A 109,013-nucleotide genomic window follows, 5' to 3' on the forward strand; every position below is an offset into this window, starting at 1 on the left:
TGGGATATGTTGCGCTCGCGTCTCTACGAAGAAGAGCTGAAGAAGCGTGAAGCGGTTGCGAACGCCACCGAAGCGTCGAAGAGCGATATCGGCTGGGGTCACCAGATCCGCTCCTATGTGTTGCAACCGTATCAGTTGGTGAAGGATCTTCGCACCGGTGTCGAGAGCACCAGCCCGTCGAGCGTGCTCGATGGCGACCTCGACGATTTCATGGAAGCCTCGTTGTCGCAGCGTATCGAGGGCGGCGCGGGTGAGGTTGTGGCGGACCTGGATTGATGCATGTTGCCCAAATGCGCGCGGCGTTTAGGGGCAACGAGATGCATAAAAACAAGGACTTAAAGCGCGTTGCATGACTTCGCTTCAATGCGGCGCGCGTTAGGCCTCGGGACTGCGGCTTGACATGGATCTGGGCTGGGCGATGGCTCGCAAGCTTGCCGGAAAATGCCTCTGCGGCGCTGTGCAATACGCCGTGATGGACGAATTCGCTTACGCGGCCAACTGCCACTGTTCCAATTGCCGACGAGCGACGGGCTCGGCCTTCAAGCCGTTCGCCGGTATCGAGCGCAACAAGCTTGTCTTGACGCAAGGCGAGGGCAACCTTCTGATCCTTGGCGACCAAGGCGGCCACGACGCGCACTGCGGGCTGTGTGGTTCACTGCTCTATTCGCTGGTCCGCGAAGGAACCTTCTTCCATGTCGCCATGGGGACCCTTGTCGACGAGCCGTCCATTCGTCCGTCCGCCCATATCTTCGTCGGTTCGAAGGCGAGCTGGTTCACCATCACCGATGAGTTGCCGCAATATGAAGAGCATGTCGTGGCTGCCAAAGACGAATAGTGTCGGCCATGCCACCAGCGATTTCTTGCGCCGACTCACATTTCGGCTCACCATCACGGCATTGAGGGGAGACAAAAGCATTTATGGCCGGGCGCGGCATATCTGCAAGCTGACGATCGGCCGCTGGGAAGACACGTTCCGGGAACGGGCAAGCGAAACGCTTGAACCTCGTTTGAAAGGAACGTTCCCATGTTTGCCGCCAGGTCCAGATCGGCCATTGCCGTTCAGTCGGTTGGCCAGCTTCTCGTCCCCTCGTGCGCAGCCTTTGCGGTCTTGGCGCTGATGGCGCCGGCCCTGGCGCATGACGCCAAGCCGACCGCGGCGAAGCCGCAAGGCTGGAGTTACCCGTTCGCCTGTTGCGCGAACTACGATTGCCGCGAGGTGTCGCAGACCTCGATCAGCGAGCGCCCGGAGGGCTATGTGATCAAGGACACGGGGGAGGTGGTGGCCTACAGCGACAGGCGGATCAAGGATTCGCCCGACGGCGAATTCCATTGGTGCGCGCATCAGGCCGGGCTCGATGCCGGCAAGACCATTTGCCTGTTCGTGCCGCCATCGTCTTACTAGGCCTCGTCGGGTTTGGATCAGGCCAGAGAGGGGCCAGGCTGTGCGTTGTTTCCAGGTCGTGCGCGCTGCCTGATCCAGGTCTGCTGACGGACAGTTGTCAGGAGCGCCCCTTTATGCTGCCCTTGCCGCGCGAGGCGGCGGGCGACAGGAGGAAGTTCGTTGATGACCATCAAGGCAAGCTGTCATTGCAAGGCGACGACATTCGAGGTTTCGCAGGCACCGCAGACCGTGACGCAATGCACCTGTTCATTCTGCTCGAAACGCGGCTCGCTGTGGGCCTACTACACGCCGTCGCAATTCAAGCTCACCAGTCCGCCGGAGAACGTTTCTGTCTACAAATGGGGATCGAAAACCGTAAAGCATGGTTTTTGCGCCATCTGCGGCTGCGGCACGTTTACGGAGACACCGGACTGGTCGACTGGCAAGCCGGATTTTGACAATCCCAAGATCAGCGTCAATTCGCGGCTGTTCGATGATTTCGATCTCGACAAGGTCGAAGTGGTGATTATCGACGGCAAGAATCTCTGGTAGCCCAACACGGCAATGCCGCGCTTCGCGGATCAATTTTGTCCCTCGGGAAAAGCCGTGGGCGTCGCTTTTGCCGTTCCGCTTTTTGCCGTATTTCATGTACAAGACGCGGGAAGGGCTGATTGGCGCCGTCTCAGGGCGCGACTTGGAGAGGGACCATCCTATGAAGAAGACCGTGCTCGTCGTTGTGGCGACGGCGCTGTTGGTGAGCGCCTGCACCACCACCGATCCGTATACCGGGGACCAGAAGATTTCCAACACGGCCGCCGGTGCCGGCCTTGGCGCCCTGGCGGGTGCCAGCCTTGGCCTGCTTGCCGGTGGCAATGACCGCCGCAACGCACTGATCGGCGCCGGCATCGGCGCGCTGGCCGGCGGCGCCATTGGCGCCACAATGGACCAGAACGAGGCCGAACTGCGCCGGCAGCTCGAGGGCACCGGTGTCAGCGTCACCCGCAGCGGCGACCAGATCATCCTCAACATGCCGTCCGACATCACCTTCAACACGGATCAGGATGCTGTGAAGCCCGGCTTCTACCAAGTGCTGAACTCGGTCGCGCTGGTGCTCAAGAAGTTCAGACAGACCACGGTCGATGTCTTCGGACACACCGATTCGACCGGCGGCGACCAGCACAATTTCGATCTGTCGCAGCGTCGCGCGCTGGCGGTCGCCAATTATCTGTCCGGCCAGGGCGTCGATCCGCGCCGCTTCGCCGTTACTGGTTTCGGCAAGACACGTCCGGTCGCATCCAACGCGACGGCCGAAGGCCGCGCCCAGAACCGCCGCGTCGAGATCCAGCTGTCGCCGCTCACCTGAACTGTCCGGCAAGCGAACGCGAAACGGCCCCACGTGGGGCCGTTTTTGTTTGAGCGGACCTGGACTGAGCGGATGTCGGCGCTCTTCAGATTGCCGCGCTCCGTAGGATTAGCTAGTTCTAAATAACTACTTTCCGGCAACCCTGGAAAGGAATAGCATCGTCGCTGTTCCGGAGGGGATGAGGCGGTACAATTGGCCGCGCAATCAGCATTTTTCGCCTCGGTCTTGCACGGCCAGATCAGAAAATCTGGGAGGAATGCATGACAAGTACAGCCAGCCTTGGGCGCTGCGGCGTCCTCGCTTTAGCAAGTCTTGCAGGCGCATGGTTGGGCGCCGCTACGGCTCAGGCCGAGGACGTCAACAAGGCCGACATAGATGCCTTGAAAAAATCGCTCGCCAAATATGAGGACTACACCGCCGCCGTTCGTGACCTTTATCTGTCGACGGTAGGCTGCGTCTACTACAGCGGTGAAAAGATACCGGGCTCGATGGAATACCCGAAAGGCGCCATGGGCATCCATTTCGTCAACGTTCCAAGTGTCGGTCAGAAACTGGACCCGATGAAGCCCAACGTCCTGATCTACGAGCCGACCAAGAAAGGCTTGAAGTTGGTCGGGGTGGAATGGCTGGTGCCGCTGACGCCGGACGTCAAAGCGCCGCCGAAGCTGTTTGGCCAGACCTTCATGGGCCCGATGGAGGGACACTATCCGCTCATCCCAAGGGAGTTCGTCCACTACGATCTTCACGCCTGGCTGTTCAGTGACAATCCGAACGGCATGTTCAGTCCGACGAACCCGAACGTGAAATGCAACAAGGCCGAGTTTCCAATGCTGGAGAAGCCGACCAAGATGATGCCTGGGCCGATGTAACGGGCAAGCCAGGCCAGGAGCTTACCGAGAAGGCAAGCCGGTGGCCGGCTGCCTTCGAAGGCGGTCGGGATCAGACCTTGGCGACGATCCGCATGAAGGCCGGCATATCGTCGCCAAAGCCAACGGTGGCATCGTTATCTTCCTGGTGGCGTTGGCGGGCAGGGCGGCTGTTGTCCCGCTGCGGCCTGGTGTCGCCACGTTCAGGTGCGCGCTGCTCGTTGCGATCGGAGGATTTGCGCTCTGTGTTGTCCGAGCGGATCGCGTCCTTGCGCGCGCGCCGCTCACCGTTCTCGGCGACCGCGGCCTCAGCCACATCGGGCTGTTCGTGCCGCTGTGCAACGACGGCCGGGGCAACTTCCTCGCTGCGTCCGGCGCGGTGTTCGCCGCCCCTCTTGCGCTCGCCCCTGTCCTTGCGATCGTCGTCCTTGCGGCCGGCGCGGCGCGGCGCGCCTTTGCCACGGCGCGGAGCATCGTCCTCGCCTTCGCTGGCGACCACCGTCGACAGGTCGCCGTCATGCCACTCGATCTTGGTGCCGATCAGCCGCTCGATGGCGTCGATATACTTGGTGTCCGTTTTGGTCGCGATGGTGAAGGATTTGCCCGAGCGCCCCGCGCGGCCGGTACGGCCGATGCGGTGGACATAGTCCTCGGCATGGATCGGTACGTCGTAATTGAAGACATGGCTGACGTCGGGGATGTCGAGGCCGCGCGCGGCGACGTCGGAGGCGACCAGATAGCGAAGTTTGCCATCGCGGAAATTGGCCAGCATCTGCATGCGCGCCCGCTGGTCCATGTCGCCATGAAGCGCCCCAGCGTCGAAGTCATACTTCAGCAGCGAACGGAACAGCTCCGACACCTCGACCTTGCGGTTGCAGAAGATGATGGCGTTCTTCAGCTCAGCATCTTCGGCCTTCATCAGATTACGCAGCGTCTCGCGTTTGTCCCAGGGCTTCGAGCCTGACTTGACCAGTCTCTGGATGATGTTGGTTGCGGCGGACGCCGCCTTCGAAACCTCGACGCGCACCGGCGCGTGCAGGAATTTCTCGGTGAGCTTGGTGATTTCCGGCGGCATCGTCGCCGAGAAGAACAGCGTCTGCCGGGTGAACGGGATCATCTCGCAGATGCGCTCGATGTCGGGGATGAAACCCATGTCGAGCATGCGGTCGGCTTCGTCGATGACGAGGATCTCGACGCCGTTGAGCAGCAGCTTGCCGCGCTCGCGGTGGTCGAGCAGGCGACCGGGGGTCGCGATCAGCACGTCGGCGCCGCGCTCCAGCTTCTTGTCCTGCTCATCGAAGGAAACGCCGCCGATCAGCAATGCGATGTTGAGCTTGTGGTTCTTGCCGTATTTGACGAAGTTTTCCTCGACCTGCGCGGCAAGCTCGCGCGTCGGCTCGAGGATCAGCGTGCGCGGCATGCGGGCGCGGGCACGTCCTTTTTCCAGCCGGGTCAGCATCGGCAGCACGAAAGATGCCGTCTTGCCGGTGCCGGTCTGGGCGATGCCCAGCACATCCTTGCCGAGAAGCGCGTGCGGGATGGCACCAGCCTGGATCGGCGTCGGCTGGGTGTAGCCGGCATCGGTAACTGCGGAAAGGACCTTCGGCGACAGGCCGAGGTCTGCGAAGGTCAACGCTTCTTGAGCGGTCGTGGTGTCTGAGGACAAGTGTTGTTGTCTTTGGCTGGTTCGGGGAAGCGCAACGGCGTCTGTCGCGGCAAGCGCCACGCGCCTGCAAGATTGGTATTGCGATTAGGCGCAAGTCCGCGATTTGTCAACACAAACGGGCGGGATTGGCACGATTGTGAAGTTGTAACCTTAATCGCGATGCTTAATTCGGCCGCTTGTCTCCGCCGGCTCAGTAGCGGAATTGTTCGGCCAGGATGCGCTCGTTCCAGGAATGATTGGGATCGAAGAGCAAGGTCGCCGTCGCCGTCGGCGATTCCCGCACCGTTACCGAGGTCACGGCCTTGACCTCGGTATGGTCGGCGGCGGCGTTTACCGGCCGCTTTTCCGGCTCGAGGATGTCCAAGCGGACGGTCGCCTTGTTGGAGAGCAGGGCGCCGCGCCAGCGGCGCGGACGAAACGGGCTGACCGGGGTGAGCGCCAGCAGTGGCGCGTCGAGCGGCAGGATCGGCCCATGCGCGGAAAGATTGTAGGCCGTGGAGCCCGCCGGCGTCGCGATCATCACGCCGTCGCAGCTCAATTCCTCGAGCCGGATCTGTTCATCGACGCTGATGCGGATCTTGGCCGTCTGATAGGACTGGCGCCACAGCGCCACCTCGTTGATCGCCAATGCCGAAATCGTTTCGCCTTCGGAGGTGACGGCGAGCATCTCCAGCGGGCGGATCGTTTCGGCGACCGCGGCCGCGATACGCTCGGTGAGGCCACCGTAACGGTACTCGTTCATCAGGAAGCCGATGGTGCCACGGTTCATGCCGTAGACCTTCTTTCCCGTTCCCATCGTGTCGCGCAAGGTCTGCAGCAGGAATCCATCGCCGCCCAACGCAACGACAACCCCGGCGTCCGCGACCGAACACTGGCCATAGCGTGCCGACAGGCTTTCCAGCGCCGCCTTGGCGTCTGCTGTGTCGGACGAGACGAAGGCGATGCTGCTGGCGGCTGTGCTCATGGTTCCCCGATGGCGAGCGATTGGCTGCGGCAGTTTGCCGGGCCGCGCCAGCGCCGGGGTAGCATGGGCGGGGCACGTCTGCAAAGAGAGACCGCCTCCTTGTCCGGGTGAAGCGGGAAGGGCGCTATCTCGGTGGCTCGCGTTTCGTGTCGAGAGACAGGTGAAAGTGATGGTTAAGGCGAAGCTTAAACTCTCGTAAAGGTGGACCGATCATGTTAGCCGGCATTGGACGGGTGGCGTGGGGCCTAGCCAGTCGAGGCCAATCTGTTGCCGGTGACACGCCTGATCATCGTCTTTCTGATGCTGGGAAGTTTCGCTCTTGTCTTCGCCGAATTGGTGCGCCAGTCCGGGGAGATGAGCTTCCGGCCACAGCCCACGGCGTCGCGCTGCGGTGATGCAGCCGGAACGCCATGCCCGCAAAGGGCTCTGTAGATCGCCAGAGGATACCAATCGTCTGCCCGATGATTGCTTCGGCGGCACTCCGGAACCCAACGGTCCTGGCTCAGGCCGGCAGGCCGCCGCCCGTCCGTATGGTGTGCCAAAGCTTGCTCGTTGCGCTTGTGGCCCTTCGCGGCGTAGATGAGCGCATTGACTGGCAGAAAGGTTCTGGGATTCGGCGGCGATGGCCTCGTATCCGCTGTCCTTGGGAAACAAGCCCTGCGGCTCGTTGACTAGCCGAGTGTCCGGAGGGGGAATTTTCCATGTCGCGCAGCGTGTTGGTTTCTGGTGGTTGCGGTTTCCTGGGCTCACATCTGGTCGACCGCCTGCTACGGCGAAGCGACGTGGAGAAGCTGGTCGTCGTCGACAATCTGTGGACCGGGGTGCGCGACAACATCGCGCATGTCGCCGACCCGCGTTTCAGCCTGCAGATTGCCGACGCCGAAAGCTTCGCATCCAGTCAGCGCTTCGATGAGATCATACATCTCGCATCGCCGGCTTCGCCGGTGTGGTACATGCGCGAGCCGGCGCGCACGATCAAGGCCAACATAGGAGGCGCGCTCAATCTTCTGGCGTTGCTCAGGCCCGGTGGTCGTTTCTGCTTTGCCTCGACCTCGGAAGTTTATGGCGACCCGTTGGTTTCCCCGCAACCCGAGAGCTACAGGGGTTCCGTGGACTGCACCGGTCCTCGATCCTCCTATGACGAAAGCAAGCGCTGCACCGAGGCGCTTCTGTTCGAACAGCAGCGCGTCAGCGGGCTCGATGTTCGTGTCGTGAGGCTGTTCAACGCATATGGGCCGCGAACTCGCATCGATGACGGCCGCGCCATTTCGAACTTTGTCAGCCAGGCCCTGACGACAGGCGTCCTCACCGTCTACGGCGATGGCTCCCAATCGCGCAGCTGGGGTTATGTCGATGACATCGTCGATGGATTGGAACGTTTCTTCTGGCGCGACAGCATCTCGCACCGTGGTCCCCTGAACATCGGCAACAATCACGAGGTTTCGGTTCTGCAGACCGCCAGGTTCGTCAGCTCGCTTGTCCCGGGCAGCCGCATCCAGCACCACCCCCCGATTCCCCAGGATCCGACAAACCGGTGTCCGGATCTGACCCAGGCGAGGCGTGTTCTTCCAGGCTGGGAAGCAAGGACCAGCTATCAGGACGGCATCCAGCGCACCTTCGAATGGTTTCGCCGGCAGATTGCCACCGCAAGCAAGCAGATTGCCACGGCAAGCAGCGTGGCTTCGACAGGCTGACACGCCGGGTGGCCCTCGGCGTGTTCCAGGATCAACCGCTCACGCCGAACGCGAAAGAGAATCCGGCTTGCCCGCGAAATGGGGTTCAAAGACGGTTTCGAAGGCCTTGAGGGCGGCGGCGACCGCCTGATGCATGTCGAGATACCGGTACGTGCCCAGCCTGCCGCCGAGATGCAGCATTTTCTCGTTGGCGGCCCGGTCTAGGTAACGGCGGTAGATCGCCTGATCGTTGCGCGTGTCTATCGGATAGTAGGGTTCGTCGGCGCGGCGCGCGAAACGGGAGTACTCGCGACCGATGAGTGTCTTCTCGGTCTTGTGCTGGCGTTCCGGGTTGAAATGCCGGTATTCGACAACGCGGGTATAGGGCACGGCCTCGTCGGCATAGTTCATGATCGCCGTGCCCTGATAGTCCGGCGTGTTCATGACCTCGAGGTCGATGTCGATGGTCCGCCAGCCAAGCTCGCCCTCGCAATAGTCGAAATAACGGTCTATCGGACCGGTATAGACGACCGGCAGGTCCTTTGGCAGCAAGGCCTTGATGTCAAAGAAGTCGATGCCGAGCCGCGTTTCGATGCGTTCGTGCGCGAGCATCTTTTCGAAGATCGCCGTGTAGCCATCCAGAGGCTGGCCCTGGAAACGGTCGTTGAAATAGCCGTCCTCGAATGTGTAGCGGACCGGCAGGCGGGCAATGATCTGCGCCGGCAATTCGCGCGGGTCGGTCTGCCACTGCTTGGCGGTGTAGCCCTTGATGAAGGCCTCGTAGAGCGGACGCCCGACGAGAGAGATCGCCTTCTCCTCGAGATTGGCGGGCGGGCGGTCGCCGAGTTCCGCCGCCTGCTCGCTGATCATGCCGCGCGCCTCGTCCGGGCTCAGCCGCTTGCCGAAGAACTGGCAGATCGTGGCCAGGTTGATCGGCAGCGGATAGACCTTGTCGCGATAGGACGAGAACGCACGATGGCGATAAGTCGTAAAGCCGGTGAAGTTCCGCAAATAATTCCAGACCTCTTCATTGGAGGTGTGGAAGAGGTGCGGGCCGTAACGGTGGATCTCGACGCCGGTGACAGGGTCTTGCTCGGTATAGGCATTGCCGCCGATGTGCTTGCGCCGGTCGATCACCAGCACGCGCCGGCCGAGCTGCGTGGCGATGCGCTCGGCGAGAGTCGCGCCATAAAAGCCCGCGCCGACGATGAGAATGTCGGCTTCGGTCAGCATGTTCTTGTCCATTGGGCCGGATCCATTCAGATGTTCACATCTGCGCGTTATTCGCGGCTCCTGGCCATGATTCAAGCGAAAAAACGACATCCAGTTGAAGTGTTTGGAAATCGAGGTGTCAGGATGAATGGATGAAGATATCTTCTGCTAACCTGCATCGTCTTTTTTACAGCCTAGACGAATCTTCAGAATTCGAGCATCTAGCTCATCGTTGATCAATCGGTCGAGTAAAGCGCGGCCATCGCAGGGTTTTATGTCCATGAAGCTTATCGTTGTGACGCCGGCTGGGCGCGAAAAATATCTTCGCTTGCTTAGCCATCATGTTCTGAAAAGCCCTGATGTGCACGAATGGCACCTGTGGGACAATTGCCGCAACGAGGTCGACCGGGCTTACCTCGAACGACTGGCCGCTTCCGATCCACGCTGCAGGATCAAAAAACTTCCACATGCCGATGGTGGGTTCAATGTCATCGGCGATTTCTATCGTTTCTGCGATGACGCCGAAGCTTTCTACCTGCGCCTCGATGACGATGTGGTTTTTGTCGAGGACGGCTTCTTTCAACGGTTCATGGCAAGGGTCATGGCGGAGAGAGGTTCGGCTATCTGGTACGCGCCGTTGATCATCAACAACGCCATCTGCAACTCACTGATTAAGCAGCTTTCCAGGGTTCTGGTGGATGGCCCGCTCACCTGTCAGGCCACATGCGAATTCTCTTGGGCCCACGCCAGCTTTCCACAGGCGCTTCACCCGGTCTTCATTGAAGCGGTCCGAACCAACCGGCTTGATGACTTTCGTGTGCCGGACCGGGAGATCAGGCTGTCGCGGTTTTCGATCAACGCCCTCGGGTTTTTCGGATCGGACATCGTCAGCCTGGGGGAACGCTTTCACCCGCCGTCAGGCGATGAGGAAGAGTGGCTGTCGGCAACGCTGCCGATGAAACTGGATCGACCGGGCAAGATTTTTGGCGACCTGATCGTTGCGCATTTCAGCTTCTATCCGCAGGAACGCCAATTGCTGCGCACCAATATTCTCGACGGCTACTATGGGCTCACCGGCCTGGCTCCGCCAATCTACGAGAAACCTCCAATCCGCTTGAGAGACAGGTTTAAGCAGTGGAGAAGAGGCCGGAAGGCATCGACACCACCGCGCTACACGATCTCTCTTCCGGCAGCCACTACCAGCTGACGCCCAGGCTTCGGCCCGGTCCCTCACGCCGACCTGCGGCTCACTGCGCTACCACCTCCAGGTTGGCATTGCCGTAGAACGTGTAGGCAAGGTAGGTCGGGTCGCCGGTCTCATAGAAGCGCTTGCGCACACCTTGAAGGACGTCGGCCAGGTAAACCGGCCCATCCTTGAGTCGGGCGCTGATTCCGCCGTAGAAATCGCTCGAGAAGGCGGCCGCGGCGCGGTCGGTCAGCGGCCACATGCCGCCGATGAAGCCGGACGCGCCGCCAGCAAGCACCGCCGGACCCCAGCCCTGGACGAAGCCGCCGAGCATCTGGGACTTGCCTGTGTCGCATGCATTGAAGAAATAGAAGGGATTGCCCTTGCCGTGCGCGGCCGCGACCAGCGCGCGCCAGGTGTCGGGATCGAGCGACTGGTCGACGAGATCGATGGCAAAGACCGGACGGCCGCTGCTTGGCTGGTTGACCTCGCCGTGGCCGGAAAAATGGATGAAGCCGGTCGAGACCTCGCCGACCAATCTTTCGAAAGAGACGAAATCACCATCGAAGCGGCGGTAGCCGGCGAGCTTGCTCAGCGCGTCGATCTCGACCTCCTGGAACGGCAGCGACTGCTTGTCGACATAGGAGGGCGCGACAGCCGCGACGCCGGTGAACGCCATCCGGTCAAGCGGATTGTCGACTTGCGAGGACGTGCTGCGCGGCGCCCAACGGGCCAGCCGGTAGCTCATGCCAAGGAAGCCGTCGCGGGTGACGCCGTCGGTGCTTTGCGGGCGGATCAGCTCCCAGGGCAGAGTGGGGCTGTTCGAGGTGATCTGGATCGAATGCAGTTCGTCCTTGTCGCGCAGCGACCAGAACACATCCTTGAACGCCTCGGGGACGTAATCCCGGTAAAGCGCATCGCCAAAACCCTCGGCGGCCAGCGTGACAAAACGTTTCTGCGTTTCCGGATCGCTGCTTGCGGCAGGCTGCTGGAGCGACACCGCGCCGCGCAGGCTCATGCCGAGCTGCAACAGGCGGCGGTATTCGGAGTCCAGCCATGCCGCCATCTGCGGTGGCGTCGAGAAGGTATCGGTCACCGGGCCCGCCAGGTGCGGCGAATGGATGATGATCTGGCCCGGACCCAATCCGCTTGGGTCGTCATAAAGAATGGTGACATCGAGATCGGCCACCGCGTTGGAGGTTGCTGCGCCGAGTTGCACAGTGCCGGTCACCGCCGGTTGCGGCGGCAGGGAGGCCAGCATCAGCGGCGCGGCAGCGCGGTTGGCCGTGGCACCTTGGGCGCCAGCTTCAACGGACGCCGTTTGACGAACAATGACGGGTCGCGATGCCGATCCCAGGAACCGTCCGGCGCTGTAGATACGGGCGATGAACTGGCTGGGCTTGGTGTCTTTCGCAATTGGCCGCGCCTTGAGGTCGAAGCGGACAACGTCGCTATCGCCTTCGCGGTAGAGCGTCGTCCGCCGGCTCCATTTGCCGCCATCGGCAAGGTCAAAGCCGGAAGCGAAGAGATCGATATCGATTGGCCATTGCTCGGCCCCGGCCGGCATTGCCATGGCCAAGGCGCCGTCGGCCGTCACCGACGAGCCCGGAGCGGCCTTCACCTTCACCTCCGGCGTCAATTGCTCTTCGGTCAGCGCGATCGAAACGGTCACCGTCTCGCCGGCCACGACGTCGTCGGGGGCATCGATGGTGGGATGGCGCACGACCTTGATCGCATTGTTGTCGACGGCTGGGGAAATCGCGCCGGGAGGCGCCTCCAACGGCGCATCGGCCGCCACATCGGGTAAAGGCGAAGGTGGCTCAGTGGCCGGTGGTGGGACGGGCTCCGTGCCAGCGGCGTCCTTCGGATAGGTGTCGCCAAGATTGTTCTGCGCCGCGGCCGCGGCCTTGGCTGCGTCTTCCTGATATTTCCTTTGCTCTTCGTACTGTCGCCGAGCCTGTTCCTCATATTGTTGGCGCTGCAGTTCCTGGCGCTTGTATTCCTCAGCCATGGCGGCCTCATCGGCGCTGTCGCCCGTCCAGGCATCCGGATTGCCGGAACCTGGCGCGACGTCCATCGGAGCGGGCTCCTGGCCACTGCCATCGAAGGTGCCGGTGCCATAGTCACTGCCGCCGACGCTTGAGCCGTTACCCCAGGGATCATAGCTGCCCGGTGGGCTGTCGAAGCCGCTGCCGCCGCCGCTTGCCATCGGTGGCAGCGGCGTGGGTTCGGGCGCGGCCGCTTCCGGCGGTGCTTCGACGGGCGCCGGCGGCGCTTCGGTCGGCGCTGGTGCAGCAGGCGTCGGCACATCCGCCATCGACACAAAATTCCTGTCTGCCGAAGGGCCGTATGCCACCCAAGGCGACTGCGCACCGGATGTCTTGTCCGCGACGGTCTGCGCGGCCGAGGCGAGCACGGTGCCGATGTCCACGCCCCGCCTGGTTAGCGCAGCCGTGAGCGCATCGGCAAACACCGTAACCGGTCCGGCTTCGTTCAGTGCGACGCTTCCCGGCTTGGCGGAAAAGGCGACAATGGCATTGGACTGCGGATCAACAGCCGCCAAACCTTGCATCACGTCCGGGGTGGGGTTGTATCCATCGCCGGGATCATCCAGCAAAACCACCTTCAATGTCGGTGTGGCCTCGAGCGCTTGCGTGAACAGATCGAGAGGCAATGCCGTCTGGTCTACCGCTTCCTTTGAATCGGTCCGCGTGCCGCGCGTTAGCAGGTAGTTCCTGTCATTGGCCCGGGCCGTATGGCCGACATAGTAGAAGATGCCGACGGCATCGGGCGCGGCGAGCGACTTGGCGAAATCATACATGGCACGCGCCACATCGGCGCGGTCGCCGTCCGTCACTTGCTGGACGGTGAAGCCAAGCGACCGCAGGCATGTCGCGACGAGTTCGGCGCTCATCTCGGCGTTGGCGATGGCCGGCGCATTGTCATAGGCCGGATTGGCGACAACGAGCGCGAAACGCTCCTCGCCGCGCGCGACGGAGAGGAGCGCCATGGTCATCAGCAGCACGGCCGCCAGAAACAGGCGCATGACCTTGATCCAAGCTCCCCGCAGGTCGCGGCGGTGATGCCTCGACTTGCCCCAAATTCATCAACGGTCTCGTTTTTGAGGATATCATGACGAGGTCGGCGGTGACAGGACGCTTATCAGCCGTCGCTTACCGGCTCTGCCGCAGGTGGCAGCCGGCCTGCCGTCTTTGCGCCAGATACTCGTCGACGAGCTGGCGGTAGCGCACCTTGCCGAAGCTCGGAAAATGGCCGCCATGCACGACTGAGACATCGAGGTCGCGCATGCCGAGCAACGTCGCGACATAATCAGAAATGTCCGAATGATAGACGTCGTCGATCAGCGGGCCGTCATAGATGATGTCGCCGGAAAGCAGGATGCCGGTCTTCTTCTCGTAGAGCGCGATGCCGCCGGGCGAATGGCCGGGCGTGTGGATCACCTCGAAGGCACGGTCGCCGAGATCGACGACGTCGCCATGCTCGAGCAGCCGGCCGGCGGGCGCCGGCAGAATCCTGTAGCGCGCGGTGTTCCAGCCTTGCGGCAATCGATCGAACATGTCGTCGTTCGCATAGCGGTCGGCGACGGTCCATTCGTTGCGCGGATCGGCGAGGATTTCCGCCTCGGTGCGGTGCACGCAGCGGTCGGGAAATTCGTGATGGCAGCCGATATGATCGAAATGCGTGTGGCTGGCGATACAGGTGAGTTTTCGCTCGCTCAGCAGCGCCACGTGTCGCCTGAGGCTGAAATGGCCGAGGCCTGTGTCGAAGAGAAGATCGCGATCGCGGCCGCGCACATGCCACATGTTGCAGCGGAAGAACGGCTTGATCCACGGCTCGTGGATCAGCGTCACGCCGTCGGCCATGCGGACGGTCTCGTACCAGTCTGGAGCGTCGATGACCGGAAGCGTGCCCATGTTCAATCCGTCAGCAGGATGATCTCATCGGTATCGCACGAAACCGCGACCGTGTCGCCCGGCCGGACGGTGGCTGTCGCGGGCAGCCTGGCGATGAACTGCAGCGAGGGGTCTTCGACGGAAGCCGCGAGCACGCGCTTGAAGCTGCCCTGGAAGACGACGTCGCTCACCCTGGCAGTGCCCAGCCTTGCCGTGCCGGCGGTCGCGCCGAGGACGAGATGCTCCGGCCGGATGGCCAGCGCAACAGCCGAGCCCACTGGCAACGCGCAGGGCAGTGACACTTGCCCAACCGCCGTCGCGACAGCGCTTGTCCTGTTCTTGGCCTCCGTGACCGTGCCGGCAAGGATCGTGCTTTCGCCCATGAAGGTCGCGGAAAAGCGTGTCGCCGGCCGCGCATAAACGCGCTCGGGCGGTCCTTCATCCTCGATGCGCCCATCGTTCATCACCACGCAGTGGTCGGCCAGCGCCATCGCCTCTTCCTGGTCGTGGGTGACATGGATGAAAGCGGTACCCACGCGCTTCTGGATGGCTTTCAACTCGTCCTGCATTTGCCGGCGCAGCTTGAGGTCGAGTGCGCCGAGCGGCTCGTCGAGCAGCAGCACCGCCGGCTCGATGACCAGCGCGCGCGCCAGCGCCACGCGCTGCCGCTGGCCGCCGGAAAGCTGGTGCGGCTTCTTGTCGAAAGCGGCGGCGAGGCCAACCAGGGCCAGAGCCTCGCGCGCCCGCGCGCCGCGTGTGGCCGCGTCCACGCCCTGCATGCGCAAGCCGAAGCCGACATTGCTGCCGACGCTCATATGCGGAAACAGCGCATAGTCCTGAAACACCGTCGTCGTCGGCCGCTTTGCCGGCGGCACCGATGTGCAGTCCTCGCCGCGGATGAACACCTTGCCTTCACTCGGGGTGACGAAGCCGCCCAGAATGGACAGCAGCGTCGTCTTGCCGGATCCGGATGGCCCGAGCAGGATGGTGTAGCTGCCGGGCTCGATCCGCAGCGAGACGTTCTTCAGCACCGTCTGCTGGCCGAAGCGATGCGAGACGGAGCTGATGTCGACCAGGGGGGCGGTCATGCTTTTCTCCTGCGCAGCAATGTCAGTTCAAACAGCACGACCAGAATGATGGAGACGGCAAAGACCAGGGAGCCGACCGCATTGGTCTTGGGGTTGAGGCCGGAACGCAGCAGGTTCCAGATTTCCACCGGCAGCGTTGTGTCGAAGCGCGTCAGCAGGAACGAAATCACGAACTCGTCCCAGGAGAATGTCATCGACAGGAAGAAGCCGGCGAAGATGGCCGGCGCCATGACCGGCACGGTGATCAGGAGCAGCACCTTCCATTCAGGCGCGCCGAGGTCGCGCGCGGCGCGTTCGATGTTGATCTGGTGGTCGCCCATCTGGCTGTAGATAATGGCGAAGCAGAGCGGCAGGTTGATCACGACATGGCCGATCCCTGCGGCAAGCAGCGACTTCGGCACGCCGGCCCAATTGAACAGCACCAGGAGCCCCATGCCGATGATGAGATAGCTGACCGTCAGCGGCAGGGTGATCAGCCCGCGCAGCAGGCCGGAGCCCGGCAGGACGAAGCGCGCGAAAACCCAGGCGGAGAGGAAGCCGAGCGTGACGGCGGTGAGCGACGAGATGGACGCCACCAGCAACGAATTGACCAGCGCCGAAGTCAGTCGCGGGTCTGAGAGAACGGCGTCGTACCAGCGCAGCGACGGGCCGGTGAAGGGCGGGATCGGAAACGACGTCGCCTGCAGCGAGAACAGCACCAGCACGACCACCGGCAGGAAGATGAAGCCGTAGACGGCAAGCGCATAGAGCCAGGAAGCGACGCGGACGATCTGGCGCATTTCAGGCCCGCTCGATCTTGAGCCAGCGGGCGCAGGCAAGGTAGGCGATGGTGACCACCGCCATCAGGATGATCGACAGCGCCGAGGGCAGCGGAAAATCGCCGCGCCGGCCGATCTGCATCATCACCAGTTGCGGCATCAGAAGCTCGTTGTTGCCGCCCAGGATCTGCGGCGTGATGTAGTCGCCGATGCACAGCACGAAGGTCAGGAAGGCGCCGACCATGATGCCGGGCAAGGTCAGCGGCAGCACGACATGCAGGAAGGTTCGCACCGGCCCGGCGCCGAGATCGGCGGCGGCCTTGCGGTAGCTCGGGCTCAACTGCTTCAGGTTGGCGAAGATCGTCAGCGTCAGAAGCATGACGAAGAAATGCACGAAGCCGGTGACGGTGGCGAAACGGGTGTTGGCGAGTTGCACAGGTTCGCTGAACAGGCCGGAGCCTGTCAGCGCGCGGTTGATGACGCCGTTCTGCGCCAGCACCAGCAGCCAGGAGTAGGAGCGCACGACATAGGAGGTCCAGAACGGCAGCACGGCCAGCATCAGCGCCAGCCGCTGCCAGCGTTCCGGCACCTGTTCGGCGAGAATCCAGGCGAAGGGATAGGCGAGCAGCACCGAGACCACGGTGACGATCGCCGTCACCTGCAGCGAGTTCTCCATCGCCTGCCAATAGGAGGGGTTGGTGAAGAACTGGCTGTAGTTCGTCAGCGTGAAGCCGCCGCCCTCATGCGCCGTGAGGCTGGAAAACCCCATGGCGATGAAAGGCAGGACGAAGAACAGCAACGTCCAGCCGAGCGCCGGCGTGACCAGCGCCCAGGGCAGGGCGCGGCCCGCCCGGGGCAGGGCACGGCCCGCCCGGGGCAGGGCACGGCCATTGTTACCAGCGGAACTCATGAGCGGCAGTCGCTCACTTCGCCTGCAGCATTTCGGTCCACATGTCCTGCATCTTCTTGTCGAGATCGGCGTTCGGCGCCGGATAGGCCTGGGCGCGGGCGAGGAAGCCCGGCTGCTCGTCGAAACGCAGGATCTTCTTCTGGTCGTCGGTCAGCGCCGCCTTGGTGTTGGACGGCATGCCCCAATAGCAGGACGAGGTGGCAAGCCGCGCCTGGCCTTCCGGGCTCATGATGTACTGGATGAATTTCAGCGCCATGTCCTTGTTCTTGGAATCCTTGAACATGGCCAGCGACTGCGACCACAGCACGGCACCTTCCTTGGGAATGGAGAAGTCCAGCGCCGGGTTCTCCTTGGCCAGGCCCGCCGTCACCCACTCGCCGCCGCCGACCAGTATGTCGACCTCGCCGGTGGCGAGCGCCGTCTGGCTGGCGGTCACTTCGCCGACCAGCTTGGCGTTGGCCTTCATCTTGAGAAGCTCGGCCTTGATGGCCGGCAGGTCGGCTTCGGTCAGGTCAGCCGTTTTCTTGCCGATGGCGAGCGCGGCCATGCCGATGACCGGCAGGTAATAGTCGTAGATGGCGACCTTGCCCTTGTACTTGTCGCCGGTGAGCGCGGCCATCGACTGCATGTCGGCCGGGTCGACCTTGGTCTTGTTGTAGCCGATCGTGTTGTAGCCGAACTTTTCGGTGATGCCGTATCGCTTGCCTCCGACGACGGTGGAGCCGTCCATCTTCACCTGCGGAAACAGGTCGGCAACGGGCAATTTGTCTTCCGGCAGCGGCTCGAACAGGCCTTTCTCGACACCGCGCGGCACGTCGATCGAGTCGATCACCATCACGTCCCAGTCGCCGGGCTGCGACTGCTCTACGATGGCAAGGCCAGCGCCGGTGCCCTCGAATTCCTTGACGTTGACCTTGACGTTGTTGGCCTCCTCGAAAGGCTGCAGCAAGGCCGGATCGGAGTGGTCGCACCAGATCAGCGCATTGAGATCGGCGGCCTGGGCGCCCGTCGCGAGCAGCAGTGCCGCAGCGGCGCACGCGGCGTGCAGATGGCTCTTCAGGATGGAAAGCGGATTCCTGGATTCGGATTTCATGGACATCGAGTGTTCTCCCTTGCCTTTGTGGCTTCTTGCAAAAAATTGAACCAATTCTAAAATTGAGTCAATTCTGTTTTTATGGCAAGAGGCTTTCATGAGCGGATTGCGGGCAAGGCAAAAGGCGGACCGGCACAGGCGCATCATCGAGGCGGCGGCGGAGCTGTTCCGCGAGGCCGGCTATGAAGGCGCCAAGATCGAGGCGATCGCGGCCCAGGCCGAGGTCTCGGTCGGCACCATCTACAATTACTACCAGAATAAGGGTGACATCCTCGGCGCCATCGTCTCGCTGGAGGTCAACGAGGTGCTCAATGCCGGGCGCGGCGTCGTCGCCAACCCGCCGGCCAATGTCGGCGACGCGCTGGATACGCTGCTCGGCATCTATATCGAACATTCGCTGCACTATCTCAGCAAGGAGATGTGGCGGCAGGCGATGGCGATCTCGACGCAACTGCCCGACGGCCCGTTCGGCCAGGCCTACACCGCGCTCGACCGCTCATTGACCGAACAGATCCGCGCGCTGATCGCCCGCCTGCAGGCGATCGGCCTTGTGAAGCAGGATATCGACGGACAGGCGCTCGGCGAACTGATCTTCAACAACATGAACATGATGTTCATCGAATTCGTGAAACGCGACGAGGCCAAGATACCGGAGCTACGCGCAGCGATACGGCGGCAGAACCGGATACTGGTGGCGGCGATCGGGGTGTGAGGGAGTCAGGAGCAGACAGGAGAAATCGTCGCTTCAGCATCAGGCATCGTTTCACACGAGGCTCACTCTTGAGTTGAGCTTGAAATCTGATACAATCTAAAGGGGTATAAAAGCGGGGAGGGGTAAATGGGAACGTTTTCAATCTGGCATTGGGCGATAGTGCTGCTGTTGATCGGCGTGCCTGTCTTCTTTGCTGTTCGATCAGCCGCGAAGCCGTCACAGACTCCCGAGGCTCTTGTGGGCTTCGGCGGCTGGCTGATGTTGCTGGCGATCGGTCAGGCATTGTCGCCGCTGCGCACACTCGCCGACTTTGCCAATTCAGCCGACAGCTACCAGCAACTTATGACCCTCCCAAATGGGCCGCTGGCGGGGTATGGCGAGGTCGCTCTCAATCTGGCATTTCTGGTGCTTCAGTTGGTTGTGCTGGTTGCGATGCTGCGACGAAGCCATCGTTTCCCACGGTTGTTTCTGTGCCAGTGGTTTGCGATCCCTGTCGTGTTTATCCTGGACACCATCTGGATTTCGTCAATTCTGGGGGTCCCGCTGAACCAGGTGCTCGCAGGCGATGCGCTGGTGGCTCCCATAGCCTCCTTCGTGGTGACCGGCGTCTGGGTCGCCTATGTCTATAAGTCGGTCAGGGTGAGGAACACGTTCGACAGGGCGAGCGCATCTGGACAAGTTGCGAGCGCCTGAAAGAGGCGTCCGCAGTCCAAATATTCGCGTATTTGATTTTGCTGGTGCCCCCGGACGGAATCGAACCGCCGACCTTCGGTTTACAAAACCGCTGCTCTACCAGCTGAGCTACAAGGGCACGGCGCTCCGGTTAGCATATTTGTTGCGCCAGTAAAGACAAAACTCCGTTTTCGGTTACCCGCCGTGGTGGATGGCGGAGCGAATGCGCATGCTGAAATCCGCAAACCGGCTTCCTACATATAAGGAAGGTGCAATCGCTTCGAACCGGGGTGTCGCATGATCAGATTTGTCATCATTCTCCCTATCGTCGTCATCGGCTGGATGCTGCTGGTGAAGCTCATCAACGATGTGAAGAAGGCCAATGTCGACTGGACCGGCGTGACCACCATCATCGGCTTCATCGCGCTCGCCTTCTGGCTTCGCCATATCACTGGTATGGGGTGAGAGAGGGAATAGGGAATAGGGAATAGGGAATAGGGAATAGGGAGCGGACACTCCGGTGTTCCTGCCTTTCGCTGCTCGCCTGGGCACGAGGCCGTGCCACAAGAAATCCCCCTCGACCTTTCGAACCTTTCCTCCCGCCGCGCCGACTGATCTCCAGAGGCGAATGGGTCGCCTCGATCAAGGATCCAGGAGATCATCATGTTCAAGCGCACTCTGACATCAGGCCTCGTCGCCATTTTCGTCGCCACCGGCGCGCTCGCCGGCACCGTCCAGTCGTCCTCGGCTCACGGCTTCCATCACCACCATCATCATCACCATTTCAAGCAGCATTGGTGGTGGCACCACAACCATCATCACCACGGCCATGGCAAGGTGATCATTTTCCTTTGATGGAGGGACCCCATTCTCCCAAAAAGGGCGGCTTCGGTCGCCCTTTTTCGCGTTTGATGCGTCCTTCGCGATCGATGGGGCGACGTTGGAAATGTCGGGCGGGAAGGTCGCTCCAAAAAAATCAGAAAAAGATTCGAACCTTTCTCTTCGCGGCAACGACAGATGATCAAGAGGCGGATGGATCGCCTCGGTCAACGAAGCAAGGAGATCGTCATGTTCAAGCGCACACTCGTTTCCGGCCTCATCGCCACCACCGTCGCCGCCACCACGTTGGTCGGCACCGTCCAGCCTTCGTCGGCTCATTCGCATCACCACGACCTCGGCATTGGCATCGCCGCCGGCGTCGGCGGGTTTGTCCTGGGCAGCCTGCTCGCCCAGCAGCAGCCGCGCACCGTCTATGTCGACGAAGACGGCGGCTCCTGGCACGTCCGCCGCTGCTTCGATCGCTATTCGAGCTACGACCCGGACTCCGATACCTACATCGGCTACGACGGCTATCGCCACTACTGCCGGCTTTGAGCGGAGGGGCGCCAACACAGGAAACAGGGGCTGTACGCAGCCCCTTTTCTTTCGTTTGAACGCCTGAAAACCGCGTTCAGAGATCAGCCTTCGGATTGGAGTCCCGGATCGCCAATCCGGCCGCACGGCAGGTGTCGCCAATGAGGAGGCTCGTCTTCGGCGACTCGTCACCTATCGCGACGAGCTCGAAGGTACTTCCCGCATCTGGATAAATCTTGGCGGCGAAAGGTTCTTCAGTTCCATAGCCGCCGGAAGATTTCTTGACGATGACATGGCCGCAGACCACGATCTGCTGGCGGCCGCCGAGGGTCCGCTCGCCGGCAAGCATCGTTCCGAACTTGGTGGACGCAGGGTCCTGTAGCCGCTGACGAATGCCGGTCGTGACGATCTCCTCCAAGGCGAGCGAGATCGGGATGGGGTTCACGCGCTGGTCGCCGGGATCGGGTTTGGGCGCTGTCGTTACGCATCCGCAAAGTGAAGCGGCAAGCAGAAGCTGAGCCGTATTCCTCATTCGTGCCCTTTCGCATGCATTCGAACGCCACGGCAAGACGGTGAAATCCCATGTAGCGGGCGCTATACGGCGATTTCCGGAGCGTCTAGTCTATCCCGATGGCCAACTGACGGAGGGTGGCTTGGACAATCAGGACCCGAAGGACGACCTGATCGAGACGGTTTTCCGCAACGGCACCGTCACCACTGTCGGCATCCTGCTGGCGTTTTCACTGGGCTTCATCACCCATTGGGCCGCCAACCCGATCCCGTGGCAGACCTACCATCTTGTCGCCGTCCTGCCGATCCTGGTCGGCATCGCCTTGCAGATGCGGGCGCTGTCGTTGCTGCTCGCCGTAAAATCCTTGCAGCGGCGCGTCTATGAACGCGCCAACCGTATCTTCATCGCCGGCCTCGTCTTCACCGCCTGCGGAGTAGGGCTGGCGATTCTGCTGGATTTCTTCGATATTGCGACAAAGAGCGCGCTGCCCGGGGCAGGTTGATCAGCCGGCTTGCACGCCGCCGATCATCCTTGTGACTTCGGCCGCGGCGCTGCGCACCATCGGCCCGATCTCGGCCAGCCGCTCCGGCGTCACCCGCACCGTCGGTCCCGACACCGAGACGCCGCCGATCGGTTCGCCGAATTCGTTGAAAATGGCGGCTGCCACGCAGCGCATGCCTGGGTGCCGTTCCTCGTCGTCCACTGACCAGCCGCGCAGCTTGATCGTCGCCAGGTCGTGGGCGAGGGCGGAAATGTCGGAAAGCGTCTTGTCGGTGAAGCGCTGCAGCCCGGCCTTGCGCAGGATGGTCCCGACGCGTTCCGGCTCGAGATGCGCCAGCACCGCCTTGCCAATGCCGGAAGCGTGGAACGGGCTGCGCGTGCCCGGCCGGAAGAAAGCGCGGATCGCCTGGTGCGTCTCGACCTGGCTGACAAACACCACGCAATCGTCCTCGGCGACTCCGAGATTGGCGGTTTCGCCGGTCCTCTCCATCAGTTCCTGCATGACGATGCGGGCGCGGTCGACCAGCTTGCGGCGGCGCAGGAACGCCGCGCCCATGCGGTAGGTCTCGACGCCGATCGACCACAGCTGGTCGCTCGTGTCGAATTCGACCATGCCGTGGTTTTCCAGCGTCGTCAGCATGCGGTAGGCGGTGGAGGCGGCAAGGCCGCTTTGCGCCGCAATCTCGCTCAGCGACAGGCCGCTGCCCTCCGCGACAATGGCCAGGATGCGCAGGGCCCGATCGAGAGACTGCACCGGACTGGCCTCGGAAGGCGCGTTGAAAGCGCGCGGCCGGCCGCGCTGTCGTTTCTCGGTCGTTTCCATGGCGCCAGTTTCGCAAATTTCATGGAACGCGCAATGAAAAAGTTTTTCAATTAGGCGAGGAGGAAAATCTTGGAAAACCGAAAACCGAATAAAATCAAGGCATAGGCACCGTTCTTTAGAAATGAAAAAATATTCTGAAAAAATTGAAAAATGGCGAGCTTGCTGACATCATCGGCCATCCAACAATGACAAACCCTGTGGAGGGCCGGAAAATGGCCAGGATGCGCGCTGTCGATGCGGCGGTTCTCGTTCTTGAAAAGGAAGGTATTTCCTGCGCGTTCGGCGTGCCGGGCGCGGCGATCAATCCGCTCTACTCGGCACTGAAGGCGAGGGGCACGATCCGCCATGTCCTTGCCCGTCATGTCGAGGGTGCCTCGCACATGGCCGAAGGCTATACCCGCGCCAGATCAGGCAATATCGGGCTCTGCATCGGCACCTCGGGTCCGGCCGGCACCGACATGATCACCGGGCTTTACTCGGCCGCGGCCGATTCGATTCCGATCCTGTGCATCACCGGCCAGGCGCCACGCGCGCGGCTGAACAAGGAGGATTTCCAGGCCGTCGACATCGCCGCCATCGCTTCGCCTGTCGCCAAATGGGCGGTCACCGTCATGGAACCCTATCTGGTGCCGATGGCGCTGCAGAAGGCATTCCACCTGATGCGCTCGTCGCGGCCGGGGCCGGTCCTGATCGACCTGCCGGTCGATGTCCAACTGGCCGAGATCGAGTTCGACATCGACGCCTATGAGCCGCTGACGCCATTCAAGCCGGCGATGACGCGCGCCCAGGCCGAAAAGGCGCTGGCGATGCTCAACGCGGCCGAAAAGCCGCTGATCGTCGCCGGCGGCGGCATCATCAATGCCGATGCGTCGGATCTGCTCATCGAATTCGCCGAAATCTCCGGCGTGCCGGTCATTCCAACCTTGATGGGCTGGGGCGCGATCCCCGACGACCACCGGCTGATGGCCGGCATGTGCGGGCTGCAGACTTCGCATCGCTATGGCAATGCGACGATGCTGGAAGCCGACTTCGTGTTCGGCATCGGCAACCGCTGGGCCAATCGCCACACCGGCTCCGTGGACGTCTACACCAGGGGCAAGAAGTTCATCCATGTCGACATCGAGCCGACGCAGATCGGCCGCGTCTTCGCGCCGGACCTCGGCGTCGTTTCGGACGCGGGTGCGGCCCTTAAGATGCTGCTCGACGTCGCCACCGAGTGGAAGACGGCGGGCAAGCTGCGCGACTGGTCCGGCTGGGCGAAGGAATGCCAGGGCCGCAAGAAAACCATGAAGCGCAAGACGCATTTCGACCAGGTGCCGCTGAAGCCGCAGCGTGTCTACGAGGAGATGAACAAGGCGTTTGGCCGCGACGTCACCTATGTCACCACCATTGGCCTGTCGCAGATCGCCGGCGCGCAGTTCCTGCACGTCTACAAGCCGCGCAACTGGATCAATTGCGGCCAGGCCGGCCCGCTTGGCTGGACCTTGCCGGCGGCCCTTGGCGTTCGCGCCGCCGATCCCGATCGCACCATCGTGGCGCTGTCGGGCGACTATGATTTCCAGTTCATGATCGAGGAACTGGCGGTCGGCGCGCAGCACAAGCTGCCCTATCTCCATGTCGTCGTGAACAATGCCTATCTCGGCCTGATCCGTCAGGCGCAGCGCGGCTTTTCGATGGATTTCGAGGTCAGTCTCGCTTTCGAGAACATCAACCGATCAGGCGATCCCGAGGCCGGCTATGGCGTCGACCACATTGCGGTGGCCGAAGCCATGGGCTGCAAAGCGGTCAGGGTGCGCAAGCCGGAGGAATTCGCCGCCGCCTTCAAGGAGGCGCAGCGGCTGATGAAAGAGCATCAGGTTCCGGTGGTGCTCGAATTCATCCTCGAACGCGTCACCAACATCTCCATGGGCACCGAGATCGACAAGGTCACCGAATTCGAGGAACTTGCCGAAAGCCACGAAGATGCGCCGACGTCGATCGTCATGCTCGACTGATTCATTTTGTGAGGAAATTGCATTATGCCACGGTTTTCAGCCAATCTTTCCATGCTCTTTGGCGAGCATGACTTCCTCGACCGTTTCGATGCCGCCGCTCGCGCCGGCTTCAAGGGCGTCGAATATATCGGCCCGTATGATCACGCGCCCGATGTCGTCGCCGCCCGGTTGAAGAAGAACGGCCTGACGCAGGTGCTGTTCAATCTGCCCGTCGGCGACTGGGGCAAGGGCGAGCGTGGCATCGCCGTGCTGCCGGATCGCGTGCCGGAATTCCGGCAGGGCATCGCCAAGGCGATCACCTACGCGCAGGCGCTCGGCTGCCAGCAGGTCAACTGCCTGGCCGGCATCGCGCCAGCGGGCGTCGACCGCAAGGTGCTTGAGGATGTCTTTGCCGAAAACCTCGCCTTCGCGGCGGAGAAGCTGGAGCAAGCCGGCATCCGGCTGCTGATCGAGCCGATCAACACCCGCGACATTCCGGGCTTCTTCCTCAACTATTCGGATCAGGCGCTGGCGCTCATCGACCGTGTCGGGTCGAAGAACCTGTTCCTGCAATACGACATCTATCACATGCAGATCATGGAGGGGGATCTCGCCCGTACCATCGAGGCAAACCTCGGCCGCATCGCGCACATCCAGCTTGCGGACAATCCCGGCCGTCACGAGCCGGGGACGGGCGAGATCAACTATCCCTTCCTCTACGAGCATATCGACCGCATCGGTTACTCCGGCTGGGTCGGAGCGGAGTACAAGCCGAAGGCGGGCACCGAGGCCGGGCTGGGCTGGTTCCGGGACCTGGCCGGGCAGGGCAGCGCGGCGGCGTAGACGGGCGCTTCCCTTCTCCCCGTCGCTATACGGGGAGAAGGTGCCGGCAGGCGGATGAGGGGCAGCGCCGACCTTCGACGAGTTCGAGCAAAGACTTTCAGGAGAATTACCATGGAAACTATCGGCTTCATCGGCCTCGGCATCATGGGCGCGCCGATGGCGGGGCATCTGCTGGATGCCGGCTACAAGGTCATCGCCAGCGATCATCGCTCAAAGCCGCCGGCGGATCTCGTCGCCAAGGGCCTGAAGTCAGTCACGGGCCATGCCGCCGTGGCGAAAGCGGCGGACATCATCATCACCATGGTGCCCGACACACCACAGGTCGCCGATGTGCTGTTCGGCGAGAACGGCGTCGCGTCCGGCCTGTCCAAGGGCAAGCTGGTCGTCGACATGAGCTCTATCTCGCCGATCGAGACCAAGGCCTTCGCCAAAAGGATCAATGAGCTGGGCTGCGACTATCTCGACGCGCCGGTCTCCGGCGGCGAGGTTGGCGCCAAGGCGGCATCGCTGACCATCATGGTCGGCGGCGAGGAAAGGGCGTTCGAGCGCGCCAAACCCATCTTCGAAAAGATGGGCAAGAACATCACCCTGGTCGGACCGAACGGGGTTGGCCAGACCACCAAGGTGGCCAACCAGATCATCGTTGCACTCACCATTGAAGCCGTCGCCGAAGCGCTTGTTTTTGCGTCGAAAGCCGGTGCCGATCCAGCCAAGGTCAGGCAGGCGCTGATGGGCGGACTGGCCGCCTCGCGCATTCTCGAAGTGCATGGCGAGCGGATGGTCAAGCGCACCTTCGCGCCGGGCTTCCGCATCGAACTGCACCAGAAGGATCTTAACCTCGCGCTGGAGGGGGCGAAAGCGCTCGGCGTGTCGTTGCCCAACACTTCGACCACCCAGCAGCTGTTCAATTCCTGCGCCGCCAATGGCGGCGCGAAGGAAGATCATTCGGCGCTGGTCAGGGCGCTGGAGCGGATGGCCAATTTCGAGTTCGGCGGCGACGCTGCCGAAGTCAAAGGCAAAGCGGCATAGGTCAGGAGAGGGCGGCGCAACGTTCCCAAGCCGCCAACTCTTCCCTGTCGGAGAACGGGTTCCTGCGTCTGTCGCCGGAACCCGTTTGGCGTTTCAGCCTGCCGGCTAGTCCGCAAGTGCCTCGATAGGTCGACTTTGCTCGACCGCGTAGCGGATGAGGTCGGCCAAGTTTGTCAGAAAGCTTCTGGATTCTTCCGAAATTCCTTCATTGCGCTGAAGCTCCGCAACTTGCCTGGTCAAAGATGGGAGGGATTCGATCGGAACGGTCGCATCTTCATAGAAATCTTTGAACTGCAGTATGAATTCAAATGTGTTGTCACTCGCGATTGATATGATTTCATGATGTGCTGAGGGGCCGATCGGTACAGATCGGTCGACATGGCCTTTCGCGTCAAGGACAGCAAAATCCAACGGCACTCACCGGGCCGATCTGTGGTGCGCGAACCACCTTTGCGCCGCGTACAAGCTCACCGCGGCGGCGTTCGATACGTTGAGCGAACGGATCGCGCCCGGCATGTCGAGCCGCGCCAAGGTCGTCACCGTCTCGCGCGTCTTCTGGCGCAGGCCCTTGCCCTCGGCACCCAGTACAAGGGCGATCTTTTCTCCGGCAAAGCTCTTTTCGAGTTCCGCCGGGCCATCCGAATCAAGCCCGATGGTGCGGAAGCCGGCCTCGTGCAACTGGCCAAGAGCGTCGGCCAAATTCTTCACCTCGATCTGGTCGATGTGCTCCAGCGCACCCGAGGCGGATTTTGCCAGCACGCCCGATTCTTGCGGGCTGTGGCGAGCCGTGGTGATCAGCGCGCCGGCGCCGAAGGCGACCGCCGAGCGCAGGATGGCGCCGACATTGTGCGGATCGGTGACCTGGTCGAGCACCAGAACCAACTTTGCGTCCCCAAGTGCATCAAGTCGCTTGGGCTTCAGCGGCTCTGCTTCGATCAGCACGCCCTGATGCACGGCATCCGACCCGGTGATCTTGTCGATGTCCCTGGGTTCGACCAGTTCCGCCTTGAAGGGCAGGGCGGCGAGATCGGTTATCTCCAGGCGCTCGGCCGCATTGCGTGTCACCAGCATCTTCCTGATCTTGCGGCGCGGATTGTCGAGTGCCGCCCGCACCGTGTGCAGGCCGTAGAGTCGCACCAGGCCGTCCGCGGCGTTTTCGCCGGGCGGCACGGGCTGGCGTGGCCGGAAGGCCGGTGCGCCGCCGCTTTTCTCGTCGCGATAGGCGCGGCGAAGCTTGGCGTAATGGGTGTCTTTCGGGGTGTTGGCGTTGTTGCTCATGACCGGCTTCTATAGCCCTCTCCTACGGCTAAGGATATGGCCCGTCGCCGCAGCCGGCGAACAGAAACGAAAAACCCTGGCTGCGCGGTTGACACCCACCAGCCTTGCCGCCATAAGGCGCTTCGCTGGTTTCGGAGAAGATACAACTCGGGTCCGAATTGGCGCGAATGCCTCGTTGCATGGCTCCGGCGGCAGACTGGAGAGGTGCCCGAGTGGTTAAAGGGGACGGACTGTAAATCCGTTAGCTTAGCTTACGTTGGTTCGAATCCAACCCTCTCCACCACTGCCGGCCCGGAAGCCCTGAAACGCGAGGCGGGCATGGAAGCGGACGCTTGCCCGCCAAAGAAACCCTGAGGGGCGGATCGACGGCAGTACCGCTCACCGTCTCCAGTCCGCGGCGCTTCCGTAAATCGCCAGGTGCGGTCTCATTCGCTCATATCTTGCAGGGCGTCGTGCTTGACGATTTCGACGCTGCGCAGGCTGGACAGGCGGATCACGCCCTTGTCCTTCAGCCTGCTGAAAACCCGCGACACGGTCTCGATGGTGAGGCCGAGATAGTCGCCGATGTCCATGCGCGACATCGGCAGCTCGATCGGCTGCAATCCACCCTGCCGCTCGGCCATGTCGAGGAGGAAGGCGGCGACGCGTTCGATGGCATTCTGGCGGCCGAGGACCAACAGGTGTTCCTGCGCCCTGGTCAGCCCTTTGAGCGCCAGCGGCAGCAACTGACGGGAGATGTCCGCACCGGTGGCGAAGCGGAAGACGCGGATGCCGGTGGCGTTGATTGCCTCGGCGAAGAAATGATGCGTGCTGTCGGCCTCGAAGCCGAATGTCTCGCCGGCCAGGTGAAAGGCACTGATCTGGCGGCGGCCATCGGCCAGCAGGCGGTAGATGCGGACGGCGCCAAACTCGACCTGATAGAAGGGCCCGGCCTTCTCGCCCTGGGCATAGATTTCCGCGCCGGCGGGAAAGAAGCTGAGCGGTTGCAGCAATGCGGGCTCGAAAGCCTCTGGCAGGGCAGGCTGGGAGGACCGTGACGGCAGGGCGATTCTGGAGGTCGTGTAGGTGTGCATGGCTGTTTTCCCGGTTGATCCGCGACACAGCAATCGCGCGAATCCGCAGGTGGCGAAATTCGGTTATGTCCCTACGGGAAACTACCTAGGACCAGTTCTTCGGCGGGCAGACAGCGATCGCCGAAATCATGGGCGAACGGGACACGAACAGCGCGGCAATCGGCGGGTCCCATCGAGGGCGCGGCTGACGCTGGAGCCGCCGGCAAGGCGTCAGGGTTGCGGCCGATCGGCTGCCGAACCCGAACCGTTTCAGCATACTGTCGATGTCGCCGCGGCGGCTCACTCGCTGGCTTCGCGTCCGGACACCTGCTCGATCGATATCCGGAAGAAAACGTGCGGGGCGCTATCGGCAACCGGGGGAATGGCCGGCTTGAGCGCGCCAGGTTCCCACCAGTCGGCGTGCTGGCTCAGGACCGACCACGCATGATCGCGCTGAAGCTTGTGGCCGATGCGGTCGGGCAGTTCTTCATAGCGGCCGTCGACGACCACGCTTCTCCATCCTCGTCCCTGGCCGTGTTCGCCAACCTGGATCGACACCCGCGGATTGGCCCGCATCCAGTCGATCTTCTTGCCCGGCAAGGAGAACGCATAGAGGTGATTGTCGGAATGGGCATAGTGCAGGGGCACGACATAGGGCTGCCCATCCTTCGCGCAAGCCAGGTGGCCCAGGCGGCTGGCGGACAACAATTTGGTCGATTCCAGCACAGAAAGCGTCCGGACCAGCATCAATGCGATCTCCTGTTCTTCTCGGCCGTTGAGCCATCGCCACCAGCGACGTCGCGCCGGCGTGGGCCGGCGGCAGCGCATCACTGCCAGTTAGATGGCGCTTTGGTTCGCCGGAATATGATTCAAATCAAAGCGGGAATTGCCGCTTCCGCGCATCACATGGCAATGTGGAAGCCAATCCTAAGCGCTCCGTTTGGTCGCGACCTTGAACTCGCCGTCCTGGACGAGGACGGCGAACATGCGCTCGTATTTCCCTGCATAAGGGGGCGGCAGGGTTGGACGAACGCCGCGACCGGCGTTCGCGTCGACATCCGCCCAACCCATTGGCGCTACTGGGAGTCGAAGACAATGCCGACAGAAGGAGGCACGTCCCTGGGTGACGCTTCCTAGGGTTTGGATTCCACGATCAAGGCCATCCGCACGAGATGCGACAGGCTGTCCGCGCCCATCTTGCTCATTACATTGGCGCGATGAATCTCGACCGTGCGCGGGCTGATGCCCAGGTCATAGGCGATCGTCTTGTTCGGCAGACCCGCCACCAGCCCGTCCAGCACTTGCCGCTCCCGCTCCGAGAGTGCCGCCATGCGGCCATGGATTGCCGCTGATTGTGGGTGCGTTGCACCGGCCTGGTTGCGGTTGTCCAAGGCTGAGCGGATCGCATCGATCAAAACCTGGTCGTCGAACGGCTTCTCAATGAAATCGGAAGCTCCCTCCTTCATCGCCTGAACGGCCAGCGCCACATCGGCATGACCAGTCATGACAATGACTGGAATCGCCTGCCCGCGGGCTCTGAGCTGGCGCAGGAACTCGATGCCGTCAATGCCGGGCATGCGCACATCGGTCACGATACAGCCGTTGAGATCGCCCGTCGCGGTAGCCAGGAAGGCGGTCGCCGATTCATGCAGGCGCACGGCAAAGTCGGCCGTCGCCAGGAGAAAACCAAGCGACTTGCGGACGTCGACGTCGTCATCGACCACGTGCACGAGATCATTACCGGTCATTGGCGACCTCTCCCCTTTCAACGATGCGCAAGGTGAAGCGGAAAGCGGTCCCTCCGCCAGGGGCGGGCTCCGCCCAGATGTGGCCGCCATGCGATTCGACGATAGTACGGCAAATCGAGAGACCGACGCCCATGCCCTGCTTCTTGGTGGTGACAAATGGCTGGAAAAGCTGGGCCGAGACCTCCGGCGCAAGCCCCGTGCCCGTATCGATCACGCTTACCTCGGCCATCCCGTCATCCCGGGCGACGGTCATGACGTGCAATTCGCGGCGTGGCACACCTTGCATGGCTTCCACCGCGTTGCGCATCAGATTCAGCAGAACCTGCTGGATCTGGATGCGGTCGGTCAAGACCAGTTCGGCTAGCGGGTCGAGCTTGTAGCTGACACGGACATTTATCTCTCTCGCGCCGACCAGGGCCAGCGACGAGGCCTCTTCGATCAGCGTCGGCAAGCGTTCGACCTGACGCTCGCTCTCGCCTCTCGCGACGAAGTCCCGGAGGTGTCGTATAACATTCCCGGCCCGCAGCGCCTGTTCGGCTGCCTTTTCGACAGCCTCACGCAGCATCGGGGCATTCTCTTCCGTGCTTTTCTCGAGCAGTCGGCGGCTGCCTTTGAGGTAGTTCGTGATGGCGGTGAGAGGCTGGTTGATCTCATGCGCCAATGTCGAGGCCATTTCGCCAAGCGCGGTAAACCGCGCCATGTGCAGCAGCTCCTGCTGCTGCTCCTGTATTCTTGCTTCCGACCTATGCCGTTCGGTCAGGTCGCGGCAAAAGCCGGTAAAGAACCGGCCGGTACCCGGATGCATCTCGCCGACGGAAAGCTCCATCGGAAAGGTCGAGCCATCCTTGCGCATCCCGGTCACGGTGCGGCCGAGCCCGATGATTCGGCGCTCACCCGTCGTCAGGTAGCGGTGCAGATAGGCGTCATGCTCGCCATGATAGGGCGCCGGCATCAAGATGTTGACGTTTTGACCAATGGCTTCGCTCGACTGATAGCCAAACAGGGTTTCGGCCGCAGTGCTGAAGGATTGGATCCGGCCCTTTTCGTCGATGACGACCATGGCATCGGGGACGGTCGCCAGGATCGAACGCAAGTGATCTTCGCGCAACTGAAGGGCAGCGTTTGCGAAGGAAAGTTCGCTGACGTCGGTGCCCTCGACAAAGATGGCCGCGATACGCCCGTCGTCGTCCTTGATCGGCTGATAGACGAAATCGAGGATGCGCTCCTCGACAGATTCGCCATCCTTCTTGCGAAGCGCGATTTTTACTGCCCGCCCCCTGTATGGCTCGCCGGTTTCATACACCTTGTCGAGCAGTTCGTAGAAACCCTGGCCCTCGAGTTCGGGCAGGGCGTCGCGCACCGACTTTCCAATCACTTGCCGATCGCCAATCAGCCGTTGGTAGGCGGCATTGGTCAGCTCGAAGACATGACCCGGCTCGCGCATCAACGTCATGAACCCCGGGGCTTGCTCGAACATCAGGGCCAGCCGGTCATGCTCGGCCATGGTCCGCTGATCGCCGCGAACTCGATTGGTGACTTCGCTCAGGATGCACAGCACGCCACCGACCGTGCCGTCCACCTCGATGACCGGCGAGTATGAAATGTCGAAATAGGCCTCTTCGGCAATGCCGTGCCGATCACTCTGCAGTGGCTTCGCATGCGCAAAGACAGTCTCGCCGGAGGTGCGTACCTTGTTAAGCGATGGTTCGAGGTCGTCCCACAGCTTTGCTCGATTTGCCGACGCCGGGCGACCGAGCGCCAGCGGGTGCTTTCCGGCCAGCAATGAGGCACAGGCATCGTTGTAGAGCGCCACATGGTCGGCCCCCCAGAACAGGGCGATCGGTGTGCGAGCCGGGAGCATGGTGCAGACGGTGTTGATCAGCGTCTGAGACCATGACCCTATCGGGCCAACCGGTGAAGTTGACCAGTTATAAGACATGATCAGCCTGCCGATCTCGCCGCTACCGAACGCTGACACCGAGTTCAGCATGGTTTCGCCGGTCGGCAAAGCGCGCGTTTCCTTGTCGTTCACATGAAGTCCTTGGATGTGGGGACGTGCAATTTGGCCTAGTTATCACTCATCGCCCTCTCTGCCCACGCAAAACCGATCATGCCAGAGGCTCGTGATCGAGTGGGCCGGCAATTGAGAAAAAGTCTTTTTGACCCGCATCAAGGCATCGAGCGTCGGCGGATGCATTTCATCCTCGCGTTCCACCGGTCCAACGAGAGGCGCCCATCATGTCCTACAAGTCAATCATCGTGAATCTTGCCGTGGATGCACCTCCTGCAGCGACGGTGAAATTGGGGATCGAGCTTGCGGAGCGGTTTGGAGCCCGTCTCATCGGCCTGGCGGCTGCGGATGTCCCGCCCCTGGTCGCGACAGGCAACGGTATGGTCTACGAAGGGGAGATCATGCAGATCCAGCGCACGGAAATCGAAAAGCGGCTTGCCGAACTGCGAGCCGAATTCGAGAGACTGGTCCCCGCTTCAATCTTCAGCGAATGGGGGCAATCCGTTTCCAGCCCGACTCGTTTCCTGAGCGTTTCGGCCCGCATGGCCGATCTTATCGTTACCGGCAGCGAGAAAGGGGAAAATGTCTTTCGCGCAGTGGATGTCGGCAGCCTCGTACTCGGTACTGGCCGGCCGGTTCTGGTTGCCGCGAGCAATGTCGAGCATGTCATGGCAAAAACCGTGCTGGTTGCCTGGAAGGACACCAGGGAAGCGCGCCGGGCGATAGCGGATGCCCTGCCTTTCCTGGCCAAGGCCAACGAAGTCGTTGTTGCCACGATCGATACCGACCGCGACGAAAGCCTTCGCGACAGCCTCGCCGATGTCGCAGTCTTTCTCGAACATCACGGCATCATGGCACGAACCGAATCGATCGCCGGCGAGGCTGACGGCGATCAGTTGCTGACATTTGCGCGGTCGATCCATGCGGACCTGATCGTCTCCGGTGCATATGGTCACAGCCGTCTGCGGGAATGGGCGTTCGGCGGCGTCACGCGCTCGCTGATTGAGGAAAGCGGCATCAGCCGCTTCATGTCGTATTGATGATTTGACGCACGGCGACCGAGAGTTCAGCAGGTGATCGGTAACGGAACTGTTCGGCCTGCCTCGATGACGAACATGGCGAGGGTGTGAAGTCATGGCCAAGAAAAGTGCGGGCATCCTACCTTATCGCAGGTCTAACAGCGGCCTGCAGGTGCTGCTTGTCCACCCGGGCGGCCCGTTCTGGCAGAGCCGCGATCTCGGCGCGTGGTCCATTGCCAAGGGCGAGTATGGCGATGACGAACAGCCCGAGGCCGCGGCGCGTCGCGAATTCGCCGAGGAAACCGGCTGGGAGCTCGCGGCGGCACCGCTGCTTCCCCTGCGAGACTTGCGCCAGCGCGGAGGCAAGCTCATCACGGCCTTCGCGGTCGAAGGCGATTTCGACACCGCTACGCTGCGCAGCAACATGTTCGAAATGGAATGGCCGCCGCGCAGTGGCCGCGTGCAGTCCTTTCCCGAGATCGATCGTGGTGAGTGGCTGGATCTTGCCCAGGCTCGGGAAAAGATGCTTGCCGGCCAGCGGTCCTTTCTCGACCGGCTCGTGGCGTCCATCTAGCCAGCGGCATGGCTCCGACTTGAAAATCCTCTTGTTTTGACGGCTTTCGTTGCTCGGGAGCTTCAATCCATCGCTTCGCCGCCCGGACTTGGCAACGGCTCCGCCTGTTGACCGAGATCAATGTCGTGGGCGGCCAGCTTGGCAATGATGCCAGCTTGGCAGGAGTGATCGACATGAGCCTTCTCGACTACCTGATTTCCGTTGACGCCAGGACTGCCTTGATGGACCGCATGATGCGCAAGCTGGGCGTCGACAAACAATTGAAAATGGTGCCGGACCATATAGCCGTCACGAATCGGGCGGTGGACCGCTGCCGCTCCTGTGGCCATCAGGACGAATGCTCGATTTGGCTCGACGAACATCAGCAAGCCGATAGCCCGCCGGATTATTGCCGCAACCGTGACTTGATCGCACGGCTGCAACATACGCCCGGCCACCGTTAGAGCGCCGAGCGGACACACAGTTCGCGTCGACAGGATCGTATTGCCAGCCTCAGGCTACGAAACCAGAATGACGGACAGTGGGTCGGCGCAGAAGAGATCATCCTTGACGGCTTTGACGCCGGCGGCGTTTTCCGCCGCGACAATTGCTGCCTGGCGCTCGCGTTCATCGAAGATGGCGCCGCTCAGTTTCACCACGCCGTTGTCGACGGTGACATTTATCATGTCCTTGGCAACCCATTTCTGGGCAGCGAGTTCGGCCAGGATAGTCTGGCGGATCTGTTCGTCGTCGACGAACGTCGGGGCCATGGCTGACTGCGGGGGGAGCAATGCCCGAAGAAGGTCGGAGCGGGCTATGATACCGACAACCTTGCCGGCTTCGACGATCGGTATGCGTTTGATGCGGTGACGTGCCATCAGTTCGACGATCTCCGCGAGCGACGCGTCGCGGGTTGCCGTGATGACATCATCGGACATCACCTCTTCGACCTGTCGCCCGTTGGCTCGGACGTATTCATCGGCGGCTTTTCCGGGGCTGACGAAAAATTCCAGCCAACGCGAGCGCTTGCGCTCGGTGCCGAGTTCTCCACGCCGCAGGAAATCACCCTCGCTGACAATTCCAACCAACGTGCCGTCGCCGCGGATGACGGGCAGGCCACTGATCCTGTTCGAGAGCATCAACTGAGCCGCTTCGGCGACAGATGCGGACGGGACTATTCCGATCACTGGCGCGGTCATTATGGTTTCGGCTTGCATGGATGCCTCCTCAAACACCTGTTCTTACCATACATCGACATCCTGGCCGCGGCATGCCTTGATCTGAATCATTTTCAGCGAAGGGCAGCGTCGCGTATCGTGAGCGTTGGCGGCGTCGGCACGGGGAGGAGTGGCTTGCACACCAGCGGCCCTTTTCCCGATCGATCGCAGGCGGTTGCCCAGAATGATTGACCGGTTCGGCAAGACTGAAGGGCCGCTGGCATCGATTGGGAGATTAGTCGTCGTCTGATGCTTCACTCTCGCCAGCGATACCACCGGCGGACCGATCATCGCACTCATCGTCGCCGACGCCTTTGACTGCCTTGGGGCCGGTGGCGTCCTTCATCGGGATGGCCTCCAGATCGATTGGACCGGCAGGGGCGACGGCAGCTGGCGCTCCACATGACCCTTCGCTCGATTCAGCGGCCGCCGGCAGGGCAAGGATTGTGAGGCCTCCAAGTGCTACAAGCAAGAACATGGAATTGCGCATTATTTCGATATCCTTCTCAGCGCGGCCATGATTGGACGCGATGACAACCCAATAGAGAACTCTTGCTTGCTGCCGGCTGAGGATGGCTGACAGCGGATTGACAGCTTCCGTGTGCGAGATGCCTTGTTGATGATAGCCAAGCTGAAGCGTCTCATGGTGATGGGCCTGATCGGGCTTGCCCTGGTCCAGCCGCTTGCCGCGCTTGCCGACGAGGATGATGACGGCGACCACGATCGGGCGCGGGACCTCTACGAACACGGCGAAATCAAAGGCCTTGCCAAAATCCTGGACATCGTTCGCGCCAAAACGCCCGGCGATGTTGTCGCGGTCGACCTCATCCGCCTCGGCGGCAAATGGGTCTATCGGTTCCAGATCATCGTCGCGGATGGCCGTCGCAAGATCGTCGATGTCGACGCCGATGCCGGCGTCATCATGGGAGGCGGGGAGGGTGACTGATGAAAATTCTCCTTGCTGAGGACGAGCCGCGCATCGCGGCCGACATCGCGGCTGCCCTCAAGGCATCCGGGATGGCGGTCGATATCGTGCGCGATGGCGAAGCTGCATGGTTCTCCGGCGATGTCGAAACCTACGACGCGGCCATTCTGGATCTCGGATTGCCCAAGCTCGACGGCCTCACTGTCCTGAAACGCTGGCGGGCCAATGGCCGACGGTTTCCAGTTCTCATCCTGACGGCCAGGGGCATGTGGACGGAGCGTGTCGAAGGCATCAATTCCGGCGCCGATGACTATCTCCCAAAGCCTTTCGAAATGGAAGAACTGCTTGCCCGGTTGCGGGCAATTCTGCGGCGCTCGACGGGGCAGGCGGCGCCCGTGCTGAAGTCCGGGCCTTTGCTTCTGGACACGCGCCAGATGCGTATCTCGCTGCGCGGCATTCCCGTTTCGCTTTCGCCGCTGGAGTATCGGCTCCTGGCGTTTCTGATGCATCATGCCGGGAGCGTGGTGGCGCCCACCGAACTGGCCGAGCACCTGTATGATTCAGGCAATGACCGCGATCCGAACACGATCGAGGTCATTGTCGCGCGCCTGCGACGCAAGCTTGGCAGCGACGTCATCGAAACGCGACGTGGTTTCGGGTATCTGATACCCGATGAGCCCGCTTGATGGCCAACTCGATCCGCTTCAGGCTCTGGTTGGCGGCGACGGTCTCAATCCTCATCGCACTTGCCGTGGCGGGAGTCGGGCTGCGCTATCTATTCGAGTTGAATGTCGAACGGCGCGTCGTCAGTGAGCTGACCGTCGACCTCAACGACCTGATCGGCGCTACCGCATACGGCCCCGACGGCCGCCTTTCAGTTCAGGCAGCCCTGACCGACCCGCGCTTTTCCATTCCCTTGTCCGGTCATTACTGGCAGGTGGAGGACGTCGGCTCCGGCACCCTTGTCCGCTCGCGTTCACTATGGGATGCAACCCTTGCCTTGCCGACCCACGGAACCAGCGGCGAACTCAGGGAATTCAAGGAATTCAAAGGGCCCGACGGGGAGCTGGCCATCGCCGTCGAGCGCATGGTCACCGATGCCGACGGCCGATCGTTTCGCGCCATCGTCGCCGAAAACCATCGCGGCGTGGAACTGGCGGTCAGTGAATACGTCCGCGATCTTGCACCGGCCCTGATCCTTCTTGCCCTCGCTCTGATGGCAGCATTCTTCATCCAGATCACCGTCGGTCTTGCTCCGTTGGAAGGCCTGCGGGTCGCGGTTCGAAACGTGATTGCACAGCGAGCCGCGCGATTGGATGTAGCGGCGCCGAGCGAGGTGCAGCCGCTTGCCGATGAGATAAATCGGCTGCTCGATGCCCAGGAGAAGGCGCTGGCGCGCGCCCGATCCCGCGCGACAGATCTGGCGCATGGCCTCAAGACACCGCTGCAGGTCTTGTCGGCCGACATCCGCGCCCTGCGCAAGAAGGGCGAGACCAGCCTGGCCGACGAAATCGAGAAGAGCACGGCGGCGATCCGACGTCACGTCGAGCGGGAACTCGCGCGCGCCCGCCTCGCGCCGGGCGTATCGGCCAAGGCCTTTTGCCGCATTCGGGAAACGGCGGCGGGCGTCATTGCCGTGGTCAAACGCACGCCAGGCGGCGAGCAGCTTTCGTTCAAGGTGGAGATTGCCGACGATCTGATGGCGTCGATCGATGAAGGCGACCTGTCCGAAATCCTCGGCAATCTGGTCGAGAATGCGGTGCGCTACGCAAAATCCGAGGTGCGGGTCGCTGCATCCGCGACTTCCGGCGGTGTCGTCATTGCCGTCGCGGACGACGGCCCCGGTATTCCTGAAGCGGATCGGCAATCCGCCCTGTCGCGTGGTGTCCAACTGGACAGCAAGGGTGGCAGCAGCGGCCTTGGCCTTGCCATCGTCTCGGACATTGTCGAAGCTTACGGCGGACGCCTTGACATGGCCAACGCCAACCCCGGCCTGGTCGTGAGCATTTCCTTGCCACGACATCATTGACCCCTGCTTCAGGCAAACCCCGGGAAGTAGTCGACCTTTATCCGCGAGCGGCGAACGCCCATCGCGCGAAGCTTCTGGCGCAACGCCTTGACCATCGCCTGAGGGCCGGAGATGTAGAATGTCCGCTCAAGGTAGTCGGGTATGGCCAGGCGGATCAGACGCTCGTCGATATAGCCGGGGTACTGGCCGCGCTCACCACCGCGGGCAACGGCATGAACCGTCCGGATGCCGAGTTCCCGCCTGGCGGCGCCGAGCACGTCGCGATAGGCGATATCCTGCTGGCCTTCGGTCCCATAGAGAATGACGATCGGCCGCCTTTCCTTCCGGTCAAGAAGATGTTGCAGCATGGAGCGGAACGGGGTGATGCCGATGCCTCCGGCAAGGAAGGCAATCTTGGTTTCGGGCTTGGCGGGCAACGTGAAGCTTCCGGCCAGTTGCGCGGCGTGAATCCGGTCGCCCGGCTTGAGGGTCATAAGCTCGCGCTTGAAGGCGCTGGATTGGGGATAGAACTTGACGCCAAGGCGAACCGTTTCCTCCGTGGGTGCGGAGGCGATCGTGAAGTAGCGCCTGTTGCCGCGATTGTCGGAACGGTCGAGGCCAAGTGTCCATTCAAGATACTGGCCAGCCTGGAAGGCCAGCTTCCGCTGTGACCTGAAGATGAAATCATAGCTGTCGACAGCCGAGCGCTCGATGCGTTCCAATGTCAGCACGAAGCGTCCCCTCGGGCCGGCTGCGTAGGCAAACAGATTGCCTGCCAGCAGCGCCAGCTCCGGCGTGAAATAGAACGAGCCGATATGGATGTTAGGGGCGAACAGGAAGCCGACGATGGCAGCGAAGGCGATGCGCGGCAAACGCGTCGTCGGCGCCGTCAAGGGCTCGGTCAGCATCACGAAGGCAAAGAACAGCAGCGGCGACGAAGTCAGGGTTTCCTTGAGCGCGACGCCATATTGTGAGGGCTCGGTGGTCGCCAGGATAGTCGCCAGCGCGACGGCAACGAAGGTCGCGAAGAGATCCAGCCGGCGCAGCTTCCGGACGATGAGGATACCTCCAACCAGCACGACGGGGAGCAGCCACAAATTGCCGCCGACCCACCAGGTTGCCGGCTTGTCGAGCAGGAACGCCGACAATGCCACGCCCAGGGCAGCCGGATTGAACAGGTGCTTTCTGCCGACGGCAAAGATGAATTTGGACGAGATCGCCCAGACGGAAGCGAATGCCACGGCACCGATGCCCGCAAGATCGGTGACGGCCACCGGGTCCAGGATAAGCGCCAGGATAAGCGCGGTGATATAGACCGACTCGCTGTTGGCCGGCACTTCGAAGATGCGGGCGAAGACCCTGTTGGCGATCCAGCATGCCGCCAGCGCCAGGGCCGTGGTGAAGGCGAGCGCCACCGGATCGTGCGGCACCAGGCCGGCAAATCCGAACACCAGGGCCGCGGCCACCAAAGCCATGAGATAATACAGGATCAGCCTGTACATGGTCAGCCGGTCGAGAAATCTGTCAATGGTCTTGATCATGGCGCGCAAAGTGCTCCGAAGCCGCTCGTCGGCGTGGCACGGCCATCGATATCGACGACGTAGCCTTCGAGACCTGGCGTTTGCTCGAGAAAAAAGATGCCGTCCCGTCCCATGGCGAAGGCCGCGGTGGCGAAACGATCCGCTTCGAGGACATCCGCCCCGATCACCGTCAAGCTGACGATGTCGGCGATCGGGGTGCCAGCCCCATGCGGATTGTAGATATGCTGGCCGCGCACATAGGTGCCGGACGTCGCGACGCCGCGCCCGCGCGGGTAAACGACCTTGATGACCTCATCGGCATTGAAGGGATTGCGGATGCCCACGCTCCAGTCCCTTCCTTCTCCGTTTTTCCCGGACGCCTGGATGTCGCCTCCGGCCTCGATGAAGAAATCGCTGACCCCGCCCTGGCGAACGATTTCGGCCGCGTTGCGGATGGCCCAGCCCTTGACGATGCCGGACGGATCAAGGGAACCGTCAGGCTTGCGGATGTCGAAGTATCCGTCCGTCTCGTTTTTCGTCCGTTCGGCGAGCGCCATCACTTCCATCATTTCGCCGCTCCAGTCCCTGACCGGAACGTCGCCTCGGTTGATGGCGGAAATCTCGCTGTCGGTCCTGTACGTGCTGAAGCGCCGATCGATGTGCTCGAAATAATCGAAGACCTTGTCGATCAACGCCTGCGACGCGCCGCCAACATCGACGGTGACCGGCATGCCCATCAAAATCCGCGTTTCGCGCATGAATTACGACGAAGCTTTCTTCAGTGCGCCGCCGAGTGACTGGATGAAGGCCCTGCTGGTCAGCGTCGCGCCCGAAATGATATCGACACGGGCGCTTTGTGCGCTGATCGCCTCGTCGCGCAGCATCGGCAGTGCCTGCCGGTTGATGCTGACGGAGGTGCGGCGGTCAGATGGGTATTTCAGCACTTTCAGCGCCGTCAGGCGCCCCCCCTGGATGGAGGCCTGAATCTGGATGAGGCCGTAATAGGCATCGGTGACGGGACCGGTGTAGGTGCCATCGACGAAGCCATGCGCGGCCGGCTTCGTGCCGGCATTCACGGTCGCCTTCATTCCCGTGCGGATGACGCGGGCCGCTGCTTGCGCGTAATCCGGGCGCGGTTGCGGAATGGGTATGTAAACGGCCGGGGTGATGACGAAGGATGGCGTTGCAGACGCGGGAACGGCGGCGGCCGACACGGTTGCGGCCCCAGTTGGTACTGGCGCCGGGGCGAGTGCCCGCGAAACCTGCGCCTGCTTTACGACGGGTTCCAGCTTCGGTGTGGGCGCCGCGATGGCGGCTGTTGTTTCCCTGCCAATCGCGGGCGGAGTTTTGAGCTGAGGCTCGAGCCGGGCGCTCTGCTGGCGAATCACAGGCATGGTCGGAGCCGGCAGGGAGGGGTTGTCGGCTGGCGCCATGGGGATGACCGGCTGCGCGGCGCCTCCCTCGGCGGCATCGGCTGGTAGCGTCGAACCCAGCATGTCGTCCGCAGGGGCCTTGCCGGCCTGTTCCCACACATAGGCGCCAGAGGCGGCGATCACGAAAAGTGATAAGGCAATCTGCTTCATTTGCATTGCATTCCAGGTTGCACTGGCGAATCCGTTTCGGATCGCTTCAAACGCAATATCTCACGCCAGAGCTGACAATTGGCTGTCAGGGGCGCGGCCACGCCATTGGCAAGGGTGCTGGTCCCGGCGGCGGCTTCACGGCGGCCCGCCAAGATCATCGCATCGACCGTTTCCCAAGTTCGTAGGGTCTGGTCCGGGGAGCCCGCTCCGGCTTCTACTGTTCGTCAGGTTGCGAAAGCGCAACGAAGGCAGGACGCGCTGGGCATATGAATGCGTTTTGTGGAGGCGAAAGTTCGACCGTGAAGCAAGCCACTTCTATCAATCCCGACATGGTCGTCGACGAGATCATGAGGCGATGGCCGGCAACGGTGGCAGTGCTGTTGAGGTACAGGATGCTTTGCGTCGGCTGTCCGATCGGCACTTTCCATACCGTGGCGGAGGCATGCCGAGAACATCAGATCGACGAGCGCGACTTTCTTGTCGAATTGGAATCGGCTGTTCGAGGAGACCGGTGACCGTCAGCCCTTGTCCCGGTTCTCGGCCAGGACCACCAGGCGATGTGGGTCCTTGACCGTGACTTTCTGGCGCCCGCTGACAATGATTCCCCTCTCTTCCCACTTGCTGAGCAAACGGCTGACGGTGTGAAGTGTCGTGCCAGTCATCTCGGCAATGTCCTGCCGCGAGATCGGGAAGTCGATTTCGATGCCGCCGTCGGTCTTTCGGCCGGTCTGGTTCGCCAGTCGCAGCAGCGCATGCGCGACCCGCTGCTCCACCTGCTCCGTCGACATTTCCATCACCCGCGTCTGGGTTTCTTGCAGCCTGTTCCCAACCGTCTTGTAGGTGGTCGCCCCAAACGCCGGGAACCGTCGCGCCAGCTCCGGCCAGAGCGCGTTGGGCCAGGCCAGCACCACGCAGTCCACCGCGGCGACTGCACTGGCGGGATAGGTCGTCCGGCCAAGCGCGGCGGCCACGCCGAAAATCTCGCCTTCGCTGATGTACCTGGCGATGACCTGCTGTCCGTCCGGCGTGGTGCGGACGACGCGTATGTGTCCCGCGATCAGAACGAAAAAGGAATGGGCGTCGGTTTCCTGCTCGAAGATCGCCGTGTCCTTGGCATAGCGTGACGATCTCGCGCTTCGCAGAAGCTCGCTCTGCTCGTCGGGCGTCAGTCCCCGGAAGAGCGGCAGTCGCGATATCAGCGATCGGTCCAGCGCAGCCAAGCGAATCCCCCACGGCCCTATTCCGCATCAGTCGTGCGGGAGACCCTTTCTACCCCGAGTTTGCGCCAGCGCAAATTCTGCCGGGGCATATGTGGCTAAATGGCATGGAACGGCCAATGCCGCGAAGACGAAACAAAGGACAAATCGATGAAACTCTCCATCCTTGCCGCCGCAATCTCCGTCCTGGCGCTCGCCAGCGGCGCAAGCGCCGAAGAGCACGTGGTGCAAATGCTCAACAAAGGCGAAAAAGGCGCAATGGTTTTCCAGCCGGCCTTTGTCAAGGCCGCACCCGGCGATACCGTCAAGTTCGTGCCGACCGACAAGACGCACGACGCTGAGTCGATCAAGGGCATGCTTCCGGATGGCGCTGAGCCCTTCAAGGGAAAGCCCAGCGAGGAAATCACCGTCACACTGACGAAGGAGGGCGTCTACGGTGTCAGATGCGCACCTCACTATGGCATGGGCATGGTCGCCCTGATCGTTGTCGGCAAGCCGGTCAACCTCGATGCAGCCAAGGCGGTCAAGCATCCAGGCAAGGCGAAGACGGTGTTCGCCGACCTGTTCAACCAGATCCCGGCCAACTGACCGGTAATCGATACAGCCATGCCTGCCGGTATCAACTGGCAGGCTCGGGCCGGACGGACCGAGGGCGGCGGTTCATCCGGCCCTTTTCATTTGAGGATGCAAGTCATGGGAATTCCACGCCTGCGGGCCTATACTGGGCCGGCGTTTCTTTCTTACGGGTTCAGGCCCTTCTTCTTCCTGGGGTCGCTTTATGCCGGGCTGTCCATTCTGCTTTGGCTGCCGATCTACGCGGGCGAACTCGACGCCCACAGCGCATTCGTTCCCGTCGACTGGCATGTCCACGAGATGGTGTTCGGCTATCTGCCGGCGATCGTTACCGGATTCCTGCTGACCGCCATCCCGAACTGGACCGGCCGGCTGCCTGTGCAAGGCTTGCCATTGCTGGCATTGGTTGTCCTGTGGATTGCCGGCCGCGCCGCTGTTTTCTTCTCGGCGGATATCGGCTGGGAAGCAGCCGCCCTGATCGACGGAGCGTTTCTGCTCGCGGTCACCGCGGCGGCGGCACGCGAAATTGTCGCCGGACGCAACTGGCGCAACCTCAAGGTGCTGCTCCCGCTTGCGGTTCTGGCTTGCGCCAACGGCGTGTTTCATATCGAGGCCCATATCCAAGGCACATCGGACATCAGCCGAAGGCTCGGCATGGCTGCGGCGATCATGCTCATCTCGCTCATCGGCGGGCGTATCATTCCGAGCTTCACGCGCAATTGGCTCGTCCGCGAAAATCCTGGCAGGCTTCCCGCGCCCTTCGACCGTTTTGACATGGCATCGATAGCCATCTCGGCCATGGCGCTGGGAGCATGGACGTTCGCCCCGGAAAGCATCGTCTCCGCGCTGCTGCTGGCGGCCGCCGCAATTGGCCAGGCATGGCGTTTGTCACGGTGGGCCGGCGAGCGTACCTTGCGGGATCCGCTCGTGCTGGTACTTCATCTCGCATACGCCTTTGTGCCGGTCGGCCTTGCCCTGGTCTCGGCGGCGATCTTCTTCCCAGGCGCCGTGCCGGCGGCGGCAGGACTGCACGCACTCGGAACCGGAGCGGTCGGCTCGATGACGCTCGCCGTGATGATCCGCGCAACACTCGGGCATACCGGACGTGAGCTCAAGGCTGGAAGAGGCGCCTCGTTTGTCTTCGTAGCCATCCTTCTCGCGGGATCACTGAGAATCCTGGCCACTTTCGTTCCCTATGGCGTGATGATCGACGTTGCCGGCAGCGCGTGGGTGGCGGCATTTGCCGGCTTCCTGCTGATCTATGGAACCGCGTTGATGACGCCAAAACGACGGTGAACGGCGCGCCGGCGGGCGGCTCGCGACGGGTCGAAAAGACGTTGATGTGCTGTTCAGACGATGCCCAGCCAGCTGAAAATCCGGTTCGCCCATCCCGCATGGTCCCGGATCAATCTGAAACCCAGATTGTCGGGAGGCCTTCCGACGGCACAGCCTCCGCTTTTCCCGTCGCTGACGAAGTTCGACATGTAGGCTCTGTGACGCCCTTCAAGGACATGGACGCCGCAATTGTCCACCGAACTCGCAATACCGGTTCCATCGGCAGCCAACGTTGTGCGGACATAACAGGTCGACGTCCACTCCCAGACGTTGCCGGAGAAGTCTGAGAGGCCTCGGGAATTCACTCCGAAGGAGCCACGGCTCCTGGGCAGGGGGTCCGGTTTGATATTGAGTTCCACCTCGGCCTTGTAGCTGGTCAGCCAGCGCCTGGCGGGGTTGTTGGCGTCGTTTTCCACGCCCTCGAATTCGCCTGCGAACCGCTCAGCCGCGGCAAACGCCCATTCCTCGTCGGATGGCAGCCGCCAGTGATCGCCGGTCGCTTCCGAATACCACCGGGCATAGGCGTTGGCGTCGAGATAGCTCACTCCGGTCACGGGAGCATCGTTCGGGATCGCGCGTGTCTCCTGTGGTGGCTGGCAGCCGCCGGACGCGACACAAGCCGCATAGTCGCCCACGCTGACTTGAAAGGTCATGATTTCAAGGGGCTTGTCGAGTTGCCGCTCGAGGCGGGGATTGCCTTGCGGGCGTCCGTCCTTCAGGAACTCGCCGGGCATCGGGTAGGTGATAGAACCCGGAAGCAAGGTCGTCACGGCAACGGGGCGGGACTGCCGATGCCCGCCAACTGCCTGTATCGACACGCCTACCGGCACAACTGCGGCCGCCATGGCGACCGACACAAGTTTCAAGATGGAAAGCGACATGGCTTTTGTCCAAGCCCGGACAGCACCGCTGTCCGGGCGGTTTCCGGTATCGTCAGTTCACGGCGATGGGTTTCGGCGCCTCGACCTGCGTCATCAGGTCGTCATTCCACGTGCCCTCGACCATGAAATGAGCGGTCGCTCCGAGTTCCACGGCCTCGATCAGATTGTGATTGACGTAGGCGTAGATGCCCGGCTGCAGGAACGTATAGAGCGCCGAACCCGCCGAGCCGCCACGGATGAACCAGGTTTCCAGATCCTTGGCCGGCGGGTTGGCGAATTTGCCCTGCTCCCAGACATAGTCGCCGTGCCCGCCGATCAGATGCGGCCGCGTATCGCGGTTGGCCTGCGAATGGACAATCAACACGGTCTCACCAACCTTCGCCTTCATGGCGTTGTCGCCGGTCAGCGAACCGACCTTGCCGTTGAACACGACATGCGTCGGGATCAGCCCACGCATCACCTTGACGATGTCGTCATAACCGTCGCCGGCCGACTCGTAGCTCTTGAAGTTGCCCTTCTCGTCGCGCGGGATGTAGAAGTCGCTCTCGCCGATGTAGAAAATCCTGTCGTATTTGACCGGCTTGCCCTGATCGTTCCTCAGGCCGTCGCGCGGCAGGACCATGATCGCGCCGTTCATGCCGGAGACGACGTGCCACGGAATCATCGGGCCACCGGGCGCGCAGTGATAGACGAACGTTCCCGTCCGGGTTGCCTTGAAGCGCAAGGTCACCTGTTCGCCGGGGTTGATCAAGGTGAGGCCGCCGCCGCCCAGCGCACCGGTCGCGGCGTGGAAATCGATGTTGTGGGCGAGGGAGTTGGTTTCGGGATTGATGAGCGTCAGTTCGACATAGTCGTCCTGATGCACGACCATGAGCGGGCCAGGAATCGAGCCGTTGTAGGTCATCGCGTTGAGCTTTGTGCCGTCGGCGTCGATGACAACAGGCTTTTCCTCGATCGTCATGGTGAATTCGACGATCTTCGGTCCTGTCTTGGCGACTTGGTCGTGCGGATGGACGAAAGGCGGCGACACGAGCTTGATCTTTTCGCGGGGAAGCGCCTTGATGTCAGCTTGTGTGACCGTTGCGGAAAATGCCGGCATCGCCGCCACGGCGGCAGCGCCAATGGCTGCTCCGAAGAGGGCTTCGCGTCGCGTGAACATGTTAGTCTCCTGTCTCTCAATCGTTGCTGATGAGCAGAAGATATCTGAGATGACGCAGCGTCTCTTTGCGTTGACGCAAACTGGTTGAGTTTCATTGGTTTTTCGGCATGAGCCCCCGACCAAGGGCAACCGCGCGCGTCACATGGCGCGGAGCGCTGCAATGCGCCGACGGGCGACATCGGTGCCCTTGTCGGCAAAGTCATCCAGATCAGAGGTCCGGCTTGTCGTCCCGATCGATAAGGATCCGCTCGGCGGCTCCGTCGAGATCCTCGTATTGACCGCTCCTCAAGGCCCACAGGAAGCCGGCCAGGCCCAGCGCGCCGAGAAAGAGGGCCACGGGTATGAGGTAGACAAGAGTCGTCATGAGGATTGTGCCAACTGGTCGACCCCGGCGCGCCTGTCCCGCCGCGCGTCTTGCGCCGGTGCGTTTGCCACAAAGCCTTGCAGGCGCAGCGCATTTCCAATCACAAGCAGCGATGAGGCGGACATGGCGATCGCCGCGATCAGCGGCGTGACGTGGCCCAGGATGGCGATCGGTACCGCGACGGCATTGTAGACGATCGCGATGGCGATGTTCTGACGGATCAGGCTTCCCGCCTTCCGCGAGACGTCCACGGCAAGCGGCACGGCCAGAAGGCTTTCGCGCAGGAACACGAAATCCGCCGCGCTGCGGCCGATGTCTGCGGCGGTGGCCGGAGCGATCGAGACATGCGCCGCGCTCAGTGCCGGCGTATCGTTGAGCCCATCGCCGACCATCAGGACCTTGTGTTCTGCTTTCGCCAGGGTTTCGATGTGCTCGACCTTGCCGGACGGCAGCAGGGCCGGGACGAAGCTGTCTATGTCCAGCATCTCCGCGACTTTGCCGCAAGCCCCGGCGGTATCCCCCGAAAGCATCTCGACCGCCACCCCGGCATCCCTCAATTCCCGTATGGCTGCCCTGGCGTCGGCACGCAGCGCATCCTCGAAGTCGAAGGTCGCGACGATGATGCCGTCTTTCGTCAGAACCGTTCCGCCATGGCCATGTCTGCCTTCTCCGCCGGTTCGCGCCTTCCATCCAGCCCATCCGCGTCGACCCAACCGCCAGGTGCTGCCCGCCGCGCTGGCTTCAATCCCGAAACCAGGGTGCTCGCTGACAGATTCGAGCTTCGGCCGCCCGGCAGGACCCGCAAAGCCGGCTATCGCCCTTGAATACGGGTGACGCGAATGCGCGGCCATGTCGGCTGCGATGGCCAGCATGGCCGGATCGATCGACGACGCATTGATGAGACGGGGCTGTCCGAGCGTGAGCGTGCCGGTCTTGTCGAACGCAGCCGTATCGATCGTTGCCAGGCGTTCCATGGCCGAACCGTCCTTGACCATGATGCCGTTTTCGAACAGGCGCCGCGCCGCGACCACCTGCACGATCGGTACGGCGAGGCCGAGCGCGCACGGGCATGTGATGATGAGAACGGCGATGGCGATGGTCATCGCCCGATGCCAGTCGCCGGTCGCCGCCATCCAGCCAAGGAATGTCGCGAAGGCGGTGAGATGAACGACGGGAGCATAAAGCGCCGAAACGCGGTCGGCGATGCGGCGGTAATGAGCGCGGCCGCCCTCGGCGGCTTCCATCAGCCGAACCATTTCCGCCAGGAAAGAATCCTTCGCAGCGGCTGTCGCCTGGACTGTCAGCGGACCGGTAAGGTTGAGCACGCCAGCCTGCACGGGCTCGCCCGGCGCCGCGTTTCTTGGGGTGCTTTCGCCGGAAACCAGAGAGCAGTCGAGATCCGACGACCCCCGAATAATCTTTCCGTCGACGGGAATCCTTTCACCGGCTGCGATCAGCAACTGCATGCCTGGCTCGATCTCGCCGATCGGCAGGTAGTCGCGCGCGCCATCGCCGCGCACCACCATGGCGCCACGCGCCGCCAGTTGTGACAGGCCTTTCACGGCGGTCCGGGCTCGTTCGCGCATCACGTGATCCAGCGTGCGGCCGATCAACAGGAAGAACAGCAATGATACCGACGCATCGAAATAGGCATGGTCGCCATGGTTGATCGTCTCGTAGAGGCTCATGGCGTAGGCGAGCGAGACACCGACCGCGATCGGCACGTCCATGTTCATGCGGCCGTGGCGCAGCGCATTCCAGGCCGAGCGGAAGAAAATGCCGCCGGCGAAAGCAAGCGCCGGGATGGCGATCAGCGCCGAGACCCAGTGGAACAGATCGCGGGTCGGGCCTTCAGCACCGGACCAGACCGAGACCGAAAGCAGCATGATGTTGCCGGCCGCAAAGCCGGCAACCGCGACGGCGCGGATCAGCTCCGAAAGCGTCTTGTCCTTTTCATCGACCTCGGGGGCGAACAGATGCGCCTGGTAGCCGAGCCGTCCAAGCGCGGCGACGAGCGGTGGAACGTCGTCGCCCCGCCACTGGACCGAAACCCGTTTGGTCGACAGGTTGACGCGAGCGCTCTCCACGCGATCGAGCTTCCGCAACGCCGTCTCGATTGATTGGATGCAGGCTGCGCAATGAACGGTGGGGACTGAAAGGTCGGTCTGGCTGAGACCATCGCCAAGCGATCGGCTCGCCAGCTTGATCTCCTGGCTCGACGGTAGGACGGATGTGCCGCTGTCCAGATCCAGCGCCATTTCCGCGCCCGGCGCACAACAGCTCATTGCAGCGCTCCATGGGAGATCATGATCCTTCGGACCTCGCGATAGGGCTCCGCGAGACCGGCATCGGCGTCCACTTCGACGATCCAGACGCCGTCCTTTGGCATGTGCTTCGCGGCGAATTCCTGGCCCGTGGCGAGGGCGAGCGCGACGGACTTGTCCTCGGATTCGTAGGCCGGATGGCGAAACAGCACCTTGACGCCGTGCAGGGGAACCGGCTTGCCGGCGGCATCAGTGAGGCTGTAGCGGACCTCGCCCCATGCGATGGTCAGCTTGCCGGTCCAGCCGAGGGCCGCCTGCGCGCGCCCTTCCTCGGCCTTCTTGTTGAATTGCTGGCTCGCCACGTAGGTGTTCTCGACGACAAGGCCAGTCCAGCTTGTGTTGGCGAGCGTCGCCAGCGTCAGATTGACCGCGACGACCACGCCGAAGAAGGCAAGGATGACGGCCAGCATGTGCTTGCCGGTGAATTCGCGGGGCTTTTGCGCCTTGGCGGTCATCTGGCGATCTCCGGTGCGTTGAAGGTGGCGGTGTACTCGTCCGACTCGAAACTCGCCTTGTCCTCGACCCGGAACTTGAAGGTCTGCGCCGTGCCCTGGATCTGACCCGCCGGCTGGCGCACGAAAACCTTCAGCATCTTCAGCCGGTCGGGTTCGACCGAAATCGGGACGGAACGGCCGACGGGAAGATCGATGCCAACGACGCTCATCTCGGCTCCCTGCAAGCCTTGAATGGTGACGACGATCGTCCTTGGCTCGGGGATCATGTTGAGCAGTTTGACGGTGTAACCGTTGCGGATCGAACCGTCGGACAGCGTGACGAACTGCGGATTGCGGTCATGCAGCACATTGATTTCGAGCCGGTCGCGCGTCAGCAGCGAATAGAGCAGGCCCAGGCCGATCAGCGACCACACAGCCATGTAGACGTAAGTGCGCGGCCGGAAGATCTTTCGGATATGAAAATGGGCCACCTTGTCGGAGAACGTGCCATCTGTCGTCCGGACCAGCGACGGATTGACGGAACTGGAACCGTCCGCAGTCGCCAGCATCATGTTGGCGTTGTAGTCGGAGAGCGTCGCGTAGGAGATCAGCCCGCGCTCCCTGCCGAGCTTGTCCATGACGCCGTCGCAGGCGTCGATGCAAAGCGCGCAGGTGATGCATTCGAGCTGCTGGCCATCGCGAATGTCGATTCCCATCGGGCAGACCGCGACGCAGGCATTGCAGTCGACGCAGTCGCCGACGGGCTGCCCTGCGGCAACGACCTTCTTGGCGTGACGCGAGCGCGGCTCGCCGCGCCAGTCATTGTAGGTGACGGTGAGGGAATTCTCGTCGAGCATGGCCGCCTGGATGCGCGGCCACGGGCACATATAGGTGCAGACTTGCTCGCGCATCAGCCCGCCGAACGTATAGGTCGTCGCCGTCAGCACGGCGACGGTGATGTAGGCGACGGGTGCCGCGGTGCCGGTGAAGAGTTCGACAAACAGCGTCGGCGCATCGGCGAAATAGAAGATCCAGGCGCCGCCGGTCGCCGCGCCTATGACCAGCCAGATGGCGTGTTTCGATGCCCGCAGCACGAGCTTGCGGACGGTCCAGGGCCCGGCGTCGAGCTTCATGCGCGCGTTGCGGTCACCCTCGATGGCCCGCTCGACGACGAGAAACAGATCGACCCATACGGTCTGTGGGCATGTGTAGCCGCACCAGGCACGCCCGACAGTCGACGTGATCAGGAAAAGACCGACGCCGGCCATGACCAGCAGGCCAGCCACATAGTAGAACTCCTGCGGCCATATCTCGATAAAGAAGAAGTAGAAGCGCCGGTTGGCGAGATCGAGCAGCACGGCCTGATCCGGGGCGAATGGGCCGCGGTCCCATCGCAACCACGGCGTCAGATAGTAGATGCCCAGCGTTATCGCCATCACCAGCCACTTGAAGCGGCGGAAGCTGCCTGAGGCGCGTTTCGGGAAGATCTTCTTGCGTGCAGCGTAAAGTGGCTGACGGGTCTTGGCGGAGTTGACCGCCTCGGCTTCGAGCCGTTCTACCTGTGTGTTGTCCAGCACGAGTATCTCCAATCGCGCAACCGATGGTTTGCGGTGCAACCGGACATTCCCGATTCTCCTGGAGTCCTGGGTGCCGCGCGTTGGCGAAGCTTTGCCGCATGGCACGCCGCACCGCGTTGATGCAAGTCAAACCGGTTGCCGGAATGCAAATCGAGGCCCGGCTCTGCCGGGCCTCGTCGCCTGGGCGATGAGGGTCAGAGAATGGACCCCCGCTTCCTATTCTCCACCGCCAAGCGAATGCACGTAGACCGCCAGTTCCTTGACCTTGGTTTCGCCCAGGCGCGCGCCCCAGGCCGGCATCACGCCGTGCTTCGGCGCGCGGACCTGGGCGGCGATGGCCGTTTCGCCGGGTCCGTAGAGCCAGATCGCATCGGTCAGGTCGGGAGCGCCGAGCTCCTTGTTGCCTTTCGCGTTGTCGCCATGACAGGCCACGCAATTTTCGGCAAAGACCTTGGCGCCGGGCGCGACCAGTGCCTGATCGCTGACAGGGCCGGACAGGCTGGCTACGTAGGCGCTGACCTGTTGGATCTGGTCGGCGGTTATGACGTCGCCAAAGGCCGGCATTTCCGACACGCGGGTATCCGTATCGGACGCGAAACGGATGCCGTGCGTGATCGTTTGCTGGATCTGCTCGGCCTTGCCGCCCCACAGCCAGTCGTCGTCGTTCAGGTTGGGAAAGCCCTTGGATCCTTGGGCGCCGGAGCCGTGGCACTGCACGCAATTGACCTTGAACGCGGCGCCACCGGCGGCGATGGCGAATTCGCGCAACGCATCGTCGGAGGCGATCTCGGACACGGTTTTCGATTGAATTGCCGCGACATACTTGCCCTTGGCAACCTCGGCCGCCGCCAGCTCGTTGCCGACGTCGTTACGGCTCGAATAGCCGAGCACACCCTTGGTTGCCGAGGTCAGCATCGGCCATGCCGGGTACGCAATGGTGTAGCCTATCGCCCAGACGATGGTGATGTAGAACGTTATGATCCACCAGCGCGGAAGCGGGTTGTTGAGCTCCCTGATGCCGTCCCACTCATGGCCGGTGGTCGAGACGCCAGTGACCTCGTCGATATGCTCGTTGCTCATCGTCAATCGTCCTTGAGAGGAATACGGGCGGCTTCGTCCGCTTGGCCGCGGCTGCCGGGGCGGAATGCGAAGGCGACTGCGCCGACAAAGAAAAGCGCCATGGCAACCAGGCCCCAGCTGTCGGCAAACTCTCGCATCAAATTGTAATCCATCGATAAAACTCCTCAGCGATAGCCGGCGGCTTCGTCGTAGTTCTTGAAATCGACCAAGGTACCGAGCATCTGCAGATAGGCGACGAGGGCATCCATTTCGGTGACCTGTTGCGGGTTGCCGTCGAAGTCGCCGATCTTGGCCTTGGGGTAGCGGGTCTCAAGACCGGATGTATCGGCATTGGGATCGGCCTGCGCCATCAGGTCGGCGTTGGCGTGAGCGATCATGTCATCGGAGTAGGGGACGCCGACCCGCCTGTTGGCCACCAGATGTGTCGAGAAATCCTTCACCTCGATCGGGTTGTCCTTCAGGAACGCGTAGCTCGGCATGATCGATTCCGGCACCACCGAACGCGGATCCGTAAGGTGCTGAACGTGCCACCCATTCGAGTAGCGGTCGCCAACCCGGGCAAGGTCCGGCCCGGTTCGCTTCGACCCCCACTGGAAAGGATGATCGTACATCGACTCGGCCGCCAGGCTGTAGTGACCATAGCGTTCGACTTCGTCGCGGAACGGCCTGATCATCTGGCTGTGGCAGAGATAGCAGCCTTCGCGCACATAGATGTTGCGTCCGGCGAGTTCGAGCGGCGAGTAGGGCCGCATGCCCTCGACCTTTTCGATCGTATTGTCGAGATAGAAGAGCGGTGCGATCTCGACGATGCCGCCGACGGTCACCACAAGAAGAGAGCCAACGAGAAGAAGCGTGGCATTCTTCTCGATGATTGCGTGTCTGTCCATCAAGCCCATTTTCTGGCTCCTTATTCGGCAGGCTGAAGGGCGGGAACGGAGCCGGGCATTGGCTCCTCCTCGCGCTGGTGTCCGAGGATGGTCATGGTGACGTTCCAAGCCATGATCAGAGCGCCGGAGAGGTACATCGCCCCGCCGATGGCGCGCATGACGTAGTAGGGGTGCATGGCGGCGACGGTTTCAGCGAAGGAGTAGACCAGGAAGCCCTGCTCGTCGTATTCGCGCCACATCAGGCCCTGCATGATGCCGGACACCCACATCACCGCCGCGTAGACGACGATGCCGAGCGTCGCCAGCCAGAAGTGCCAGGTGACCAGCCGCAGCGAATAGAGCCGTTCGCGGTTCCACAGCTTCGGCACCATGTAGTAGATCGCGCCGAACGAGATCATGCCCACCCAGCCGAGCGCACCGGAGTGCACGTGGCCAATGGTCCAGTCGGTATAGTGCGACAGCGAATTGACCGTCTTGATCGACATCATCGGACCCTCGAAGGTCGACATGCCGTAGAAGGCGATGGCCATCACCATCATGCGGATGATTGGATCGGTGCGGAGCTTGTCCCAGGCGCCGGACAGCGTCATCAGGCCGTTGATCATGCCGCCCCATGACGGCATCCACAGCATGATCGAGAACACCATGCCGAGCGTCTGCGCCCAGTCGGGCAGGGCGGTGTAGTGGAGATGGTGCGGACCGGCCCAGATGTAGAGGAAGATCAGCGCCCAGAAGTGGATGATTGAGAGACGATAGGAATAGATCGGCCGGTTCGCCTGCTTGGGCACGAAGTAATACATCATGCCGAGGAAGCCGGCGGTGAGGAAAAAGCCGACCGCGTTGTGACCGTACCACCATTGCGTCAGGGCATCCTGGACGCCGGAAAAAGCGGAGTAGCTCTTGGAGCCCAGGAATGAGGCTGGCATCGACAGGTTATTGACCACATGCAGCATCGCGATGGTGACGATGAAGGAGAGGTAGAACCAGTTGGCGACGTAGATATGCGGCTCCTTGCGCTTCAGGATCGTGCCAAGGAACAGGATGAGATAGGCGACCCAGACGATGGTCAGCCAGATGTCCACATACCATTCGGGTTCGGCGTATTCGCGGCTCTCGGTGATGCCGAGCAGATAGCCGGTCGCGGCCATGACGATGAAAAGCTGATATCCCCAGAACACGAACCAGGCGAGGCCGCCGCCAAACAGCCGCGCGCGGCTGGTGCGCTGCACCACATACAAGGACGTGCAAAGCAGCGCATTGCCGCCAAAGGCAAAGACGACGGCGGATGTGTGCAATGGCCGCAACCGGCCGAAGTTCAACCAGGGTTGGATATTGAGGTCCGGATAAGCGAGCTGCAGCGCGATGATCACGCCGACCAGCATGCCGACAACACCCCAGAAGATGGTGGCTATGGCGCCGTAGCGGATCGGCCCATCCATGTAGGCCGATGGGTCAACCGCGGCTGCCCGCGCGAAACTGGTGTTGCGAAGAAGAACAGCGGTAAAGCCCACCAGCACGATGAACAGCACCCACATATGCTGGCGAAAGGGCTCGTCCACGCCAAACCCGGCCGCCACCAGGGCAGCAAACGCAAACAGGCCTAGAGCCACGATTTCAGTGCCGAATTTCATGACATATCCCCGACCTCAGATTCCGATTCGCGGACGTCGATCCGCGGCAGCACCATTTAGCAGCGGCTTTGTCGCCGCCTTGATCCATGTCAAAGCTCGGCGCGCCCGGATTGGGCAGCGTCGGCCTCGCAAACGACCGGGGAGGTTGCCATTGAACTCGGAGAAAGGGCGAGGATCGCCGCTGTTTGAAAACCGCCGCGAAATTTCCACGCCGGCTGGGCGATTCGACAGGGAGGCCGTGCCCGCAGCCGTGATGAGGCGCGCGCATGGCGAGAAACTGCAGCTCTGCGATTCTCTGGAGAAAATCGCCGATGCGCTGCCAGGCGTCGATCACCTGATGTGTCTCAGCACGGCTAACGCGATCTTGCCGCTTTTGCGCAGCATTCATCAATATGAAGAGACGGTCATTTTCCCCGCTTACGAAGACGCGGTGGTCGGCAGCGATGCGAACCTTGCCTCAACCCGGCGATTGCGGGCCGAACACGTGGAAGACGAGTGCTTTGCCGGCGAGGTGACCGAAATTCTGCTGGCGATCGGTCATGGCGAGCCTGTCGAGAATCCAGAAGCTATCGGCTTCATGCTGCGCGGTTTCTTTGAAAGCATGCGCAGGCACATCGCATTTGAACGCGAGCATGTCTTGCCGATGATCGGGATCGCGGACGCGCGCTAGGCCCCGGAGCGGCGCTCCAGGCGGCTCAGGCTTTCCACCGTCACATGTCGATTGTTTTCGATCCGGATTACGCCCTCTGTCCGCATTCTGGTCAACTGGCGGCTCACCGTCTCGATCGTCAGACCGAGAAAATCGGCGATGTCGGCGCGTGTGAGCGGCAGATCGAAGCTCGTCGAATTGGTGGCTGGGTCAGTTGCAGGATCGATATTCCTGGCAATCATCAGCAGAAAGCTCGCCACTTTCTCCGAAGCGGTCTTGCGTCCCAGCGTCACCATCCACTCGCGTGCTTCGTCGAGCTCCTTCAGCGTCTGCTTGAGCAGGCGATGCTCGAGTTCCGGTGACTCCCTCATCATCCTTTCGATGGACGCCTTTGGAAATGAACACAGGGAGACGGCCGTTGCCGCTTCGGCGTTGATCTCGCTTTCAACCTTGAAAGGTCGCCCCAGGAAATCGGGGGCGAACTGGAGGCCGACGATTTGCTGACGTCCGTCAGAAAGGCCCTTTGTCAGCTTCACCACGCCGGAAAGCACGTTGGAATAGCTGTTGACGGTCTCGGCATCGCCAATCAGTTCTGCGCCTGGTTCAATCGTGTACCTCGATGAGGTCTTGGAGAGCGCGACCAACTGGTCGGGGTCAAGCGCACCGCAAACGCCGCGATGCCTTGCCTCGCAGGATTGGCAAAGCACGGGAATGCCGGCGCTGTGAACATCTTGACGCACTGTCATCGCGGTCGTCCGTGGATCCAGAATGCCGGCAAGATAGCATCGGCCATTGAAAATGCCTTGCGGCAGTTTGTCCGTCGAAGAGGGCTTTGACCGAAATCAAGGCATTGGCGTGCCGATGCGGCCATTTCCTTGACCATGCAAACACAGGGATCGTGACATGCGACCGGAATTAGCTGCCAGACTTGGCGAGAACGTGCCGCGCTACACCAGTTATCCGACCGCGCCGCATTTCCATCCGGGGGTCGATGCCACTGCCTGTCGAGGCTGGATGGAGGCGCTCGGCAACGGCGATGAGATTTCACTCTATCTGCATATCCCCTACTGCGACAGGCTCTGCTGGTTCTGCGCCTGCCATACCAAGCAGACACGTCACTATGAACCGGTGACCGCCTATCTCCGTTCGTTGCATGCGGAGATCGCCACGGTTGCCCGTATCGTCGCCGGCAAGGCCGGGGTGCGTGCTGTCCACCTCGGCGGCGGTTCTCCGACGATGCTGAAGCCCGAGGACATGGTGGCGCTGGGTGCGGCATTGCGCGCCAGCTTTGATTTTCTTCCAGACGCGAGGATCAGCGTCGAAATCGAACCCAACGATATGGACGACGGACGCCTCGACGCGCTCGCTGAAATCGGCATGACGCGAGCGAGCCTCGGCGTACAGGATTTCGATCCGAAGGTGCAGAAGGCGATCAACCGCGAGCAGAGCTTCCTGCTGACCAAGGCTGTCGTCGACGGGGTTCGCTCACGCGGTGTCGAGTCCGTGAACCTCGATCTGCTCTACGGCTTGCCGCACCAGACCAGGGAGAGCGTCTCCTCCACCGTCGAGCAGGCGCTGACCCTGGAGCCGGACCGGATAGCGCTTTTTGGCTACGCCCATGTGCCGTGGTTCAAGAAGCATCAAACGATGATCGACGAGGCATGGTTGCCCGGTCCCGTGGAGCGTTTTGCGCAATCGCAACTGGCCGCGCGGGCGATCGTCGACAAGGGATACGAGGCCATCGGGCTCGACCATTTCGCCAAGCCCGGCGATGCACTGGCGGTTGCGTCCCGCTCGGGGACATTGCACCGAAACTTCCAGGGCTACACCGAGGATCGCTGCGAAACCCTGATCGGCCTCGGCCCGTCATCCATCAGCCAATTTCGCCAAGGCTATGCGCAGAACATGCCTTCAACCGCCGAGTATGGACGCATGGTCGCAGGCGGCGGACTGGCCGCGATCCGCGGCATCGTATTGTCCGATGACGATCGCGTCCGTGGCTGGATCATCGAGCGCCTGATGTGCGATTTCGCCTTCTCGGCAATCGACCTGGTGGAACGCTTCGGCGAGTGCGGCCGACGGCTCCTTCTCGAGGCAAGTTCCATGGCTCTCAAGGATCCCGACCGGTTGCTTGTGCTCGACGGCGACCGCTTCGTCGTGCCGGCGGAAAGCCGCCCCTTTGTCAGGAGCATCGCGGCGAAGTTCGACACATATCTCGAAACCGGCACAGCCAGGCATTCGGCGGCGGTATGAGCGTGGATCGGCTCAGAAATGCTCCCCCGCCTTGAACGGGCCGACGCGCGTTCCGGCAGCGATCAGATAGGCGGTGGACCAGCCGATAAGCAGAAACCCGTTCACGCCTTCGAGCGCCGCCAGTATGCGCCATCCATGAGCAGGCACGACGTCGCCATAGCCAACCGTCGAAAAGGTGATGGTTGAAAAGTACAGGGCGGTTTCGAAGTCGACGAAGATATCGAGCAACCGGTATAGGCCGGCCCAGAGCCAGACCTCGGTGGTCATGACGGCGAAGAGCCCCATCACCACACTGATCATAGCGACAATGCGGCTGCGACGCCCGTGCATGCGAAACCGCGCGACAAGGTATCCCATCGCACGCGTGATGGCGATGAGGCCAAAGGTGTGGACCAGGACTGTCAGACTTATGATGACGGTGCCGATGAGGAGATTGAGGACCATGCGCGGAAGGTAGAAATCGCAATTGCGTCCTTCCTTGCGCGAAATCAAACCTGGGCGGCTTTCGAGCGTTGAACCGGCAGGTTTCGCCGGCAGACTGCTGGCGCCCAGCCGCGGCGGGCAAGTTCGGCAGTCTCGGCGGTCGTGTCTGGCACCGTGTTGACCGAAAGTGTTCGGACGGGCTGGCGGATTTGTTGGCCCCGAATGCCGGATTGACGGACTTGACCTTCGCAACAACGTCGACTAGCTAGGTCACTGTATGCGGGTATGGTGAAATGGTATCACAAGAGCCTTCCAAGCTCACAGTGCGGGTTCGATTCCCGCTACCCGCTCCAAAGGCCCACGCCAACTACCTCTGACCTGACGTCCGATTGAACACCAAAGCGTTCAATCGAGCGATTCCCTTGCGGCACACGGGCGGGAACGCTTCGAGGGCGGGCTGTTGGCTCCCAGCCGGAATATTTGGGGGTTCGCTACCCGCTCCAGAGGTGACGGGTCCTATGCGACGACGGCCAGCCTGCGCTGGCGCTGATCCAGCGACACGATGGTCAGTCCGCTGCCGACAACCAGCAGGATGCCGCAGACGGCCAGTGCATTGGGGAATTGCCCGAACACCAGCAGGCCCGAAATGACCGCCCAGACGGTGAAGCAATAATAGAAGGGCGCCACGGCACTGGTTGGCCCGACGCGATAGGCCATGAAAATGAAGAAGTGGCCGAAGATCAGGAAAAATCCGGCGCCGGCCATCAGCAGCAGGTGACGCGTCTCGGGCATGACCCAGCGCTCCGAAATCAGATGCGCGGCACCTGCGCCGATCAGCACCACAACGACTGCGGAAATCGCCACGATCATCCCGGGCACCTCGGCCGAGACCCGCCTGCCGGCAAGGTCGCGCGCCGCCGCCAGCGCCGCGTTGCCCAGCGCCAGCAAGGCGTAGACCGAAATGCCTTGCACGGTCGGTTGCGCCACCATCAGCGCGCCGATGAAGCCGAGCCCGATCAGAGCCATCCGCCGGCCGCCGATCCGCTCGCCAAACAGGATCGACGAGCCCACCAGCATCAAGAGGGGTGTGATCTGCCCGAGTGCGGTCGAATCCGCGATCTGCATGTTGGCGAGCGCCACCACGTAACAGAGGATCGCCGCCAGCTCGAGCAGGTTCCTGCGCAGCACGCGCTTGTCGAGGATCAGCGGGATCTGTTTGCGGTAACCCAGCGCGAACAGCAGCGGGAAGCCCCAGAGCGTTGCGGCCGTGCCGCGCAAAAACAGCACTTCGTAGGATGGCAGGCCTGACGTTGCGAGCTTCATCATCGTGTCGTTGACGAGGTACGATCCCGTCGAAACGATCATGAACAGCGGGCCACGGATTGAGGCGGGGATGAAATGCATCCGGTCAGGAGATCAGACCTCGATGACGACCGCAATGGGCCATGAGCTGGCCGTGAATCAGACAGTGATGGGCAAGGACGAGGGTGCGATGCCGGCTTTGTCCGACCGGTCTTTCGCCCATTTCATTCCCCCGTGGGTGTTCCTATATCAGCGCCACACCCCGCAACCGGATCTCGGGTTCGGACCGAGTGAGACGGCGCCCGGCCAAAAGACGCTTGTGTTTTTTGGCCTTTGTCGCTAATCGCCCCGCATTCGACTGAACTGAAGGTCAAGGCCGTCCAAGGAAAGAGACTATGGCAAAAGGTAAATTCGAGCGCACCAAGCCTCATGTGAACATTGGCACGATTGGTCACGTTGACCATGGCAAGACGTCGCTGACGGCGGCGATCACGAAGTATTTTGGCGAATACAAGCGCTATGACCAGATCGATGCGGCGCCGGAAGAGAAGGCGCGCGGCATCACGATCTCGACGGCTCACGTTGAATACGAGACGGCCAACCGCCACTACGCTCACGTCGACTGCCCCGGCCACGCCGACTATGTGAAGAACATGATCACCGGCGCCGCGCAGATGGACGGCGCGATCCTGGTTGTTTCGGCAGCCGACGGCCCGATGCCGCAGACCCGCGAGCACATCCTGCTTGCCCGTCAGGTCGGCGTGCCGTCGATCGTGGTGTTCCTGAACAAGGTCGACCAGGTTGATGACGCCGAGCTGCTCGAACTGGTCGAGCTCGAGGTTCGCGAGCTTCTGACCAAGAACGAGTTCCCCGGCGACGACATTCCGATCGTCAAGGGTTCGGCGCTGGCTGCCTTGGAAGATTCGGACAAGAAGATCGGCGAGGACGCGATCCGCGAGCTGATGGCGGCGGTCGATGCCTACATCCCGACGCCGGTTCGTCCGCTCGACAAGCCGTTCCTGATGCCGATCGAGGACGTGTTCTCGATCTCGGGCCGTGGCACGGTGGTGACTGGCCGCGTCGAGCGCGGCGTGGTCAAGGTCGGCGAGGAGCTGGAGATCATCGGCATCCGTCCGACGACCAAGACGACCTGCACGGGCGTCGAGATGTTCCGCAAGCTGCTCGACCAGGGCCAGGCTGGCGACAACATCGGCGCGCTGCTGCGCGGCGTTGACCGTGAAGGTGTCGAGCGCGGCCAGGTTCTGGCCAAGCCGGGCACGGTGAAGCCGCACAAGAAGTTCGTGGCCGAAGCCTACATCCTGACCAAGGACGAGGGTGGCCGCCACACGCCGTTCTTCACCAACTACCGTCCGCAGTTCTATTTCCGCACGACGGACGTGACCGGCATCGTGTCGCTGCCGGAAGGCACCGAGATGGTGATGCCGGGCGACAACATCACGGTCGATGTCGAGCTGATCGTGCCGATCGCCATGGAAGAGAAGCTGCGCTTCGCCATCCGTGAAGGCGGCCGCACCGTCGGTGCCGGCATCGTCGTCACCATCAAAGAGTAATCGAGGCCGGCATCCGCCGGATCGAGAAGAAAAGGGCGGTCTTCGGGCCGCCCTTTGTTTTTTGGCTCCGCTGAACAAGTATTGCTGCCGTTTAGGCTGTTGCACGAATTCCCGCCGTAACTATTATGAGTTGCGTTGGTGGAGGGCATTTGCCAACCGTGGTTCTGGGATGTTCAAAAAGTACAACAGGCTCGCGGCGTTGGCTCGTCCGCCTGGCGCTGGTGATCGCTATGGCAATAGCTGCCTCCGTCACGAGGGCCGATGACCCCTCCGACCCGAGAACATGGAATCCCGATAAGTGGTACCTTCAGCACCTTCTGTCCGATAGTTTCCCGGAGATGCAATTTGCCGTCGTCCGCAGCAACGCGGCTGGCTGCGAGCCAAACTGTCCGGAATGGATTTCGGCTGAAGGCACCATTGAGGCCGGCACGCCGGCCAAACTCAGGCAAATATTGAAGACGCTTGGTCGCCGCCACCTGCCCATCATCGTCAATTCTCCCGGCGGCAGCGTCGACGCCGCGCTCCAGCTCGGCCGCATAATCCGCAAGAGCAAACTCGATGTAGCCGTTGGTGCCACCAAATTCTCCGGCTGCCAGCCGGGGATGGACCTTTGCCGGGCCGGCAAGGGCCCCTATTTCGGCATTGCGTCCGACGGCGGTGCCATGTGTAATTCCGCCTGTCCGCTGATGTTTGCCGGAGGTGTCAACCGCCTGGTTGGCAGATGGGCTTATCTCGGCGTCCACCAGATCACTACGACATTCCAACGCCAAAAGATCTATTACCGTACCATGTACAGAATTGTGCATGGCAGGAAGAAGATTATCAGCAGCAAGGTCGTCAGCCGTACGAACGTCGGCACCTACAAGACCTACGAGATGAGCAAGGCGGTTGAGAGAAGGCTGTTGGCCTATCTCAGGGAAATGGGGGTGGGACAGGGCGTTCTCGACGTCATGAAAGCCACACCCGCGGGTGACATCCGCCAGGTCCCCCTCGACGACATGACGACGATGAAGCTGGTCACCAGCAAGGGCACTCTCGATATACTTGTATGGGCGGGCATATGCCGACGAAGTCCTGCGCCGGCGAACTGCAGGGAAATCCCTGCGAACGCCAAGCCGGCCGAGGTAGCGGCGATCGAGGCCAAGGCCTCACCCTCCCAACCGGCTCAAGTCCCACTTTCGCAGCCTGCCAAGGCAGCACCATCTCAACCTGCGAAGGCTCCGCCCACCAAGCCGTTCTGGTCAGCGCCAGGAAATGGGGCGCCGGAGATGCGCTTCGTGGTTGTTCGTGGCAGTGACGCGCTCTGCAATCCCGACTGCCCGGAATGGATCTCGGCCGAAGGCGCGATCACGCCTCAGACCCCGCAGAGGCTTAGCCAGTTGCTCGCCATGCTTGGCAACCGGCGGCTGCCCGTTGTGATCAGCTCACGGGGAGGCGACTTGTTCAGCGCTTTGATCGTGGGTCGGCTCATCCGAGAACGGACGCTCGACGTCGCGGTCGCCCGCACCAATATTACAGGCTGTGAGCCGGTAGGGGGAGCTTGCTTGGCCGACAACGGCGCCTATGTCGGGCTGATTAGCGATTCTGGAGTGGAGTGCGATTCAGCCTGCGCGCTCATGCTTGCCGGCGGCGTTAAGCGGTTGGTCGATCCCAAGGCGCGGCTCAGCATGTACGCAATGGGGCAGAAGCGGATAGTTAAAGCCTATCTGGAGGAGATGGCGATCGATCCCGGTCTGTTCGCGGTGATAGAGCAGCGCTCGGTCGAGCGTCAGCTTGAACCCGACATGATGCTGAAGGTCGGACTGACAACGGGACCGCAATCGGTCGACGCGCTGACCGGCGCCACCATCTGCAAGGCTGTTCCCAAGCCCAAAAATTGCCGGATCCTGCCATCCGCCGATGCCGAGGCTGCCGCGTCCGCCAAATTGTAGAACGTGGCGGCAACTGGCCATCGAGGCAGGTTGAGTCATGTTCGATTTTTCCGCTATCGTCGCTGCTGGCGGCGGGGACTGGCGGAGGATCGAGAATGAGGGAGGATATCCCGACACTCTACGAATGGGCCGGCGGCAGCGAGGCCCTGAACCGGTTGACCCAGACTTTCTATGACAAGGTGGCGCAAGACCCGATCGTCGGGCCGGTGTTCCGGACCATGTCGCCCGATCACCCCGCCCACGTCGCGGCATTCATCGGCGAGGTTTTTGGCGGGCCGAAAACCTACAGCGAAAAATTTGGCGGCCACCGCGAGATGGTCATGCATCATCTGGGCAAGCATCTGACGGAGGAGCAGCGCCGCCGCTGGATCAATCTTCTGGCCGACGCCGCCGACGCGGTCGGCCTGCCCGACGATCCTGAGTTCCGATCGGCCTTCATGGGGTATGTCGAATGGGGATCGCGGCTGGCCAAGATGAATTCCAATCTCGGCGAGACCTGCGACCCCGAGACGGAACCGATGCCCGTCTGGGGTTGGGGTGTGCCCGGCGGGCCGTACCGAGTACCGGGCGCCAAATAGCTTGCAGTCGCCACGGGGGGGCGATGCTGGAAGATATGAAGATCGTGCGCTGGCGCGAGTGGGACGGCCCCGGCGCCTTCGTCGATTTCCCGGCGCTGACCGTGATGAGTATAACCCGCAGCGCTAGACATGCACCGAAGAAGGCATGCGATATCTCCATGAATCGCGCGCCAGCGACTCAGGCGGGAGCTTGAAGGGCTGATCGTCAGCTATCCGGATTTCCGGCAAAGCGGTTAAGGCGCGTTTGCTTGCAAACCACTCTTTACAGAGCGTGCGGAAGCTTTTAGGAAGCGCCTGCTGCGCCGAGATGCGCGCACGATACGGGCATAGCTCAGTTGGTAGAGCGGCGGTCTCCAAAACCGCAGGTCGTAGGTTCGAGCCCTGCTGCCCGTGCCATTTCTCGAAAATGGCCATCAAAACGATATTTCTGCGGGCGCGCCTTTGAAAATTGGCGACCCGCTTGCCATATTAGGCCGACTGAGGCATAAGAGCCCCATAGCCGGGACGGAACGACTGGATGGTTCCGAGGCGGCGTTTGGTCATAAAGCGGACACTTGCCACTTGCGTGGATCAAGAATCGGTTTTATGTAGACGAAACAGACACGCGACGCGTGGAGCTGGGAAGCCGGCTTTACGCGTCTGATTTGCATGGGCGAAATGATTGCGCTGATTCGGCGCGAGACTGGGCTCAGGCGGCACGTCCCGGCCAGCGGGATCATCCAGGAGACCCGGCCAACGGGTCTTGAAGACAGAGCGGCATATGGCTTCGAAAACCACAAATCCTTTCGTCTTTCTCCAGCAGGTCCGCGCGGAGACCGCCAAGGTGACTTGGCCGTCGCGGCGCGAAACGATGATCTCGACGGTGATGGTCCTGGCCTTCGCTGTGATTGCGATGATCTTTTTCTTCACCGCCGATCAGCTCATGGGCCTTGCGGTCGAACAGATTCTGGGCATCGGACGCTAAGTCCGGCGATTACGGAGAAGTCTTGAAATGACCGCGCGCTGGTACATCGTCCACGCCTATTCGAACTTTGAAAAGAAGGTCGCCGAGGACATCGTCAACAAGGCCAAGCAGAAGGGCCTGTCCGCCGATATCGAGCAGATCGTGGTGCCGACCGAGAAGGTCGTCGAGGTTCGTCGCGGCCGCAAGGTCGATGCCGAGCGCAAGTTCTTCCCGGGTTATGTGCTCATCAAGGCCAACCTGACCGACGCTGTGTTCTCACTGGTGAAGAACACGCCGAAGGTCACCGGCTTCCTGGGTGATTCCAAGCCGGTGCCGATCACCGAGGCCGAGGCGCAGCGCATCCTGAACCAGGTGCAGGAGGGCGTCGAACGGCCGAAGCCTTCGGTCACGTTCGAGATCGGCGAGGCGATCCGCGTTTCGGATGGTCCCTTCGCGTCGTTCAACGGTTTCGTCCAGGAAGTGGACGAGGAGCGGGCGCGGCTCAAGGTGGAAGTTTCGATCTTCGGGCGCGCCGTGCCTGTCGATCTGGAATTCGGACAGGTCGAAAAAGGCTGATCCGAAACCCCTGGCGCCGGTTCGGCGATCAGGGGAGACGGCGCAAGCAATTGCGCGGTCTTGAGAACGGTGGGAGGCGAAGGCGGCTTTAGCCGGCCGCGGGAACCGCACCACCAGACTGCAACCGCCGGGTTTTCCCAGATAGTGGGGCCGGCATAGACAAAGGCAGGAAAAGAGATGGCTAAGAAAATTGCGGGCCAGCTCAAGCTCCAGGTGAAAGCGGGATCGGCCACGCCGTCTCCCCCGATCGGCCCGGCGCTTGGTCAGCGTGGCATCAACATCATGGAATTCTGCAAGGCGTTCAACGCGCAGACCCAGGAAATGGAAAAGGGATCGCCGATTCCGGTCGTCATCACCTACTACCAGGACAAGTCCTTCACCTTCGTCATGAAGACGCCGCCGGTGAGCTACTTCCTGAAGAAGGCGGCCAATCTGACGTCGGGTTCGAAGGAGCCGGGCAAGATCAAGGCCGGCACGATCGGCCGCGATAAGGTGCGCGCCATCGCCGAGCAGAAGATGAAGGATCTGAACGCAAACGACGTCGAAGCGGCCATGCGCATGGTCGAGGGCTCCGCCCGTTCGATGGGTCTGGAAGTGGTGGGCTAAGATCATGGCAAAGATTGCAAAGCGTGTATCGAAGACCCGCGAAGGCATTGATCCCAACAAGGCTTATGCCCTGGGTGAAGCGCTGAAGCTGCTCAAGGACCGTTCTTCGGTCAAGTTCGACGAGACCATCGAAGTCGCCATGAACCTCGGTGTTGATCCTCGCCATGCCGACCAGATGGTCCGCGGCGTGGTCAATCTGCCGAACGGCACCGGTCGCTCGGTTCGTGTCGCCGTGTTCGCACGTGGCGACAAGGCCGAGGAAGCCAAGGCTGCTGGCGCCGACATCGTCGGTGCCGAGGATCTGGTCGACATCGTCCAGAAGGGCACGATCGATTTCGATCGCTGCATCGCCACGCCGGACATGATGCCGCTGGTCGGCCGTCTCGGCAAGGTGCTCGGCCCGCGCGGCATGATGCCGAACCCGAAGGTTGGCACCGTCACCACCGACGTCGCCGCCGCCGTCAAGGCATCGAAGGGTGGCGCTGTCGAGTTCCGCGTCGAAAAGGCTGGCATCGTCCATGCCGGCGTTGGCAAGGTTTCGTTCGAGGTCAAGGCTCTGGAAGAGAACATCCGCGCCTTCACCGACGCGGTGAACAAGGCAAAGCCGGCTGGTGCCAAGGGCAACTACGTCAAGAAGGTTTCGGTCACCTCGACGATGGGCCCGGGCCTCAAGCTCGACGTCGCGACGCTCGCAGCGTCCTGATACGACCATCCGGATCGGCTGCTGAATAGCTGATCCGCAAAGAATTCCGGGCCTCGGATTTATCCTGGGCCCGGTGCCGGAAGTCGAAAGGCTTCCGGACATCCTGTCCGAGATTGCAGGCGGCCCGAGCCTTGGTTTGAAAAGGGGGGCCTTAATTCATGTGGGCCTGCATGAGACGGGTGAAGACCTGACAACGGAGCGATTGCTCCAATGAAAGGTTCGAACCGTGTTTGCCTTTTGTCTGCGCATCGTCCGGCTTGCCGGCCGGTGTGGCGAAAGGGGGCAGGATCCTCGAGCGTCGTTCGGGAGATCCGTTACTGGATGGCCCGGCCGACAAAAGGCAACCCGACGCCTGTCCTCGTGAATGGGAATGTTCCCGTTAACAGGATGGGGGTCAACTGGAGATAGGCAGTGGACAGAGCGGAAAAACGCGAACTCGTCACGGGCCTGAACGGTGCGTTCTCGAACGCAGGTTCAGTGGTCGTGGCCCACTACGCCGGTATCACCGTCGCGCAAATGAACGACCTTCGGTCGAAAATGCGCGCCGCCGGTGGCACCGTCAAAGTCGCGAAGAACCGTCTCGCCAAAATCGCTCTTCAGGGCACGGACTCCGCATCGATCATCGACCTGTTCAAGGGACAGACGCTGATCGCTTATTCGGAGGATCCGATTGCGGCGCCGAAGGTCGCGTCCGATTTCGCCAAGGGAAATGACAAGCTCGTCATTCTCGGCGGCGCAATGGGCACCACCTCGCTCAACGCCGACGGTGTGAAGGCACTCGCCACACTCCCGTCGCTCGATGAGCTGCGCGCCAGGCTGGTTGGCATGATCGCCACGCCGGCAACCCGGATCGCCCAGATCGTCAATGCGCCAGCGGCCTCGGTCGCGCGCGTCATCGGCGCTTACGCCCGGAAGGACGAGGCGGCATGAGGCCGTTCCTCGCTATCACAAACACACGTTCGAACCTTATGAAGGAATACAACAATGGCTGATCTCGCAAAGATCGTAGACGACCTTTCGAAGCTGACCGTCCTCGAGGCGGCCGAGCTGTCGAAGCTTCTGGAAGAAAAGTGGGGCGTTTCCGCCGCTGCTCCGGTGGCTGTTGCCGCCGCTGGTGGTGGTGCTGCTGCTGCCGCTCCGGTCGAGGAAAAGACGGAATTCGACGTCGTCCTCACCGACGCCGGCGCTCAGAAGATCAACGTCATCAAGGAAGTCCGCGCCATCACCGGCCTTGGCCTCAAGGAAGCCAAGGATCTGGTCGAAGCGGCTCCGAAGCCGGTCAAGGAAGGCGTTTCCAAGGCCGACGCCGACAAGTTCAAGGCTCAGCTGGAAGCAGCTGGCGCCAAGGTCGACCTGAAGTAAGCGTAAAAGCGGCGGACGGCCTCGCGCCGTCCGCCACTCCCTTGGCGCCAAGGGAGCACGCGTAGCGCGAGACGTACGAGAACCTCTTTCCTGAGGGCCCCTAAGCGGCCTTCAGGAAACGGGTTTTCTCCCGTTTTAGCCGGCGCCGACAGGCGGCCGGAGAACAGACAGAGGGCCGCCGCCGAGGTGGCTCAGAATGCAAGGCGGGCCGCGGCGAGGCTCGTCCCGAGTTTAGAGCTAAGGAGCGACGATGGCCCAGACCCAGACTTTCAATGGCCGCAGACGCGTACGCAAGTTCTTCGGAAAGATCCCGGAAGTTGCGGAGATGCCGAACCTGATCGAGGTTCAGAAGGCATCCTATGACCAGTTCCTGATGGTGGCGGAGCCCAAGGGTGGGCGTCCGGACGAGGGACTGCAGGCCGTTTTCAAGTCGGTTTTCCCGATTCAGGACTTTTCCGGCTCCTCGATGCTGGAGTTCGTGAAGTACGAGTTCGAAGGACCGAAATTCGACGTTGACGAATGCCGTCAGCGCGACCTCACCTATGCCGCGCCGCTGAAGGTGACGCTGCGCCTCATCGTGTTCGATATCGACGAGGATACCGGCGCCAAGTCGATCAAGGACATCAAGGAGCAGGACGTCTACATGGGCGACATGCCGCTCATGACCTTGAACGGAACCTTTATCGTCAATGGTACCGAGCGCGTCATTGTCTCGCAGATGCACCGTTCGCCGGGCGTCTTCTTCGACCACGACAAGGGCAAATCGCATTCGTCGGGCAAGCTTCTGTTCGCCGCGCGCGTCATCCCCTATCGCGGTTCGTGGCTCGACATCGAGTTCGATTCCAAGGACGTCGTGCACGCCCGCATCGACCGCCGCCGCAAGATTCCGGTGACGTCGCTGCTGATGGCGCTCGGCATGGACGGCGAAGAGATCCTGTCGACCTTCTACAACAAGATCACCTACAAGCGGGCCGGTGACCACTGGCGCATTCCGTTCAACGTCGAGCGCTTCCGCGGCCTCAAGGCCGTCGGCGACCTGGTCGATGCCGATACGGGCGAGATCGTTGTCGAAGCAGGCAAGAAGATCACCGCCCGCCAGGCTCGTCAGCTTGGCGAGAAGGGTCTGAAGGCGATCAAGGCGACCGACGAGGACCTGCTCGGCAACTACCTGGCCGAGGACATCGTCAACTATGGCACGGGCGAGATCTTCCTCGAGGCCGGCGACGAGATCGACGAAAAGACGCTCAAAGTGCTGCTCGGCACCGGCGAAGACGAGATCAAGGTTCTCGACATCGACCATGTCAATGTCGGCGCCTATATCCGCAACACGCTCAACGTCGACAAGAACGAGAGCCGCCAGGACGCGCTGTTCGACATCTATCGTGTCATGCGCCCCGGCGAGCCGCCGACGCTCGAGACCGCCGAAGCCATGTTCAACTCGCTGTTCTTCGACAGCGAGCGCTATGATCTGTCGGCCGTTGGCCGCGTCAAGATGAACATGCGCCTTGAGCTCAAGGCCGAGGACACCGTGCGCGTGCTGCGCAAGGACGACATCCTGGCCGTGGTCAGGACGCTGGTCGAACTGCGCGACGGCAAGGGCGAGATCGACGACATCGACAATCTCGGCAACCGTCGTGTGCGTTCGGTCGGCGAGCTGATGGAAAACCAGTACCGCGTCGGCCTGCTGCGCATGGAGCGCGCGATCAAGGAGCGTATGTCCTCGATCGAGATCGACACGGTGATGCCGCAGGACCTGATCAACGCCAAGCCGGCGGCTGCCGCCGTGCGCGAGTTCTTCGGTTCCTCGCAGTTGTCGCAGTTCATGGACCAGACCAACCCGCTGTCGGAAATCACCCACAAGCGCCGTCTGTCGGCGCTTGGACCGGGTGGTCTGACCCGCGAGCGCGCCGGCTTCGAGGTGCGCGACGTGCACCCGACGCATTACGGCCGCATCTGCCCGATCGAGACGCCGGAAGGCCCGAATATCGGTCTGATCAACTCGCTGGCGACCTTCGCACGCGTCAACAAGTACGGCTTCATCGAGAGCCCGTACCGCAAGATCGTCGATGGCAAGCTGACCAATGACGTCGTCTATCTGTCGGCGATGGAAGAGGCCAAGCACCATGTCGCGCAGGCCAACGCCGAGCTCGACAAGAATGGCGGTTTCGTCGACGAGTTCGTCATTTGCCGCAGCGCCGGCGAAGTGATGATGGCGCCGCGCGAAAACGTCGATCTGATGGACGTGTCGCCCAAGCAGATGGTGTCTGTGGCCGCGGCGCTGATCCCGTTCCTTGAGAACGACGACGCCAACCGCGCTCTGATGGGCTCGAACATGCAGCGTCAGGCCGTGCCGCTGGTGCGCGCCGAAGCGCCATTTGTCGGCACCGGCATGGAGCCGATCGTTGCTCGTGACTCGGGCGCCGCGATCGGCGCCCGCCGCGGCGGCATCGTCGACCAGGTGGACGCGACGCGTATCGTCATTCGCGCCACCGAGGATCTCGATCCCGGCAAGTCCGGCGTCGACATCTACCGGCTGATGAAGTTCCAGCGTTCGAACCAGAACACCTGCATCAACCAGCGTCCGCTGGTACGCATGGGCGACCGGGTCAACAAGGGCGACATCATTGCCGACGGTCCGTCGACTGAGCTCGGTGATCTGGCGCTCGGCCGTAACGTGCTGGTCGCGTTCATGCCGTGGAACGGCTACAACTACGAGGACTCGATCCTCCTGTCCGAGCGCATCGTCGCCGACGACGTCTTCACCTCGATCCACATCGAGGAGTTCGAGGTCATGGCGCGCGATACCAAGCTCGGACCGGAAGAAATCACGCGCGATATTCCAAATGTCTCGGAAGAAGCGCTGAAGAACCTCGACGAAGCCGGCATTGTCTATATCGGTGCTGAAGTTCAGCCGGGTGACATCCTGGTCGGCAAGATCACGCCGAAGGGCGAAAGCCCGATGACGCCGGAAGAGAAACTTCTGCGCGCCATCTTCGGCGAAAAGGCTTCGGACGTGCGCGACACCTCGATGCGCATGCCTCCGGGCACCTTCGGCACCGTCGTCGAGGTGCGCGTGTTCAATCGCCACGGTGTGGAGAAGGACGAGCGCGCCATGGCGATCGAGCGCGAGGAGATCGAACGCCTCGCCAAGGACCGCGACGACGAGCAGGCGATTCTGGACCGCAACGTCTACGCGCGCCTTTCCGACGTGCTCGTCGGCAAGGAAGCGATCGCTGGACCGAAGGGCTTCAAGAAGGGCTCGACGCTGTCCAGGGATACGCTCGACGAGTATCCGCGTTCGCAGTGGTGGCAGTTTGCCGTGGAGAACGAAAAGCTCCAGAGCGAACTGGAAGCCCTGCGTGGCCAGTACGACGACTCCAAGAAGGCGCTCGAACAGCGCTTCATGGACAAGGTCGAGAAGGTGCAGCGCGGCGACGAGATGCCTCCCGGCGTCATGAAGATGGTCAAGGTCTTCGTGGCCGTGAAGCGCAAGATGCAGCCCGGCGACAAGATGGCCGGCCGTCACGGCAACAAGGGTGTCGTGTCGCGGATCGTTCCCGTCGAGGACATGCCTTTCCTCGAGGACGGCACGCATGCCGATATCGTGCTCAACCCGCTGGGTGTGCCGAGCCGCATGAATGTCGGCCAGATCCTGGAAACGCATCTGGGCTGGGCATGCGCGGGCATGGGCAAGAAGATCGGCGAGCTGATCGACACGTACAAGGCGGCTGGCGACATCAAGCCGCTGCGCAAGACGCTCGAGAGCTTCATGCCGGCCAACGACCGCAACGAGCCGGTTCGCGAGTATGACGACGAGAGCATCGTTCGCCTCAGCGAGCAGATGCGCCGCGGCGTCTCGATCGCGACACCGGTGTTCGACGGCGCGCACGAGGCTGACATCAACATCATGCTGGAGCAGGCGGGCCTGCACACCAGCGGTCAGTCGCAGCTCTATGACGGACGCACCGGCGAGCCGTTCGATCGCAAGGTGACGATGGGCTACATCTACATGCTCAAGCTTCACCATCTCGTGGACGACAAGATCCACGCGCGTTCGATCGGTCCGTACTCGCTCGTTACCCAGCAGCCGCTGGGCGGCAAGGCGCAGTTCGGTGGCCAGCGCTTCGGCGAAATGGAGGTCTGGGCGCTGGAAGCCTACGGCGCCGCCTACACGCTGCAGGAAATGCTGACGGTGAAGTCCGACGACGTCGCAGGCCGCACCAAGGTCTACGAGGCGATCGTCCGTGGCGACGACACCTTCGAGGCCGGCATCCCGGAGAGCTTCAACGTGCTCGTCAAGGAAATGCGGTCTCTCGGCCTCAATGTCGAGCTGGAGAACACCAAGCTCGACGACAATCCTGTCCGGCTGCCCGACGCGGCCGAGTAAGGCTACGGCGCGCCGCGGAAAGCCGCGGCGCGCCTATCGAATTCTTCGGCCGGTGGCCGACAAAAGACGGCGGGCGTTTGGCCCGCGCTAGATGCAAGGGGTTTTCGAGGACCCCGAAAAGGAGAACGGCATGAACCAAGAGGTCATGAATCTCTTCAATCCCCAGGCGCCGGCGCAGGTGTTCGATTCCATCCGGATATCGCTCGCCAGCCCTGAGAAGATTCTGTCCTGGTCGTTCGGCGAGATCAAGAAGCCGGAGACCATCAACTACCGCACCTTCAAGCCGGAGCGTGACGGCCTGTTCTGCGCGCGCATTTTTGGCCCGATCAAGGACTACGAATGCCTGTGCGGCAAGTACAAGCGCATGAAGTACAAGGGCGTCATCTGCGAGAAGTGCGGCGTCGAAGTCACGCTGTCGCGCGTCCGCCGCGAGCGCATGGGCCATATCGAGCTCGCCGCGCCCGTCGCCCATATCTGGTTCCTGAAGTCGCTGCCGTCGCGCATCGGCACGCTGCTCGACATGACCTTGAAGGACATCGAGCGCGTCCTCTACTTCGAGAACTACATCGTCACCGAGCCTGGCCTCACCGCGCTGAAGGAGCACCAGCTGCTCAGCGAGGAAGAGTACATGATCGCCGTCGACGAATATGGCGAGGATTCGTTCACCGCCATGATCGGCGCCGAGGCCATCCATGACCTTCTGGCCGGCATGGATCTGGAGAAGATCGCAGGCGACCTGCGTTCGGAACTGGCTTCGACCACGTCCGAGCTCAAGCAGAAGAAGTATCTGAAGCGGCTCAAGGTCGTCGAGAACTTCATGGAATCCGGCAACCGTCCGGAATGGATGATCATGAAGGTGGTTCCGGTGATCCCGCCGGATCTGCGCCCGCTCGTCCCGCTGGACGGCGGCCGCTTCGCCACGTCGGACCTGAACGACCTCTACCGCCGCGTCATCAACCGTAACAACCGTCTGAAGCGGCTGATCGAGCTGCGCGCCCCCGGCATCATCGTGCGCAATGAAAAGCGCATGCTGCAGGAAGCCGTCGATGCGCTGTTCGACAACGGCCGTCGCGGCCGCGTCATCACCGGCGCCAACAAGCGTCCGCTGAAGTCGCTGTCCGACATGCTCAAGGGCAAGCAGGGCCGGTTCCGCCAGAACCTGCTCGGCAAGCGCGTCGACTATTCCGGCCGTTCGGTCATCGTCACCGGTCCGGAGCTCAAGCTGCATCAGTGCGGCCTGCCGAAGAAGATGGCGCTCGAGCTGTTCAAGCCCTTCATCTACGCCCGTCTTGACGCCAAGGGTTACTCCTCGACCGTCAAGCAGGCCAAGAAGCTGGTCGAGAAGGAGCGTCCGGAAGTCTGGGATATCCTCGACGAGGTCATCCGCGAGCATCCTGTGCTCTTGAACCGTGCGCCGACGCTGCACCGCCTCGGCATCCAGGCGTTCGAGCCGATCCTGATCGAAGGCAAGGCGATCCAGCTGCATCCGCTGGTCTGCACGGCCTTCAACGCCGACTTCGACGGCGATCAGATGGCCGTTCACGTGCCGCTGTCGCTGGAAGCGCAGCTTGAAGCCCGCGTGCTGATGATGTCGACCAACAACATCCTGCACCCGGCTTCCGGCGCGCCGATCATCGTGCCGTCGCAGGACATGGTTCTCGGTCTCTACTATCTCTCGATCGTCAACCAGAACGAGCCGGGCGAAGGCATGGTGTTTGCCGACATGGGCGAACTCCAGCACGCGCTCGAGACCAAGGCGGTGACGCTGCACGCCAAGATCAAGGGTCGCTTCCGCACGGTCGACGCCGAAGGCAAGGTCGTGTCGAAGATCCATGACACCACGCCCGGCCGCATGATCATCGGCGAGCTTCTGCCGAAGAACGTCAACGTGCCTTACGAGACCGCCAACCAGGAGATGACCAAGAAGAACATCTCCAAGATGATCGACACCGTCTACCGCCATTGCGGTCAGAAGGAGACGGTCATTTTCTGCGACCGCATCATGGCACTCGGCTTCGCTCATGCCTGCCGCGCCGGCATTTCGTTCGGCAAGGACGACATGCTGATCCCGGACGCCAAGATCAAGCTGGTCTCGGACACCGAGGCTTTGGCCAAGGAATACGAGCAGCAGTACAATGACGGTCTGATCACCCAGGGCGAGAAGTACAACAAGGTCGTCGACGCCTGGGCCAAGTGCTCGGAAAAGGTCGCCGACGAAATGATGGCCCGCATCAAGGCGGTCGAGTTCGAGGACAATGGCCGTCAGAAGCCGATGAACTCGATCTACATGATGTCGCACTCCGGTGCGCGTGGCTCGCCCACCCAGATGCGCCAGCTCGCCGGCATGCGCGGCCTGATGGCCAAGCCGTCGGGTGAAATCATCGAGACGCCGATCATCTCGAACTTCAAGGAAGGCCTGACCGTGCTCGAGTACTTCAACTCGACCCACGGCGCCCGCAAGGGTCTGGCCGACACCGCCTTGAAGACGGCGAACTCGGGTTACCTCACCCGTCGTCTGGTCGACGTGGCGCAGGACTGCATCGTCAACTCCGTCGACTGCGGCACCGACAAGGGCCTCACCATGCAGCCGATCGTCGATGCCGGCCAGGTCGTCGCTTCCGTCGGCCAGCGTGTGCTGGGTCGTACGTCGCTCGACGACATCACCCATCCGGTGTCGGGCGAGATCCTGGTCAAGGCCGGAACGCTGATGGACGAGCGCGACGTCGAACAGATCGAAAAGGCCGGCGTCCAGTCGGTTCGCATTCGCTCGGCACTGACCTGCGAAGTCAGGGTTGGCGTCTGCGCGGTGTGCTACGGTCGCGATCTGGCTCGCGGCACTCCGGTCAACCAGGGTGAAGCCGTCGGCGTCATCGCGGCGCAGTCGATCGGCGAGCCGGGTACCCAGCTCACCATGCGTACCTTCCACATGGGCGGCACCGCGCAGGTGGTGGACTCATCGTTCCTTGAAGCCTCGTATGAGGGCAAGGTCGAGATCCGCAACCGCAACGTGGTGCGCAACTCCGACGGCCAGCAGATGGTCATGGGCCGCAACATGGCGGTGCTGATCCTCGATGAAGCCGGCAAGGAGCGCGCCACGCACCGTCTCACCTATGGTTCGCGTATCTTCGTGGACGATGGCGACAAGGTGAAGCGCGGCCAGCGTATCGCCGAGTGGGATCCCTATACCCGTCCGGTCCTCACCGAAATCGAGGGCAGGGTGTCGTACGAGGATCTGGTCGACGGCATTTCCGTGCAGGAAACGGCCGACGAGTCGACCGGCATCACCAAGCGTGAGGTCATCGACTGGCGCTCGACGCCACGCGGCAATGACCTGAAGCCGGCGATTGCCATCCAGGACGCCAAGGGCAAGGTCGGCAAACTGTCGAAGGGTGGTGACGCCCGCTTCCTGCTCTCGGTCGAGGCCATTCTTTCGGTCGAGCCGGGTGCGCAGGTCCGCCCCGGCGACGTGCTGGCGCGTATCCCGATGGAAAGCGCCAAGACCAAGGACATCACCGGCGGTCTGCCGCGTGTTGCCGAACTGTTCGAGGCACGTCGTCCGAAGGATCACGCCATCATCGCCGAGATCGACGGCACGATCCGCTTCGGTCGCGACTACAAGAACAAGCGTCGCATCATCATCGAGCCGCATGACTCGACGCTTGAGCCGGTCGAATACCTGATCCCGAAGGGCAAGCCGTTCCATCTCCAGGACGGCGACGTCATCGAGAAGGGCGACTACATCCTCGACGGCAATCCGGCGCCGCACGACATCCTGGCGATCAAGGGCGTGGAGGCACTTGCTTCCTACCTCGTCAACGAAATCCAGGAAGTCTACCGCCTGCAGGGCGTGTCGATCAACGACAAGCACATCGAGGTGATCGTTCGCCAGATGCTGCAGAAGGTCGAGATCACCACGCAGGGCGACTCGACCTACATTCCGGGCGACCACGTCGACGTGATCGAACTGGAAGAGGTCAACGAGCGCCTGATCGAGGACGGCAAGAAGCCGGCCGAAGGTCAGCCGGTGCTGCTTGGCATCACCAAGGCCTCGCTGCAGACGCCGTCCTTCATCTCGGCCGCCTCCTTCCAGGAGACGACCAGGGTGCTGACGGAAGCCGCGGTTGCCGGCAAGACCGACATGCTGCAGGGGCTGAAGGAAAACGTCATCGTCGGCCGGCTTATCCCGGCCGGTACCGGCGGCACGATGAGCCAGATCCGGCGCATCGCCACCTCGCGCGACGAACTGATCATCGACGAGCGCCGCAAGGCCTCCGGTGTGGAAGTCGCCGAGCCGATGCTGACCGACATGGTCACCGCCGCGCAGTAAGCGCGACGGTAAAAATCTCAGGCAACAGGGCCGTCGGGGCAACCCGGCGGCCTATTTTCTTTGTGCGTTGAAGTCGCCAATTCATGACAGTGGCGACGGAGTGAGGGTGGTGCGTCGCTCGTGAGATGATCTGAGAATCGGAGCGAAGGTCGCTTCCTGCAACCTCGTTGCTCAGTCGAAAAACGCCTCGATCACATTGCGCTTGCCGAGCATGAAAGCATCGGCAACATGCTGGAGCGGAGCGAGATCGACATCCGAGGCGCCGGAACGGACAATCTCCGCGAAGCGCTTGTAGAGCATCGGATATTCCGCTTCCGGTTCGTCATGGACGACGCGGCCGTCGACGGCGAGTTTCGAGCCGCCGCCCGACAGCACCATCGCGCCCTTGTCGGTGTCGGCCAGGATGTCCCAGCTTTGCGGGCCGGTCTGGAGCCAGTCGAGTTCCATCGTCACTGGCAACCCGTTCGAGGTGCGGAAGGCGACGTGTGCCGCGACAGGAGCGTCGCGGTTCTCTGGAAAGTCGAGAACCGCCGAGGTGATGAACAGTGCCGGCAGGATGTGGGTCACGATCGACAGCGCATTGATGCCGGGGTCGAAGACGCCGAAGCCGCCGGGGGCCCAGATCCACTCCTGGTTCGGATGCCAGCGGCGCACATCTTCCTTCCAGTTGATGGCGGCCGAGTTGATGCGGGCTGAGCTTAGGAAGGTGCGGGCGGCCTCGACCGCCGGCGCATAGCGCGAGTGCCAGCTGGCGAACAGCGAGACGCCGTTTTTCACCGCCAATGCCTTCAGGTCCTCGACCTCGCTGACGGTGGCGCCCGGCGGCTTTTCCAGGAAGACATGTTTCTTCGCTTCGAGCGCGGTGCGCGCGGCGTCATAACGAAACTGCGGCGGCATGCAGAGCGCTACGGCCTCAAGCTCCGGCACCGCGTCGAGCATGGATTCGATATCGGGGAAATTCGGGATGTCATCCACCTTGCCATGCCGGCTGGCGGCCGCGATGAGGCGATAGTTCTGGTCTTTCGCCAGGGCCGGCAGGTGCTGGTCGCGGACGATCTTGCCGACGCCGACGATGCCTATCTTGATGGGCTGGGACACGGCCGCTCCGTCTGTTGGATGATGGTGAGCGTTTCTTATCAGAACACTTGCCCCGGGCAAGCCGAAGCCGGAAGGTCAGCCCCAGCTTTCCATCCGCCAGAAAGGCCTCGATTCGAAAGGCGAGGGCGCGGCGTCCTGGTTTCAGAGCGCCACGTCGAAAGTAACAATCGACACTTCGCCTTCGAGCGCGCCCTGGAAGGCGGAAAGATGCGGCTCCTCATCGGGCACGCCGTCCATATCGCCGATCTGGTCGAGCTCGGCCTCGGCGTAACCTTCCGCCGCAAGTGATTCGAGTGCCCGGCGCACCGCCGAATCGTCATCGGGGGCGACCAGCATCACGTGCACGCCTTCCGGCTTGCCGCCCTTCCTCTTCCACACCCTGCCGGTGATGATGGTGACCGGGCGTTCTTCATTGTCGTTCACGGGCCGATTCCTCCGGTCGAGGGGATCCTGACTGCTCATGCGGCTTTTTCGCATGAAAGCAGGGCCGCGCAACAGCCCAAAGCCGGTCACTTTCTTCCTCGCCCTTGCAAAATGGCGAAAGAAAATTACATGCGGTTTTCGCATGGCTGCCAAGCCCCGGCTTCAATGCAATATTTGCCACTCCGGGGTTGACGGTTCGCGGGCTTGCGAGTAGAAGCCGGCCAGTCAGAACCGATGTGAGGCTCTCCTTTCCGAAGCGACACGCTTTGGAGTTTGCTTCAAACAGGGTTCGTTTTACGAGCGAAAAGACATTTCCGGCGTGCACGAAGCGGCTTCCGCTTCCTCTGCCATTTGTTCGGGCAAGACCGCGAGGCGCGGTTTGTGGCCCGAATTTGCGTATGGAAATGACGCTTTGAGCGGCCCTGACCGGGCGAGACACGGAATTGAGAGACAAGAGGGTTTAATGCCTACCGTCAACCAGCTGATCCGCAAGCCGCGCATAGCGCCGGTGAAGCGCAACAAGGTCCCGGCCATGCAGCAGAACCCGCAGAAGCGGGGCGTCTGCACGCGCGTCTACACCACGACGCCGAAGAAGCCGAACTCGGCGCTGCGCAAGGTGGCCAAGATCCGCCTGACCAATGGTTTTGAAGTGATCGGGTACATCCCCGGCGAAGGCCACAACCTTCAGGAACACTCCGTGGTCATGATCCGCGGCGGCCGCGTCAAGGATCTTCCGGGCGTTCGCTACCACATCATCCGCGGCGTGCTCGACACGCAGGGTGTGAAGAACCGCAAGCAGCGTCGTTCGAAGTACGGCGCCAAGCGTCCGAAGTGACCGAAGCGTAGCGAAGGTCATCCCGGGCGCAGCGAAGCGACGATCCGGGATCAAGGCCACCACGCATAATTGAGGCAGAGAAAAAATGTCCCGTCGTCACAGTGCAGAAAAGCGTGAGATCAATCCGGACCCGAAGTTCGGCGATCTGATCGTCACCAAGTTCATGAACGCCGTCATGTATGACGGCAAGAAGTCGGTTGCCGAGACCATCGTCTACGGCGCGCTCGACCAGGTTCAGTCGAAGACCAAGCAGGAGCCGGTCACCGTCTTCCATCAGGCGCTCGACAATGTCGCGCCGCATGTGGAAGTGCGTTCGCGCCGCGTCGGCGGCGCCACCTACCAGGTTCCGGTCGATGTGCGCCCCGAGCGCCGTCAGGCCTTGGCCATCCGCTGGCTGATCGCTGCCGCCCGCAACCGCAATGAGACCACCATGGTCGACCGCCTCTCCGGCGAGCTGATGGATGCGGCCAACAACCGCGGCACGGCTGTCAAGAAGCGTGAAGACACCCACAAGATGGCTGAAGCCAACCGCGCTTTCGCGCACTACCGCTGGTAAAGCGCGAACGAGACTGAGAGGCAGCTACGATGGCCCGCGAATACAAAATCGAAGACTACCGCAATTTCGGTATCATGGCGCATATTGACGCCGGCAAGACGACGACCACCGAGCGCGTCCTCTATTACACGGGCAAGTCGCACAAGATCGGCGAAGTCCACGACGGCGCTGCCACCATGGACTGGATGGAGCAGGAGCAGGAGCGCGGCATCACCATCACGTCGGCCGCGACCACGACCTTCTGGAAGGGTCGCAGCGGCAAGATGTACCGCTTCAACATCATCGACACCCCCGGACACGTCGACTTCACCATTGAAGTCGAGCGTTCGCTGCGCGTTCTCGACGGCGCCATCGCGCTGCTCGATGCCAATGCCGGTGTCGAGCCGCAGACGGAAACCGTCTGGCGTCAGGCCGACAAGTACCGCGTGCCGCGCATGATCTTCTGCAACAAGATGGACAAGATCGGCGCTGACTTCTACCGCTCGGTCGAGATGATCGGTTCGCGCCTTGGTGCGCATGCCGTCGTCATGCAGCTGCCGATCGGCGCCGAGACCGAGTTCAAGGGCGTTGTCGACCTTGTCGAAATGAACGCGCTGGTCTGGCGCGACGAGACGCTGGGCGCTGCCTGGGACGTCGTCGAGATTCCCGCCGACCTCAAGGCCCGTGCGGAAGAATACCGCGAGAAGATGATCGAGGCCGCCGTCGAAATGGACGAGACGGCGCTCGAGAACTACCTCGAAGGCAAGATGCCGTCGAATGACGAGATCCGCGCGCTGATCCGCAAGGGCACCATCGCGGTGAAGTTCTATCCGATGTTCTGCGGCTCGGCCTTCAAGAACAAGGGCGTGCAGCCGTTGCTCGACGCCGTCGTCGAATATCTGCCGTCGCCGGCCGATGTTCCCGCCATCAAGGGCGTCGACGCCAAGACCGACGGCGAGATCGAGCGTCACGCCGACGACAACGAGCCGCTCTCGATGCTCGCCTTCAAGATCATGAACGACCCGTTCGTCGGTTCGTTGACCTTTGCCCGCATCTATTCGGGCAAGCTCACCAAGGGCATCTCGGTCGACAACACCGTCAAGGGCAAGAAGGAGCGCATCGGCCGCATGTTGCAGATGCATGCGAATTCGCGCGCCGACGTCGAAGAGGCTTTCGCCGGCGACATCGTCGCCCTGGCTGGCCTCAAGGACACGACCACCGGCGACACGCTCAGTGATCCGCTGCATCCGGTCATTCTCGAGCGCATGGAATTCCCCGACCCGGTCATCCAGATCGCGATCGAGCCGAAGACCAAGAACGACCAGGAAAAGATGGGCCTCGCCCTTCACCGTCTGGCCGCCGAGGATCCGTCCTTCCGCGTCAAGACCGACGAGGAAAGCGGTCAGACCATTATCTCCGGCATGGGCGAATTGCACCTCGACATCATCGTCGACCGCATGCGTCGCGAGTTCAAGGTCGAGGCCAATGTCGGCGCGCCGCAGGTGGCCTATCGCGAGACGATCACCCGCAAGCACGAGCAGGACTACACGCACAAGAAGCAGACCGGCGGTACCGGTCAGTTCGCTCGCGTCAAGATCCTCTTCGAGCCGAATCCGGACAGCAGCGAATTCCAGTTCGAGACCAAGATCGTCGGCGGCGCCGTGCCGAAGGAATACATCCCGGGTGTCGAAAAGGGCATCAACAGCGTCATGACGTCCGGTCCGTTCGCGGGCTTCCCGATGATCGGCGTCAAGGCGACGCTGATCGACGGCGCCTACCACGATGTGGACTCCAGCGTTCTGGCCTTCGAAATCGCTGGCCGCGCCTGCTTCCGTGAAGCCGCACCCAAGCTTGGCGTGCAGCTGCTCGAGCCGATCATGAAGGTCGAGGTGGTGACGCCGGAAGACTACGTCGGCAGCGTCATCGGCGACCTGAACGGCCGTCGCGGCCAGATCCAGGGCCAGGAAGCGCGTGGCGTTGCAGTTGTCATCAACGCGATGGTGCCGCTCGCCAACATGTTCAAGTACGTCGACAACCTGCGCTCGATGAGCCAGGGCCGCGCGGCCTACACGATGCAGTTCGATCATTACGAGCCTGTGCCGACCGCGGTCGCCCAGGAAGTCCAGAAGAAATACGCGTAACTCGAACGGGTTGCAGCAGTAACTTAATTCAAGGCCCGCACGGGCGAGCAGGATTGGAGACATCACATGGCAAAAGGTAAATTCGAGCGCACCAAGCCTCATGTGAACATTGGCACGATTGGTCACGTTGACCATGGCAAGACGTCGCTGACGGCGGCGATCACGAAGTATTTTGGCGAATACAAGCGCTATGACCAGATCGATGCGGCGCCGGAAGAGAAGGCGCGCGGCATCACGATCTCGACGGCTCACGTTGAATACGAGACGGCCAACCGCCACTACGCTCACGTCGACTGCCCCGGCCACGCCGACTATGTGAAGAACATGATCACCGGCGCCGCGCAGATGGACGGCGCGATCCTGGTTGTTTCGGCAGCCGACGGCCCGATGCCGCAGACCCGCGAGCACATCCTGCTTGCCCGTCAGGTCGGCGTGCCGTCGATCGTGGTGTTCCTGAACAAGGTCGACCAGGTTGATGACGCCGAGCTGCTCGAACTGGTCGAGCTCGAGGTTCGCGAGCTTCTGACCAAGAACGAGTTCCCCGGCGACGACATTCCGATCGTCAAGGGTTCGGCGCTGGCTGCCTTGGAAGATTCGGACAAGAAGATCGGCGAGGACGCGATCCGCGAGCTGATGGCGGCGGTCGATGCCTACATCCCGACGCCGGTTCGTCCGCTCGACAAGCCGTTCCTGATGCCGATCGAGGACGTGTTCTCGATCTCGGGCCGTGGCACGGTGGTGACTGGCCGCGTCGAGCGCGGCGTGGTCAAGGTCGGCGAGGAGCTGGAGATCATCGGCATCCGTCCGACGACCAAGACGACCTGCACGGGCGTCGAGATGTTCCGCAAGCTGCTCGACCAGGGCCAGGCTGGCGACAACATCGGCGCGCTGCTGCGCGGCGTTGACCGTGAAGGTGTCGAGCGCGGCCAGGTTCTGGCCAAGCCGGGCACGGTGAAGCCGCACAAGAAGTTCGTGGCCGAAGCCTACATCCTGACCAAGGACGAGGGTGGCCGCCACACGCCGTTCTTCACCAACTACCGTCCGCAGTTCTATTTCCGCACGACGGACGTGACCGGCATCGTGTCGCTGCCGGAAGGCACCGAGATGGTGATGCCGGGCGACAACATCACGGTCGATGTCGAGCTGATCGTGCCGATCGCCATGGAAGAGAAGCTGCGCTTCGCCATCCGTGAAGGCGGCCGCACCGTCGGTGCCGGCATCGTCGTCACCATCAAAGAGTAATTTGGACTTAAACCGATCTGTCGCGGGCGCAGGATATGCCCGCGCCGCGCCAGAACAAGGAAGTGACGCATGAACGGACAGAATATCCGCATCCGCCTGAAGGCGTTTGATCACCGCGTGCTCGACGCCTCGACAAAGGAAATCGTGTCGACGGCCAAGCGCACCGGTGCCAACGTTCGCGGCCCCATTCCGCTGCCGACGCGGATCGAAAAGTTCACGGTCAACCGGTCGCCTCACGTCGACAAGAAGAGCCGCGAGCAGTTCGAGATGCGCACGCACAAGCGTCTGCTCGACATCGTCGATCCGACCCCGCAGACGGTCGATGCTTTGATGAAGCTCGATCTGGCCGCCGGTGTGGACGTCGAGATCAAGCTCTAAGGGAATGAGAGCGCGGTAAGGGGCGGTGCCCCTGGCCCGGAACTCTAAAGGAATTGAACCGATGCGTTCAGGTGTGATTGCAAAGAAGGTGGGAATGACCCGCATCTATAACGATGCCGGGGAACATGTTCCCGTCACCGTTCTCCAGATGGAGAACTGCCAGGTCGTGGCGCAGCGCACGCAGGAGAAGAATGGCTACACCGCCGTTCAGCTCGGCGTTGGCCTTGCCAAGGTGAAGAACACGTCGAAGGCGATGCGCGGCCATTTCGCGACCGCTTCCGTCGAGCCGAAGGCGAAGGTCGCCGAGTTCCGCGTCTCCGCGGACAACATGATCGATGTCGGCGCCGAGATCACTGTCGAGCACTTCGTTCCCGGCCAGAAGGTCGATGTGACGGGCACGACGATCGGCAAGGGCTTCCAGGGCGTCATCAAGCGTCACCACATGGGTGGTGGCCGGGCGACCCACGGTAACTCGGTATCGCACCGTACGCACGGTTCGACCGGTCAGCGCCAGGACCCCGGCAAGGTGTTCAAAGGCAAGCATATGGCTGGCCACATGGGCGACACCCGCGTCACCACGCAGAATGTCGAGATCGTATCGACCGACGCCGACCGCGGCCTGATCCTGATCCGCGGTGCGGTTCCCGGATCGAAGGGCGCCTGGATCCTGGTCCGCGATGCGGCCAAGGTGGCACTGCCGGCCAATGCGCCGAAGCCCGCCGCGATCCGCCCGGTTGCGGCAGCTGCTAAGAACGAGGCTCCGGCCACAGAGGGAGCGGAATAATGGATCTCAAGATCACAACGCTTGGCGGCAAGGACGCCGGCAAGGTGAAACTCTCCGAGGAGATTTTCGGCCTTGATCCGCGCGAGGACATCCTGCAGCGCGTCGTGCGCTGGCAGCTCGCCAAGAAGCAGCAGGGCACGCACAAGGCCAAGGGCCGCGCCGAGATCGCGCGTACCGGCGCCAAGATGTACAAGCAGAAGGGTACGGGCCGCGCCCGCCACCATTCGGCACGCGCTCCGCAGTTCCGCGGCGGTGGCAAGGCCCACGGCCCGGTCGTCCGCAGCCACGAGCACGATCTGCCGAAGAAGGTTCGCGCGCTCGGCCTCAAGCATGCCCTCTCGGCCAAGGCCAAGAGCGCGTCGATCATCATCATCGACGAGCTGAAGCTGACCGAGGCCAAGACGAAGGCGCTGATCGCGAATTTCGCGACGCTGGGTCTGAGCAACGCACTGGTGATCGGCGGCGCCGAGCTTGACAAGAACTTCAAGCTGGCCGCGACGAACATCCCGAACATCGACGTGCTGCCCATCCAGGGCATCAACGTCTACGACATTCTGCGCCGCGGCACGCTGGTCCTTTCGAAGGCCGCCGTCGAGGCTCTCGAGGAGCGCTTTAAATGACCGACCTTCGTCACTACGACGTGATCGTCAGCCCGGCGATCACCGAAAAGTCGACCATGGCTTCCGAGCAGAACCAGGTCGTCTTCAACGTCGCCAAGAAGGCGTCGAAGCCGGAAATCAAGGCTGCCGTCGAAGCGCTGTTCGGCGTCAAGGTGATGGCCGTGAACACGCTTGTCCGCAAGGGCAAGATCAAGCGCTTCCGCGGCACGATCGGCCGCCAGAGCGACGTCAAGAAGGCGATTGTGACGCTGGCCGACGGCCAGTCGATCGACGTCGCGACGGGTCTCTGAGCAAGGCCGCGAGGACAGAACAATGGCACTGAAAAAATTCAACCCGGTAACGCCGAGCACCCGCCAGCTGGTCATCGTCGACCGCTCGGGCCTCTACAAGGGCAAGCCCGTCAAGGGCCTGACCGAAGGCCTGACCAAGTCGGGCGGCCGCAACAACCACGGTCGCATCACCGCCCGCTTCATCGGTGGTGGTCACAAGCGTTCGTACCGCATCATCGACTTCAAGCGCCGCAAGTTCGACGTCGTCGGCACGGTCGAGCGCATTGAATACGATCCGAACCGCACCGCCTTCATCGCGCTGATCAAGTACGACGATGGCGAGCTGTCCTACATCATCGCTCCGCAGCGTCTGGCTCCCGGCGACAAGATCGTGTCCGGTGAATCGGTCGATGTGAAGCCGGGCAATGCGATGCCGCTGGCATCGATGCCGGTCGGCACGATCGTCCACAACATCGAGCTGAAGCCGGGCAAGGGCGCTCAGGTTGCCCGTTCGGCAGGCGGTTATGGCCAGCTGGTCGGTCGCGACCAGGGCATGGCGATCCTGCGCCTCAACTCGGGCGAGCAGCGTGTCGTTCACGGCTCCTGCATGGCCACCGTCGGCGCCGTGTCCAATCCGGACCATGGCAACATCAACGATGGCAAGGCCGGCCGCACGGTTTGGCGCGGCAAGCGTCCGCACAATCGCGGCGTGACCATGAACCCGGTCGACCATCCGCACGGCGGTGGTGAAGGCCGCACCTCGGGTGGCCGTCATCCGGTCAGCCCCTGGGGCAAGCCGACCAAGGGCAAGAAGACGCGGTCCAACAAGGCGACCGACAAGTTCATCCTGCGCTCGCGCCATCAGCGCAAGAGCTAAGAAGAGGTAACGCCAAGTGACTCGTTCGATTTGGAAAGGCCCCTTCATTGACGGCTACCTTCTCAAGAAGGTGGACAAGGTTCGTGAAGGTGGTCGCAATGAGGTGATCAAGATGTGGAGCCGTCGCTCCACCATCCTGCCGCAGTTCGTCGGCTTCACCTTCGGTGTCTACAACGGCCAGAAGCATGTTCCCGTCTCGGTGAACGAGGACATGGTCGGTCACAAGTTCGGTGAATTCGCTCCGACCCGGACCTATTACGGTCACGGCGCGGATAAGAAGGCGAAGAGGAAATAATCATGGGCAAGGCCAAAGCTCCGCGCAGGCTTGCTGACAACGAAGCGCGCGCCGTGTTGCGCACGATCCGTATCAGCCCGCAGAAGCTGAACCTGGTTGCCGCGCTCATCCGCGGCAAGAAGGTCGCGACAGCGCTATCCGACCTCGAATTCTCGGCCAAGCGGATTTCCGGCACGGTCAAGAAGACGCTGGAATCGGCGATCGCCAACGCGGAAAACAACCACGACCTCGACGTCGATGCGCTGATCGTGGCGGAAGCCTATGTCGGCAAGTCGATCGTCATGAAGCGGTTCCATGCCCGTGGACGTGGTCGCGCCAGCCGTATCGAGAAGCCGTTCTCGCACCTCACGATCGTCGTTCGTGAAGTCGAAGAAAAAGGGGAGGCCGCATAATGGGCCAGAAAGTCAATCCGATCGGTCTTCGCCTCGGCATCAACCGCACCTGGGATTCGCGCTGGTTCGCGAACACCGGCGAGTACGGCAAGCTGCTCCACGAGGACATCAAGATCCGCAAGTATCTTGAGAAGGAACTCAAGCAGGCCGCGATCTCGAAGGTCGTGATCGAGCGTCCGCACAAGAAGTGCCGCGTCACCATCCACGCCGCGCGTCCGGGCCTGATCATTGGCAAGAAGGGCGCTGACATCGAGAAGCTTCGCAAGAAGCTGATGGAGATGACGAAGTCCGAGACGCACCTCAACATCGTCGAAGTGCGCAAGCCGGAGATCGACGCGACCCTGGTCGCCCAGTCGATCGCCCAGCAGCTCGAGCGCCGCATCGCGTTCCGCCGCGCCATGAAGCGTGCCGTTCAGTCGGCGATGCGCCTCGGTGCCGAGGGCATCCGCATCAACTGCGCCGGCCGTCTTGGCGGCGCCGAGATCGCGCGCATGGAATGGTACCGCGAGGGCCGCGTGCCGCTGCATACGCTGCGCGCCGATGTCGACTACGGCACGGCCGAAGCACATACGGCGTACGGCATCTGCGGCGTCAAGGTCTGGGTGTTCAAGGGCGAGATCCTCGAGCATGACCCGATGGCTTCGGAGCGTCGCGCCACTGAAGGCGACAATGCGCATGGCGGTGGTGGTGATCGCGAACGCGGTCGTCGTCGCGAAAACGCCTGAGACATTTAGGAATTTGGAGTTAGAACGATGCTGCAGCCAAAGCGCACAAAGTTCCGCAAGCAGTTCAAGGGCCGTATCCATGGTACCGCAAAGGGCGGCACCAACCTGGATTTCGGTGGTTTCGGGCTGAAGGCGCTTGAGCCGAACCGCGTCACCGCGCGTGAGATCGAGGCGGCCCGCCGCGCGATCACTCGCGAAATGAAGCGCGCTGGTCGCGTCTGGATCCGTATTTTCCCGGACGTGCCGGTCACTTCGAAGCCGACCGAAGTTCGTATGGGTAAGGGCAAGGGCGCGGTCGACTACTGGGCGGCGCGCGTCAAGCCCGGCCGCATCATGTTCGAGATCGACGGCGTCAATGAAGAAACCGCCCGTGAGGCACTGCGTCTCGGCGCGGCCAAGCTCTCGGTCAAGACGCGCTTCGTGCAGCGCATCGCAGAATAAGGACGGGCTGATCATGAAAGCCGAAGACATCCGGACCAAGACCCAGGACCAGCTGACCGACGACCTGGCCAGCCTGAAGAAGGAGCAGTTCAACCTGCGCTTCCAGAAGGCCACCGGCCAGCTCGAGAAGACCGCACGCGTGAGGCAGGTCCGCAAGGACATCGCGCGTATCAAGACCATCGCTGCGGAAAAGTCCGCGGCTAAGAAGGCTTAAGGACGAAAACCATGCCAAAGCGCATTCTGCAGGGCACCGTCGTCAGCGACAAGAACGAGAAGACGGTTGTCGTCAAGGTCGAACGGCGCTTCACGCATCCCGTGATGAAGAAGACCGTGCGCATGACCAAGAAGTACAAGGCGCACGACGAAAACAACGCCCACAAGGTTGGCGATCAGGTGTTCATCCAGGAATCGAAGCCGATTTCCAAGGATAAGCGCTGGATCGTCGTGTCTTCGGACCAGGCGTAAACAAACGAATTTTGGACAGACCGGGGAGGGGCTTTGAGCCCGTCCCGTTAGAAAAGAAGAAGGCGGCCAGTCATGATTCAGATGCAAACAAACCTCGACGTCGCGGATAATTCCGGCGCCCGTCGTGTCATGTGCATCAAGGTGCTGGGCGGCTCGAAGCGGAAATACGCTTCCGTGGGCGACATCATCGTGGTGTCGATCAAGGAAGCCATTCCGCGCGGCCGCGTGAAGAAGGGCGATGTGATGAAGGCGGTCGTGGTTCGCACGGCCAAGGACATCCGCCGCCCGGACGGCAGCGTGATCCGTTTCGACAAGAACGCGGCCGTTCTCGTCGACAACAAGAAAGAGCCGATCGGCACGCGTATCTTCGGACCGGTTCCGCGCGAACTCCGCGCCAAGAACCACATGAAGATCATCTCGCTCGCGCCTGAAGTGCTGTAAGGAGCCGGACCAATGCAAAAGATTAGAAAAGGCGACAAGGTCGTCGTGCTGGCCGGCAAGGACAAGGGCCGTTCGGGCGAAGTCCTCTCGGTGCAGCCGAAGGAAGACACCGCGCTGGTGCGCGGCGTCAACATGATCCGTCGTCACCAGAAGCAATCCCAGTCCCAAGAGGGCGGGATCATAACCAAGGAAGCGCCGATCCAGCTGTCGAACATCGCGCTGGCCGACCCCAAGGATGGAAAGCCGACCCGCGTCGGCTTCATCTTCCAGAAGGACGGCAAGAAGGTGCGCGTCGCCAAGCGCTCGGGAGAAGTCATCAATGGCTAAGGCTCAATCCAAGCAGGCGACTGCCCAGAACACGCCGCGTCTCAAGCAGGTCTACAACGAGACCATTCGCAAGGCGCTGCAGGAGCAGTTCGGCTACGAGAACGAGATGCAGGTTCCGCGCATCGACAAGATCGTGCTGAACATGGGCGTCGGCGAAGCGACGGGCGATTCGAAGAAGCCTTCGATCGCCGCCGAGGACCTGGCGATGATCGCCGGCCAGAAAGCCGTCGTCACCCGCGCTCGCAACTCGATCGCCGGCTTCAAGGTCCGCGAGAAGATGCCGATCGGCGCCAAGGTCACGCTGCGCAAGGAACGCATGTACGAGTTCCTCGACCGCCTCGTGAACATCGCACTGCCACGCGTCCGCGACTTCCGCGGGCTGAATCCGAAGAGCTTCGATGGCCGTGGCAACTACGCCATGGGCATCAAGGAACACATCGTGTTCCCGGAGATCAACTACGACAAGGTTGATCAGATCTGGGGCATGGACGTCATCGTTTGTACGACTGCGAAGACGGACGACGAAGCCAGGGCATTGCTCAAGGCCTTCAACTTCCCCTTCCGCCAGTAACGGCAGCGAGAAAAGGAAAAATCTGAAATGGCAAAGACCAGCTCAGTCGAGAAGAATAACAGGCGCCGCAAGCTTGCCGACCAGTACGGTCCCAAGCGTGCAGCCCTCAAGGCGATCATCATGGATCAGTCCAAGCCGATGGAGGAGCGCTTCCGCGCTCAGCTCAAGCTTGCTGCCTTGCCGCGCAACTCGGCCAAGATCCGCATCCGTAACCGCTGCGAAGTCACCGGCCGTCCGCGCGCCTACTATCGCAAGCTCAAAGTATCGCGCATCGCGCTTCGTGATCTCGGCAACAACGGCCAGATCCCGGGCCTGGTCAAGTCGAGCTGGTAAGGAGGACATAACATGTCATTGAGCGATCCTCTCGGCGATATGCTGACCCGCATCCGCAACGCGTACGGCCGCAAGAAGTCGAGTGTTTCGACGCCGGCTTCGCGTCTGCGCACCCGCGTCCTCGACGTGCTGAAGGCTGAAGGCTACATCCGCGACTACAGCCAGACCGACTTCGACAACGGCAAGTCCGAAATCGAAATCGAGCTGAAGTATTTCGACGGTGCGCCGGTCGTGCGCGAAATCGCCCGCGTCTCGAAGCCTGGCCGCCGCGTCTATGTTTCGGCCAAGTCGATCCCGCACGTCGCCAACGGCCTCGGCATCGCCATTCTTTCGACACCGAAGGGCGTGATGGCCGACCACGAAGCGCGCGAACAGAACGTCGGCGGTGAAATCCTCTGCCAGATCTTCTGATCTGGCGTGTGACCGGCAAAATCGGAATCCGGTCTTCGGGATCATGCCCGAAGACAGAGACCTGAAACAAGAGAAGTGACGAGGACAACAAAATGTCTCGTATTGGAAAGAAACCCGTTTCGCTGCCGCAGGGCGTGACCGCGACCGTCAACGGCCAGACCGTGACGGCGAAGGGCCCCAAGGGCGAGCTGAAGTTCGTGGTGAACGAAGAAGTCCTGGTCAAGATGGAAGGCAGCGAGATCGCTGTCCAGCCGCGCGACCAGACCAAGACGGCCCGTTCCAAGTGGGGCATGTCGCGCACGCAGATCGTCAATATCCTGCAGGGTGTCAAGGACGGCTTCGAGAAGAAGCTCGAGATCACCGGCGTCGGCTATCGCGCCGCGATGCAGGGCAAGAACCTGCAGCTGGCCCTTGGCTTCAGCCATGATGTCGTTTACGAGACCCCGGTCGGCATCACGATCACTGTGCCGAAGCCGACGGAAATCACCGTGACCGGCATCGACAAGCAGCAGGTCGGCCAGGTTGCCGCCGAGATCCGCGAATATCGCGGTCCCGAGCCCTACAAGGGCAAGGGTGTCCGCTACGCTGGCGAGAAGATCGTCCGCAAGGAAGGCAAGAAGAAGTAGTGGGCTTGGCCCCGGAAAGTTGAAGACTTTTCGGAAAGGACCAAGCTAAAGAGATGCAACGCCGCGGGGAGCGGTCGCGGGAGGCGCTTTCGCCTACCGCATAGGGCGGCCCCCGTTTTTTGAAGGCAAGGAACTACCATGGCCACCAAGGAATCCATCCAGCGCCGCGCGCAGCGCGTCCGTCGTCAGATCAAGAAGGTCGCCGGTGAGCGTCCACGTCTGTCGGTCCACCGCACGTCGAAGAACATCTATGTGCAGGTCATCGACGACGCCAAGGGTCACACCATCGTCGCGGCCTCGACGCTCGAGAAGGACCTCAAGGGTTCGCTCAAGACCGGCGCCGACACCGCCGCCGCCGCCGCGATCGGCAAGCTGATCGCCGAGCGCGCCACCAAGGCCGGCGTCAAGGAAGTCGTCTTCGACCGTGGCGCCTACATCTATCACGGCCGCGTCAAGGCGCTCGCCGAGGCTGCCCGTGAAGGTGGTCTGAGCTTCTAGGCATGATCCCGAAAAGTTGCAGACTTTTCGGATAAGGATCATGCGAAGGGAAAAATGACTTTCGCCCCCGGTGACCCACAGAGGCGCCGGATCTTATCAGCAACCGTGCTTCCGGAAAAAAACAAGGAACAGGATATGGCACAGGAACGTAGGGATGGCGGCCGCGGCCGCGATCGTGAAGAGCGCGATGACGGCATGGTGGACAAGCTCGTCCACATCAACCGCGTCGCCAAGGTCGTCAAGGGCGGCCGTCGCTTCGGTTTTGCAGCACTCGTCGTCGTCGGCGACCAGAAGGGCCGTGTCGGCTTTGGTCACGGCAAGGCGCGCGAAGTGCCGGAAGCTATCCGCAAGGCAACTGAATCGGCCAAGCGCGACATGATTTTCGTGCCGCTGCGCTCGGGCCGCACGCTGCACCACGACGTCGAGGGACGTTGGGGCGCTGGCCGTGTCCTGCTGCGCGCCGCCAAGCAAGGTACCGGCATCATCGCCGGTGGCCCGATGCGCGCTGTCTTCGAGACGCTCGGCATGCATGACGTGGTCGCCAAGTCGATGGGTTCGTCGAACCCGTACAACATGGTTCGCGCCACGTTCGACGCGCTGAAGAGCCAGATGCATCCCAAGGATGTGGCTGCCGCGCGCGGCATCAAGTATTCGACCCTTCAGGCCCGCCGCGGCACCGCCGTTGCGGCTGAAGAATAGTCGACGCTGACCAGGGAATTTGACCATGGCCAAGAAAGCAACCAAGACCATCACCGTTGAGCAGATCGGTTCGCCGATCCGCCGTCCCAAGGAGCAGCGCGCGACGCTGGTCGGGCTCGGCCTCAACAAGATGCACAAGCAGCGCACGCTGGAAGATACGCCCTCCGTGCGCGGCATGATCGCCGCCGTCCAGCATCTCGTCCGCGTCGTGGACGAGGGCTGAGCTAAAGCGCAGGAGAACCCAGATGAAACTCAACGATCTGCGTGACAAGGACGGCGCGACGCACTCCAAGAAGCGTCTCGGCCGCGGCATCGGCTCCGGCTCCGGCAAGACCGGTGGTCGCGGCGTCAAGGGCCAGAAGGCGCGCTCCGGCGTTGCCATCAACGGCTTCGAGGGTGGCCAGATGCCGCTCTATCGGCGTCTGCCGAAGCGTGGCTTCAACAACATCTTCGCCAAGAGCTTCACCGTTGTGTCGCTTGCCCGTATCCAGGTCGCCATCGACGCCAAGAAGCTTGATGCCAAGGCAACCGTGACGGCTGAATCGCTCGTTGCCGCCGGCGTCATTCGCCGCGTCAAGGACGGCGTGCGCATCCTCTCCGACGGCGAGATCAAGGCGAAGCTCGCCTTTGACGTTGCCGGCGCCTCCAAGGCCGCGATCGAGAAGATCGAAAAGGCCGGCGGCTCGGTCAAGCTGCCGGAAAAGGCAGCTGCCGAGTAACGGCAATTTGAAGCGCGATCGGCAAGAGTGGGATCCGTTTTTGCTCACGATTGCGCTTTGATCTGCTCAATTAGGCGGCCGCGTCAACGCGGCCGCTTGCATGTTTAGAGCCCGGAGCTTATCTCGTGAGCTTCGGTGAAACGCACCGCCTGACCTTCGGGCCATCAAGCGTTACCAAGCGGAGAATCAGGCATGGCTTCGGCTGCTGAACAACTAGCCTCGAATCTGAATTTCTCGGCCTTCGCCAAGGCGGAGGACCTGAAGAAACGCATCTGGTTCACCATCGGCGCGTTGCTCGTCTATCGCCTCGGCACTTATATTCCGCTTCCCGGCATCAATCCCGACGCCTTCGCGCAGGCCTTCTCCTCGCAGAGCAAGGGTGTGCTCGGCATGTTCAACATGTTCGCCGGCGGTGCCGTGCAGCGCATGGCGATCTTCGCGCTGGGCATCATGCCGTACATTTCCGCCTCCATCATCATGCAGCTGATGACCTCGGTCATACCGTCGCTGGAAGCGCTGAAGAAGGAAGGCGAGCAGGGCCGCAAGGTCATCAACCAGTACACACGCTACGGCACCGTGCTTTTGGCGCTGGTTCAGGCCTATGGCATTTCGGTAGGCCTGGAGAACGGCAACGGCATCGTCAATGATCCCGGCATGTTCTTCCGCCTGTCGACCGTCGTCACTCTGGTCGGCGGCACCATGTTCCTGATGTGGCTCGGCGAGCAGATCACCGCGCGCGGCATCGGCAACGGCATTTCGCTGATCATCTTCTCCGGCATCGTCGCCGGCCTGCCGCGCGCCATTTCCGGCACGCTGGAGCTTGGCCGCACCGGCGCCTTGTCGACCGGCCTGATCCTGGCGATCATCGTCCTGGCCATCGTCGTCATCGCCCTCATCGTGTTCTTCGAACGTGCCCAGCGCCGCCTGCTGATCCAGTATCCGAAGCGTCAGGTCGGCAACCGCATGTTCCAGGGCGACACCTCGCATCTGCCGCTGAAGCTCAACACATCAGGCGTTATTCCGCCGATCTTCGCCTCCTCGCTGCTGTTGCTGCCGGCCACCGTCGCCGGCTTCTCGCAGACGACCAACATGCCGGCCTGGGCGAGCACCATCCTGGCTTCGCTCGGCCACGGTCAGCCGCTCTACATGGCATTCTATGCGGCGATGATCGTGTTCTTCGCCTTCTTCTATACTGCGATTGTCTTCAACCCGAAGGACACCGCCGATCAGCTCAAGAAGCATTCGGGCTTCATCCCGGGCTATCGTCCGGGCGAGCGCACCGCCGATTACATCGATTACGTCCTCACCCGCATCACCGTCGTCGGCGCCATCTATCTGGTGCTGGTGTGCCTGCTGCCGGAGTTCCTGATCTCGGCGACTGGCGTACCATTCTACCTTGGTGGCACATCGCTTCTGATCGTGGTCAGTGTCACGCTCGATACGGTTGCGCAGATTCAGGGACACCTGATCGCGCACCAGTATGAAGGCCTGATCAAGAAGTCGAAGCTGCGCGGGGGGAAGAAAGCCAGATGAGGTTGATTTTGCTTGGGCCGCCAGGGGCGGGCAAGGGGACACAAGCACAAAGACTGGTAGAAAAACACGGCATACCCCAGCTTTCGACGGGCGACATGCTGCGTGCTGCCGTCCAGGCCGGTACCGAAGTCGGCAAGCGCGCCAAGGCGGTGATGGATGCTGGTGAACTGGTGTCCGATGCCATCGTCAATGCGATCGTCGCCGAGCGTATCGATCAGGTCGATTGCGCGAAGGGGTTCATCCTCGACGGATACCCGCGAACCCTGGTGCAGGCGGACGCGGTGGAAGCAATGCTCTCGGATCGTTCCCAGGGCCTGGATGCCGTCATCGAACTTGTCGTCGACGACAAGGCGCTGGTTGGTCGAATCGTCAAGCGCGCCGATGAGGCACAGGCCGCCGGTCTGCCCGTACGCAAGGACGATAATCCGGCCGTGTTCGAGGAACGCCTGCGAGAGTACTACAAGAAGACGTCGCCGCTGATTGGCTACTATTATGCCAAGGGCAAGCTCAGGAGCGTCGACGGCATGGCCGACATCGATCAGGTGACGGAGCAGATCGAGGCAGTGCTCAAGGCGGCAACGCGGCGAAATTAACGATTGCGCTTGACGGGAGCGGTTCGCTGCGGTATGGCGGCCCGTCTTCCTATCAGGCATGGGCTTTGCTTGTCCGCAAGGGCAAGGCAGCCGCTTTGAACTGGAAACTCCCGCATGGGCCGGCCTCCACCGGACGCGGGGCAACTTAAGATAGCGCCGGGTCTTCCTTGTCTTGAAGGTTGGCCGGCCCAAATGGAGAAGAGAAGAACATGGCTCGTATAGCCGGCGTTAACATTCCGACCAACAAGCGTGTCGTCATCGCGCTTCAGTACATTCACGGCATCGGCAAGAAGTTCGCCCAGGAGATTGTCGACAAGGTCGGCATCCCGGCCGAACGTCGCGTCAATCAGCTCACCGACGCGGAAGTGCTGCAGATCCGCGAAACGATCGACCGCGACTATCAGGTCGAGGGCGACCTGCGCCGTGAAGTGTCGATGAACATCAAGCGGCTCATGGACCTCGGCTGCTACCGTGGCCTGCGTCACCGCCGCTCGCTGCCGGTTCGCGGCCAGCGCACGCATACCAATGCGCGCACCCGCAAGGGCCCGGCCAAGTCGATCGCCGGCAAGAAGAAGTAAGTTTCGGACGGCTTGTCCGTCTCGCCCGGCAGCTTCGGCTGCCGGTTGCGTTTTCCCGGCAACTGAAAAACGGGAAGGGTGGAGCCGCTGGCATTACGGCGGTGTAGAGATCAACTGAAAGGACTGTCATGGCCAAGGAAGCCGCTCGTGTTCGCCGTCGCGAACGCAAGAATATCTCGTCGGGCGTTGCCCACGTCAATTCGACCTTCAACAACACGATGATCACCATCACCGACGCGCAGGGCAATTCGATTGCCTGGTCGTCGGCCGGTGCCCAGGGCTTCAAGGGTTCGCGCAAGTCGACCCCGTTTGCCGCCCAGATGGCTGCCGAGGACGTTGCCAAGAAGGCCCAGGAACACGGCATGCGCATGCTCGAAGTTGAGGTCTGCGGACCCGGCTCCGGTCGTGAATCGGCGCTGCGCGCCCTGCAGGCGGCCGGCTTCACCATCACCTCGATCCGTGATGTGACGCCGATCCCGCACAATGGTTGCCGCCCGCGCAAGAAGCGCCGCGTCTAAAAAATTACCGAACGCCGCGCGAACGCCAAGAGCGTTCCTCCGCGGTATTCCAGGTCGCCCGCCACGATTGGATGGTGGCGGGTCAACGGAAGGAAAGCATCATGATCCAGAAAAATTGGCAGGAACTGATCAAGCCGAACAAGATCGAGTTCTCGTCGAAGAAGAAGACACTGACCACTCTGGTCGCCGAGCCGCTCGAGCGCGGCTTTGGCCTCACGCTGGGCAACGCGCTGCGTCGCGTGCTTCTATCTTCGCTGCGCGGTGCGGCTGTTACCGCCGTGCAGATCGACGGTGTTCTGCATGAATTCTCGTCCATCGCCGGTGTGCGCGAGGACGTGACCGACATCGTCTTGAACATCAAGGAAATCGCCATCCGCATGGAAGGCGATGGCCCCAAGCGCATGGTCGTTCGCAAGCAGGGACCGGGTGCGGTTCTCGCCGGCGACATCCAGACGGTTGGCGACGTCGAGATCCTCAACCCCGACCACGTCATCTGCACGCTGGACGAAGGCGCTGAAATCCGCATGGAATTCACCGTCGACACCGGCAAGGGCTACGTGCCGGCGGACCGCAACCGCGCCGAGGACGCGCCGATCGGCCTCATCCCGGTCGACAGCCTCTATTCGCCGGTCAAGAAGGTCTCCTACAAGGTCGAGAACACCCGCGAGGGCCAGGTTCTCGACTATGACAAGCTGACCATGACGATCGAGACCGACGGTTCGATCACCGGCGAGGACGCGGTGGCTTTCGCCGCTCGCATCCTGCAGGACCAGCTCGGCCTGTTCGTCAACTTCGACGAACCGCAGAAGGAAGTCGCGGCGGAAGCCGTCACCGAGCTCGCCTTCAACCCGGCGCTGCTTAAGAAGGTCGACGAACTCGAGCTTTCGGTGCGTTCGGCCAACTGCCTGAAGAACGACAACATCGTCTATATCGGCGATCTGATCCAGAAGACCGAAGCCGAGATGCTCCGCACCCCGAACTTCGGCCGCAAGTCGCTGAACGAGATCAAGGAAGTGCTGGCGGCGATGGGCCTGCACCTCGGCATGGAAGTGCCGGACTGGCCGCCGGAAAACATCGAAGACCTCGCCAAGCGTTACGAAGACCAATATTGAGCATGAATTCCAAGGATCGGCGGCGTGGGCCGCTCGATCCGACGGTCATGCGGAAAACCATCAGAGGCCGCGGCCTCTTGAACAACTGAAGAAGGAAAAGAGCCATGCGCCACGGTTTTAAAGGCCGCCGCTTCGCCCGCAGCATTAGCCATCGCAAGTCGATGTTCGCCAACCTCGCCGTGTCGCTGCTCGAGCATGAGCAGATCGTCACCACCCTGCCGAAGGCGAAGGACCTGCGTCCGATCGTCGAGAAGCTGGTGACGCTCGGCAAGCGCGGCGACCTGCACGCCCGCCGCCAGGTCATTGCCCAGATCGGCAATGAAGGCGTCGTCAAGCGCCTGTTCGACACCATCGCCCCGCGCTACGCCAACCGCAACGGCGGCTACCTGCGTATCATGAAGGCTGGCTTCCGCCACGGCGACAATGCCGCGATGGCGGTCATCGAGTTCGTCGACCGCGACACCTCGGCCAAGGGCGCCGGCGACCGCGCCCGCATCGAGGCGGAAGGCACCGACGAGGAAGCTGCGGCCGCATAAGGCCCCCGTCTTTCCGGAATGAATTGAAGGGGCCTGCGGGCCCCTTTTGTTTGCTGGTGGTTAGCGTCTGCCCGCCAAGATCAGGTAGTGGCTTCCGCTTAACAGCTTCCAATTGAACGCTCCCGGTACCTCTTCGGTCTTCGGGTGTGGATAGGAATAGATGCTGTCGAGAACAGCCTGAGAGTCGATCTTCATGATCAGTTGCGACATGGGGACATTGCTCAAATATGTTTCGGCGTCTTGGCCATCCTTCAAGTTGGCATCGACGCGAAAGTGTATCTGAACCGGTCCAGCGCAGATGTTCAGCAAGATGTCATCGCCGGAAGCTGCGTAGAAAATTTTGACCTGATTTGGAGCCCATAGGCCGGCATCCAGGAATTGCGATGGCTTTGTCTTTCCGCTGAACCCATCCAGCGAAAGCGCAAGGCGATTGGTGAGAACCTCCAGGTCGCCTTTGAGGTAACCGGCCTCTTCGATTTGAAACCAGTTCATCTGGCGAGGCGCCTCGACATCAAAGGAAATTTCGAGTTTTCCAAACGTCCAGTAATCTGGATCGGCATGCTCAGGCGTCCCGAGCACTGTGACAATCTCGGTCATTGTCATGTCGGGAGAGATCGCGCCCAGTTTGCCGGTCTTCAAAAAGTCACGGAATGACACCAGTTGTTTTTCATGAGGCCGACGAGGTTTCCGTTTCAAAATCAGCTGTAGCTGTTTTTGCTGCTTAAAATAATCGGATTTCAGTGGCTTAGCCTTTCATTTTGCACAATCGTCGGGACAATGCGCCCGAACTCGCCTTGGAGGATTCGCGAATGCGCGCCAAAAGACTGTCCCTTGTTCTGCTCTGCGCCATGCTGGCGTTCGCAGCCGCGCCGGCAGTCAGGCAGACTCTTGCCGAGGATGCCCCCAAGGCAGATCCGGGACTTTCAGACGTGCTGACCGACCTGCTGCATGGCGTGGAAGGCGAGAACACCACTTCGGGACCTGACAAGCGCGTGCCCTTCGGCCGCGAGGAGGTGCAACTGTCGTTCGCGCCGCTGGTCAAGCAGACAGCGCCCGCCGTGGTCAATGTCTATGCCTCACAGACGGCCAAGGTCACGTCGCCTTTTGAAGGCGATCCGTTCTTCGAGGAGTTTTTCGGCCGCGCGCAGCCACGGGCGCAGTCTTCGCTGGGCTCGGGCGTGCTTGTCGATCCAAGCGGCGTCATCGTCACCAATTTCCACGTCATCAAGGACGCCGACGAGGTCAAGGTGGCGACCGCTGATGGGCGCGAATTCACCAGCAAGGTGATGCTGAAAGATGAGACGCTCGATCTTGCCGTGCTCAAGATCGAATCCGACAAGCCGTTCCCCGTCATCGCTATTGGCGATTCAGATGCGCTCGAGGTCGGCGACCTGGTGTTGGCCATCGGTAATCCCTTCGGCGTCGGACAGACCACGACGAGCGGTATCGTTTCCGCACTTGCCCGCAGCCATATCGGCGTTTCGGATTCGGGCTATTTCATCCAGACCGACGCCGCCATCAATCCCGGCAATTCCGGTGGTGCGCTGATCAACATGGGTGGCCAGTTGGTCGGCATCAACACCGCCATCTACAGCCGCAGCGGCGGCTCGATCGGCATCGGCTTTGCCATCCCCGCCAATATGGTGCGGGCGTTTGCCGATGCCGCCAAGGCCGGCCTCGATTTCTTCGAGCGGCCCTATATCGGCGCCGAGTTCGAAGCGGTGACGCCGCAGATCGCCGAATCGCTTGCCATGGAGAAGCCGACCGGTGCGCTGGTGTCTTCGGTCGACGCGGCGGGCCCCGCGGGCAAGGCAGGGCTGAAGCCTGGCGATGTCGTGCTGCAGATCAACGGCAAGCCTGTCGAGAGCATCGAGGCGCTGGACTATCGCATGGCGACGCTGTCGATCGGCACCAAGGCCAACTTCGCGATCCTGACCAAGGGACAACAAGCGGCGATGGACATCGCGCTGGAACGCGCGCCGGAGGGTGCGAAAGCCTCGGAAGTGACGCTGCATGGCCGCAGCCCGTTCTCGGGCGCCAAGGTCGCGGAACTGTCGCCGCGGCTAGCCCAGAAGCTTGGACTGCGCACCGACCTCAAAGGCGTGACGGTGATCGATATCAACCGCGATTCGCCGGCCGCCGATTTCGGCTTCCAGCCCGGCGACATCGTGCGCGAGGTGAACGGCACGACCATCGATACCGCGGCAACGCTTGCGCAGGTCGCTCAGCAGGATACGCGCTGGTGGCGCTTTACCGTCGAGCGCGGCGGGCAGATACTACGTCAGGTGTTGCGTTATTAGAGCACGGGCCCGTGCAATCGGGCTCATGCTCCAACCAAAAAGAAGTGCATGGCCGATCTGTTCAGCGTCGACGAACCGGAAAAGGCACCGCCCGGGCGGCCGCTGGCCGACAGGCTGCGGCCAAGAAACCTCGGTGAGGTCGTTGGCCAGGAACATCTGACCGGCCCTGACGGCGCGCTGACCCGCTTGATCGGCTCCGGTTCGCTGGGCTCGATGATCTTCTGGGGACCGCCCGGCACCGGCAAGACCACGGTGGCACGGTTGCTTGCCGGTGAAACCAGCCTTGCCTTCGAGCAGATATCGGCGGTGTTCTCCGGCGTCGCAGACCTGAAGAAGGTGTTCGAAGCAGCCAAGCTGCGCCGCGCCAACGGCCGCCAGACCTTGTTGTTCGTCGACGAGATCCATCGCTTCAACCGCGCGCAGCAGGATGGCTTCCTGCCGGTCATGGAAGATGGCACCGTGGTACTCGTCGGTGCCACCACCGAAAATCCGTCCTTCGAGCTCAACGCGGCTCTATTGTCACGCGCGCGCGTGCTGGTCTTTCACTCGCTCGGCGAGGAGAGCATCGCCAAGCTTATGGCGCGGGCGGAGGACATCGAGGGCAGGGCGCTGCCGCTCGATGACGAGGCGAAGGCGATGCTCATCCGCATGAGCGATGGCGACGGCCGCGCGTCGCTGACACTCGCCGAAGAGGTCTGGCGCGCCGCCAAGCCGGGCGAGATATTCAATGCCGAAGGGCTGCAGCGCATCGTCCAGCGCCGCGCGCCGATCTACGACAAGGGCCAGGACGGTCACTACAACCTGATCTCGGCGCTGCACAAATCGGTGCGCGGCTCCGATCCCGACGCCGCGCTCTATTATCTCGCGCGCATGTTCGATGCCGGCGAGGATCCGCTCTATCTCGGCCGCCGGCTGGTGCGCATGGCGATGGAGGATATTGGCCTTGCCGATCCGCAGGCGCTGGTCATCGCCAACGCCGCCAAGGATGCTTACGACTATCTTGGCTCGCCCGAGGGCGAACTCGCCTTTGCCGAGGCCACCGTCTATCTCGCCACCGCGCCCAAATCCAACGCCGTCTACACCGCCTTCAAGGCGGCCACGCGCGCCGCCAAGGAATACGGCTCGCTGCTGCCGCCCAAGCACATCCTCAACGCTCCAACCAAGCTGATGAAGGAGGAGGACTACGGCGCCGGCTATCGCTACGACCATGACGAGCCGGATGCCTTTTCGGGCCAGGACTATTTCCCCGAAAAGATGGGCCGCCAGACCTTCTACGATCCGCCTGAACGCGGTTTCGAGCGCGACATCAGGAAGCGTCTCGACTATTGGGCAAAGCTGCGCAAAGAGCGGGAATAGCAGGCTTGCGTGGCCCGGTCGTCGTCACGCTTCAAAACGAGGCTTCGCCTTGGGGCATTTCAACCTCGGTCGTTCTGCACGCGTTGTTCGCCGCGATACTGGCCTTGATGCCGATACCGAAGCGCACGAACCGACCGGAGGAGGAGCGGGTGTCGGTCGACATCCTGACGCCGCAACAGTTCGAGGCTTCAACCCGGCCGCCGCCGGCACCAGCGGCCCCGGTGGCGCCGAAGGCGCGGGCAGCAGAGCCGCCACCGGCTTCGGGCCCGCCTCGACCTCAACCGCACAGCGCACCGGCCATGATCCGGCCGACCGAAATGCTGTCGGCCAAGACGCTCGCCGATCCACGCAGCCGCCAGGCGCGCGCCGATCTCGCGACCTTCGCTTCCGACGAGCGCATGGTGCAATTGTGCAATCTCGAGGCCATGGATCAGATTCGCCGATGGCGCGCGGATTTTCAGCCAGAGCAGGTCGTGCCTTATGCAACGGCGGAGGAGAAGATCACCGGCACGACGATCGCCGCCAACGGCGCTGCCTTTCGCAGCCGCAGAAACTGGTACGGCCTGAAGTTCAGATGCCAACTCGCGCATGACGGCGAAAGCGTCGTCGGCTTTGGGTTTCTGGTTGGTGATCCCGTGGCCAGGGAAAAATGGGACGAACTCGGCTTGCCGGCGGTGCATTGACCGATATCGGCTCTACCGGCTGCCGACCCGCAAAGCCATGGGCGTTGTGTGGCGAACCAAAAAACCTTATCAAGGCGCGCGGCCGGGGTGGTGGTCGTTACTATGACTTGGCGCTACTCTTTCGCAACAGGATCGCGCTCCGCGCGTGGAAAAATGACAAAAACCCTTCGCAAAACCCTTCGCAAATTCGCCATTGCTATTCCGATTCTTGCCCTCGGCTTCTATCTCATTCCGATCCTGACGACGATCTTCATCGTCCTCGGCCTCATCGATGTCCTGCGCAACGACCGCAAGGATATGTCGCTGTTCAGCGGCTATTTCCTTGGCAACGGCCTGTTCACCTGGCTGCTATCGCCGGTCAACCTGCTGGTCGATCTCTTGTGCTACAGGAACCCGGGCGTGTGGAAGCTGGAGCAGTTTCCGGAGGATTACCAGCGCGAGGTCAACGAGGTCCTGGACGTCTTCAAGGCGCGCAAGGATGAGATCATCGCCGACATCGACGCCAATTTTGGCGCCGGCCGGCGCGGCATGTACGTCTATCAGTGGTACGGCAAGCACAAGATCGACAATGTCGCCGAGTTCAACAAGGATTTCAAATACATCAAGACCATCGCCGTTTCCGTCTTCAGCAAGCGTGAATCGACATCCTGGCACTTCGGCCCGCTGCGGCTCAGCCTGCGCATTCTCTATAACCTGATCCCGGTGAAATCGGAGATCTTCATCGAATGCGGCAACGTCAAGAATTACTGGTATGACAATCCGCTGTTCATCTTCGACGACACGTTGCTGCACCGCTCGGTCAACGAATATGACGGGCGGCGCTACTGCGTGTTCATGGACATCATTCGCCCGTCCCCGGTCCCCGGGCTCATCGCGGGCCTTCTTGCCATCGTCTCGGTGAGCGTCGAGCGCATCAATTCGATGTTCTACAAGAACTGGAAGATGATCGGGTCGACCAAGCCGAAGAAGGTCGGAACCCCCTGAGCTGAAAGATCATCGAAGCTGCCGGCCTTGCCGGCAGAATTCTCGGCGCTTTGCGGGAATTGCAGCGCGGACCGGCTGGTCTCCGCGGCTGGTCTTGAACCAACGTCCTATAGCGCCATCGGGCCTTGTTCCTCTACAACTCGACGCAGCGGATGTATCCCAATAGATATAACGCTACTGTGAGTTGGAAGCGACATTCGCCTTGGGAGGATAAGGTGAGGGGACAGCAGCCGACCGTCCATCATGCGGATTTTGTACAGGCATCCATCGCCGGCCGCGATGCGGCTCGCTCGGCGTTGGTCGCTTCCTGGCGGCGTTCGCTTGCATTGCATGGTCTCGATCCGGCCGAGCGCAAGGCGCCGCGACGCTTGACCGAGGGCGAGCTGAACGAAGCACGGCAGCGCATGGAACCATTGCGTCGCGCCGCCGATGCGAGCCTCGACCGGCTGTACCTGGCTGTCGGCGGTGTTGGTTGCTGCGTGCTGGTTGCCGATCGCAATGGCATCCCGGTCGAACGCCGTGGCGCTGTCGCGGACGACGACACCTTCGACGAATGGGGACTGTGGACGGGCACCGTCTGGAGTGAGGACTCCGAGGGTACCAACGGCATCGGTACATGCCTTGCCGATCAGCGTGCGCTGACCATTCATCGAGATCAGCATTTCTTTTCACGCAACACGCTGCTCAGCTGCACCACCGCGCCGATCTACGACCACGAAGGCAATCTGGCGGCGGCGCTCGATGTCTCCTCGTGCAGGTCGGACCTGACCGAAGGCTTTGTCGGCCTGATCGCCATCGCGGTCGGCGATGCCGCGCGCCGCATCGAGGCCGAGAATTTTCGCCTGTCTTTTCCCAATGCCCGCATTCTGCTTGCCTCGGCGGCTGAGCGCAGCACCGGCGCGCTGATCGCGGTCAATGGTGATGATCTCGTGGTTGGGGCAACGCGTTCGGCGCGGCTGGCCCTCGGCATCACACAACAGGCGCTGGCTAAGGGGCTGCCGGCCGCCGACATCCTTGGCGGCGCGGCCAACACCGACGAAGACCTGGATAAAGCGGAGCGCGGCGTGGTTCAGCGCGCCATCGCGCGCGCCGAAGGCAATGTTTCGGCCGCCGCCAGCAATCTTGGAATTTCGCGGGCCACGTTGCACCGCAAGCTTGCCCGCTTCGGCATCCGCCGTCCACATTGACCTTCGAGGCCTGCGACTGTCGCAGTTCTGCGACAGTCGGCGTCGGCCAGTGCTGGCCCCGGGCTGACAAGTCCGACCCCATCGGCAACTCTTCCCAGTGACACGCCGCATCCCGTGGCGTTGCTTCTTGGGAGGAAGATGATGAACAAGATAGAATTTTCCCGCATGGCCAAGGTTCCCTTCGCCAAGCGTTACGACAATTACATTGGCGGCAAATGGGTCGCCCCGCTTTCCGGAAAGTACTTTGAAAACATCTCGCCGGTGAACGGTCGGCCGCTGGGCGAGGTTGCCCGGTCCGACGCCAGTGACATCGAGGCGGCGCTCGACGCCGCGCACAAGGCCAAGGATGCCTGGGGCAAGACAAGTGCCGCCGCCCGTGCGCTGATCCTCAACCGCATCGCCGACCGCATGGAGGACAATCTCGATCTGCTGGCACTTGCCGAGACCTGGGACAACGGCAAGCCGATCCGCGAGACGACCGCCGCCGATCTGCCTCTGGCCATCGATCATTTCCGCTATTTCGCCAGCGCGGTACGCAGCCAGGAGGGCGGCATCTCCGAGATCGACAGCGACACCGTCGCCTACCATTTTCATGAGCCGCTTGGCGTTGTCGGCCAGATCATTCCCTGGAACTTCCCCTTGCTGATGGCCGTGTGGAAGCTGGCGCCGGCCCTTGCCGCCGGCAATTGCGTCGTCCTGAAGCCGGCCGAACAGACGCCCGCCACCATCATGCTTTGGGCGGATCTGGTTGGCGACCTGTTGCCGGATGGCGTGCTCAACATCGTCAACGGCTTTGGCCTCGAGGCCGGCAAGCCGCTCGCCTCGTCGAACCGCATTGCCAAGATCGCCTTCACCGGCGAGACGACGACCGGCAGGTTGATCTCGCAATATGCCAGCCAGAATCTCATCCCGGTAACGCTGGAGCTCGGCGGCAAGTCGCCCAACATCTTCTTCCAGGACGTGACCGCCGGGGACGACGATTTCTTCGACAAGGCGATCGAAGGCTTCGTCATGTTCGCCCTCAACCAGGGCGAGGTCTGCACCTGCCCGAGCCGGGCGTTGGTGCATGAGAAGATCTACGACAAGTTCATGGAACGTGCGCTGAAGCGCGTCGAGGCGATCGTCCAGGGCGATCCGCTTGACCCGGCAACGATGATCGGTGCGCAGGCGTCGGGCGAGCAGTTGGAGAAGATCCTGAGCTACTTCGACATCGGCCGTCAGGAAGGTGCCGAAGTGCTGACCGGTGGCGAGCAGAACCACCTGCCGGGCGATCTGGCGGGCGGCTATTACGTCAAGCCGACCGTATTCAAGGGTCACAACAAGATGCGGGTCTTCCAGGAGGAGATCTTCGGACCTGTGGTCTCGGTGGCGACCTTCAAGGATGACGATGAGGCACTGTCGATCGCCAACGACACGCTCTACGGCCTTGGCGCCGGCATCTGGAGCCGTGACGCGAACCGCTGCTACCGCTTCGGCCGCGCCATCCAGGCTGGCCGCGTCTGGACGAATTGCTACCATGCCTATCCCGCGCATGCGGCTTTTGGCGGCTACAAGCAATCGGGCATCGGTCGCGAAAACCACAAGATGATGCTCGACCATTATCAGCAGACCAAGAACATGCTGGTCAGCTACAGCCCGAAGAAGCTCGGTTTCTTCTGATCCCTCCCCAGCCAGCGCATGATCCTGTCACAAGGATCATGCGCGATCTCCACGAGAGGCGCGGCTTTCATCGCCGCGCCTCGGCCCTTCGTGCAGGAGCACGCTTCGTGATGGAGGACGGCATGCTCGACAAGGTTTCCCTTGGAAAGGTCTCGGCCACGCCGGCGGCCCGGGCATTCCTGGCCGAAATCATCGCCGATCACGGCCCGGTGCTGTTCCACCAGTCGGGCGGTTGCTGCGATGGATCCTCTCCGATGTGCTATCCCCGGGGCGATTTCATCGTAGGCGACAAGGATGTCATGCTCGGCGAAATCGGCGAGACTCCGGTCTACATCAGCGCTTCGCAACATGAGGTGTGGAAGCACACCGATCTCATCATCGACGTGGTGCCGGGCAGGGGCGGCATGTTCTCGCTCGACAATGGACGCGAGAGGCGATTCCTGACGCGTTCAACTGTTTGTGCGGTGCCAGCGCCGACACGCACGGGGGATTGACCGGGCCGCCCCGCGCGGGCAGAAAACCGCGATGCTCAATCTCCTTCTCGTTGTTATGGGCGGCGGCATTGGCGCCGGCATCCGCCATCTGGCCAATATGGGCGCGTTGCGGCTCATCGGTCCGAATTTTCCGTGGGGCACGATGGCCATCAACATCGTCGGCTCTTTCGCCATGGGCCTGTTCATCGCAGCCCTGTCACGTCGCGGCGGGTCGAACGAGCTTCGGCTGTTCGTCGCCACTGGCATCTTTGGCGGCTTCACCACCTTTTCCGCGTTTTCGCTCGATTTCGCGACATTATGGGAGCGGGGAGCGACGTTGCCGGCATTCGGATACGCGCTGGCCAGCGTCACTGGTGCGATCTTCGCCCTGTTTTTTGGTCTTTGGCTCGCAAGAAGCCTGCCTTAATGCTATTGCCGCGCCGAGAGCAGGCCCGGTCCTGCTTGGAAAACGGATAAAGCGAGAACCATGGCAGGTGTTGAACAGATCACGGTGGAGGCCGGCGAGGCGGGCATGCGGCTCGATCGCTGGTTCAAGACCCATTTCCCGGGCCTTGGCTTCGGCCATCTGCAGAAGCTGCTGCGCTCCGGCCAGATCCGCGTCGATGGCGGCCGTGTCAAGGCCGACACCCGTGTCGAGCCCGGCCAGATGGTGCGCGTTCCACCGCTCGAGGTCGACAAGAAGGGCGAGAGCGCGCTGACCGGTCATTCCATCCGCAACCAGGGCGATGCCGACGTTCTGGCGAAAATGCTCATCCACGAGGATCCGAAGGTTTTCGTCTTCAACAAACCGGCGGGCCTTGCCGTGCAGGGCGGCTCGGGCGTCACCCGCAATGTCGATGACATGCTGGAGGCGTGGCGCAACCAGAAGGGTGAGAAGCCGCGGCTCGTGCACCGGCTCGACCGCGACACATCGGGCGTGCTGGTCGTCGCTCGCACCCGGCTTGCCGCCATGAAGCTGTCCGAAGCGTTTCGCGCCCGCGAGACCAAGAAGACGTATTGGGCGCTGGTCAAGGGCGTACCGCCCAAGCGTGAGGACAAGATCTCGACCTGGCTGATCAAGGAGCCGACGCCTGACGGTGACCGGGTGCGCGTCGCCGCGCATGGCGAAAAGGGCGCCGACCACGCCGTCTCCTACTACCGCATCATCGAGCAGGCGGCGCAGACGATGACCTGGCTGGAAATGGAGCCCTATACGGGCCGCACCCACCAGCTTCGTGTCCATGCCGCCTACATTGGTTGCCCGATCATCGGCGATCCGAAATATTTCGAGGCCGACACCAACTGGGATTTCCCCGGCGGCATTCAAAACCGCCTGCATCTCCACGCGCGCCGCATCATAATTCCCCACCCGGACAAGGGCGTCATCGACGTCACCGCGCCGATGCCGCCGCATATGCGCCAGAGCTGGAACCTGATCGGCTTCGACGACGCCAGCGCGGAGGACTGATCTTGAGCGGCGCCACCGACGCGCTAGACCGGCGCGACACGGTCGATATGGCCGCCGCCGCCATCATGGTCGGCCTGACCTTTTCCTGGGGGCTGAACTACGTCGCCGCCAAGATATCCTACGCCGGCTACGATCCTGTTTTCCTGTCGATCGCCCGGTCGATCATCGGCGGTCTTTGCGTTTTCCTCTGGTGCCGCTGGCGCGGCATAGCGCTGTTCACCCGCGATGGGACGCTGCTTGCCGGCATCGCCGTGGGCGCGCTTTTCGGCATCGAGTTCCTCTGCCTTTATGTTGGCCTGGAGCACACCACCGTCGCCCGCAACACGCTGCTGGTCAACACGATGCCTTTCTGGATGCTGCTCGGCGGCCACTTCCTGCTCGGCGAGCAGATCACCTTGCGCAAGTTCCTCGGTCTGTTGCTTGCCTTTGCCGGCCTTGCCGCGGTCTTCTCCGACAAGCTTGGTGGTGGCGGCGACATGTTGTTCGGTGATCTCTTGAGCCTCGGCTCCGGATTTTTCTGGGCCCTGACCAACATCCTCATCAAACGGTCGAAGCTGGTTGGCGCGAGCGCCGAAAAGCTGCTGCTGTATCAACTCGCCGGCGCGGCAATCGTTGGCGTGCTGGTGCTGCCTCTCGCCGGTCCGCCCGTTCGTGACCCGTCCGTGCTGCCGACATTGGCCCTGCTTTTCCAGGCGGTCTACATCGTCGCCTTCACCTATGTGCTGTGGTTCTGGCTGCTGCGCCGCTATCCGGCCTCGGGCCTGTCCAGTTTCACCGTCCTGTCACCGGTTTTCGGCGTTCTGTGCGGCGCTATCTTCTTGCATGAGCCGCTGACCATTCGCATTTTTCTGGCACTTGGCCTCATTGCCGCCGGACTGATCATCGTCAACCGGCCGGCGCGAAAGCTGGTGCCGATGTGAGAAAGACTTCTTATGCGTGATATCCTCGACGACCTCGAAGCGGGCAAATATCTTTCCGATCCGGACCCGGTGCGCCGCGCCCAGATCCAGATGAAAACACATCTGCCGAAGCGCTTTTACAAGACGGCCACGGTCGCGCCGGCGGAAGACGGCTTTGCCGTGCATCTCGACGGCAAGCCGGTACGCACGCCGGGCAAGGCGCTGCTGGCGCTGCCGACAGAGAGAGCAGCAGCGCTCGCCGCTGCCGAGTTCGCTGCCCAGGGTGAGACCATCAATCCGGTGACGATGCCAGTGATGCGCCTGGTAAACACCGCCATCGACGGCGTCGCCAGCGACCCGCAGGCGGTGCTGGAAGACATTCTGCGCTTCGCTTCCGCCGACTTGCTCTGCTACCGCGCTGATGCGCCGCAAGGGCTGGTCGAGCGGCAGAACCAGCATTGGGATCCGGTGATCGACTGGGCGAGGGCGACACTCGGGGCTCGTTTCAACC

General features: G+C 62.0%; 121 protein-coding genes and 4 tRNA genes (2 of these 125 running past the window's edge). 84 read left to right on the top strand and 41 right to left on the bottom strand.

Annotated features, from left to right (window positions below; all coding sequences use genetic code 11):
- The 6 genes from prfB to OOJ09_RS14475 form a co-directional block, all read left to right on the top strand.
- Positions 1–276 (top strand): peptide chain release factor 2 gene (gene prfB / locus OOJ09_RS14450; protein WP_269905858.1); it begins 856 nt to the left of the window's first position. Within the gene, positions 1–276 belong to an annotated coding region that runs on past the window's edge; the region does not span the whole gene.
- A 124-nt stretch (positions 277–400) separates the two neighbouring features.
- Positions 401–835, top strand: a complete 435-nt coding sequence (locus OOJ09_RS14455) for a GFA family protein (RefSeq protein ID WP_269905859.1) — start codon at positions 401–403, stop codon at positions 833–835.
- 189 nt (positions 836–1,024) lie between these two features.
- On the top strand, positions 1,025–1,402 hold the full coding sequence (locus tag OOJ09_RS14460; protein WP_269905860.1) for a hypothetical protein: 378 nt from the start codon (positions 1,025–1,027) through the stop codon (positions 1,400–1,402).
- A gap of 162 nt (positions 1,403–1,564) precedes the next feature.
- Entirely contained in the window at positions 1,565–1,933 is a 369-nt protein-coding gene (locus OOJ09_RS14465; RefSeq protein ID WP_269905861.1) for a GFA family protein, read from the top strand.
- Between the two features lie 160 nt (positions 1,934–2,093).
- A complete protein-coding gene (locus OOJ09_RS14470) occupies positions 2,094–2,744 on the top strand; it encodes an OmpA family protein (protein WP_269905862.1) in 651 nt (216 codons plus the stop codon).
- A gap of 260 nt (positions 2,745–3,004) precedes the next feature.
- Positions 3,005–3,613 carry a hypothetical protein gene (locus OOJ09_RS14475; protein WP_269905863.1) on the top strand — a complete coding sequence of 203 codons (609 nt, stop codon included), beginning with the start codon at positions 3,005–3,007 and terminating at the stop codon, positions 3,611–3,613.
- Between the two features lie 70 nt (positions 3,614–3,683).
- Here the strand turns inward: OOJ09_RS14475 and OOJ09_RS14480 are convergent, their stop codons facing one another.
- Positions 3,684–5,276 carry a DEAD/DEAH box helicase gene (locus OOJ09_RS14480; RefSeq protein WP_269905864.1) on the bottom strand — a complete coding sequence of 531 codons (1,593 nt, stop codon included), beginning with the start codon at positions 5,274–5,276 and terminating at the stop codon, positions 3,684–3,686.
- 190 nt (positions 5,277–5,466) lie between these two features.
- Complete coding sequence (locus tag OOJ09_RS14485) at positions 5,467–6,240, bottom strand: NAD kinase (RefSeq protein ID WP_269905865.1); 774 nt, start codon at positions 6,238–6,240, stop codon at positions 5,467–5,469.
- Between the two features lie 701 nt (positions 6,241–6,941).
- On the opposite strand from OOJ09_RS14485, the gene OOJ09_RS14490 reads away from it, so the two are divergent.
- Positions 6,942–7,934: an NAD-dependent epimerase/dehydratase family protein gene (locus OOJ09_RS14490; protein ID WP_269905866.1), complete on the top strand. Its 993-nt coding sequence runs from the start codon at positions 6,942–6,944 to the stop codon at positions 7,932–7,934.
- Between the two features lie 39 nt (positions 7,935–7,973).
- Here the strand turns inward: OOJ09_RS14490 and glf are convergent, their stop codons facing one another.
- Entirely contained in the window at positions 7,974–9,158 is a 1,185-nt protein-coding gene (gene glf / locus OOJ09_RS14495; RefSeq protein ID WP_269905867.1) for a UDP-galactopyranose mutase, read from the bottom strand.
- 247 nt (positions 9,159–9,405) lie between these two features.
- Between glf and OOJ09_RS14500 the strand changes: the two genes are divergently transcribed.
- The gene (locus OOJ09_RS14500) at positions 9,406–10,332 is read left to right on the top strand and encodes a hypothetical protein (protein ID WP_269905868.1); all 927 of its coding nucleotides are present in this window, start codon (positions 9,406–9,408) and stop codon (positions 10,330–10,332) included.
- A gap of 40 nt (positions 10,333–10,372) precedes the next feature.
- On the opposite strand, the gene OOJ09_RS14505 is transcribed toward OOJ09_RS14500, so the two are convergent.
- The 6 genes from OOJ09_RS14505 to OOJ09_RS14530 form a co-directional block, all read right to left on the bottom strand.
- Positions 10,373–13,357, bottom strand: a complete 2,985-nt coding sequence (locus tag OOJ09_RS14505; protein WP_269905869.1) for a caspase family protein — start codon at positions 13,355–13,357, stop codon at positions 10,373–10,375.
- 127 nt (positions 13,358–13,484) lie between these two features.
- The gene (locus OOJ09_RS14510) at positions 13,485–14,246 is read right to left on the bottom strand and encodes an MBL fold metallo-hydrolase (RefSeq protein WP_269905870.1); all 762 of its coding nucleotides are present in this window, start codon (positions 14,244–14,246) and stop codon (positions 13,485–13,487) included.
- 2 nt (positions 14,247–14,248) lie between these two features.
- Positions 14,249–15,313 carry an ABC transporter ATP-binding protein gene (locus OOJ09_RS14515; protein ID WP_269905871.1) on the bottom strand — a complete coding sequence of 355 codons (1,065 nt, stop codon included), beginning with the start codon at positions 15,311–15,313 and terminating at the stop codon, positions 14,249–14,251.
- Positions 15,310–16,092, bottom strand: coding sequence for an ABC transporter permease (locus tag OOJ09_RS14520; protein ID WP_269905872.1), 783 nt, complete (start codon positions 16,090–16,092; stop codon positions 15,310–15,312). Before OOJ09_RS14520 ends, OOJ09_RS14515 begins: the two co-directional genes overlap by 4 nt.
- Before the next feature lies 1 nt (position 16,093).
- Positions 16,094–16,981 (bottom strand): ABC transporter permease, encoded by an 888-nt coding sequence (locus tag OOJ09_RS14525; RefSeq protein WP_269905873.1) that lies wholly within the window; start codon positions 16,979–16,981, stop codon positions 16,094–16,096.
- 13 nt (positions 16,982–16,994) lie between these two features.
- Complete coding sequence (locus tag OOJ09_RS14530; protein ID WP_420107514.1) at positions 16,995–18,074, bottom strand: polyamine ABC transporter substrate-binding protein; 1,080 nt, start codon at positions 18,072–18,074, stop codon at positions 16,995–16,997.
- A gap of 97 nt (positions 18,075–18,171) precedes the next feature.
- Between OOJ09_RS14530 and OOJ09_RS14535 the strand changes: the two genes are divergently transcribed.
- Together OOJ09_RS14535 and OOJ09_RS14540 are read left to right on the top strand one after the other, a co-directional pair.
- On the top strand, positions 18,172–18,786 hold the full coding sequence (locus OOJ09_RS14535; RefSeq protein WP_269905875.1) for a TetR/AcrR family transcriptional regulator: 615 nt from the start codon (positions 18,172–18,174) through the stop codon (positions 18,784–18,786).
- A gap of 126 nt (positions 18,787–18,912) precedes the next feature.
- On the top strand, positions 18,913–19,479 hold the full coding sequence (locus OOJ09_RS14540; RefSeq protein WP_269905876.1) for a DUF2569 family protein: 567 nt from the start codon (positions 18,913–18,915) through the stop codon (positions 19,477–19,479).
- Positions 19,480–19,521: 42 nt separating this feature from the next.
- Here OOJ09_RS14540 and OOJ09_RS14545 read toward each other — a convergent pair.
- Positions 19,522–19,597 (bottom strand) — tRNA-Thr (locus OOJ09_RS14545).
- Positions 19,598–19,755: 158 nt separating this feature from the next.
- Here OOJ09_RS14545 and OOJ09_RS14550 point away from each other — a divergent pair.
- The gene (locus OOJ09_RS14550) at positions 19,756–19,923 is read left to right on the top strand and encodes a hypothetical protein (protein WP_269905877.1); all 168 of its coding nucleotides are present in this window, start codon (positions 19,756–19,758) and stop codon (positions 19,921–19,923) included.
- Between the two features lie 219 nt (positions 19,924–20,142).
- Here the strand turns inward: OOJ09_RS14550 and OOJ09_RS14555 are convergent, their stop codons facing one another.
- Positions 20,143–20,508 carry a hypothetical protein gene (locus OOJ09_RS14555; RefSeq protein ID WP_269905878.1) on the bottom strand — a complete coding sequence of 122 codons (366 nt, stop codon included), beginning with the start codon at positions 20,506–20,508 and terminating at the stop codon, positions 20,143–20,145.
- 18 nt (positions 20,509–20,526) lie between these two features.
- Here OOJ09_RS14555 and OOJ09_RS14560 point away from each other — a divergent pair, with 18 nt between their 5' ends.
- Positions 20,527–20,832 (top strand): BA14K family protein, encoded by a 306-nt coding sequence (locus tag OOJ09_RS14560; protein ID WP_269905879.1) that lies wholly within the window; start codon positions 20,527–20,529, stop codon positions 20,830–20,832.
- 76 nt (positions 20,833–20,908) lie between these two features.
- Here OOJ09_RS14560 and OOJ09_RS14565 read toward each other — a convergent pair whose 3' ends face one another.
- Positions 20,909–21,256: a hypothetical protein gene (locus OOJ09_RS14565; RefSeq protein WP_269905880.1), complete on the bottom strand. Its 348-nt coding sequence runs from the start codon at positions 21,254–21,256 to the stop codon at positions 20,909–20,911.
- Between the two features lie 208 nt (positions 21,257–21,464).
- Between OOJ09_RS14565 and OOJ09_RS14570 the strand changes: the two genes are divergently transcribed.
- On the top strand, positions 21,465–21,824 hold the full coding sequence (locus tag OOJ09_RS14570; protein ID WP_269905881.1) for a hypothetical protein: 360 nt from the start codon (positions 21,465–21,467) through the stop codon (positions 21,822–21,824).
- Here OOJ09_RS14570 and bhcR read toward each other — a convergent pair whose 3' ends face one another.
- On the bottom strand, positions 21,825–22,646 hold the full coding sequence (bhcR, locus tag OOJ09_RS14575) for an HTH-type transcriptional regulator BhcR (protein WP_269905882.1): 822 nt from the start codon (positions 22,644–22,646) through the stop codon (positions 21,825–21,827).
- A 212-nt stretch (positions 22,647–22,858) separates the two neighbouring features.
- On the opposite strand from bhcR, the gene gcl reads away from it, so the two are divergent.
- From gcl to OOJ09_RS14590, 3 genes are all read left to right on the top strand, one after another.
- Positions 22,859–24,640 (top strand): glyoxylate carboligase, encoded by a 1,782-nt coding sequence (gene gcl / locus OOJ09_RS14580; RefSeq protein ID WP_269905883.1) that lies wholly within the window; start codon positions 22,859–22,861, stop codon positions 24,638–24,640.
- A gap of 24 nt (positions 24,641–24,664) precedes the next feature.
- Positions 24,665–25,462 (top strand): 2-oxo-tetronate isomerase, encoded by a 798-nt coding sequence (gene otnI, locus OOJ09_RS14585; RefSeq protein WP_269905884.1) that lies wholly within the window; start codon positions 24,665–24,667, stop codon positions 25,460–25,462.
- Positions 25,463–25,573: 111 nt separating this feature from the next.
- Complete coding sequence (locus OOJ09_RS14590) at positions 25,574–26,491, top strand: 2-hydroxy-3-oxopropionate reductase (RefSeq protein ID WP_420107512.1); 918 nt, start codon at positions 25,574–25,576, stop codon at positions 26,489–26,491.
- A gap of 105 nt (positions 26,492–26,596) precedes the next feature.
- Here the strand turns inward: OOJ09_RS14590 and OOJ09_RS14595 are convergent, their stop codons facing one another.
- Entirely contained in the window at positions 26,597–26,902 is a 306-nt protein-coding gene (locus OOJ09_RS14595; protein ID WP_269905886.1) for a hypothetical protein, read from the bottom strand.
- Positions 26,903–26,908: 6 nt separating this feature from the next.
- Complete coding sequence (locus OOJ09_RS14600; RefSeq protein WP_269905887.1) at positions 26,909–27,769, bottom strand: TrmH family RNA methyltransferase; 861 nt, start codon at positions 27,767–27,769, stop codon at positions 26,909–26,911.
- 198 nt (positions 27,770–27,967) lie between these two features.
- Here OOJ09_RS14600 and OOJ09_RS14605 point away from each other — a divergent pair.
- Positions 27,968–28,052 (top strand) — tRNA-Tyr (locus OOJ09_RS14605).
- Positions 28,053–28,194: 142 nt separating this feature from the next.
- On the opposite strand, the gene OOJ09_RS14610 is transcribed toward OOJ09_RS14605, so the two are convergent.
- From OOJ09_RS14610 to OOJ09_RS14630, 4 genes are all read right to left on the bottom strand, one after another.
- Entirely contained in the window at positions 28,195–28,842 is a 648-nt protein-coding gene (locus tag OOJ09_RS14610) for a helix-turn-helix domain-containing protein (RefSeq protein ID WP_269905888.1), read from the bottom strand.
- A gap of 279 nt (positions 28,843–29,121) precedes the next feature.
- Positions 29,122–29,568 carry a pyridoxamine 5'-phosphate oxidase family protein gene (locus OOJ09_RS14615; RefSeq protein ID WP_269905889.1) on the bottom strand — a complete coding sequence of 149 codons (447 nt, stop codon included), beginning with the start codon at positions 29,566–29,568 and terminating at the stop codon, positions 29,122–29,124.
- A gap of 386 nt (positions 29,569–29,954) precedes the next feature.
- The gene (fixJ, locus tag OOJ09_RS14625) at positions 29,955–30,569 is read right to left on the bottom strand and encodes a response regulator FixJ (protein WP_269905890.1); all 615 of its coding nucleotides are present in this window, start codon (positions 30,567–30,569) and stop codon (positions 29,955–29,957) included.
- Complete coding sequence (locus tag OOJ09_RS14630; protein ID WP_269905975.1) at positions 30,559–32,073, bottom strand: PAS domain-containing sensor histidine kinase; 1,515 nt, start codon at positions 32,071–32,073, stop codon at positions 30,559–30,561. The genes fixJ and OOJ09_RS14630 overlap by 11 nt, the downstream gene beginning before the upstream one ends.
- 734 nt (positions 32,074–32,807) lie before the next feature.
- Here OOJ09_RS14630 and OOJ09_RS14635 point away from each other — a divergent pair.
- From OOJ09_RS14635 to OOJ09_RS14645, 3 genes are all read left to right on the top strand, one after another.
- Positions 32,808–33,620 carry a universal stress protein gene (locus tag OOJ09_RS14635; RefSeq protein WP_269905891.1) on the top strand — a complete coding sequence of 271 codons (813 nt, stop codon included), beginning with the start codon at positions 32,808–32,810 and terminating at the stop codon, positions 33,618–33,620.
- Between the two features lie 94 nt (positions 33,621–33,714).
- Positions 33,715–34,173 carry an NUDIX domain-containing protein gene (locus tag OOJ09_RS14640; RefSeq protein ID WP_269905892.1) on the top strand — a complete coding sequence of 153 codons (459 nt, stop codon included), beginning with the start codon at positions 33,715–33,717 and terminating at the stop codon, positions 34,171–34,173.
- A gap of 107 nt (positions 34,174–34,280) precedes the next feature.
- Complete coding sequence (locus OOJ09_RS14645; protein WP_269905893.1) at positions 34,281–34,616, top strand: DUF6455 family protein; 336 nt, start codon at positions 34,281–34,283, stop codon at positions 34,614–34,616.
- 54 nt (positions 34,617–34,670) lie between these two features.
- Here the strand turns inward: OOJ09_RS14645 and OOJ09_RS14650 are convergent, their stop codons facing one another.
- Positions 34,671–35,369, bottom strand: coding sequence for a CBS domain-containing protein (locus OOJ09_RS14650; RefSeq protein WP_269905894.1), 699 nt, complete (start codon positions 35,367–35,369; stop codon positions 34,671–34,673).
- A gap of 235 nt (positions 35,370–35,604) precedes the next feature.
- On the bottom strand, positions 35,605–35,859 hold the full coding sequence (locus OOJ09_RS14655) for a hypothetical protein (RefSeq protein ID WP_269905895.1): 255 nt from the start codon (positions 35,857–35,859) through the stop codon (positions 35,605–35,607).
- 129 nt (positions 35,860–35,988) lie between these two features.
- On the opposite strand from OOJ09_RS14655, the gene OOJ09_RS14660 reads away from it, so the two are divergent.
- The 3 genes from OOJ09_RS14660 to OOJ09_RS14670 are packed head-to-tail and all read left to right on the top strand — an operon-like array spanning position 35,989 to position 38,323.
- Entirely contained in the window at positions 35,989–36,315 is a 327-nt protein-coding gene (locus tag OOJ09_RS14660) for a PepSY domain-containing protein (RefSeq protein ID WP_269905896.1), read from the top strand.
- On the top strand, positions 36,315–36,980 hold the full coding sequence (locus OOJ09_RS14665; RefSeq protein ID WP_269905897.1) for a response regulator transcription factor: 666 nt from the start codon (positions 36,315–36,317) through the stop codon (positions 36,978–36,980). The genes OOJ09_RS14660 and OOJ09_RS14665 overlap by 1 nt, the downstream gene beginning before the upstream one ends.
- Positions 36,980–38,323, top strand: coding sequence for a sensor histidine kinase (locus tag OOJ09_RS14670; protein ID WP_269905898.1), 1,344 nt, complete (start codon positions 36,980–36,982; stop codon positions 38,321–38,323). The genes OOJ09_RS14665 and OOJ09_RS14670 overlap by 1 nt, the downstream gene beginning before the upstream one ends.
- 8 nt (positions 38,324–38,331) lie before the next feature.
- Here the strand turns inward: OOJ09_RS14670 and OOJ09_RS14675 are convergent, their stop codons facing one another.
- The 3 genes from OOJ09_RS14675 to OOJ09_RS14685 are packed head-to-tail and all read right to left on the bottom strand — an operon-like array spanning position 38,332 to position 41,405.
- Entirely contained in the window at positions 38,332–39,843 is a 1,512-nt protein-coding gene (locus OOJ09_RS14675) for an RnfABCDGE type electron transport complex subunit D (RefSeq protein WP_269905899.1), read from the bottom strand.
- Positions 39,840–40,553: an FAD:protein FMN transferase gene (locus OOJ09_RS14680; protein ID WP_269905900.1), complete on the bottom strand. Its 714-nt coding sequence runs from the start codon at positions 40,551–40,553 to the stop codon at positions 39,840–39,842. Before OOJ09_RS14680 ends, OOJ09_RS14675 begins: the two co-directional genes overlap by 4 nt.
- A 30-nt stretch (positions 40,554–40,583) precedes the next feature.
- Positions 40,584–41,405, bottom strand: coding sequence for an FMN-binding protein (locus tag OOJ09_RS14685; RefSeq protein WP_269905901.1), 822 nt, complete (start codon positions 41,403–41,405; stop codon positions 40,584–40,586).
- A 329-nt stretch (positions 41,406–41,734) separates the two neighbouring features.
- On the opposite strand from OOJ09_RS14685, the gene OOJ09_RS14690 reads away from it, so the two are divergent.
- On the top strand, positions 41,735–41,920 hold the full coding sequence (locus tag OOJ09_RS14690) for a DUF1858 domain-containing protein (protein ID WP_269905976.1): 186 nt from the start codon (positions 41,735–41,737) through the stop codon (positions 41,918–41,920).
- A gap of 3 nt (positions 41,921–41,923) precedes the next feature.
- On the opposite strand, the gene OOJ09_RS14695 is transcribed toward OOJ09_RS14690, so the two are convergent.
- Positions 41,924–42,625, bottom strand: coding sequence for a Crp/Fnr family transcriptional regulator (locus OOJ09_RS14695; RefSeq protein WP_269905902.1), 702 nt, complete (start codon positions 42,623–42,625; stop codon positions 41,924–41,926).
- Positions 42,626–42,772: 147 nt separating this feature from the next.
- Between OOJ09_RS14695 and OOJ09_RS14700 the strand changes: the two genes are divergently transcribed.
- Together OOJ09_RS14700 and OOJ09_RS14705 are read left to right on the top strand one after the other, a co-directional pair.
- Positions 42,773–43,210: a pseudoazurin gene (locus OOJ09_RS14700; RefSeq protein WP_269905903.1), complete on the top strand. Its 438-nt coding sequence runs from the start codon at positions 42,773–42,775 to the stop codon at positions 43,208–43,210.
- A gap of 105 nt (positions 43,211–43,315) precedes the next feature.
- Entirely contained in the window at positions 43,316–44,491 is a 1,176-nt protein-coding gene (locus tag OOJ09_RS14705) for an NnrS family protein (RefSeq protein ID WP_269905904.1), read from the top strand.
- 53 nt (positions 44,492–44,544) lie between these two features.
- On the opposite strand, the gene OOJ09_RS14710 is transcribed toward OOJ09_RS14705, so the two are convergent.
- The 10 genes from OOJ09_RS14710 to ccoN all read right to left on the bottom strand — a co-directional run bounded on the left by OOJ09_RS14710 (position 44,545) and on the right by ccoN (position 54,867).
- Positions 44,545–45,411 carry an SUMF1/EgtB/PvdO family nonheme iron enzyme gene (locus tag OOJ09_RS14710; protein WP_269905905.1) on the bottom strand — a complete coding sequence of 289 codons (867 nt, stop codon included), beginning with the start codon at positions 45,409–45,411 and terminating at the stop codon, positions 44,545–44,547.
- Positions 45,412–45,463: 52 nt separating this feature from the next.
- Entirely contained in the window at positions 45,464–46,570 is a 1,107-nt protein-coding gene (gene nirK, locus OOJ09_RS14715) for a copper-containing nitrite reductase (RefSeq protein WP_269905906.1), read from the bottom strand.
- A gap of 208 nt (positions 46,571–46,778) precedes the next feature.
- Positions 46,779–46,934, bottom strand: a complete 156-nt coding sequence (ccoS, locus tag OOJ09_RS14720; RefSeq protein WP_091586331.1) for a cbb3-type cytochrome oxidase assembly protein CcoS — start codon at positions 46,932–46,934, stop codon at positions 46,779–46,781.
- The gene (locus OOJ09_RS14725; protein ID WP_269905907.1) at positions 46,931–49,219 is read right to left on the bottom strand and encodes a heavy metal translocating P-type ATPase; all 2,289 of its coding nucleotides are present in this window, start codon (positions 49,217–49,219) and stop codon (positions 46,931–46,933) included. The genes ccoS and OOJ09_RS14725 overlap by 4 nt, the downstream gene beginning before the upstream one ends.
- The gene (locus OOJ09_RS14730; protein WP_269905908.1) at positions 49,216–49,713 is read right to left on the bottom strand and encodes a FixH family protein; all 498 of its coding nucleotides are present in this window, start codon (positions 49,711–49,713) and stop codon (positions 49,216–49,218) included. Before OOJ09_RS14730 ends, OOJ09_RS14725 begins: the two co-directional genes overlap by 4 nt.
- Entirely contained in the window at positions 49,710–51,269 is a 1,560-nt protein-coding gene (gene ccoG, locus OOJ09_RS14735) for a cytochrome c oxidase accessory protein CcoG (protein WP_269905909.1), read from the bottom strand. The genes OOJ09_RS14730 and ccoG overlap by 4 nt, the downstream gene beginning before the upstream one ends.
- A gap of 216 nt (positions 51,270–51,485) precedes the next feature.
- Positions 51,486–52,349 carry a cytochrome-c oxidase, cbb3-type subunit III gene (gene ccoP, locus OOJ09_RS14740; RefSeq protein WP_269905910.1) on the bottom strand — a complete coding sequence of 288 codons (864 nt, stop codon included), beginning with the start codon at positions 52,347–52,349 and terminating at the stop codon, positions 51,486–51,488.
- Positions 52,350–52,351: 2 nt separating this feature from the next.
- On the bottom strand, positions 52,352–52,501 hold the full coding sequence (locus OOJ09_RS14745) for a cbb3-type cytochrome c oxidase subunit 3 (protein WP_091586321.1): 150 nt from the start codon (positions 52,499–52,501) through the stop codon (positions 52,352–52,354).
- Between the two features lie 12 nt (positions 52,502–52,513).
- Positions 52,514–53,245, bottom strand: coding sequence for a cytochrome-c oxidase, cbb3-type subunit II (gene ccoO / locus OOJ09_RS14750; protein WP_269905911.1), 732 nt, complete (start codon positions 53,243–53,245; stop codon positions 52,514–52,516).
- 11 nt (positions 53,246–53,256) lie between these two features.
- Complete coding sequence (gene ccoN, locus OOJ09_RS14755) at positions 53,257–54,867, bottom strand: cytochrome-c oxidase, cbb3-type subunit I (RefSeq protein WP_269905912.1); 1,611 nt, start codon at positions 54,865–54,867, stop codon at positions 53,257–53,259.
- A 253-nt stretch (positions 54,868–55,120) separates the two neighbouring features.
- Here ccoN and OOJ09_RS14760 point away from each other — a divergent pair, with 253 nt between their 5' ends.
- Positions 55,121–55,537, top strand: coding sequence for a hemerythrin domain-containing protein (locus OOJ09_RS14760; RefSeq protein WP_269905977.1), 417 nt, complete (start codon positions 55,121–55,123; stop codon positions 55,535–55,537).
- Here OOJ09_RS14760 and OOJ09_RS14765 read toward each other — a convergent pair.
- Positions 55,534–56,262 carry a Crp/Fnr family transcriptional regulator gene (locus tag OOJ09_RS14765; protein WP_269905913.1) on the bottom strand — a complete coding sequence of 243 codons (729 nt, stop codon included), beginning with the start codon at positions 56,260–56,262 and terminating at the stop codon, positions 55,534–55,536. The two genes, OOJ09_RS14760 and OOJ09_RS14765, sit on opposite strands and share 4 nt — an antisense overlap.
- A gap of 157 nt (positions 56,263–56,419) precedes the next feature.
- Between OOJ09_RS14765 and hemN the strand changes: the two genes are divergently transcribed.
- Positions 56,420–57,769: an oxygen-independent coproporphyrinogen III oxidase gene (gene hemN / locus OOJ09_RS14770; protein WP_269905914.1), complete on the top strand. Its 1,350-nt coding sequence runs from the start codon at positions 56,420–56,422 to the stop codon at positions 57,767–57,769.
- 12 nt (positions 57,770–57,781) lie between these two features.
- On the opposite strand, the gene OOJ09_RS14775 is transcribed toward hemN, so the two are convergent.
- Entirely contained in the window at positions 57,782–58,213 is a 432-nt protein-coding gene (locus OOJ09_RS14775; RefSeq protein ID WP_269905915.1) for a potassium channel family protein, read from the bottom strand.
- Positions 58,214–58,471: 258 nt separating this feature from the next.
- Between OOJ09_RS14775 and OOJ09_RS14780 the strand changes: the two genes are divergently transcribed.
- Positions 58,472–58,545 (top strand) — tRNA-Gly (locus OOJ09_RS14780).
- A gap of 163 nt (positions 58,546–58,708) precedes the next feature.
- Here the strand turns inward: OOJ09_RS14780 and OOJ09_RS14785 are convergent.
- Complete coding sequence (locus tag OOJ09_RS14785; protein ID WP_269905916.1) at positions 58,709–59,596, bottom strand: DMT family transporter; 888 nt, start codon at positions 59,594–59,596, stop codon at positions 58,709–58,711.
- 293 nt (positions 59,597–59,889) lie between these two features.
- On the opposite strand from OOJ09_RS14785, the gene tuf (OOJ09_RS14790) reads away from it, so the two are divergent.
- The 13 genes from tuf (OOJ09_RS14790) to rpoC all read left to right on the top strand — a co-directional run bounded on the left by tuf (OOJ09_RS14790) (position 59,890) and on the right by rpoC (position 76,478).
- Positions 59,890–61,065, top strand: coding sequence for an elongation factor Tu (gene tuf / locus OOJ09_RS14790; RefSeq protein WP_256753628.1), 1,176 nt, complete (start codon positions 59,890–59,892; stop codon positions 61,063–61,065).
- A 338-nt stretch (positions 61,066–61,403) separates the two neighbouring features.
- Positions 61,404–62,996 carry a hypothetical protein gene (locus OOJ09_RS14795; protein ID WP_269905917.1) on the top strand — a complete coding sequence of 531 codons (1,593 nt, stop codon included), beginning with the start codon at positions 61,404–61,406 and terminating at the stop codon, positions 62,994–62,996.
- Positions 62,997–63,091: 95 nt separating this feature from the next.
- Positions 63,092–63,574 carry a group II truncated hemoglobin gene (locus OOJ09_RS14800; RefSeq protein ID WP_269905918.1) on the top strand — a complete coding sequence of 161 codons (483 nt, stop codon included), beginning with the start codon at positions 63,092–63,094 and terminating at the stop codon, positions 63,572–63,574.
- Positions 63,575–63,597: 23 nt separating this feature from the next.
- Complete coding sequence (locus OOJ09_RS14805; protein ID WP_269905919.1) at positions 63,598–63,768, top strand: hypothetical protein; 171 nt, start codon at positions 63,598–63,600, stop codon at positions 63,766–63,768.
- Between the two features lie 126 nt (positions 63,769–63,894).
- Positions 63,895–63,970 (top strand) — tRNA-Trp (locus tag OOJ09_RS14810).
- A 364-nt stretch (positions 63,971–64,334) separates the two neighbouring features.
- Complete coding sequence (gene secE / locus OOJ09_RS14815; protein WP_013531408.1) at positions 64,335–64,538, top strand: preprotein translocase subunit SecE; 204 nt, start codon at positions 64,335–64,337, stop codon at positions 64,536–64,538.
- A 27-nt stretch (positions 64,539–64,565) separates the two neighbouring features.
- A complete protein-coding gene (gene nusG / locus OOJ09_RS14820; RefSeq protein WP_091586450.1) occupies positions 64,566–65,093 on the top strand; it encodes a transcription termination/antitermination protein NusG in 528 nt (175 codons plus the stop codon).
- 177 nt (positions 65,094–65,270) lie between these two features.
- On the top strand, positions 65,271–65,699 hold the full coding sequence (gene rplK / locus OOJ09_RS14825) for a 50S ribosomal protein L11 (RefSeq protein WP_006333334.1): 429 nt from the start codon (positions 65,271–65,273) through the stop codon (positions 65,697–65,699).
- A gap of 4 nt (positions 65,700–65,703) precedes the next feature.
- Entirely contained in the window at positions 65,704–66,402 is a 699-nt protein-coding gene (rplA, locus tag OOJ09_RS14830) for a 50S ribosomal protein L1 (protein ID WP_091586448.1), read from the top strand.
- A gap of 411 nt (positions 66,403–66,813) precedes the next feature.
- Positions 66,814–67,332, top strand: coding sequence for a 50S ribosomal protein L10 (rplJ, locus tag OOJ09_RS14835; RefSeq protein ID WP_095089664.1), 519 nt, complete (start codon positions 66,814–66,816; stop codon positions 67,330–67,332).
- A gap of 54 nt (positions 67,333–67,386) precedes the next feature.
- Positions 67,387–67,764, top strand: a complete 378-nt coding sequence (gene rplL / locus OOJ09_RS14840) for a 50S ribosomal protein L7/L12 (protein WP_027027740.1) — start codon at positions 67,387–67,389, stop codon at positions 67,762–67,764.
- Positions 67,765–68,014: 250 nt separating this feature from the next.
- Entirely contained in the window at positions 68,015–72,151 is a 4,137-nt protein-coding gene (gene rpoB, locus OOJ09_RS14845; RefSeq protein ID WP_269905920.1) for a DNA-directed RNA polymerase subunit beta, read from the top strand.
- A gap of 130 nt (positions 72,152–72,281) precedes the next feature.
- Positions 72,282–76,478: a DNA-directed RNA polymerase subunit beta' gene (gene rpoC, locus OOJ09_RS14850; protein ID WP_091586456.1), complete on the top strand. Its 4,197-nt coding sequence runs from the start codon at positions 72,282–72,284 to the stop codon at positions 76,476–76,478.
- Positions 76,479–76,649: 171 nt separating this feature from the next.
- Here rpoC and OOJ09_RS14855 read toward each other — a convergent pair whose 3' ends face one another.
- A complete protein-coding gene (locus tag OOJ09_RS14855) occupies positions 76,650–77,576 on the bottom strand; it encodes a Gfo/Idh/MocA family protein (protein ID WP_269905921.1) in 927 nt (308 codons plus the stop codon).
- 141 nt (positions 77,577–77,717) lie between these two features.
- A complete protein-coding gene (locus OOJ09_RS14860; RefSeq protein WP_256753634.1) occupies positions 77,718–77,999 on the bottom strand; it encodes a transcriptional regulator in 282 nt (93 codons plus the stop codon).
- Positions 78,000–78,462: 463 nt separating this feature from the next.
- Here OOJ09_RS14860 and rpsL point away from each other — a divergent pair, with 463 nt between their 5' ends.
- The 31 genes from rpsL to rplQ all read left to right on the top strand — a co-directional run bounded on the left by rpsL (position 78,463) and on the right by rplQ (position 97,493).
- Positions 78,463–78,834: a 30S ribosomal protein S12 gene (rpsL, locus tag OOJ09_RS14865; protein ID WP_006333356.1), complete on the top strand. Its 372-nt coding sequence runs from the start codon at positions 78,463–78,465 to the stop codon at positions 78,832–78,834.
- Positions 78,835–78,919: 85 nt separating this feature from the next.
- Positions 78,920–79,390 carry a 30S ribosomal protein S7 gene (gene rpsG / locus OOJ09_RS14870; RefSeq protein WP_008875664.1) on the top strand — a complete coding sequence of 157 codons (471 nt, stop codon included), beginning with the start codon at positions 78,920–78,922 and terminating at the stop codon, positions 79,388–79,390.
- Between the two features lie 29 nt (positions 79,391–79,419).
- Positions 79,420–81,510, top strand: coding sequence for an elongation factor G (fusA, locus tag OOJ09_RS14875; RefSeq protein WP_269905922.1), 2,091 nt, complete (start codon positions 79,420–79,422; stop codon positions 81,508–81,510).
- 66 nt (positions 81,511–81,576) lie between these two features.
- Positions 81,577–82,752 (top strand): elongation factor Tu, encoded by a 1,176-nt coding sequence (gene tuf / locus OOJ09_RS14880; RefSeq protein WP_256753628.1) that lies wholly within the window; start codon positions 81,577–81,579, stop codon positions 82,750–82,752.
- 69 nt (positions 82,753–82,821) lie between these two features.
- Positions 82,822–83,130, top strand: a complete 309-nt coding sequence (gene rpsJ / locus OOJ09_RS14885; protein ID WP_010909272.1) for a 30S ribosomal protein S10 — start codon at positions 82,822–82,824, stop codon at positions 83,128–83,130.
- A gap of 61 nt (positions 83,131–83,191) precedes the next feature.
- The gene (gene rplC, locus OOJ09_RS14890; RefSeq protein WP_091584603.1) at positions 83,192–83,914 is read left to right on the top strand and encodes a 50S ribosomal protein L3; all 723 of its coding nucleotides are present in this window, start codon (positions 83,192–83,194) and stop codon (positions 83,912–83,914) included.
- Positions 83,914–84,534 carry a 50S ribosomal protein L4 gene (gene rplD / locus OOJ09_RS14895; RefSeq protein ID WP_008875667.1) on the top strand — a complete coding sequence of 207 codons (621 nt, stop codon included), beginning with the start codon at positions 83,914–83,916 and terminating at the stop codon, positions 84,532–84,534. The genes rplC and rplD overlap by 1 nt, the downstream gene beginning before the upstream one ends.
- The gene (locus OOJ09_RS14900) at positions 84,531–84,824 is read left to right on the top strand and encodes a 50S ribosomal protein L23 (RefSeq protein ID WP_010909275.1); all 294 of its coding nucleotides are present in this window, start codon (positions 84,531–84,533) and stop codon (positions 84,822–84,824) included. The genes rplD and OOJ09_RS14900 overlap by 4 nt, the downstream gene beginning before the upstream one ends.
- Positions 84,825–84,846: 22 nt before the next feature.
- On the top strand, positions 84,847–85,680 hold the full coding sequence (gene rplB / locus OOJ09_RS14905; RefSeq protein WP_024505067.1) for a 50S ribosomal protein L2: 834 nt from the start codon (positions 84,847–84,849) through the stop codon (positions 85,678–85,680).
- A 16-nt stretch (positions 85,681–85,696) separates the two neighbouring features.
- On the top strand, positions 85,697–85,975 hold the full coding sequence (gene rpsS / locus OOJ09_RS14910; protein WP_006205463.1) for a 30S ribosomal protein S19: 279 nt from the start codon (positions 85,697–85,699) through the stop codon (positions 85,973–85,975).
- A 2-nt stretch (positions 85,976–85,977) separates the two neighbouring features.
- Positions 85,978–86,367: a 50S ribosomal protein L22 gene (rplV, locus tag OOJ09_RS14915; RefSeq protein WP_006205462.1), complete on the top strand. Its 390-nt coding sequence runs from the start codon at positions 85,978–85,980 to the stop codon at positions 86,365–86,367.
- Positions 86,367–87,092, top strand: a complete 726-nt coding sequence (rpsC, locus tag OOJ09_RS14920; protein ID WP_091584605.1) for a 30S ribosomal protein S3 — start codon at positions 86,367–86,369, stop codon at positions 87,090–87,092. Before rplV ends, rpsC begins: the two co-directional genes overlap by 1 nt.
- A 27-nt stretch (positions 87,093–87,119) precedes the next feature.
- Entirely contained in the window at positions 87,120–87,533 is a 414-nt protein-coding gene (gene rplP, locus OOJ09_RS14925) for a 50S ribosomal protein L16 (RefSeq protein WP_013531427.1), read from the top strand.
- Positions 87,534–87,546: 13 nt separating this feature from the next.
- A complete protein-coding gene (gene rpmC / locus OOJ09_RS14930; RefSeq protein WP_006205459.1) occupies positions 87,547–87,747 on the top strand; it encodes a 50S ribosomal protein L29 in 201 nt (66 codons plus the stop codon).
- Positions 87,748–87,758: 11 nt separating this feature from the next.
- Positions 87,759–87,998, top strand: a complete 240-nt coding sequence (rpsQ, locus tag OOJ09_RS14935; RefSeq protein WP_010909280.1) for a 30S ribosomal protein S17 — start codon at positions 87,759–87,761, stop codon at positions 87,996–87,998.
- Positions 87,999–88,070: 72 nt separating this feature from the next.
- Entirely contained in the window at positions 88,071–88,439 is a 369-nt protein-coding gene (gene rplN / locus OOJ09_RS14940; protein WP_006205457.1) for a 50S ribosomal protein L14, read from the top strand.
- 12 nt (positions 88,440–88,451) lie between these two features.
- On the top strand, positions 88,452–88,766 hold the full coding sequence (gene rplX, locus OOJ09_RS14945; RefSeq protein ID WP_013531428.1) for a 50S ribosomal protein L24: 315 nt from the start codon (positions 88,452–88,454) through the stop codon (positions 88,764–88,766).
- Complete coding sequence (gene rplE / locus OOJ09_RS14950) at positions 88,759–89,337, top strand: 50S ribosomal protein L5 (protein ID WP_091584608.1); 579 nt, start codon at positions 88,759–88,761, stop codon at positions 89,335–89,337. Before rplX ends, rplE begins: the two co-directional genes overlap by 8 nt.
- A 27-nt stretch (positions 89,338–89,364) precedes the next feature.
- On the top strand, positions 89,365–89,670 hold the full coding sequence (gene rpsN, locus OOJ09_RS14955) for a 30S ribosomal protein S14 (protein ID WP_010909282.1): 306 nt from the start codon (positions 89,365–89,367) through the stop codon (positions 89,668–89,670).
- A 12-nt stretch (positions 89,671–89,682) separates the two neighbouring features.
- Positions 89,683–90,081: a 30S ribosomal protein S8 gene (gene rpsH / locus OOJ09_RS14960; RefSeq protein WP_006205453.1), complete on the top strand. Its 399-nt coding sequence runs from the start codon at positions 89,683–89,685 to the stop codon at positions 90,079–90,081.
- 92 nt (positions 90,082–90,173) lie between these two features.
- Complete coding sequence (gene rplF / locus OOJ09_RS14965) at positions 90,174–90,707, top strand: 50S ribosomal protein L6 (RefSeq protein ID WP_269905923.1); 534 nt, start codon at positions 90,174–90,176, stop codon at positions 90,705–90,707.
- 138 nt (positions 90,708–90,845) lie between these two features.
- A complete protein-coding gene (gene rplR / locus OOJ09_RS14970; RefSeq protein WP_091584612.1) occupies positions 90,846–91,205 on the top strand; it encodes a 50S ribosomal protein L18 in 360 nt (119 codons plus the stop codon).
- Positions 91,206–91,340: 135 nt separating this feature from the next.
- Positions 91,341–91,904 (top strand): 30S ribosomal protein S5, encoded by a 564-nt coding sequence (gene rpsE / locus OOJ09_RS14975; protein ID WP_006333394.1) that lies wholly within the window; start codon positions 91,341–91,343, stop codon positions 91,902–91,904.
- Between the two features lie 25 nt (positions 91,905–91,929).
- The gene (rpmD, locus tag OOJ09_RS14980; protein WP_006205449.1) at positions 91,930–92,127 is read left to right on the top strand and encodes a 50S ribosomal protein L30; all 198 of its coding nucleotides are present in this window, start codon (positions 91,930–91,932) and stop codon (positions 92,125–92,127) included.
- A 22-nt stretch (positions 92,128–92,149) separates the two neighbouring features.
- Positions 92,150–92,623 carry a 50S ribosomal protein L15 gene (gene rplO, locus OOJ09_RS14985; protein WP_027028844.1) on the top strand — a complete coding sequence of 158 codons (474 nt, stop codon included), beginning with the start codon at positions 92,150–92,152 and terminating at the stop codon, positions 92,621–92,623.
- Between the two features lie 192 nt (positions 92,624–92,815).
- Complete coding sequence (secY, locus tag OOJ09_RS14990; protein ID WP_091584616.1) at positions 92,816–94,156, top strand: preprotein translocase subunit SecY; 1,341 nt, start codon at positions 92,816–92,818, stop codon at positions 94,154–94,156.
- Complete coding sequence (locus tag OOJ09_RS14995; protein ID WP_269905924.1) at positions 94,153–94,749, top strand: adenylate kinase; 597 nt, start codon at positions 94,153–94,155, stop codon at positions 94,747–94,749. The genes secY and OOJ09_RS14995 overlap by 4 nt, the downstream gene beginning before the upstream one ends.
- A gap of 209 nt (positions 94,750–94,958) precedes the next feature.
- Positions 94,959–95,327, top strand: coding sequence for a 30S ribosomal protein S13 (gene rpsM, locus OOJ09_RS15000; RefSeq protein WP_006205445.1), 369 nt, complete (start codon positions 94,959–94,961; stop codon positions 95,325–95,327).
- 128 nt (positions 95,328–95,455) lie between these two features.
- Positions 95,456–95,845 carry a 30S ribosomal protein S11 gene (rpsK, locus tag OOJ09_RS15005; protein ID WP_006205444.1) on the top strand — a complete coding sequence of 130 codons (390 nt, stop codon included), beginning with the start codon at positions 95,456–95,458 and terminating at the stop codon, positions 95,843–95,845.
- Positions 95,846–95,946: 101 nt separating this feature from the next.
- Positions 95,947–96,957, top strand: a complete 1,011-nt coding sequence (locus OOJ09_RS15010; RefSeq protein ID WP_013531438.1) for a DNA-directed RNA polymerase subunit alpha — start codon at positions 95,947–95,949, stop codon at positions 96,955–96,957.
- A gap of 104 nt (positions 96,958–97,061) precedes the next feature.
- Entirely contained in the window at positions 97,062–97,493 is a 432-nt protein-coding gene (gene rplQ, locus OOJ09_RS15015; protein ID WP_269905925.1) for a 50S ribosomal protein L17, read from the top strand.
- Between the two features lie 60 nt (positions 97,494–97,553).
- On the opposite strand, the gene OOJ09_RS15020 is transcribed toward rplQ, so the two are convergent.
- The gene (locus tag OOJ09_RS15020) at positions 97,554–98,150 is read right to left on the bottom strand and encodes a hypothetical protein (protein ID WP_269905926.1); all 597 of its coding nucleotides are present in this window, start codon (positions 98,148–98,150) and stop codon (positions 97,554–97,556) included.
- A 152-nt stretch (positions 98,151–98,302) separates the two neighbouring features.
- Here OOJ09_RS15020 and OOJ09_RS15025 point away from each other — a divergent pair, with 152 nt between their 5' ends.
- The 11 genes from OOJ09_RS15025 to OOJ09_RS15075 form a co-directional block, all read left to right on the top strand.
- A complete protein-coding gene (locus OOJ09_RS15025) occupies positions 98,303–99,793 on the top strand; it encodes a DegQ family serine endoprotease (RefSeq protein WP_269905927.1) in 1,491 nt (496 codons plus the stop codon).
- Positions 99,794–99,841: 48 nt separating this feature from the next.
- Positions 99,842–101,149 carry a replication-associated recombination protein A gene (locus OOJ09_RS15030; protein ID WP_269905928.1) on the top strand — a complete coding sequence of 436 codons (1,308 nt, stop codon included), beginning with the start codon at positions 99,842–99,844 and terminating at the stop codon, positions 101,147–101,149.
- A gap of 5 nt (positions 101,150–101,154) precedes the next feature.
- Positions 101,155–101,832 carry a DUF930 domain-containing protein gene (locus tag OOJ09_RS15035; protein WP_269905929.1) on the top strand — a complete coding sequence of 226 codons (678 nt, stop codon included), beginning with the start codon at positions 101,155–101,157 and terminating at the stop codon, positions 101,830–101,832.
- 153 nt (positions 101,833–101,985) lie between these two features.
- Positions 101,986–102,816 (top strand): aspartyl/asparaginyl beta-hydroxylase domain-containing protein, encoded by an 831-nt coding sequence (locus OOJ09_RS15040; RefSeq protein WP_269905930.1) that lies wholly within the window; start codon positions 101,986–101,988, stop codon positions 102,814–102,816.
- Positions 102,817–103,031: 215 nt separating this feature from the next.
- Entirely contained in the window at positions 103,032–104,003 is a 972-nt protein-coding gene (locus OOJ09_RS15045; protein ID WP_269905931.1) for a helix-turn-helix domain-containing protein, read from the top strand.
- Positions 104,004–104,144: 141 nt separating this feature from the next.
- Complete coding sequence (adh, locus tag OOJ09_RS15050) at positions 104,145–105,662, top strand: aldehyde dehydrogenase (protein ID WP_269905932.1); 1,518 nt, start codon at positions 104,145–104,147, stop codon at positions 105,660–105,662.
- A 110-nt stretch (positions 105,663–105,772) separates the two neighbouring features.
- The gene (locus OOJ09_RS15055; RefSeq protein ID WP_269905978.1) at positions 105,773–106,156 is read left to right on the top strand and encodes a DUF779 domain-containing protein; all 384 of its coding nucleotides are present in this window, start codon (positions 105,773–105,775) and stop codon (positions 106,154–106,156) included.
- A gap of 31 nt (positions 106,157–106,187) precedes the next feature.
- The gene (gene crcB / locus OOJ09_RS15060; protein ID WP_269905933.1) at positions 106,188–106,562 is read left to right on the top strand and encodes a fluoride efflux transporter CrcB; all 375 of its coding nucleotides are present in this window, start codon (positions 106,188–106,190) and stop codon (positions 106,560–106,562) included.
- Between the two features lie 60 nt (positions 106,563–106,622).
- Entirely contained in the window at positions 106,623–107,603 is a 981-nt protein-coding gene (locus OOJ09_RS15065; protein ID WP_256753646.1) for an RluA family pseudouridine synthase, read from the top strand.
- Between the two features lie 47 nt (positions 107,604–107,650).
- Entirely contained in the window at positions 107,651–108,523 is an 873-nt protein-coding gene (locus OOJ09_RS15070; protein WP_269905979.1) for a DMT family transporter, read from the top strand.
- A 12-nt stretch (positions 108,524–108,535) separates the two neighbouring features.
- A protein-coding gene (locus OOJ09_RS15075; protein WP_269905934.1) for an ATP12 family chaperone protein crosses the window boundary here: on the top strand, positions 108,536–109,013 show its 5' portion. The gene runs 314 nt beyond the window's last position; only the first 478 of its 792 coding nucleotides appear in the window; the start codon lies at positions 108,536–108,538; its stop codon lies off the right edge, out of view.

Origin of the sequence: Mesorhizobium qingshengii (assembly GCF_027563465.1) — a bacterium.
In the GTDB taxonomy this organism is placed as follows: Bacteria; Pseudomonadota; Alphaproteobacteria; order Rhizobiales; family Rhizobiaceae; genus Mesorhizobium; species Mesorhizobium qingshengii_A.

What these genes read in the sequence shown, in the direction of transcription:
- OOJ09_RS14760 (WP_269905977.1), top strand. Translation starts at nt 55,121, where the DNA reads ATGAGGCGCGCGCATGGCGAGAAACTGCAGCTCTGCGATTCTCTGGAG.
- OOJ09_RS14475 (WP_269905863.1), top strand. Translation starts at nt 3,005, where the DNA reads ATGACAAGTACAGCCAGCCTTGGGCGCTGCGGCGTCCTCGCTTTAGCA.
- OOJ09_RS14730 (WP_269905908.1), bottom strand. Translation starts at nt 49,713, where the DNA reads ATGACCGCCAAGGCGCAAAAGCCCCGCGAATTCACCGGCAAGCACATG.
- rpsC (WP_091584605.1), top strand. Translation starts at nt 86,367, where the DNA reads ATGGGCCAGAAAGTCAATCCGATCGGTCTTCGCCTCGGCATCAACCGC.
- OOJ09_RS14690 (WP_269905976.1), top strand. Translation starts at nt 41,735, where the DNA reads ATGGTCGTCGACGAGATCATGAGGCGATGGCCGGCAACGGTGGCAGTG.
- rplX (WP_013531428.1), top strand. Translation starts at nt 88,452, where the DNA reads ATGCAAAAGATTAGAAAAGGCGACAAGGTCGTCGTGCTGGCCGGCAAG.
- OOJ09_RS14455 (WP_269905859.1), top strand. Translation starts at nt 401, where the DNA reads ATGGATCTGGGCTGGGCGATGGCTCGCAAGCTTGCCGGAAAATGCCTC.
- rplF (WP_269905923.1), top strand. Translation starts at nt 90,174, where the DNA reads ATGTCTCGTATTGGAAAGAAACCCGTTTCGCTGCCGCAGGGCGTGACC.
- ccoS (WP_091586331.1), bottom strand. Translation starts at nt 46,934, where the DNA reads ATGACGACTCTTGTCTACCTCATACCCGTGGCCCTCTTTCTCGGCGCG.
- OOJ09_RS14505 (WP_269905869.1), bottom strand. Translation starts at nt 13,357, where the DNA reads ATGCGCCTGTTTCTGGCGGCCGTGCTGCTGATGACCATGGCGCTCCTC.
- fusA (WP_269905922.1), top strand. Translation starts at nt 79,420, where the DNA reads ATGGCCCGCGAATACAAAATCGAAGACTACCGCAATTTCGGTATCATG.
- rplO (WP_027028844.1), top strand. Translation starts at nt 92,150, where the DNA reads ATGAAACTCAACGATCTGCGTGACAAGGACGGCGCGACGCACTCCAAG.
- OOJ09_RS14520 (WP_269905872.1), bottom strand. Translation starts at nt 16,092, where the DNA reads ATGCGCCAGATCGTCCGCGTCGCTTCCTGGCTCTATGCGCTTGCCGTC.
- ccoO (WP_269905911.1), bottom strand. Translation starts at nt 53,245, where the DNA reads ATGGGCTTGATGGACAGACACGCAATCATCGAGAAGAATGCCACGCTT.
- rplE (WP_091584608.1), top strand. Translation starts at nt 88,759, where the DNA reads ATGGCTAAGGCTCAATCCAAGCAGGCGACTGCCCAGAACACGCCGCGT.
- rplA (WP_091586448.1), top strand. Translation starts at nt 65,704, where the DNA reads ATGGCAAAGATTGCAAAGCGTGTATCGAAGACCCGCGAAGGCATTGAT.
- secY (WP_091584616.1), top strand. Translation starts at nt 92,816, where the DNA reads ATGGCTTCGGCTGCTGAACAACTAGCCTCGAATCTGAATTTCTCGGCC.
- OOJ09_RS14725 (WP_269905907.1), bottom strand. Translation starts at nt 49,219, where the DNA reads ATGAGCTGTTGTGCGCCGGGCGCGGAAATGGCGCTGGATCTGGACAGC.
- OOJ09_RS14540 (WP_269905876.1), top strand. Translation starts at nt 18,913, where the DNA reads ATGGGAACGTTTTCAATCTGGCATTGGGCGATAGTGCTGCTGTTGATC.
- nirK (WP_269905906.1), bottom strand. Translation starts at nt 46,570, where the DNA reads ATGTTCACGCGACGCGAAGCCCTCTTCGGAGCAGCCATTGGCGCTGCC.
- OOJ09_RS14680 (WP_269905900.1), bottom strand. Translation starts at nt 40,553, where the DNA reads ATGCCGGTCACCGTCGATGTTGGCGGCGCGTCGCAGGCGTTGATCGAC.
- OOJ09_RS14600 (WP_269905887.1), bottom strand. Translation starts at nt 27,769, where the DNA reads ATGAGCAACAACGCCAACACCCCGAAAGACACCCATTACGCCAAGCTT.
- OOJ09_RS15030 (WP_269905928.1), top strand. Translation starts at nt 99,842, where the DNA reads ATGGCCGATCTGTTCAGCGTCGACGAACCGGAAAAGGCACCGCCCGGG.
- OOJ09_RS15070 (WP_269905979.1), top strand. Translation starts at nt 107,651, where the DNA reads ATGGCCGCCGCCGCCATCATGGTCGGCCTGACCTTTTCCTGGGGGCTG.
- gcl (WP_269905883.1), top strand. Translation starts at nt 22,859, where the DNA reads ATGGCCAGGATGCGCGCTGTCGATGCGGCGGTTCTCGTTCTTGAAAAG.
- OOJ09_RS14630 (WP_269905975.1), bottom strand. Translation starts at nt 32,073, where the DNA reads ATGGCCGAGCATGACCGGCTGGCCCTGATGTTCGAGCAAGCCCCGGGG.
- rpmC (WP_006205459.1), top strand. Translation starts at nt 87,547, where the DNA reads ATGAAAGCCGAAGACATCCGGACCAAGACCCAGGACCAGCTGACCGAC.
- OOJ09_RS14500 (WP_269905868.1), top strand. Translation starts at nt 9,406, where the DNA reads ATGAAGCTTATCGTTGTGACGCCGGCTGGGCGCGAAAAATATCTTCGC.
- rplQ (WP_269905925.1), top strand. Translation starts at nt 97,062, where the DNA reads ATGCGCCACGGTTTTAAAGGCCGCCGCTTCGCCCGCAGCATTAGCCAT.
- OOJ09_RS14550 (WP_269905877.1), top strand. Translation starts at nt 19,756, where the DNA reads ATGATCAGATTTGTCATCATTCTCCCTATCGTCGTCATCGGCTGGATG.
- rpsN (WP_010909282.1), top strand. Translation starts at nt 89,365, where the DNA reads ATGGCAAAGACCAGCTCAGTCGAGAAGAATAACAGGCGCCGCAAGCTT.
- OOJ09_RS14460 (WP_269905860.1), top strand. Translation starts at nt 1,025, where the DNA reads ATGTTTGCCGCCAGGTCCAGATCGGCCATTGCCGTTCAGTCGGTTGGC.
- rplP (WP_013531427.1), top strand. Translation starts at nt 87,120, where the DNA reads ATGCTGCAGCCAAAGCGCACAAAGTTCCGCAAGCAGTTCAAGGGCCGT.
- glf (WP_269905867.1), bottom strand. Translation starts at nt 9,158, where the DNA reads ATGGACAAGAACATGCTGACCGAAGCCGACATTCTCATCGTCGGCGCG.
- OOJ09_RS14685 (WP_269905901.1), bottom strand. Translation starts at nt 41,405, where the DNA reads ATGAAGCAGATTGCCTTATCACTTTTCGTGATCGCCGCCTCTGGCGCC.
- OOJ09_RS14485 (WP_269905865.1), bottom strand. Translation starts at nt 6,240, where the DNA reads ATGAGCACAGCCGCCAGCAGCATCGCCTTCGTCTCGTCCGACACAGCA.
- crcB (WP_269905933.1), top strand. Translation starts at nt 106,188, where the DNA reads ATGCTCAATCTCCTTCTCGTTGTTATGGGCGGCGGCATTGGCGCCGGC.
- adh (WP_269905932.1), top strand. Translation starts at nt 104,145, where the DNA reads ATGAACAAGATAGAATTTTCCCGCATGGCCAAGGTTCCCTTCGCCAAG.
- rpoB (WP_269905920.1), top strand. Translation starts at nt 68,015, where the DNA reads ATGGCCCAGACCCAGACTTTCAATGGCCGCAGACGCGTACGCAAGTTC.
- secE (WP_013531408.1), top strand. Translation starts at nt 64,335, where the DNA reads ATGGCTTCGAAAACCACAAATCCTTTCGTCTTTCTCCAGCAGGTCCGC.
- OOJ09_RS14490 (WP_269905866.1), top strand. Translation starts at nt 6,942, where the DNA reads ATGTCGCGCAGCGTGTTGGTTTCTGGTGGTTGCGGTTTCCTGGGCTCA.
- OOJ09_RS14635 (WP_269905891.1), top strand. Translation starts at nt 32,808, where the DNA reads ATGTCCTACAAGTCAATCATCGTGAATCTTGCCGTGGATGCACCTCCT.
- OOJ09_RS14805 (WP_269905919.1), top strand. Translation starts at nt 63,598, where the DNA reads ATGCTGGAAGATATGAAGATCGTGCGCTGGCGCGAGTGGGACGGCCCC.
- rplV (WP_006205462.1), top strand. Translation starts at nt 85,978, where the DNA reads ATGGGCAAGGCCAAAGCTCCGCGCAGGCTTGCTGACAACGAAGCGCGC.
- OOJ09_RS14615 (WP_269905889.1), bottom strand. Translation starts at nt 29,568, where the DNA reads ATGCTGGTCCGGACGCTTTCTGTGCTGGAATCGACCAAATTGTTGTCC.
- nusG (WP_091586450.1), top strand. Translation starts at nt 64,566, where the DNA reads ATGACCGCGCGCTGGTACATCGTCCACGCCTATTCGAACTTTGAAAAG.
- rpsL (WP_006333356.1), top strand. Translation starts at nt 78,463, where the DNA reads ATGCCTACCGTCAACCAGCTGATCCGCAAGCCGCGCATAGCGCCGGTG.
- rplB (WP_024505067.1), top strand. Translation starts at nt 84,847, where the DNA reads ATGGCACTGAAAAAATTCAACCCGGTAACGCCGAGCACCCGCCAGCTG.
- hemN (WP_269905914.1), top strand. Translation starts at nt 56,420, where the DNA reads ATGCGACCGGAATTAGCTGCCAGACTTGGCGAGAACGTGCCGCGCTAC.
- otnI (WP_269905884.1), top strand. Translation starts at nt 24,665, where the DNA reads ATGCCACGGTTTTCAGCCAATCTTTCCATGCTCTTTGGCGAGCATGAC.
- OOJ09_RS14610 (WP_269905888.1), bottom strand. Translation starts at nt 28,842, where the DNA reads ATGCACACCTACACGACCTCCAGAATCGCCCTGCCGTCACGGTCCTCC.
- fixJ (WP_269905890.1), bottom strand. Translation starts at nt 30,569, where the DNA reads ATGACCGGTAATGATCTCGTGCACGTGGTCGATGACGACGTCGACGTC.
- OOJ09_RS14590 (WP_420107512.1), top strand. Translation starts at nt 25,574, where the DNA reads ATGGAAACTATCGGCTTCATCGGCCTCGGCATCATGGGCGCGCCGATG.
- rpsM (WP_006205445.1), top strand. Translation starts at nt 94,959, where the DNA reads ATGGCTCGTATAGCCGGCGTTAACATTCCGACCAACAAGCGTGTCGTC.
- OOJ09_RS14535 (WP_269905875.1), top strand. Translation starts at nt 18,172, where the DNA reads ATGAGCGGATTGCGGGCAAGGCAAAAGGCGGACCGGCACAGGCGCATC.
- OOJ09_RS14660 (WP_269905896.1), top strand. Translation starts at nt 35,989, where the DNA reads ATGATAGCCAAGCTGAAGCGTCTCATGGTGATGGGCCTGATCGGGCTT.
- OOJ09_RS14515 (WP_269905871.1), bottom strand. Translation starts at nt 15,313, where the DNA reads ATGACCGCCCCCCTGGTCGACATCAGCTCCGTCTCGCATCGCTTCGGC.
- OOJ09_RS14675 (WP_269905899.1), bottom strand. Translation starts at nt 39,843, where the DNA reads ATGATCAAGACCATTGACAGATTTCTCGACCGGCTGACCATGTACAGG.
- OOJ09_RS14465 (WP_269905861.1), top strand. Translation starts at nt 1,565, where the DNA reads ATGACCATCAAGGCAAGCTGTCATTGCAAGGCGACGACATTCGAGGTT.
- ccoN (WP_269905912.1), bottom strand. Translation starts at nt 54,867, where the DNA reads ATGAAATTCGGCACTGAAATCGTGGCTCTAGGCCTGTTTGCGTTTGCT.
- OOJ09_RS14640 (WP_269905892.1), top strand. Translation starts at nt 33,715, where the DNA reads ATGGCCAAGAAAAGTGCGGGCATCCTACCTTATCGCAGGTCTAACAGC.
- OOJ09_RS14745 (WP_091586321.1), bottom strand. Translation starts at nt 52,501, where the DNA reads ATGGATTACAATTTGATGCGAGAGTTTGCCGACAGCTGGGGCCTGGTT.
- OOJ09_RS14700 (WP_269905903.1), top strand. Translation starts at nt 42,773, where the DNA reads ATGAAACTCTCCATCCTTGCCGCCGCAATCTCCGTCCTGGCGCTCGCC.
- OOJ09_RS14470 (WP_269905862.1), top strand. Translation starts at nt 2,094, where the DNA reads ATGAAGAAGACCGTGCTCGTCGTTGTGGCGACGGCGCTGTTGGTGAGC.
- OOJ09_RS14655 (WP_269905895.1), bottom strand. Translation starts at nt 35,859, where the DNA reads ATGCGCAATTCCATGTTCTTGCTTGTAGCACTTGGAGGCCTCACAATC.
- OOJ09_RS14710 (WP_269905905.1), bottom strand. Translation starts at nt 45,411, where the DNA reads ATGTCGCTTTCCATCTTGAAACTTGTGTCGGTCGCCATGGCGGCCGCA.
- OOJ09_RS14530 (WP_420107514.1), bottom strand. Translation starts at nt 18,074, where the DNA reads ATGAAATCCGAATCCAGGAATCCGCTTTCCATCCTGAAGAGCCATCTG.
- rpsJ (WP_010909272.1), top strand. Translation starts at nt 82,822, where the DNA reads ATGAACGGACAGAATATCCGCATCCGCCTGAAGGCGTTTGATCACCGC.
- OOJ09_RS14765 (WP_269905913.1), bottom strand. Translation starts at nt 56,262, where the DNA reads ATGACAGTGCGTCAAGATGTTCACAGCGCCGGCATTCCCGTGCTTTGC.
- rplK (WP_006333334.1), top strand. Translation starts at nt 65,271, where the DNA reads ATGGCTAAGAAAATTGCGGGCCAGCTCAAGCTCCAGGTGAAAGCGGGA.
- OOJ09_RS14775 (WP_269905915.1), bottom strand. Translation starts at nt 58,213, where the DNA reads ATGGTCCTCAATCTCCTCATCGGCACCGTCATCATAAGTCTGACAGTC.
- OOJ09_RS15055 (WP_269905978.1), top strand. Translation starts at nt 105,773, where the DNA reads ATGGAGGACGGCATGCTCGACAAGGTTTCCCTTGGAAAGGTCTCGGCC.
- OOJ09_RS14800 (WP_269905918.1), top strand. Translation starts at nt 63,092, where the DNA reads ATGAGGGAGGATATCCCGACACTCTACGAATGGGCCGGCGGCAGCGAG.
- OOJ09_RS15010 (WP_013531438.1), top strand. Translation starts at nt 95,947, where the DNA reads ATGATCCAGAAAAATTGGCAGGAACTGATCAAGCCGAACAAGATCGAG.
- OOJ09_RS14705 (WP_269905904.1), top strand. Translation starts at nt 43,316, where the DNA reads ATGGGAATTCCACGCCTGCGGGCCTATACTGGGCCGGCGTTTCTTTCT.
- OOJ09_RS14560 (WP_269905879.1), top strand. Translation starts at nt 20,527, where the DNA reads ATGTTCAAGCGCACACTCGTTTCCGGCCTCATCGCCACCACCGTCGCC.
- OOJ09_RS14670 (WP_269905898.1), top strand. Translation starts at nt 36,980, where the DNA reads ATGGCCAACTCGATCCGCTTCAGGCTCTGGTTGGCGGCGACGGTCTCA.
- OOJ09_RS14795 (WP_269905917.1), top strand. Translation starts at nt 61,404, where the DNA reads ATGCAATTTGCCGTCGTCCGCAGCAACGCGGCTGGCTGCGAGCCAAAC.
- bhcR (WP_269905882.1), bottom strand. Translation starts at nt 22,646, where the DNA reads ATGGAAACGACCGAGAAACGACAGCGCGGCCGGCCGCGCGCTTTCAAC.
- rpsH (WP_006205453.1), top strand. Translation starts at nt 89,683, where the DNA reads ATGTCATTGAGCGATCCTCTCGGCGATATGCTGACCCGCATCCGCAAC.
- OOJ09_RS15065 (WP_256753646.1), top strand. Translation starts at nt 106,623, where the DNA reads ATGGCAGGTGTTGAACAGATCACGGTGGAGGCCGGCGAGGCGGGCATG.
- rpsQ (WP_010909280.1), top strand. Translation starts at nt 87,759, where the DNA reads ATGCCAAAGCGCATTCTGCAGGGCACCGTCGTCAGCGACAAGAACGAG.
- OOJ09_RS15040 (WP_269905930.1), top strand. Translation starts at nt 101,986, where the DNA reads ATGACAAAAACCCTTCGCAAAACCCTTCGCAAATTCGCCATTGCTATT.
- tuf (WP_256753628.1), top strand. Translation starts at nt 59,890, where the DNA reads ATGGCAAAAGGTAAATTCGAGCGCACCAAGCCTCATGTGAACATTGGC.
- rplD (WP_008875667.1), top strand. Translation starts at nt 83,914, where the DNA reads ATGGATCTCAAGATCACAACGCTTGGCGGCAAGGACGCCGGCAAGGTG.
- OOJ09_RS14650 (WP_269905894.1), bottom strand. Translation starts at nt 35,369, where the DNA reads ATGCAAGCCGAAACCATAATGACCGCGCCAGTGATCGGAATAGTCCCG.
- OOJ09_RS14525 (WP_269905873.1), bottom strand. Translation starts at nt 16,981, where the DNA reads ATGAGTTCCGCTGGTAACAATGGCCGTGCCCTGCCCCGGGCGGGCCGT.
- rplL (WP_027027740.1), top strand. Translation starts at nt 67,387, where the DNA reads ATGGCTGATCTCGCAAAGATCGTAGACGACCTTTCGAAGCTGACCGTC.
- ccoP (WP_269905910.1), bottom strand. Translation starts at nt 52,349, where the DNA reads ATGAGCAACGAGCATATCGACGAGGTCACTGGCGTCTCGACCACCGGC.
- OOJ09_RS14900 (WP_010909275.1), top strand. Translation starts at nt 84,531, where the DNA reads ATGACCGACCTTCGTCACTACGACGTGATCGTCAGCCCGGCGATCACC.
- rplR (WP_091584612.1), top strand. Translation starts at nt 90,846, where the DNA reads ATGGCCACCAAGGAATCCATCCAGCGCCGCGCGCAGCGCGTCCGTCGT.
- OOJ09_RS15025 (WP_269905927.1), top strand. Translation starts at nt 98,303, where the DNA reads ATGCGCGCCAAAAGACTGTCCCTTGTTCTGCTCTGCGCCATGCTGGCG.
- rpsG (WP_008875664.1), top strand. Translation starts at nt 78,920, where the DNA reads ATGTCCCGTCGTCACAGTGCAGAAAAGCGTGAGATCAATCCGGACCCG.
- rpmD (WP_006205449.1), top strand. Translation starts at nt 91,930, where the DNA reads ATGGCCAAGAAAGCAACCAAGACCATCACCGTTGAGCAGATCGGTTCG.
- rplN (WP_006205457.1), top strand. Translation starts at nt 88,071, where the DNA reads ATGATTCAGATGCAAACAAACCTCGACGTCGCGGATAATTCCGGCGCC.
- rpoC (WP_091586456.1), top strand. Translation starts at nt 72,282, where the DNA reads ATGAACCAAGAGGTCATGAATCTCTTCAATCCCCAGGCGCCGGCGCAG.
- rpsE (WP_006333394.1), top strand. Translation starts at nt 91,341, where the DNA reads ATGGCACAGGAACGTAGGGATGGCGGCCGCGGCCGCGATCGTGAAGAG.
- OOJ09_RS14510 (WP_269905870.1), bottom strand. Translation starts at nt 14,246, where the DNA reads ATGGGCACGCTTCCGGTCATCGACGCTCCAGACTGGTACGAGACCGTC.
- rpsK (WP_006205444.1), top strand. Translation starts at nt 95,456, where the DNA reads ATGGCCAAGGAAGCCGCTCGTGTTCGCCGTCGCGAACGCAAGAATATC.
- OOJ09_RS14665 (WP_269905897.1), top strand. Translation starts at nt 36,315, where the DNA reads ATGAAAATTCTCCTTGCTGAGGACGAGCCGCGCATCGCGGCCGACATC.
- OOJ09_RS14995 (WP_269905924.1), top strand. Translation starts at nt 94,153, where the DNA reads ATGAGGTTGATTTTGCTTGGGCCGCCAGGGGCGGGCAAGGGGACACAA.
- tuf (WP_256753628.1), top strand. Translation starts at nt 81,577, where the DNA reads ATGGCAAAAGGTAAATTCGAGCGCACCAAGCCTCATGTGAACATTGGC.
- OOJ09_RS14785 (WP_269905916.1), bottom strand. Translation starts at nt 59,596, where the DNA reads ATGCATTTCATCCCCGCCTCAATCCGTGGCCCGCTGTTCATGATCGTT.
- rplC (WP_091584603.1), top strand. Translation starts at nt 83,192, where the DNA reads ATGCGTTCAGGTGTGATTGCAAAGAAGGTGGGAATGACCCGCATCTAT.